Source organism: Agrobacterium sp. 22-223-1, from assembly GCF_053522385.1.
Map to the genome: position 1 here is coordinate 900,272 of NZ_JBNWCN010000001.1, position 110,707 is coordinate 1,010,978.

The 110,707-nt window shown below is 61.4% G+C and carries 106 protein-coding genes, 1 tRNA gene and 1 pseudogene (2 of these 108 cut by a window edge); 71 read left to right on the forward strand and 37 right to left on the reverse strand.

What is annotated here, in order from left to right:
- Window positions 1–248: the final stretch of a M20 family metallopeptidase gene (locus ACQZ60_RS04480; RefSeq protein ID WP_448734819.1), read on the forward strand. Its footprint begins 1,141 nt before the window's first position; the window shows 248 of its 1,389 coding nt (coding positions 1,142–1,389); its start codon lies beyond the left edge, outside the window; it ends in the stop codon at window positions 246–248.
- On the opposite strand, the gene ACQZ60_RS04485 is transcribed toward ACQZ60_RS04480, so the two are convergent.
- Window positions 245–853, reverse strand: coding sequence for a LysE/ArgO family amino acid transporter (locus ACQZ60_RS04485; RefSeq protein WP_059753851.1), 609 nt, complete (start codon window positions 851–853; stop codon window positions 245–247). The two genes, ACQZ60_RS04480 and ACQZ60_RS04485, sit on opposite strands and share 4 nt — an antisense overlap.
- Window positions 854–1,224: 371 nt before the next feature.
- On the opposite strand from ACQZ60_RS04485, the gene ACQZ60_RS04490 reads away from it, so the two are divergent.
- Complete coding sequence (locus ACQZ60_RS04490) at window positions 1,225–2,124, forward strand: LysR family transcriptional regulator ArgP (RefSeq protein WP_448734820.1); 900 nt, start codon at window positions 1,225–1,227, stop codon at window positions 2,122–2,124.
- 238 nt (window positions 2,125–2,362) lie between these two features.
- Here ACQZ60_RS04490 and ACQZ60_RS04495 read toward each other — a convergent pair whose 3' ends face one another.
- Window positions 2,363–4,555, reverse strand: a complete 2,193-nt coding sequence (locus ACQZ60_RS04495; RefSeq protein WP_065654209.1) for a transglycosylase domain-containing protein — start codon at window positions 4,553–4,555, stop codon at window positions 2,363–2,365.
- Window positions 4,556–4,822: 267 nt separating this feature from the next.
- Here ACQZ60_RS04495 and ACQZ60_RS04500 point away from each other — a divergent pair, with 267 nt between their 5' ends.
- From ACQZ60_RS04500 to ACQZ60_RS04540, 9 genes are all read left to right on the forward strand, one after another.
- Complete coding sequence (locus ACQZ60_RS04500; protein ID WP_031234099.1) at window positions 4,823–5,314, forward strand: YcgN family cysteine cluster protein; 492 nt, start codon at window positions 4,823–4,825, stop codon at window positions 5,312–5,314.
- A 170-nt stretch (window positions 5,315–5,484) separates the two neighbouring features.
- Entirely contained in the window at window positions 5,485–6,309 is an 825-nt protein-coding gene (gene blaOXA, locus ACQZ60_RS04505; RefSeq protein WP_020811374.1) for a class D beta-lactamase, read from the forward strand.
- Window positions 6,310–6,350: 41 nt separating this feature from the next.
- Complete coding sequence (locus tag ACQZ60_RS04510) at window positions 6,351–6,959, forward strand: class I SAM-dependent DNA methyltransferase (protein ID WP_020811375.1); 609 nt, start codon at window positions 6,351–6,353, stop codon at window positions 6,957–6,959.
- A 175-nt stretch (window positions 6,960–7,134) separates the two neighbouring features.
- Complete coding sequence (locus tag ACQZ60_RS04515) at window positions 7,135–9,717, forward strand: heavy metal translocating P-type ATPase (RefSeq protein ID WP_020811376.1); 2,583 nt, start codon at window positions 7,135–7,137, stop codon at window positions 9,715–9,717.
- The gene (cueR, locus tag ACQZ60_RS04520) at window positions 9,714–10,136 is read left to right on the forward strand and encodes a Cu(I)-responsive transcriptional regulator (RefSeq protein ID WP_035262850.1); all 423 of its coding nucleotides are present in this window, start codon (window positions 9,714–9,716) and stop codon (window positions 10,134–10,136) included. Before ACQZ60_RS04515 ends, cueR begins: the two co-directional genes overlap by 4 nt.
- A 53-nt stretch (window positions 10,137–10,189) precedes the next feature.
- The gene (locus ACQZ60_RS04525; protein ID WP_003522315.1) at window positions 10,190–10,390 is read left to right on the forward strand and encodes a heavy-metal-associated domain-containing protein; all 201 of its coding nucleotides are present in this window, start codon (window positions 10,190–10,192) and stop codon (window positions 10,388–10,390) included.
- Between the two features lie 76 nt (window positions 10,391–10,466).
- Complete coding sequence (locus tag ACQZ60_RS04530) at window positions 10,467–10,736, forward strand: ribbon-helix-helix domain-containing protein (RefSeq protein WP_035262853.1); 270 nt, start codon at window positions 10,467–10,469, stop codon at window positions 10,734–10,736.
- Window positions 10,726–11,091: a hypothetical protein gene (locus ACQZ60_RS04535; protein ID WP_035262856.1), complete on the forward strand. Its 366-nt coding sequence runs from the start codon at window positions 10,726–10,728 to the stop codon at window positions 11,089–11,091. Before ACQZ60_RS04530 ends, ACQZ60_RS04535 begins: the two co-directional genes overlap by 11 nt.
- A gap of 165 nt (window positions 11,092–11,256) precedes the next feature.
- Window positions 11,257–12,666 (forward strand): MFS transporter, encoded by a 1,410-nt coding sequence (locus tag ACQZ60_RS04540; protein ID WP_196248059.1) that lies wholly within the window; start codon window positions 11,257–11,259, stop codon window positions 12,664–12,666.
- Here ACQZ60_RS04540 and ACQZ60_RS04545 read toward each other — a convergent pair.
- Together ACQZ60_RS04545 and ACQZ60_RS04550 are read right to left on the reverse strand one after the other, a co-directional pair.
- Window positions 12,657–12,830 carry a hypothetical protein gene (locus ACQZ60_RS04545; RefSeq protein WP_080707308.1) on the reverse strand — a complete coding sequence of 58 codons (174 nt, stop codon included), beginning with the start codon at window positions 12,828–12,830 and terminating at the stop codon, window positions 12,657–12,659. The two genes, ACQZ60_RS04540 and ACQZ60_RS04545, sit on opposite strands and share 10 nt — an antisense overlap.
- Before the next feature lie 68 nt (window positions 12,831–12,898).
- Window positions 12,899–14,614: a glycoside hydrolase family 32 protein gene (locus ACQZ60_RS04550; RefSeq protein WP_448734821.1), complete on the reverse strand. Its 1,716-nt coding sequence runs from the start codon at window positions 14,612–14,614 to the stop codon at window positions 12,899–12,901.
- Window positions 14,615–14,781: 167 nt separating this feature from the next.
- On the opposite strand from ACQZ60_RS04550, the gene ACQZ60_RS04555 reads away from it, so the two are divergent.
- Window positions 14,782–16,242, forward strand: coding sequence for a protein adenylyltransferase SelO (locus ACQZ60_RS04555; protein ID WP_448735314.1), 1,461 nt, complete (start codon window positions 14,782–14,784; stop codon window positions 16,240–16,242).
- 155 nt (window positions 16,243–16,397) lie between these two features.
- On the opposite strand, the gene ACQZ60_RS04560 is transcribed toward ACQZ60_RS04555, so the two are convergent.
- Window positions 16,398–17,498, reverse strand: coding sequence for a saccharopine dehydrogenase family protein (locus ACQZ60_RS04560; RefSeq protein ID WP_425647641.1), 1,101 nt, complete (start codon window positions 17,496–17,498; stop codon window positions 16,398–16,400).
- 144 nt (window positions 17,499–17,642) lie between these two features.
- Between ACQZ60_RS04560 and ACQZ60_RS04565 the strand changes: the two genes are divergently transcribed.
- Window positions 17,643–18,074, forward strand: coding sequence for an Lrp/AsnC family transcriptional regulator (locus ACQZ60_RS04565; RefSeq protein ID WP_003522324.1), 432 nt, complete (start codon window positions 17,643–17,645; stop codon window positions 18,072–18,074).
- A gap of 199 nt (window positions 18,075–18,273) precedes the next feature.
- On the opposite strand, the gene ACQZ60_RS04570 is transcribed toward ACQZ60_RS04565, so the two are convergent.
- A complete protein-coding gene (locus ACQZ60_RS04570; RefSeq protein ID WP_003509204.1) occupies window positions 18,274–18,642 on the reverse strand; it encodes a winged helix-turn-helix transcriptional regulator in 369 nt (122 codons plus the stop codon).
- 142 nt (window positions 18,643–18,784) lie between these two features.
- On the opposite strand from ACQZ60_RS04570, the gene ACQZ60_RS04575 reads away from it, so the two are divergent.
- Entirely contained in the window at window positions 18,785–19,624 is an 840-nt protein-coding gene (locus ACQZ60_RS04575) for an SDR family oxidoreductase (RefSeq protein ID WP_448734822.1), read from the forward strand.
- Window positions 19,625–19,647: 23 nt separating this feature from the next.
- On the opposite strand, the gene ACQZ60_RS04580 is transcribed toward ACQZ60_RS04575, so the two are convergent.
- Window positions 19,648–21,288: an alpha/beta hydrolase gene (locus ACQZ60_RS04580; RefSeq protein ID WP_448735315.1), complete on the reverse strand. Its 1,641-nt coding sequence runs from the start codon at window positions 21,286–21,288 to the stop codon at window positions 19,648–19,650.
- Between the two features lie 429 nt (window positions 21,289–21,717).
- Between ACQZ60_RS04580 and ACQZ60_RS04585 the strand changes: the two genes are divergently transcribed.
- The 11 genes from ACQZ60_RS04585 to ACQZ60_RS04635 all read left to right on the forward strand — a co-directional run bounded on the left by ACQZ60_RS04585 (window position 21,718) and on the right by ACQZ60_RS04635 (window position 30,417).
- The gene (locus ACQZ60_RS04585) at window positions 21,718–22,245 is read left to right on the forward strand and encodes a hypothetical protein (RefSeq protein WP_448734823.1); all 528 of its coding nucleotides are present in this window, start codon (window positions 21,718–21,720) and stop codon (window positions 22,243–22,245) included.
- The gene (locus tag ACQZ60_RS04590; protein ID WP_448734824.1) at window positions 22,242–23,501 is read left to right on the forward strand and encodes a DNA-packaging protein; all 1,260 of its coding nucleotides are present in this window, start codon (window positions 22,242–22,244) and stop codon (window positions 23,499–23,501) included. The genes ACQZ60_RS04585 and ACQZ60_RS04590 overlap by 4 nt, the downstream gene beginning before the upstream one ends.
- A 569-nt stretch (window positions 23,502–24,070) precedes the next feature.
- Window positions 24,071–24,709: a hypothetical protein gene (locus tag ACQZ60_RS04595; protein WP_020808621.1), complete on the forward strand. Its 639-nt coding sequence runs from the start codon at window positions 24,071–24,073 to the stop codon at window positions 24,707–24,709.
- A 58-nt stretch (window positions 24,710–24,767) separates the two neighbouring features.
- The gene (locus ACQZ60_RS04600; RefSeq protein WP_003522330.1) at window positions 24,768–25,076 is read left to right on the forward strand and encodes a Dabb family protein; all 309 of its coding nucleotides are present in this window, start codon (window positions 24,768–24,770) and stop codon (window positions 25,074–25,076) included.
- Between the two features lie 268 nt (window positions 25,077–25,344).
- A complete protein-coding gene (locus ACQZ60_RS04605; RefSeq protein ID WP_003522331.1) occupies window positions 25,345–26,511 on the forward strand; it encodes a phage portal protein in 1,167 nt (388 codons plus the stop codon).
- Between the two features lie 195 nt (window positions 26,512–26,706).
- The gene (locus ACQZ60_RS04610) at window positions 26,707–27,027 is read left to right on the forward strand and encodes a DUF6107 family protein (protein WP_003521211.1); all 321 of its coding nucleotides are present in this window, start codon (window positions 26,707–26,709) and stop codon (window positions 27,025–27,027) included.
- Window positions 27,028–27,055: 28 nt separating this feature from the next.
- Window positions 27,056–27,628 (forward strand): HK97 family phage prohead protease, encoded by a 573-nt coding sequence (locus tag ACQZ60_RS04615; RefSeq protein WP_020808623.1) that lies wholly within the window; start codon window positions 27,056–27,058, stop codon window positions 27,626–27,628.
- Window positions 27,629–27,658: 30 nt separating this feature from the next.
- Entirely contained in the window at window positions 27,659–28,927 is a 1,269-nt protein-coding gene (locus ACQZ60_RS04620; protein WP_448734825.1) for a phage major capsid protein, read from the forward strand.
- Window positions 28,928–29,116: 189 nt separating this feature from the next.
- On the forward strand, window positions 29,117–29,686 hold the full coding sequence (locus tag ACQZ60_RS04625) for a head-tail connector protein (RefSeq protein ID WP_448734826.1): 570 nt from the start codon (window positions 29,117–29,119) through the stop codon (window positions 29,684–29,686).
- Between the two features lie 3 nt (window positions 29,687–29,689).
- Window positions 29,690–30,025: a phage head closure protein gene (locus ACQZ60_RS04630; RefSeq protein WP_220318831.1), complete on the forward strand. Its 336-nt coding sequence runs from the start codon at window positions 29,690–29,692 to the stop codon at window positions 30,023–30,025.
- Entirely contained in the window at window positions 30,022–30,417 is a 396-nt protein-coding gene (locus ACQZ60_RS04635) for a DUF3168 domain-containing protein (RefSeq protein WP_078054262.1), read from the forward strand. Before ACQZ60_RS04630 ends, ACQZ60_RS04635 begins: the two co-directional genes overlap by 4 nt.
- Here the strand turns inward: ACQZ60_RS04635 and ACQZ60_RS04640 are convergent.
- Window positions 30,398–31,624 (reverse strand): MFS transporter, encoded by a 1,227-nt coding sequence (locus ACQZ60_RS04640; RefSeq protein WP_448734827.1) that lies wholly within the window; start codon window positions 31,622–31,624, stop codon window positions 30,398–30,400. The two genes, ACQZ60_RS04635 and ACQZ60_RS04640, sit on opposite strands and share 20 nt — an antisense overlap.
- Window positions 31,625–31,714: 90 nt before the next feature.
- On the opposite strand from ACQZ60_RS04640, the gene ACQZ60_RS04645 reads away from it, so the two are divergent.
- The 3 genes from ACQZ60_RS04645 to ACQZ60_RS04655 are packed head-to-tail and all read left to right on the forward strand — an operon-like array spanning window position 31,715 to window position 32,687.
- Window positions 31,715–32,122, forward strand: coding sequence for a phage major tail protein, TP901-1 family (locus tag ACQZ60_RS04645; RefSeq protein WP_003521219.1), 408 nt, complete (start codon window positions 31,715–31,717; stop codon window positions 32,120–32,122).
- Window positions 32,122–32,481 carry a gene transfer agent family protein gene (locus ACQZ60_RS04650; protein ID WP_020808628.1) on the forward strand — a complete coding sequence of 120 codons (360 nt, stop codon included), beginning with the start codon at window positions 32,122–32,124 and terminating at the stop codon, window positions 32,479–32,481. The genes ACQZ60_RS04645 and ACQZ60_RS04650 overlap by 1 nt, the downstream gene beginning before the upstream one ends.
- Entirely contained in the window at window positions 32,478–32,687 is a 210-nt protein-coding gene (locus ACQZ60_RS04655) for a rcc01693 family protein (protein WP_020808629.1), read from the forward strand. Before ACQZ60_RS04650 ends, ACQZ60_RS04655 begins: the two co-directional genes overlap by 4 nt.
- 5 nt (window positions 32,688–32,692) lie before the next feature.
- On the opposite strand, the gene ACQZ60_RS04660 is transcribed toward ACQZ60_RS04655, so the two are convergent.
- Both ACQZ60_RS04660 and ACQZ60_RS04665 read right to left on the reverse strand, forming a co-directional pair.
- Complete coding sequence (locus tag ACQZ60_RS04660) at window positions 32,693–33,097, reverse strand: DUF2442 domain-containing protein (protein WP_020808630.1); 405 nt, start codon at window positions 33,095–33,097, stop codon at window positions 32,693–32,695.
- Entirely contained in the window at window positions 33,090–33,317 is a 228-nt protein-coding gene (locus ACQZ60_RS04665; protein WP_031233366.1) for a DUF4160 domain-containing protein, read from the reverse strand. The genes ACQZ60_RS04660 and ACQZ60_RS04665 overlap by 8 nt, the downstream gene beginning before the upstream one ends.
- Window positions 33,318–33,429: 112 nt before the next feature.
- Here ACQZ60_RS04665 and ACQZ60_RS04670 point away from each other — a divergent pair, with 112 nt between their 5' ends.
- From ACQZ60_RS04670 to ACQZ60_RS04755, 18 genes are all read left to right on the forward strand, one after another.
- Window positions 33,430–34,011, forward strand: coding sequence for a phage tail tape measure protein (locus tag ACQZ60_RS04670; RefSeq protein WP_020808632.1), 582 nt, complete (start codon window positions 33,430–33,432; stop codon window positions 34,009–34,011).
- A gap of 42 nt (window positions 34,012–34,053) precedes the next feature.
- On the forward strand, window positions 34,054–34,692 hold the full coding sequence (locus ACQZ60_RS04675; RefSeq protein ID WP_448734828.1) for a phage distal tail protein, Rcc01695 family: 639 nt from the start codon (window positions 34,054–34,056) through the stop codon (window positions 34,690–34,692).
- Window positions 34,689–35,573, forward strand: coding sequence for a DUF2163 domain-containing protein (locus tag ACQZ60_RS04680; protein ID WP_448734829.1), 885 nt, complete (start codon window positions 34,689–34,691; stop codon window positions 35,571–35,573). The genes ACQZ60_RS04675 and ACQZ60_RS04680 overlap by 4 nt, the downstream gene beginning before the upstream one ends.
- Entirely contained in the window at window positions 35,570–36,004 is a 435-nt protein-coding gene (locus ACQZ60_RS04685) for a C40 family peptidase (protein ID WP_269827945.1), read from the forward strand. The genes ACQZ60_RS04680 and ACQZ60_RS04685 overlap by 4 nt, the downstream gene beginning before the upstream one ends.
- Window positions 36,005–36,019: 15 nt before the next feature.
- Window positions 36,020–39,829 (forward strand): baseplate multidomain protein megatron, encoded by a 3,810-nt coding sequence (locus ACQZ60_RS04690; RefSeq protein ID WP_448734830.1) that lies wholly within the window; start codon window positions 36,020–36,022, stop codon window positions 39,827–39,829.
- 34 nt (window positions 39,830–39,863) lie between these two features.
- Window positions 39,864–40,070: a hypothetical protein gene (locus ACQZ60_RS04695; protein ID WP_035262738.1), complete on the forward strand. Its 207-nt coding sequence runs from the start codon at window positions 39,864–39,866 to the stop codon at window positions 40,068–40,070.
- Window positions 40,071–40,207: 137 nt separating this feature from the next.
- On the forward strand, window positions 40,208–40,462 hold the full coding sequence (locus tag ACQZ60_RS04700) for a hypothetical protein (RefSeq protein WP_003497070.1): 255 nt from the start codon (window positions 40,208–40,210) through the stop codon (window positions 40,460–40,462).
- A gap of 94 nt (window positions 40,463–40,556) precedes the next feature.
- On the forward strand, window positions 40,557–41,228 hold the full coding sequence (locus ACQZ60_RS04705; protein WP_003509815.1) for a response regulator transcription factor: 672 nt from the start codon (window positions 40,557–40,559) through the stop codon (window positions 41,226–41,228).
- Window positions 41,218–42,618, forward strand: a complete 1,401-nt coding sequence (locus tag ACQZ60_RS04710) for a sensor histidine kinase (RefSeq protein WP_065654175.1) — start codon at window positions 41,218–41,220, stop codon at window positions 42,616–42,618. Before ACQZ60_RS04705 ends, ACQZ60_RS04710 begins: the two co-directional genes overlap by 11 nt.
- 105 nt (window positions 42,619–42,723) lie before the next feature.
- Window positions 42,724–43,152, forward strand: coding sequence for a membrane protein (locus ACQZ60_RS04715; protein WP_031233367.1), 429 nt, complete (start codon window positions 42,724–42,726; stop codon window positions 43,150–43,152).
- A 161-nt stretch (window positions 43,153–43,313) separates the two neighbouring features.
- A complete protein-coding gene (gene ccmI, locus ACQZ60_RS04720) occupies window positions 43,314–44,477 on the forward strand; it encodes a c-type cytochrome biogenesis protein CcmI (RefSeq protein ID WP_448734831.1) in 1,164 nt (387 codons plus the stop codon).
- Window positions 44,474–44,986, forward strand: a complete 513-nt coding sequence (ccmE, locus tag ACQZ60_RS04725) for a cytochrome c maturation protein CcmE (RefSeq protein WP_448734832.1) — start codon at window positions 44,474–44,476, stop codon at window positions 44,984–44,986. Before ccmI ends, ccmE begins: the two co-directional genes overlap by 4 nt.
- On the forward strand, window positions 44,983–46,974 hold the full coding sequence (locus tag ACQZ60_RS04730; protein WP_448734833.1) for a heme lyase CcmF/NrfE family subunit: 1,992 nt from the start codon (window positions 44,983–44,985) through the stop codon (window positions 46,972–46,974). Before ccmE ends, ACQZ60_RS04730 begins: the two co-directional genes overlap by 4 nt.
- Window positions 46,975–47,000: 26 nt before the next feature.
- A complete protein-coding gene (locus tag ACQZ60_RS04735; RefSeq protein ID WP_269830692.1) occupies window positions 47,001–47,468 on the forward strand; it encodes a cytochrome c-type biogenesis protein in 468 nt (155 codons plus the stop codon).
- A 156-nt stretch (window positions 47,469–47,624) separates the two neighbouring features.
- Entirely contained in the window at window positions 47,625–49,193 is a 1,569-nt protein-coding gene (locus ACQZ60_RS04740) for a Do family serine endopeptidase (RefSeq protein WP_020808643.1), read from the forward strand.
- A 301-nt stretch (window positions 49,194–49,494) separates the two neighbouring features.
- Entirely contained in the window at window positions 49,495–50,253 is a 759-nt protein-coding gene (locus ACQZ60_RS04745; RefSeq protein ID WP_031233368.1) for a response regulator transcription factor, read from the forward strand.
- A gap of 9 nt (window positions 50,254–50,262) precedes the next feature.
- Window positions 50,263–51,672 (forward strand): sensor histidine kinase, encoded by a 1,410-nt coding sequence (locus ACQZ60_RS04750; protein WP_035263154.1) that lies wholly within the window; start codon window positions 50,263–50,265, stop codon window positions 51,670–51,672.
- 173 nt (window positions 51,673–51,845) lie between these two features.
- A complete protein-coding gene (locus tag ACQZ60_RS04755) occupies window positions 51,846–52,271 on the forward strand; it encodes a thiol-disulfide oxidoreductase DCC family protein (RefSeq protein ID WP_031233369.1) in 426 nt (141 codons plus the stop codon).
- A gap of 131 nt (window positions 52,272–52,402) precedes the next feature.
- Here ACQZ60_RS04755 and ACQZ60_RS04760 read toward each other — a convergent pair whose 3' ends face one another.
- Window positions 52,403–53,266, reverse strand: coding sequence for a MipA/OmpV family protein (locus ACQZ60_RS04760; protein ID WP_031233370.1), 864 nt, complete (start codon window positions 53,264–53,266; stop codon window positions 52,403–52,405).
- 287 nt (window positions 53,267–53,553) lie between these two features.
- Between ACQZ60_RS04760 and ACQZ60_RS04765 the strand changes: the two genes are divergently transcribed.
- On the forward strand, window positions 53,554–56,523 hold the full coding sequence (locus ACQZ60_RS04765; protein ID WP_020808647.1) for a bifunctional [glutamine synthetase] adenylyltransferase/[glutamine synthetase]-adenylyl-L-tyrosine phosphorylase: 2,970 nt from the start codon (window positions 53,554–53,556) through the stop codon (window positions 56,521–56,523).
- A gap of 228 nt (window positions 56,524–56,751) precedes the next feature.
- Here ACQZ60_RS04765 and ACQZ60_RS04770 read toward each other — a convergent pair whose 3' ends face one another.
- On the reverse strand, window positions 56,752–59,088 hold the full coding sequence (locus tag ACQZ60_RS04770; protein WP_448734834.1) for a PAS domain-containing sensor histidine kinase: 2,337 nt from the start codon (window positions 59,086–59,088) through the stop codon (window positions 56,752–56,754).
- 353 nt (window positions 59,089–59,441) lie between these two features.
- Window positions 59,442–62,090, reverse strand: a complete 2,649-nt coding sequence (pepN, locus tag ACQZ60_RS04775; protein WP_448734835.1) for an aminopeptidase N — start codon at window positions 62,088–62,090, stop codon at window positions 59,442–59,444.
- Window positions 62,091–62,530: 440 nt separating this feature from the next.
- Between pepN and ACQZ60_RS04780 the strand changes: the two genes are divergently transcribed.
- On the forward strand, window positions 62,531–63,466 hold the full coding sequence (locus ACQZ60_RS04780; protein WP_448734836.1) for a DMT family transporter: 936 nt from the start codon (window positions 62,531–62,533) through the stop codon (window positions 63,464–63,466).
- A 297-nt stretch (window positions 63,467–63,763) separates the two neighbouring features.
- Here ACQZ60_RS04780 and ACQZ60_RS04785 read toward each other — a convergent pair whose 3' ends face one another.
- The 3 genes from ACQZ60_RS04785 to ACQZ60_RS04795 all read right to left on the reverse strand — a co-directional run bounded on the left by ACQZ60_RS04785 (window position 63,764) and on the right by ACQZ60_RS04795 (window position 66,348).
- Window positions 63,764–63,955, reverse strand: a complete 192-nt coding sequence (locus ACQZ60_RS04785) for a hypothetical protein (RefSeq protein ID WP_003509784.1) — start codon at window positions 63,953–63,955, stop codon at window positions 63,764–63,766.
- A gap of 151 nt (window positions 63,956–64,106) precedes the next feature.
- Window positions 64,107–65,006, reverse strand: a complete 900-nt coding sequence (locus tag ACQZ60_RS04790) for a uracil-DNA glycosylase (protein WP_448734837.1) — start codon at window positions 65,004–65,006, stop codon at window positions 64,107–64,109.
- Between the two features lie 43 nt (window positions 65,007–65,049).
- The gene (locus ACQZ60_RS04795; RefSeq protein WP_448734838.1) at window positions 65,050–66,348 is read right to left on the reverse strand and encodes an Hsp70 family protein; all 1,299 of its coding nucleotides are present in this window, start codon (window positions 66,346–66,348) and stop codon (window positions 65,050–65,052) included.
- A gap of 407 nt (window positions 66,349–66,755) precedes the next feature.
- Between ACQZ60_RS04795 and ACQZ60_RS04800 the strand changes: the two genes are divergently transcribed.
- Complete coding sequence (locus tag ACQZ60_RS04800; RefSeq protein WP_448734839.1) at window positions 66,756–67,733, forward strand: diguanylate cyclase domain-containing protein; 978 nt, start codon at window positions 66,756–66,758, stop codon at window positions 67,731–67,733.
- 18 nt (window positions 67,734–67,751) lie between these two features.
- Here ACQZ60_RS04800 and ACQZ60_RS04805 read toward each other — a convergent pair whose 3' ends face one another.
- On the reverse strand, window positions 67,752–68,540 hold the full coding sequence (locus tag ACQZ60_RS04805) for an SDR family oxidoreductase (protein WP_448734840.1): 789 nt from the start codon (window positions 68,538–68,540) through the stop codon (window positions 67,752–67,754).
- Between the two features lie 182 nt (window positions 68,541–68,722).
- Here ACQZ60_RS04805 and ACQZ60_RS04810 point away from each other — a divergent pair, with 182 nt between their 5' ends.
- Complete coding sequence (locus tag ACQZ60_RS04810) at window positions 68,723–69,643, forward strand: cation diffusion facilitator family transporter (RefSeq protein ID WP_003524087.1); 921 nt, start codon at window positions 68,723–68,725, stop codon at window positions 69,641–69,643.
- A 58-nt stretch (window positions 69,644–69,701) separates the two neighbouring features.
- Here the strand turns inward: ACQZ60_RS04810 and ACQZ60_RS04815 are convergent, their stop codons facing one another.
- Window positions 69,702–70,475, reverse strand: coding sequence for a hypothetical protein (locus tag ACQZ60_RS04815; RefSeq protein WP_448734841.1), 774 nt, complete (start codon window positions 70,473–70,475; stop codon window positions 69,702–69,704).
- 382 nt (window positions 70,476–70,857) lie between these two features.
- Between ACQZ60_RS04815 and ACQZ60_RS04820 the strand changes: the two genes are divergently transcribed.
- Window positions 70,858–71,571 (forward strand): DNA helicase, encoded by a 714-nt coding sequence (locus ACQZ60_RS04820; protein ID WP_448734842.1) that lies wholly within the window; start codon window positions 70,858–70,860, stop codon window positions 71,569–71,571.
- Window positions 71,572–71,693: 122 nt separating this feature from the next.
- Window positions 71,694–71,996: pseudogene (locus tag ACQZ60_RS04825) on the forward strand (cation transporter); the annotation flags it as partial.
- A 218-nt stretch (window positions 71,997–72,214) separates the two neighbouring features.
- On the opposite strand, the gene ACQZ60_RS04830 reads toward ACQZ60_RS04825, so the two are convergent.
- Together ACQZ60_RS04830 and ACQZ60_RS04835 are read right to left on the reverse strand one after the other, a co-directional pair.
- Complete coding sequence (locus ACQZ60_RS04830) at window positions 72,215–72,802, reverse strand: Swt1 family HEPN domain-containing protein (RefSeq protein WP_262535009.1); 588 nt, start codon at window positions 72,800–72,802, stop codon at window positions 72,215–72,217.
- Window positions 72,802–73,524 (reverse strand): DUF5343 domain-containing protein, encoded by a 723-nt coding sequence (locus ACQZ60_RS04835; protein ID WP_262535010.1) that lies wholly within the window; start codon window positions 73,522–73,524, stop codon window positions 72,802–72,804. The genes ACQZ60_RS04830 and ACQZ60_RS04835 overlap by 1 nt, the downstream gene beginning before the upstream one ends.
- A 539-nt stretch (window positions 73,525–74,063) precedes the next feature.
- On the opposite strand from ACQZ60_RS04835, the gene ACQZ60_RS04840 reads away from it, so the two are divergent.
- Together ACQZ60_RS04840 and ACQZ60_RS04845 are read left to right on the forward strand one after the other, a co-directional pair.
- On the forward strand, window positions 74,064–75,728 hold the full coding sequence (locus tag ACQZ60_RS04840) for an electron transfer flavoprotein-ubiquinone oxidoreductase (protein ID WP_174023909.1): 1,665 nt from the start codon (window positions 74,064–74,066) through the stop codon (window positions 75,726–75,728).
- A gap of 455 nt (window positions 75,729–76,183) precedes the next feature.
- A complete protein-coding gene (locus ACQZ60_RS04845) occupies window positions 76,184–76,924 on the forward strand; it encodes a pentapeptide repeat-containing protein (RefSeq protein ID WP_020808663.1) in 741 nt (246 codons plus the stop codon).
- A gap of 87 nt (window positions 76,925–77,011) precedes the next feature.
- Here ACQZ60_RS04845 and ACQZ60_RS04850 read toward each other — a convergent pair whose 3' ends face one another.
- A complete protein-coding gene (locus ACQZ60_RS04850) occupies window positions 77,012–78,028 on the reverse strand; it encodes a zinc-binding alcohol dehydrogenase family protein (protein ID WP_020808664.1) in 1,017 nt (338 codons plus the stop codon).
- A 103-nt stretch (window positions 78,029–78,131) separates the two neighbouring features.
- On the opposite strand from ACQZ60_RS04850, the gene ACQZ60_RS04855 reads away from it, so the two are divergent.
- Together ACQZ60_RS04855 and ACQZ60_RS04860 are read left to right on the forward strand one after the other, a co-directional pair.
- Window positions 78,132–78,521 (forward strand): winged helix-turn-helix transcriptional regulator, encoded by a 390-nt coding sequence (locus tag ACQZ60_RS04855; protein WP_003524094.1) that lies wholly within the window; start codon window positions 78,132–78,134, stop codon window positions 78,519–78,521.
- A gap of 120 nt (window positions 78,522–78,641) precedes the next feature.
- Complete coding sequence (locus ACQZ60_RS04860; RefSeq protein ID WP_020808665.1) at window positions 78,642–79,478, forward strand: undecaprenyl-diphosphate phosphatase; 837 nt, start codon at window positions 78,642–78,644, stop codon at window positions 79,476–79,478.
- Window positions 79,479–79,723: 245 nt separating this feature from the next.
- Here ACQZ60_RS04860 and mgtE read toward each other — a convergent pair whose 3' ends face one another.
- Together mgtE and ACQZ60_RS04870 are read right to left on the reverse strand one after the other, a co-directional pair.
- Entirely contained in the window at window positions 79,724–81,100 is a 1,377-nt protein-coding gene (gene mgtE / locus ACQZ60_RS04865) for a magnesium transporter (protein ID WP_020808666.1), read from the reverse strand.
- A 282-nt stretch (window positions 81,101–81,382) separates the two neighbouring features.
- Entirely contained in the window at window positions 81,383–82,627 is a 1,245-nt protein-coding gene (locus ACQZ60_RS04870; RefSeq protein ID WP_051671853.1) for an MFS transporter, read from the reverse strand.
- Window positions 82,628–82,862: 235 nt separating this feature from the next.
- On the opposite strand from ACQZ60_RS04870, the gene ACQZ60_RS04875 reads away from it, so the two are divergent.
- The 3 genes from ACQZ60_RS04875 (at window position 82,863) to ACQZ60_RS04885 (ending at window position 85,963) form a co-directional block, all read left to right on the forward strand.
- Window positions 82,863–83,771: a diacylglycerol/lipid kinase family protein gene (locus tag ACQZ60_RS04875; protein ID WP_035260716.1), complete on the forward strand. Its 909-nt coding sequence runs from the start codon at window positions 82,863–82,865 to the stop codon at window positions 83,769–83,771.
- A gap of 285 nt (window positions 83,772–84,056) precedes the next feature.
- Window positions 84,057–85,433 (forward strand): aspartate aminotransferase family protein, encoded by a 1,377-nt coding sequence (locus tag ACQZ60_RS04880; RefSeq protein WP_448734843.1) that lies wholly within the window; start codon window positions 84,057–84,059, stop codon window positions 85,431–85,433.
- A 59-nt stretch (window positions 85,434–85,492) separates the two neighbouring features.
- Complete coding sequence (locus ACQZ60_RS04885) at window positions 85,493–85,963, forward strand: OsmC family protein (protein WP_080852422.1); 471 nt, start codon at window positions 85,493–85,495, stop codon at window positions 85,961–85,963.
- 372 nt (window positions 85,964–86,335) lie between these two features.
- On the opposite strand, the gene ACQZ60_RS04890 is transcribed toward ACQZ60_RS04885, so the two are convergent.
- The 6 genes from ACQZ60_RS04890 to ACQZ60_RS04915 form a co-directional block, all read right to left on the reverse strand.
- Window positions 86,336–86,530 carry a type II toxin-antitoxin system VapB family antitoxin gene (locus ACQZ60_RS04890; protein WP_448734844.1) on the reverse strand — a complete coding sequence of 65 codons (195 nt, stop codon included), beginning with the start codon at window positions 86,528–86,530 and terminating at the stop codon, window positions 86,336–86,338.
- A 59-nt stretch (window positions 86,531–86,589) separates the two neighbouring features.
- Window positions 86,590–88,095, reverse strand: a complete 1,506-nt coding sequence (gene amn / locus ACQZ60_RS04895; protein ID WP_196379411.1) for an AMP nucleosidase — start codon at window positions 88,093–88,095, stop codon at window positions 86,590–86,592.
- Between the two features lie 105 nt (window positions 88,096–88,200).
- Complete coding sequence (locus ACQZ60_RS04900; protein WP_003509979.1) at window positions 88,201–88,374, reverse strand: hypothetical protein; 174 nt, start codon at window positions 88,372–88,374, stop codon at window positions 88,201–88,203.
- Between the two features lie 10 nt (window positions 88,375–88,384).
- Window positions 88,385–88,567, reverse strand: coding sequence for a hypothetical protein (locus ACQZ60_RS04905; protein ID WP_020809511.1), 183 nt, complete (start codon window positions 88,565–88,567; stop codon window positions 88,385–88,387).
- Window positions 88,568–88,725: 158 nt separating this feature from the next.
- Window positions 88,726–89,322 (reverse strand): hypothetical protein, encoded by a 597-nt coding sequence (locus ACQZ60_RS04910; protein WP_448734845.1) that lies wholly within the window; start codon window positions 89,320–89,322, stop codon window positions 88,726–88,728.
- Window positions 89,323–89,483: 161 nt separating this feature from the next.
- Window positions 89,484–89,822 (reverse strand): DUF2147 domain-containing protein, encoded by a 339-nt coding sequence (locus ACQZ60_RS04915; protein ID WP_003524108.1) that lies wholly within the window; start codon window positions 89,820–89,822, stop codon window positions 89,484–89,486.
- Between the two features lie 599 nt (window positions 89,823–90,421).
- On the opposite strand from ACQZ60_RS04915, the gene ACQZ60_RS04920 reads away from it, so the two are divergent.
- Window positions 90,422–90,685: an SEL1-like repeat protein gene (locus ACQZ60_RS04920; protein WP_003524109.1), complete on the forward strand. Its 264-nt coding sequence runs from the start codon at window positions 90,422–90,424 to the stop codon at window positions 90,683–90,685.
- Between the two features lie 410 nt (window positions 90,686–91,095).
- Here ACQZ60_RS04920 and ACQZ60_RS04925 read toward each other — a convergent pair whose 3' ends face one another.
- Window positions 91,096–92,208: a pyridoxal phosphate-dependent aminotransferase gene (locus tag ACQZ60_RS04925; RefSeq protein WP_448734846.1), complete on the reverse strand. Its 1,113-nt coding sequence runs from the start codon at window positions 92,206–92,208 to the stop codon at window positions 91,096–91,098.
- Window positions 92,209–92,648: 440 nt separating this feature from the next.
- On the opposite strand from ACQZ60_RS04925, the gene ACQZ60_RS04930 reads away from it, so the two are divergent.
- Both ACQZ60_RS04930 and ACQZ60_RS04935 read left to right on the forward strand, forming a co-directional pair.
- Window positions 92,649–93,794: a multicopper oxidase domain-containing protein gene (locus ACQZ60_RS04930; RefSeq protein WP_448734847.1), complete on the forward strand. Its 1,146-nt coding sequence runs from the start codon at window positions 92,649–92,651 to the stop codon at window positions 93,792–93,794.
- Entirely contained in the window at window positions 93,791–94,987 is a 1,197-nt protein-coding gene (locus ACQZ60_RS04935; protein WP_448734848.1) for a ZIP family metal transporter, read from the forward strand. The genes ACQZ60_RS04930 and ACQZ60_RS04935 overlap by 4 nt, the downstream gene beginning before the upstream one ends.
- A gap of 155 nt (window positions 94,988–95,142) precedes the next feature.
- On the opposite strand, the gene ACQZ60_RS04940 is transcribed toward ACQZ60_RS04935, so the two are convergent.
- On the reverse strand, window positions 95,143–95,487 hold the full coding sequence (locus ACQZ60_RS04940; RefSeq protein ID WP_020809517.1) for a hypothetical protein: 345 nt from the start codon (window positions 95,485–95,487) through the stop codon (window positions 95,143–95,145).
- A 307-nt stretch (window positions 95,488–95,794) separates the two neighbouring features.
- Here ACQZ60_RS04940 and ACQZ60_RS04945 point away from each other — a divergent pair, with 307 nt between their 5' ends.
- A complete protein-coding gene (locus ACQZ60_RS04945) occupies window positions 95,795–97,012 on the forward strand; it encodes an NAD(P)/FAD-dependent oxidoreductase (protein WP_433822481.1) in 1,218 nt (405 codons plus the stop codon).
- A gap of 7 nt (window positions 97,013–97,019) precedes the next feature.
- Complete coding sequence (locus ACQZ60_RS04950; protein ID WP_433822480.1) at window positions 97,020–97,820, forward strand: aldolase/citrate lyase family protein; 801 nt, start codon at window positions 97,020–97,022, stop codon at window positions 97,818–97,820.
- Window position 97,821: 1 nt separating this feature from the next.
- Here ACQZ60_RS04950 and ACQZ60_RS04955 read toward each other — a convergent pair whose 3' ends face one another.
- A complete protein-coding gene (locus ACQZ60_RS04955; protein ID WP_174038989.1) occupies window positions 97,822–97,998 on the reverse strand; it encodes a hypothetical protein in 177 nt (58 codons plus the stop codon).
- Between the two features lie 89 nt (window positions 97,999–98,087).
- Window positions 98,088–98,429: a hypothetical protein gene (locus tag ACQZ60_RS04960; RefSeq protein WP_065654142.1), complete on the reverse strand. Its 342-nt coding sequence runs from the start codon at window positions 98,427–98,429 to the stop codon at window positions 98,088–98,090.
- A 162-nt stretch (window positions 98,430–98,591) separates the two neighbouring features.
- Here ACQZ60_RS04960 and ACQZ60_RS04965 point away from each other — a divergent pair.
- Window positions 98,592–98,682: transfer RNA gene (locus ACQZ60_RS04965), tRNA-Ser, on the forward strand.
- A gap of 94 nt (window positions 98,683–98,776) precedes the next feature.
- On the opposite strand, the gene ACQZ60_RS04970 is transcribed toward ACQZ60_RS04965, so the two are convergent.
- Window positions 98,777–99,301 (reverse strand): chloramphenicol phosphotransferase CPT family protein, encoded by a 525-nt coding sequence (locus ACQZ60_RS04970; RefSeq protein WP_448734849.1) that lies wholly within the window; start codon window positions 99,299–99,301, stop codon window positions 98,777–98,779.
- Between the two features lie 617 nt (window positions 99,302–99,918).
- Between ACQZ60_RS04970 and ACQZ60_RS04975 the strand changes: the two genes are divergently transcribed.
- Together ACQZ60_RS04975 and ACQZ60_RS04980 are read left to right on the forward strand one after the other, a co-directional pair.
- Window positions 99,919–100,986 (forward strand): porin, encoded by a 1,068-nt coding sequence (locus tag ACQZ60_RS04975; RefSeq protein ID WP_080852405.1) that lies wholly within the window; start codon window positions 99,919–99,921, stop codon window positions 100,984–100,986.
- Window positions 100,987–101,589: 603 nt separating this feature from the next.
- Entirely contained in the window at window positions 101,590–102,654 is a 1,065-nt protein-coding gene (locus tag ACQZ60_RS04980) for a porin (protein ID WP_448734850.1), read from the forward strand.
- A gap of 330 nt (window positions 102,655–102,984) precedes the next feature.
- Here the strand turns inward: ACQZ60_RS04980 and ACQZ60_RS04985 are convergent, their stop codons facing one another.
- On the reverse strand, window positions 102,985–105,057 hold the full coding sequence (locus tag ACQZ60_RS04985; RefSeq protein ID WP_448734851.1) for a lytic transglycosylase domain-containing protein: 2,073 nt from the start codon (window positions 105,055–105,057) through the stop codon (window positions 102,985–102,987).
- Window positions 105,058–105,419: 362 nt separating this feature from the next.
- Between ACQZ60_RS04985 and dapA the strand changes: the two genes are divergently transcribed.
- Complete coding sequence (dapA, locus tag ACQZ60_RS04990; protein WP_448734852.1) at window positions 105,420–106,304, forward strand: 4-hydroxy-tetrahydrodipicolinate synthase; 885 nt, start codon at window positions 105,420–105,422, stop codon at window positions 106,302–106,304.
- Between the two features lie 161 nt (window positions 106,305–106,465).
- Window positions 106,466–106,948, forward strand: a complete 483-nt coding sequence (gene smpB / locus ACQZ60_RS04995; RefSeq protein ID WP_003524122.1) for an SsrA-binding protein SmpB — start codon at window positions 106,466–106,468, stop codon at window positions 106,946–106,948.
- A 148-nt stretch (window positions 106,949–107,096) separates the two neighbouring features.
- Here the strand turns inward: smpB and ACQZ60_RS05000 are convergent, their stop codons facing one another.
- The gene (locus ACQZ60_RS05000) at window positions 107,097–108,596 is read right to left on the reverse strand and encodes a methyl-accepting chemotaxis protein (RefSeq protein ID WP_448734853.1); all 1,500 of its coding nucleotides are present in this window, start codon (window positions 108,594–108,596) and stop codon (window positions 107,097–107,099) included.
- Between the two features lie 217 nt (window positions 108,597–108,813).
- The gene (locus ACQZ60_RS05005; protein ID WP_003521125.1) at window positions 108,814–109,383 is read right to left on the reverse strand and encodes a LabA-like NYN domain-containing protein; all 570 of its coding nucleotides are present in this window, start codon (window positions 109,381–109,383) and stop codon (window positions 108,814–108,816) included.
- Between the two features lie 392 nt (window positions 109,384–109,775).
- On the opposite strand from ACQZ60_RS05005, the gene rpoZ reads away from it, so the two are divergent.
- Both rpoZ and ACQZ60_RS05015 read left to right on the forward strand, forming a co-directional pair.
- Window positions 109,776–110,168 (forward strand): DNA-directed RNA polymerase subunit omega, encoded by a 393-nt coding sequence (rpoZ, locus tag ACQZ60_RS05010; protein WP_020009554.1) that lies wholly within the window; start codon window positions 109,776–109,778, stop codon window positions 110,166–110,168.
- A 132-nt stretch (window positions 110,169–110,300) separates the two neighbouring features.
- Window positions 110,301–110,707, forward strand: the start of a protein-coding gene (locus tag ACQZ60_RS05015) for a RelA/SpoT family protein (protein ID WP_026363476.1). The gene runs 1,828 nt beyond the window's last position; the window shows 407 of its 2,235 coding nt (coding positions 1–407); its start codon is at window positions 110,301–110,303; the stop codon falls past the right edge of the window.

The window sequence follows — 110,707 nt, forward strand, 5'->3', positions numbered from 1 at the left end:
CGCTGCGCTCCATTGCCCGAACGACGGGCAGAAAACCGGCGCTTCTGCCCAATCTCGGCGGTTCGCTGCCCAACGATATCTTTGCCGATATCCTCAAACTGCGCACCATCTGGGTGCCGCATTCCTATCCCGGCTGCTCGCAGCATGCGCCGAACGAACATCTGCCGAAGGAGATCGCCCGCGAGGCGCTTACCCTTATGGCCGGGCTCTATTGGGATATCGGAGAGGGGGATACGCCGCCGCTTTAGGCGCCCATGACGAGCTTGAAGGCGATGGCCCACATGGTGACGGCGATGACGCCTTCGAGGATGCGCCAGGCGGAGGGTTTTTCGAAGATCGGCCGCAGCCAGCGCGCGCCGTAACCCAGCGAAAAGAAGAACACCAGCGAGCCGGTGGCCGCGCCCGCCGCGAAGGTTTTTTCGAAGCCGGGAAACTGCGTGGAAATGGTGCCGAGCAGCACGACGGTATCGAGATAGACATGCGGATTGAGAAAGGTCAGCGCAAGGCAGATGGCCAGCGTCTGCCACAGGCTTGCCTCCTGCCGCTCCGCCACCGAAAGCGCCTCGGAGGAGCGCAGCGCCGAATGCAGGCTTTTGGCGCCATACCAGATGAGGAAGGCGGCCCCCGCATAACGCATGATGGGATCGAGCGCCGGCATGATGGCGCTGATCCGCTGAAAACCGAAAACGCCGACGGTAATCAACAGCGCATCGGCAATGGCGCAGGTGGCGCACACGGCAAACACATGCGAGCGCGCCAGCCCCTGCTTCAGAACGAAGGCATTCTGCGCGCCGATGGCCACGATGAGGCTGAGGCCCATCGTCAGGCCGGTGAAGAAGATCTGGATGTCCATGCGCGTCGCGGCCCCTGCCTCTGTCCATTGTGGAATGGCCGAAGGCGTTGCTTCCGGACCGAGTGCTTGGATATTTCCGCCAGATAGTTTAATCCAGTTAAATAAACTCAATCCAGATAAGCTGAGCTAATGGCACACTTCGCTCTTCAACCTCTCGGTTTTCCACAACGTTGCCATCTCTCCACCCTCATTCCTGTGCTCGTCACAGGAATCCAGCCAGCCCAAGTCCTTGGGCTGAAAAGACTCTTCCGCCGCACAGACGTGCGTCGACTGGATTCCTGTGACAAGCACAGGAATGAGGGAAGGAGAGGCCGTCACCTATGGCTTCCAGGGCCCTCTCGCCACCTCCAAACCCTGCATGAGGTGCCGTAATGCTCGACTATCCTTCCATGCGGGCCGTGGCGCTCGTGGCCCAGACCGGCAGTTTCGAAAAGGCGGCGCAGGTGCTGTGCGTCACGCCGTCGGCCGTCTCCCAGCGCATCAAGCAACTGGAGGAGCGGCTGGGCGTGGTGCTGATCGTGCGCGGCAATCCCTGCGTGGCGACGGAAAAGGGCGAATGGCTCTGCCGTCACATGGATCATGTCGGCATGCTGGAAAGCGAATTGTTCCGACAGCTTCCGGCGCTGGCGGAAGCCGGCGCAGCACAGGAGCGCGTGACGCTCAACATCGCCACCAATGCCGACAGTCTCGGCACATGGTTTCTGGATGCGGTTTCGAAATTCACCGGCGGCAGCGATTATCTCGTCAATATCGCGGTGGACGATCAGGACCACACGGTTGAATGGCTGCGCGGCGGCAGGGTGCTTGCCGCCGTGACCGCCCATGCCAAGTCGGTGCAGGGCTGCCGGGTCCTGCCCCTCGGCGTGCTGCGCTATCACGCCACCGCCAGCCCGGATTTCATGGCCCGCCATTTCGCCGGGGGCGTCACGCCCGCCGCCCTTGCCCGCGCCCCGGGGCTGACCTTCAACCAGAAGGACAGGCTGCAGGCGAGCTGGGTCAGGAAGGTGCTGGGCGAGGATATCGCCTATCCCACCCACTGGCTGCCCTCGACCGACGGTTTCGTGAAGGCGAGCCTTTCCGGCATGGGCTGGGGGCTCAATCCGGTGCAGCTTGTGGGGGATCACCTCAAGACGGGGAGGCTGGTGGAGGTCGTTCCCGGCACGCCGCTCGATATTCCGCTTTACTGGCAGGTCAACCGGCTTGCGGCGGAGCGGCTGGGGGTGTTGACGTCGCATGTGGTGGAGACGGCGAGGGGGGTGTTGTTGCGCTAAGTTGCGGATTTGGAGAAACGGTGGCGGTGGAGTGCTTGGCTTACCCCCCTCTGCCCTGCCGGGCATCTCCCCCTCAAGGGGGGAGATCGGTTGGTGGCCCTCCCGCCACTTCATTCTCTAACCTTGAGATGGGCGAAACTTCGCCGCAGATCGATCTCCCCCCTTGAGGGGGAGATGCCCGGCAGGGCAGAGGGGGGTGAGCCCCGAACTCCGAACGCACCCTTTATCCGCCGCAACCTCACCGCCGCGCCGCATCCTCCGCGCCTTCCCGCAACGATGCATCCGCCACCTTCTGCGTCGTCACGCTGAGCGCCGAAGCGTCCTTCATCTTCTTGGCGATGGAGCGGATCACACGCGTTGCCTCGGCCGAAAGCGAGCGCGGGCGGGTGAGCGCCGGCAAAGCGGGGGTGCTGGTGGCTGCGGCCGCCACTTCCGCAGAAGGCTGCGGGCGCGCGCCTGTCGGCAGCGGGTTCTGGATGCCGGGAATGGGACGCAGTTCCATGCCCTGATGGGCGTAGTCCATCAGCCGCTTGAAGGCCATGGCCGGAAGCGCGCCGCCGGTCATGTTGTTCATCGGCGTGAAATCATCGTTCCCGAACCAGACGGCCGTGGTGTAATTGCCGGTGAAACCCACGTACCAGGCATCGCGATAGGCCTGCGAGGTGCCGGTCTTGCCGCCGGAAACGATGCCGTTATCCAGCGCGCCGCGCCGGGCCGTGCCCATGACCGGGATGGTCACCAGCATCTGGTTCATCTTCGAATTGGCGTCTTCGGAAAGCACCCGTTTGGCGGGCGCTTCGTTGTGGCTGAAATCGTAGAGAACATTGCCCTCGTAATCCAGCACCTGCTCGATGCCGTGGCGGCGCGACTGCATGCCGTCGGCCGGGAAAACGGCATAGGCGGTGGCCTGATCGAGCACCGTCACTTCCGATGTGCCGAGCGGAATGGTCTTGTCGCTGCGCAGCGGCGTGGCGACACCCATGGCCTTGGCGGTATCGACGATGACCTGCGTGCCGAGCACGTCCTTGGCAAGACGCACGGGCACGGTGTTGTAGGATTTGGCGAGCGCCATCTGCAGCGTCACCTTGCCGGCATAGGAGCGTCCGTAATTCTGCGGCGACCAGCCGCGCCAGGTTACCGGCGCGTCGGAGATCAGCGTCTCCGGCTTCATGCCCTTTTCCATGGCGGCCGAGTAGGTATAGACCTTGAAGGAGGAGCCCGGCTGGCGCAGCGCCGCCGTGGCGCGGTTGAACTGGCTTTCGCCATAGTCGCGTCCGCCGACCATGGCGCGCACGCCGCCGCCGTTCTCGATCATCACCATCGCGCCCTGCTTGACGCGGTAACCTTCGCCGAATTCGCGCAGGCCCATTTCCATCGCCTGTTCGGCCGCCTGCTGCAGACCGGTATCGATGGTGGTGCGCACGACGACGGTGTGGTCCTTGAACTTGCCCTCGGCGGCCAGCCGCTGCACTTCGTCGAAAGCCCAGTCGAGGAAATAATCCGGCGCCTTCACATCGGCGCGGTCGATGACGGTGGCCGGGTTGCGCCGCGCGCCGATCACCTGGCCCTCGGTCATCAACCCGCTCTGCACCAGGTTGGAAAGCACGGTGTTGGCGCGCGCACGGGCGGCGGGCAGGTTGACATGCGGCGCATATTTGGCCGGCGCCTTGAACAGGCCGGCCAGAATGGCGGATTCGGCCAGCGTCACATCGGTCAGGTTCTTGCCGAAATAAAACTGCGCCGCCGCCGCCGCCCCGAAGGTGCCGCCGCCCATATAGGCGCGGTCGAGATAAAGGCTGAGGATTTCCTTCTTCGACATGTTGGTCTCGAGCCACAGCGCGAGGAAGGCTTCCTTGATCTTGCGCTCCAGCGAGCGCTCATTGGTAAGGAACAGGTTCTTGGCGAGCTGCTGCGTCAGCGTCGAGCCGCCCTGCACCACGCCGCCGGCGCGGGCGTTTTCGCTCATGGCGCGGGCAAGGCCGATGAAATCGATGCCGAAATGGTCGAAGAAACGCCGGTCCTCGGTCGCCAGAACCGCCTTGATGAAATGATCCGGCATCTGGTCGATCGGGACGGAATCCTCATGAATGATGCCGCGATGGCCGATGGTATTGCCGTAACGATCGAGGAAGGTGACGGCGAAATCGCCGCGATAACGCCAGTCCTTCTTGGTTTCCTCGAAGGCGGGCATGGCGAGCGCCAGAAGCACGACGGACCCCGCCGTTCCGAAGGTCAGCGCGTCGCAGGTCAGGTTGACGAGAAGCTTCTTCCAGCCGCGCACATGCAGCTTGCGCGAGGCGATGGTGACGTCTTCCCAGAAATCCACCAGCCTTGCCGCAGCCGTCCACAGGCCGGAGTCGATGAAGCTATCGATCCGGAGCAGGATGTGCCGTTTTTTACGGCCTTTTTTATCGTCTTTTTCTTCCTGCACCTGGCGATGTTTTCCTGTTCAACGCAACGCTGCCATCGATATGTCTGCCTGATATTCTACGCTTCAACCCATTCCCGACGCAAAACCGTGGCATGGTTATGTCGGAAGTGCTTGACGCGGCGGCCTTTCGCGGGCCAATGACCCCTCTGCCGCCTGCCAATATGCTAAAATATCGTACAAACCAGCCCTTGGCGATACGATATAAAGGATTAGGGACCGGTTAAACACTCCCGTCCAAGAGATCAAAATGAAACGGAAATGTTAACGATGAATGACGCGCCGTTCTGGAAAACCAAATCGCTGACCGAGATGACCGGCGAGGAATGGGAAAGCCTGTGCGACGGCTGCGGCCTGTGCTGTCTGAACAAGCTGGAGGACTGGGACACCGGCGAGGTGGTGTTCACCTCGGTTCGCTGCGTGCTGCTCGACGGCGAAAGCTGTCGATGCTCCGACTACGAAAACCGCCGCGCCACCGTGCCGGACTGTATCCAGCTCGACCTGAAGAAGGTCCATGAGATCGGCTGGCTGCCGCCCACCTGCGCCTATGCGCTGGTGCGCGACGGCAAGGATCTCTACTGGTGGCACTATCTCGTTTCCGGCGATACGGAAACGGTGCATCAGGCCGGCATTTCCGCCCGCGGCCGCACCGTCAGCGAGGCCGATGTGGATGTTGACGACTTCGAGGATTATGTGGTCGACTGGCCCCTGACAGCGGGTGAGACGGTTGGCGAGAGGGCGGGCGAAAAGGAACGGACGTGACGGAAAACGTCGATTTTCGTTTTGGTCCTATTCCTGCCCCATCGTTCCCTTAAGGCAGTGTCGCCCGAAAGCGTGTCACGGTTTCGGGGTACGACTTGTCTGAAATCAAAGACAGCTTCCGGCCATTCCGGCAAATGATCCGCAAAAGCGGACGAGGGACATCAAAACGCATGCGCTACCGGCTGCCCGCCATCGTTCTTTCATGCCTCGCCCTTCCGGGGCTCCTGCCGTTTTCCGCTGACGCCCAGCAACAGCCCCAGGCCTTCGAATGCACGCTGGTCACCTCCATCGAGACCGGCGCCATCATCAACCAGCAGGGCGCCTGCGACCAGCGCGTGGCGCCGGCCTCCACCTTCAAGGTGCCGTTGGCGCTGATCGGTTACGACGCCGGCATTCTTCAGGATGAAAAGACGCCCGCCTGGGACTGGAAACCCGGCACGGAGGCGCGCGCCTCCGACCGCAAGACGGTCGATCCCTCGATATGGGAGCAGGATTCGGTGCTGTGGTATTCGCGTGAAATCACCCGCCGCCTCGGCCCGGAAAAATTCGCCGCCTATGTGAAGCGCCTCGGTTACGGCAATGCCGATGTTTCCGGTGAGCCGGGCAAGAACAATGGCCTGACCCATTCCTGGCTCGGATCGTCGCTGACGGTTTCGCCGGTGGAACAGGTCGGCTTTCTCCGCCGCCTTCTGGCCGGCAATCTGCCGGTCTCGCGCGATGCGCAGGCCAAGACCAGGGCAATCGTGCCGGTTTTCGATGCGCCGGAAAGCTGGAGCGTGCATGGCAAGACCGGCACGGGCTACATGCGTGACGAAAAGGGCAATCCCGATCGCAACCGCCCCTTCGGCTGGTTCGTGGGCTGGGCGGAGCGCGAAGGCCAGCACATCGTCTTTGCGAGACTGCGCGTTTCCGACAAACCGTCCGACGAGCCGCTCGGCCCCGCCGTGCGTGATGCCTTCCTGCGCGATATTCCGCGGCTGGCCGTGCACCGGTAAGTGCGCAGCCGGCATGACCTTTGCCCGAAAAGGAAAAGCATATGCCGGACGCCTCTCGTGACGTCATCACGATCTACAATGAACACGGGGCCGATTTCGACAGGCAGCGTGGACGCTCCCTTGCCGAAAAACCCTGGCTCGACAGGTTCATCTCGCTTTTGCCGAAGGGCGCGTCCATTCTCGATATTGGCTGCGGTTCCGGTGAGCCGATCGCCGGCTACTTCATCGCCAGCGGTTATGACGTCACGGGCATCGATGCGTCCCTGCCGCTGGTCGAGCTTTGCCGGAAGAGATTTCCCGGGAATCTCTGGGCGGTTGCGGATATGCGAAAGCTGGCCCTCGGCCGCCGCTTCGACGGGTTGATCGCGTGGCACAGTTTTTTCCATCTGACGGTGGAGGACCAGCGCCGCATGTTCGGCATTTTCCACCAGCATGCCAATGACGGCGCGGCGTTGATGTTCACGGCCGGACCGGATCACGGGGAAGCGATCGGCACCTTTCAGGGCCGGCCGCTTTATCATGCGAGCCTCGCACGCGATGAATATGAAAGCCTGCTCGCCGCGCACGGTTTCCGGCTTCTCGATCATGTCGTCAACGATCCCGAATGCGGCGGCGCCACGGTTTATCTGGCGAGACGTGTCGCCCTCTGAACGCGCCTGGCAGGCGTCGCCCGGTAGCGGGTCCACAGATCGTATGATCGCGGCGAACGCCCTTTTTTGCAGCGGGGGGCTGCACTCACGATTGTGTGTTCAACAAAAAGTTTCCGCTTCCCTTGACCTTCCCATCATGGGAATCTCTACATAGGGTCTCGAAAGGGGATTTCCCATGAACGAGACAGTCAAACACGCCCATCGACATGAACCGGTTTCCATTCCCGTGGAAGGCATGACCTGCGCTTCCTGCGTGCGCCGGGTGGAAACGGCCGCGGCCAAGGTGCCGGGTGTCATGTCGAGTTCCGTGAACTTCGCCACGAAGAAGCTCACCGTCGAGCCGGCCGAAGGTTTTTCGGCCAGAACGCTTGGCGCCGCCATCAAGAAGGTCGGTTACGATATCGCGCCGGAGCGTCACGAATTTGCGGTGGAAGGCCTGCGGGGCGAGGCTGAGGCCGAGCGGCTGAAGGCCGTTCTGGAAGCGGTCGCCACCACAATCGCCGTCAAGGTCAATGCTGCCTCCGGCAAGGCCTCCGTGGAAACGATTGGCGGCCGGCGTGAACGGGATGCGCTTGTGGAAACGGCAAAGCTCGCCGGTTTTGCGCTGAAGACGCCGACACCGCACGACCATTCCGCCCATCAAGGTCACGGCCAGCACCACGGACATCATCAGGGCCACGGCCAGATGGCGGCGGGCGAGGCCGGCGGCCACGACCATATGCAGCATGCGGGCGAAGAGGGTGCGCTGAAACGCGACCTGACGATTGCCGCGATCCTGACCGCGCCGCTTTTCGTGCTGGAAATGGGTGGGCACCTCTATGAGCCGATGCATCACTGGCTGATGAGCATCATCGACACGCAGAACCTCTATTATATCTATTTCGCACTGGCGACCGCGGTGATCTTCGGGCCGGGCCTGCGTTTCCTCAAGACCGGTTTTCCGGCGCTCCTGCGCGGTGCGCCGGAAATGAACTCGCTGGTGGCGCTGGGCGTCACCGCCGCCTATCTCTATTCGGTCGTCGTCACCTTCGCGCCCGACCTGCTGCCGGAAGAGGCGCAGTTCGTCTATTATGAAGCCGCAACCGTCATCGTCACGCTGATCCTGACCGGACGGCTTCTCGAAGCCCGCGCCAGCGGCCGCACCGGGGATGCCATCCGCAAGCTGATGAGCCTGCAGGCGAAGACCGCCCGGGTGGAGCGCGACGGTGCTACCATCGATATTTCCCCCGAAGACCTCGTGGCCGGCGATATCGTCGTCATCCGTCCCGGCGAAAGGCTGGCAGTGGATGGCGAAGTCGTCGAAGGCTCCTCCTATGTCGATGAATCCATGATCTCCGGCGAACCCGTGCCGGTGGAAAAGACCATTGGCGCAACGGTCGTCGGCGGCACCATCAACAAGACCGGCGCCTTCAAGTTCAAGGCGACCAAGGTGGGCGCGGATACCATGCTGTCGCAGATCATCCGCATGGTGGAGGAGGCGCAAGGGTCCAAGCTGCCGATCCAGCTGCTGGTGGACCGCGTCACCGCGCTCTTCGTGCCGGTTGTCATAGCAATCGCGGTGCTGACCTTCATCGTCTGGGCGATCTTCGGTCCCGAGCCTGCCTATACTTTCGCGCTGGTCAATGCCGTGGCGGTGCTCATCATTGCCTGCCCCTGCGCCATGGGTCTCGCCACGCCGACCTCGATCATGGTCGGCACAGGCCGGGCGGCGGAGCTGGGCGTGCTGTTCCGCAAGGGACAGGCGCTGCAGGAGCTGCGCTCGGCGCAGATCGTCGTGGTCGACAAGACGGGCACTGTCACTAAGGGCCGCCCGGAGCTGACCGATCTGGTGGTTGCGGAAGGGTTTGCCGACAACGAGGTGCTGGCGCTGGTCGCCGCCGTCGAGGGCCGTTCGGAACATCCGATTGCCGAAGCCATCGTCCGGGCTACTGAAGACCGGGGTTTGGTAGCGGGAGAGGGACTTGAACCCCCGACTGTCGAAAACTTCGAAAGCGTGACGGGCTACGGCATCGCCGCCACCGTCAATGGCCGTAAGGTCGAAGTCGGCGCAGATCGTTACATGGCCAAACTTGGCCATTCCGTCGATATCTTCGCTGAGGCCGCCGCAAGGCTGGGTGACGAGGGCAAGACGCCGCTTTACGCCGCCATCGACGGCAGGCTGGCGGCCGCGATTGCGGTTGCCGATCCGCTGAAACCCTCGAGTGTCACCGCCATCAGGGCGTTGCAGGCCATGGGTATCGAAGTGGCCATGGTGACGGGCGACAATGAACGCACGGCCAATGCAATCGCCCGGCAGGTTGGCATTTCCCGTGTGGTGGCCGAAGTGCTGCCCGAGGGCAAGGTGAAGGCGATCCACGAGATGCGCGCAGGCGGCAAGGTGCTCGCCTTCGTCGGCGACGGCATCAACGATGCGCCGGCGCTGGCTGAGGCCGATATCGGCATCGCCGTCGGCACGGGAACGGATGTCGCCATCGAAAGCGCTGATGTTGTGCTGGTCGGCGGCGATCTTCTGGGCGCAGTCAACGCCATCGAGATGAGCCGGGCGACCATCCGCAACATCAAGGAAAACCTGTTCTGGGCTTTCGGTTACAATGTGGCGCTGATACCGGTTGCGGCGGGCGTGCTCTATCCGGCCTTCGGCATCACGCTGTCGCCGATGATCGGCGCGGGCGCCATGGCGCTGTCCAGCGTCTTCGTTCTCGCCAATGCGCTGCGGTTGAAACGGGCGAAGGTGGCCCATCGGGAGGTGACGTCATGAATATCGGCCAGGCATCGGAAGCATCGGGCGTTTCCGCCAAGATGATCCGCTATTACGAGCAGATCGGCCTCATCAATCCCGCCGCCCGCACCGGCAATAATTACCGGGTCTATGGCGAGCAGGACGTGCATAATCTGCGCTTCATCAAGCGGGCGCGCACGCTCGGCTTCTCGCTGGAAGAAACCGAGACGCTGCTGAAACTCTGGCAGGACAAGACCCGCGAGAGTTCGGCGGTGAAGGAGATCGCGCTCGTCCATATCGCCGATCTCGAGCAGAAGATCGCCGAGATGAAGAGCATGGTGAAGACGCTCTCCCATCTCGCCCATTGCTGCGGCGGCGACCACCGGCCCGACTGCCCCATCCTCGACGATCTCGCGGGCGCGGATAAGACCGACGCCAGACCCGCGCGAGCCCACTGACCTTTAATGACAGCCGGTGCGAGAACATCGCGACCGGCCAGAAGGAGAAAACCATGAGCGCAACCACCTTCCTCATTCCGGATATGACCTGCGGTCATTGCGAAAAGACGCTGCGCGGCGCTCTCACGGAGGCTCTTCCCGGCGCATCCGTCAGCATCGACCTCGATGCCCATAAGCTGACCGTGACGGGCGACGCCGCAACCGCGGAAGCGGCGATCCGCGACGCCGGTTATTCGCCGGAACGGGCGGGCTGAAGCACCTCGTTGCTGGAATGAGCAGGAAAGATGTGCTACTGAGTAGCATCATCTTTCCTGTCGAGGGATAACCACAATGTCCGTCAAGGCGTCAGTTTCCATCTCCGATCAACAGGACAGCTTCGCCCGCAGGCTGGTGGAGGAAGGGCGTTATGCCAGCCTCAGTGCCGTCGTCCAGCGTGGGCTGGAACTGCTACGGCAGGAAACGGAACTGAAGGACGCCGAACTTGCCGCGCTTCGCGATTTGCTGGTCGAGCGCGGGCAGGGGGATTTCGTGTCCGTGGAAGACGGCAAAGACAGAACGGCAGCGATGATCGCAGCCAAGAAGGCCGGTTATGGCCTTTAAGGTCCTGCGCTCGAAACAGACGGATCAGGATCTCGGCCTCATTCTCGACCATCTCATCCAGTCCTATCTCGACCTTGGCGACGCCTTGCCGGGGGCTTTCGCGCGCGCTGCGCGACGCGTGGGGTCAATTGAAGCGGATATGGAAGCGCTTCACAAAGCGCCTTTTCAGGGGACATTATTGCCCGAAATATTGCCCAACCTTCGCCGGGTAACGAAAAATCAGGCTGTCTTTTATTTCGATGTCGATGAGGGTGAAAAGACCGTGCGTATTCTTGCGGTCTTTTTCGGCGGGCAGGATCATCTACGCCATATGCTCACGCGCCTCGTGTCCCGTCGCGCTCCGGGTCTTCCCTAAATCTCATCGAAAGCTCTGCCTTCCCGCGAGGGATTGGGGTTCCTGCTGCCGCTGAATTCCGTCAGGCCGGATTGCGTGAAAAAGCCGTCTTGACCTCAATGGCGCTTGAGGTTCTAGTTTGCCCGCCGTACCCGAAAAAATGGAAAGGATACGGCTTTGTCGAGTATGGAAATGACGGAGAAAAACGGCTGGAGCGAATTGCTGAGCGGGGCGAATCTCTCGCTTCTGACCGTCATCTCTTCCGGTATCGGCCTGCACGCTTTCAACCAGTTCGCGGTGGTGACGGCCTTGCCCGTGGCCGTCAACGAAATCGGCGGCGCTGCCTTTTATAGCTGGGCCTATAGTCTCTATTTCGTCGGTTCCGTGGCGGGCGGCGTCACCGCCGTCCTGTTTCGCGAGCGTTTCGGTGCGCGCGCCGTCCTGCTTCTGTGCTGCCTGATCTTTTCGCTCGGTTCGGTCCTCTCGGCAATCGCCGGCGACTTTTTGTGGGTCGTCGTCGGCCGCGCCTTGCAGGGGCTGGCGGACGGGCTGATCGTCGCCGTGTGCTACAGCCTCATTCCCGCCGGCTTCCGCTCCGGCCTGCTGCCGAAGGTCTTCGCCATCGAGGCGGCGATCTGGGCGGTTGCCTCCTTCATCGGCCCGCTGACCGGCGGTTTCGCCACCGAACACATTTCCTGGCGCGCCACCTTCCTGCTGTCGGCGCCGCTGATCCTGCTGCTTCTGGCCTATACCGCCATTGCCGTCTCCGCCGAGCGGCCGGTGGCGGCGACGCGCAAACCGCTGGTGCCGTTGGCTCTTTGCCTTGTCGGCGCCCTGGCGTTTTCCGCGCCTTCCGCCTTCGAGGATGCGAGCCTGCGCGCCCTTTCCCTGCTGGCGGGAGCGGCGCTGCTGTGGGCCTCGCTGCGTGCGGGCATCCGGCCCTCAATCGGTCTTTTCCCGAAGGATTCCTTCCGGCTGAAGACGGTACTCGGCAGCGGTTTCTGGGTGCTGTTCCTGATGTCCTATGCCCATGCGCTGGGCAGCGTCTATCTCGCTTATGTCGCCATCAATCTCTGGCGGCAGGAACCGACCTTTGCCGGTTTCATCGTGGTGACGATGCCGCTTGCCTGGAGCTTCGTGGCGATGCTGATCGGCAGCCTGCGTTCTGCCCGCCTCCGGGAGATTTGCCTGCATTACGGTCCTTATCAGATGGTGCCCGGCTGCGCGCTGCTGGGGCTCGGGCTTGCGACCGGTAACTGGGGAGAAATGCTCGTCGGGCAAATTCTGATCGGCTCCGCCTTCGGCATGTCATGGGCCGGCATCAGCCAGGCCGCCATGGAGGCCGCGCCGGAAGAGGAACGCAAGATGACGGGCGCGCTGCTGCCGACGGTCGCGACGCTGGGTGCTGCCGCCGGTGCGGGCGCCAGCGGCACCGTCGCCGCTGCCACCGATCTGGTAGGGCAGATCGAGCGGGCGGATGTGACGATGCCGATGGTTTACCTCTATGGGCTGGGTGTGCTCGTATCGCTGCTGGCGATCATGACCGCCAGCGGGTTGCGGGGTGAGCGGCGGCTTTTTCGCCGCCGTCAGGACTGAGTGGTGGCGATGGTGATCGCCGCCAGGTAAACGACGAAGGCCATGATCGCGATCGCGCCGATGATGATAACGATGCCCTTGCCGGCGCGTTTTTTCTCGGCCTTATTTTCATTGGCTTCGGTCGGAAACAGGATCGGATCGCTGGTGTCGCGGATTTTGGTCATGCCGTTTCTCCTTATCCGTGGATTGGGCGGTTTCGGTCTATCAACCGCCCAATCCGCCAAAAGGTTCCTCACGGTTTCAGCGCCCAGCTGGTGGCGTGCACCACCGCGCCGGGGGCGGCCTTCAGCAGCGCCGAGCGCACCGGTTCGAAACCTTCGAGGCGCTTGGTGCCCACATATCGGCCGCGATTGGCGAAGACTTCAATGGAGCCGTAATCGAGAAAGATGCGGATGCGGGATGCTTTCGCCCCCTTGGCGACATAATGCGGCGAGGGGCCGTCACGCCCGTCCTCGTGGCGGATCCACAGGCCCGTTTCATCGGAAACGACGCCCAGCCTGACCGCCGGATGATCGAGCACCAGTTCGAAGGGCGCGCCGGGTGAGGCAAGCTCGAACAATATTTCCACCGCCCCGTTGATGAAGGTAACGCGTTCGCCAGCGGCCAGCCGCGTGCGGTCGAGAATATGGCTGCGCAGGCTTTCCGCCGCACCGATGGGCGGGGTCAGAAGCTCGCCGTTTGCATAGTGAATCCGGCGCGGCAACGTCATGGAGGTGGGGAAATCGATCTCCGGATTGGCATCTGCCCAATTGGCCAGCCAGCCGATGCCGATGATGCTGTCGCCATCCAGAAAGGCCTGGAAGGCGTAATTGTCGGTGCCGAAATCCAGTTCCTGCCCGGATTCCTTGGTGAAGACCTTGCCGTCGAACCAGCCGACATCGGCCATGGTGAGGTTCTTGCGGCCGGTCTCCGGGTCTTCCGAATGCATCAGGCCATAGACCAGCACCCAGCGTGTGGAGCGGGCATTGGCAGGTCCATCGAGCGGCAGCAGGCATGGGCATTCGATGGCTGTGGTTTTATAACGCGTTTCCACCCACAGCTTGCCCACATAGGTCCAGCCCGATGCGGCGGTGGGGTCGAGCGTCTCGTAGAGCAGGATGACGCCGCCGCCATCGCTCTGGCTGCCGAGCACCATTTTCCAAAGGCCATCGGGGCCGCGGAAAACATAGGGGTCACGGAAATCCGGCGTCAGCCCCTGTCCGTCCGGACGAGTACCCAGAATGACCTCGGCCTGCCCGGCCATGATGAGATCGGAGGAGGTGGCGGTGAGCTGTATCTGCTGCTCGGGAATGCGGTCCTGCACCTGCTCGGTGAAGAAGACGCGGATGCCCGTGCCTTCCACCAGCGGAATGGTGGAACCGGAATAGGCGCCGCCGCGCTTGTCGGGCCGTGTCGTCAGATCTTCGGAAGGGAAAAGGAAGATCGGCAGGTGCCGCCAGCGCAGATAATCCGACGAGACGGCATGACCCCAATGCATGGTGTTCCAGCGCAGCCCGTGCGAATAATGCTGATAGAACAGGTGCGGCCGCCCCTCGAAGCGGCCGAAACCGTTCGGGTCGTTCATCCAGCCGAAGGGCGGGCGGAAGTGATAGCTGCCGGGAAGCTCCGGTGCGGCATTGTCCGGCTTGGTATGGACGACGGTAATGCCGGTTTCCAGCACATCCGATGCGGTAAACCAGTAGATGACGGAAACGGCTGTTGTGACCGTGTCGTAACTCAGCTCCACATGGCCGCCGCCGAAAACCTGATAGATTCGAAAACCGAACTCTTCCGTGTTGACGCTTGAAACCTCAGCGAATTTTCCATTCTGATTGGAAAAAGAGACGGCACCCGGCTCGGCATCTTTCTTCGCCTTCAGCCAGACATGGAAGGTGGCGTTGACGGGCAGATCGGTATGAATGGTGCGGATGGCGCTTTCCGGCTCGGCTGCGGCTTCAACGACGGTCATTGCTTTTCCTTTCCTTCGGCATTCTGCGGGTCAAGCATAGGAACGATGATGGCGTGGGAAAGTTCATTGCGCAAAATTGAATGAGGCGATGGGGGAGCGCGGCATTTATAGCTCGCATCCGTCGCCGTCCAGTCCCATATAGGAGCAAAGCAGGGAGTTTACCCGTGATGAAATTCGACAATTCCTATGCCCGCCTGCCGGAACGGTTCAGCGCCGCCGTGCTGCCGACGCCGGTGAAGGCGCCGCGGCTTATCGCCTTTAATCGTGGGCTGGCCGATGAACTCCTTCTCGATGTGGCCGGCCTTGACGATGAAAGGCTGGCGGCGATCTTTTCCGGCAATGTCGTGCCGCAGGGAGCAGAGCCGCTGGCCATGGCCTATGCCGGCCACCAGTTCGGCGGTTTCGTGCCGCAGCTCGGCGATGGCCGTGCCATTCTGCTCGGCGAGGTGATCGACAGGAATGGCAAGCGCCGCGATATCCAGCTGAAGGGCTCCGGCCCAACACCGTTTTCGCGCAGGGGCGACGGGCGCGCGGCCCTTGGCCCGGTGCTGCGCGAATATATCGTGTCGGAGGCGATGTTTGCGCTCGGCATTCCCGCCACGCGGGCGCTGGCGGCTGTCCTCTCCGGCGAAAGGGTGCAGCGCGAAATCGGCCTGCCGGGCGGTGTTTTCACCCGCGTGGCGGCAAGCCATATCCGTGTCGGCACGTTCCAGTTCTTCGCGGCGCGCGAGGATGACGAGGCGATCAGGAACCTCGCGGACTATGTGATTGACCGTCATTATCCCGAGGCAAAACAGGCAGACAATCCCTATCTCGCCCTGCTGCGAGGCATAGCGCAACGGCAATGCGACCTCATCGCCCGCTGGATGATGGTGGGCTTCATCCATGGCGTGATGAATACCGATAATATGGCGGTGTCAGGCGAAACCATCGATTTCGGCCCCTGCGCTTTCCTTGACGAATATCACCCCAACAAGGTCTTTTCCTCCATCGATGCGCAGGGCCGTTACGCCTTCAACAACCAGCCGGGCATCGCGCAATGGAACATTGCAAGGCTGGCGGAATGCCTGTTGCCGCTGCTCGATCCGCAGGTGGAGAAAGCCGCCGAACTCGCCAATGCCGTTCTCGCCGATTTCGCCGCCGCCTTTCCCAAACGCTGGCTTGCCGGCATGCGCGAAAAGCTTGGCCTGACGGTGGAGGAAGAGGGCGACATCGATCTGGTGCAGGCGCTTCTGGCGCTGATGCAGGCATCGGAAGCGGATTATACGCTGACCTTCCGGCGTCTTTCCCATGCGGCCAATGGCGATGCCGAACCGTTTCGCGGCATGTTCATCGATATTGCGGGGGCGGACGAATTTCTGGCGCGCTGGCGGGAAAGAGCCGGTCGCGAGGGGATTTCCGATTCCGAACGATCAGCGGCGATGCTCTCCGTCAATCCCGCCATCATCCCGCGCAACCATCGGATCGAGGAACTGATCGAGGCAGCGGTGGAAGAGGGGGATTTTGAGCCCTTCCACACCATGTTGAGAGCAATCGCCACGCCTTTCGAGGAGCGGCCGGATAATTTCGTCTATATGCAGCCGCCGATGAGCCATGAGCGGGTGTTTCGGACGTTTTGCGGGACGTAACGGGTTCGTCAATCCTCGCCGTCATGCCGGACTTGATCCGGCATCCAGCCGCCGCGCGTCTGCGCGGCGAGAGGAGTCTTTTCAGCCCAAGGACTTGGGCTGGCTGGATACCGGCTCGAGGCCGGTATGACGGAGAAATGGGAGGAGATGTTCTCTCACCCAACCCGCGCGAGCGGCTCATGCGCGCCATAATAGTGGCCGAACCGGTTTTCGAGGAACTTCGGCAGGGCCACTTCCTCCTGTCGCACGAAGCCCTTCTGCGGCAGGGCGCCTTCGGCAAGCAGATCGAGAACCGTGCAGATGCCGGCGGCGGTGGTGATCTGGATGGCGCTCATCATCCGGCCGGAAACCGGGCCGGCATAGACCTTGTTGGCATAGGTTTCCTGCAAGAAACGGCCGTTGCGGGTGCCGCAGACGGTGACGAAGACGATGACCACATCCTGCATGGTGCCGGGCAGGGCGTTTTCGAACAGGTCCTTCAGCACATCGCGGCGATTGCGCAGGTTGAGGTCGTTCAGAAGCGCCTTCATGATCGCCACATGGCCGGGGTAACGGATGGTGCGGTAATTCATCGTCCGGACCTTGCCTTCCAGCGTGGCGCAGAGCGTGCCGAGCCCGCCTGACGTGTTGAAGGCCTCATAGGTGACGCCGTCGAGCGAAAATTCCTCGCGTTCCTCCAGCGCCGGAACGGCGGTAAGGCGGCCTTCGACGATCGCTTCGCAGGGCTCGATATATTCGTTGATCAGCCCGTCCGTGCTCCAGGTGAGGTTGTAGTTGAGCGCATTGGACGGATATTGCGGCAGCGCGCCGACGCGCATGCGCACGCTGTCCAGCTTGTCGAACTTGGCGGCCAGATCTGCGGCGACGATGGAGATGAAGCCGGGCGCGAGGCCGCATTGCGGAATGAGCGCCGTCTCGGCCGTTTCCGCCAAAGCCTTGACCTTGCGGGTGGATTCGACGTCCTCGGTGAGATCGAGATAATGCGTGCCGACGGTAACGGCCGCCTCCGCGATGCCTGCCGTCAGGTGGAAGGGGGCGGCGGATAGCACGGCGAATTTGCCTTTCAGCAGTGCTTCCAGAGCGGGACGGTCGGTGATGTCGACGATTTCGGTATCGACCCGTTCATGCGCCGGCACATTGGCCAGCTGATCGGCCGAACGGTCGGCGACGGTGATGCGATAATCGCCGGTGGCGGCCAGCATCCAGGCGATGGCCGACCCGATATTGCCCGCGCCGATGACGACAATGTTTTTCATGTTTTTGTTCCCCGCAGTGAATGCAAATGTGTCAGCGCAGATGCGCTTCAGGAACAGAATGCCAGTTTTTATTGACGATTCGCAGCTTCACTATGTGCGGATAGCGGGTTAATATTGAGCAATAAGACGACAGGATTGGTCACTATGACGATTGCCGACAAGGATCGGGCGCTGCTCGCCCTGCTTTCCGAAAATGCCCGCATGCCGGTGGCGGAACTGGCGCGCAAACTCGGCCTTTCGCGCACCACGGTACAGGCCCGAATCGAGCGGCTGGAGGCGGACGGGGTGATCGCGGGTTATGGCCTCAGGCTTTCGGAAAGTTATCTTTCCGGGCTGGTGCGCGCCCATGTGCTGATTACCATCGGGCCGAAGGCGCTGCCCGGTGTCACGGCGGCGCTCGCCGCCATCAAGGAGGTGACGACGCTGCATTCGGTGAGCGGCACCTTCGATCTCATCGCCATTCTGGCCGCGCCTTCGATCCTCGATCTCGACCGGTTGATCGACAGGATCGGCGCACTTGACGGCGTGGAGCGCACGCTGTCGTCGATTATTCTATCGACGCGGATTTCGAGGTAGGGGGTGGGCCCCGCGGCAGGCGCAGCGCTGACTGTTATTCTGGACGCTCTCTTCCTCCTCATCCCTGTGCTTGTCACAGGGATCCAGCCGACGCGCGTCTGCGCGGCGAGAAAAGTCCTTTCAGCCCAAGGACTTGGGCTGGCTGGATTCCTGTGACAAGCACAGGAATGAGGGGCGCGTGGGTATGCCGCGCCTCGATCTAAACCACCGCCCGCTCATCATAAGCCCTCTGCGCCGCCATCACCGCGTCGATATTCCCCTCCGCCCAATGGGCAAGCGCCGCCACCGTGTCGGTCAGCGTCCGCCCCAGCGGCGTCAGCGAATATTCGACCGTCACCGGCACGGTCGGGAACACCTGCCGGGAAATCAGCCCGTCGCGCTCAAGCTTCTTGAGCGTCTGTGACAGGACCTTCTGCGAAATGCCCTTGATTTCCCGGCGCAGCAGGTTGAAGCGCACCGCTTCCACCCGCAACCGGTCGAGGATCAGCAGCGCCCATTTGTCGGCAATCCTGTCCAGCACCATGCGGGTGGGGCAGCGGTCTTCATAGACGTCATAGATACGTTCCATGGGTTTGCTCCGTCGTTTCAGGGCCATGCCGGTTTCCGCAAGGAAACCAGATAACCGAAAAGTGCTCTCTTTTCATGATTTCGAAACCGCAGTACCTGTGTTTTCGAAACATGGTTTCCATTAGATACTACGGAGATTTGAGATGACAGGCAAGATACTCGTAATCGGTTCTACCGGCACCATCGGCACGCCGCTGGTGAAAACGCTCCTTTCCAGGGGTGAAAGCGTGAAGGCCGCCTCGCGCAGCGGCAAGGCCACGGACGGCGCGGAAGGCGTGCGTTTCGATTATACCGACGCATCGACTTATGCGGATGCCTTCGATGGTGTTGACCGTCTGTTCCTCATCCTGGCGGGCGGGCGTCTGGATGCCATCGACGCGCTGACGCCTGTGGTCGAGGAGGCGGCGCGGCGCAAGGTGAAGATCGTGTTCCTCAGCGTCCTCGGCGTCGATGCCGACGATTCCATTCCCTATCGCCAGATCGAGCTGAAGATCATCGCTTCGGGCACGCCTTACGTCATCCTGCGCCCCAACTGGTTTGCCGATAATTTCCACAGCTACTGGAAGGCCGGCGTCGACCACGGAGAGATCGCCGTGCCGGCAGGCGAGGGCAAGTCGAGCTTCATCGACGTGCGCGACATCGCCGACAGCGCCGCCGCGGCACTGACTTCTGACGCCTCTAACGGCAAGGCTTTCAACCTGACGGGTCCGAAAGCCCTAGGTTACGGCGAAGCGGCCGCGCTGATATCGCAGGCGATCGGCAAGCCGGTGTCCTACGCTGCCGTTTCGGATGAGGTCTTCATCGGCATCCTCACCGGTGCGGGCGTGCCGCAGGATTACGCCTCGTTCCTCGCTTCGATCTTTTATCCCGTGCGTGAAGGCTGGACAGCGGTGGTGACCGGCGATGTCGAGACGCTGACCGCCCATGCGCCGCGTTCACTGGAGACCTATATCGCCGACAATCTGGACCGGCTGAAGGGCTGAGGCTCAAAGCGAGCCTGCCGCGCTCACGCCGGATCGGTGGAGCCGCGGCGGGCCTTGAAGAACATCTTCAGCCGCTGGATCTCCTCGGGGTTCCAGCCCTGCGGCGCGGTTACTTCCGTCCATGCATCGATATAATGTTCCGGCGCATAGACATGGCCATAACCGATGGGCGCGGTGGTGGCGGCGGCGACATCGAGACCGAGCTGCAGCAGGGTGACGACCGGGAACCAGCGGAAGGATGTGGAAACGTCAGGCCCATGATGCGCCATCCATTGCGGCCGCCGGTAAAGTGAGGCGGCCTCGAAGAAGGTTATCGGGTCGCTGGCATATTGCAGATAGACGATCCGCATCGGCCCCCATGCCGCATCGGGCATATGCGCGGTCGTATATTGGTTGGCGAAGCGGATGACGGAGGAATCGCGGAAGCGCGGCAGCCATTCCGGCGTGCCCTTCACCCGGCCATTGGTGGCCATGCGCCATGTCGGGCTGGAAAAGGGCGGGCCGCTCCACAACGCACCCTGGAACGGGTCGGAGAGCACATCGTAGAGATCCGAGGATTTCTGCGAGTTGAGCGAACCGAGGCTGAGGCCATGCAGGTAAAGCTTCGGCCGCGTTTCCTTCGGCAGCGTGGTCCAGTAGCCATAGACGGCCTCGAACAAAGCGCGCGCCGTCTCGACACCGTAATCCGGCTCCGTCAGCAGCGCGATCCAGCTCGAGAGATAGGAATATTGCACGGCGACGCTGGCGATATCGCCGTCATGCAGATATTCGACCGTATCGAGCGCTTCCGGGTCGATCCAGCCGGTCCCGGTGGGAATGACCACCAGAAGCACCTTGCGCTCGAAACCGCCGACCCGTTTCAGTTCCTCCAGCGCCAAGGCCGCTCTTTCTTCCGGCGTCGAAGCCGAGTTGAGGCCCGCATAGACCCTGAGCGGCTCCTTTGCCGGGCGATGGGTGAAGGCGGATATCTCGGTGGCCGCCGGACCTTCGGCGACGAATTCACGCCCGCGTCGGCCGAGCGATTCCCATGTCATCAGCGAGGCGCTGCTGCCGGTCTTGAGCGCGTCTGACGGGCGCGGCACGTCGGGTTCGATCAGCGCATCCACCTGCTTCAGCGAGGAATCGGCAAATCTGAGGCCGATATCGAAGATCAGCCCATTGAGCAGCATCCAGGAGAGGATGATTGCCACCGCGATGCCGAGCACATTGGCAAGGCGGCGCGGCAGGAAATGGCGGCTGCGCGCGGCAAAGAACCGGCGGATAAGCTGAAACAGCCGGCCGGCGCCGATGAGGATGGCGGCGACCAGCACCGCAAGGCCACCGGTCTTGGTGGGGTGGGCGCTGGGCAGCGGATCGAGCTCCATCAAAACGCGGATGGAATTCTGCCAGTCCTTCGCTTGCCATAAAAACGCGATGGCCGTGATGGCGGCGGCGAGCGCGATGAGAAAACGAATGCCGCGCGCATTGTGGCGCGAGGGTTCGGGCAGCTCCAGATAGGCCCAGATGGCGTGCAAAGCGACACCTATCAGATAACCGATGGCGAAGGAAAAGCCGCACAGCACCCCCTGCATCAGCCAGGTACGAGGCAGGAGCGAGGGCGTGAGCGAAGCGCAGAACAGGATAGTGCCGAAGACGATGCCGGTTGCCGAAAGACCTGCAAACAACCGCTCAACCCATTGTTTCACCAACTTGACTTGCCCCTTGTGCTCACCGCCTGGTGCCGAGTGTAATATGTGACGGACGAGGGTGCAAATCCTGCGGGCAGGATAAAAATCACAAATATAGGAAAATAATCCTTTACAGCGTGACGGTGGTTTGATAGTGTTTGGCTACGGTCGGAGATTTGCGGCTGAACGGCAATGGGTTCTCCTTTGGATTGCCCGTTGCGCTTTCTTCACCACCTCATTCCTGTGCTTGTCACAGGAATCCAGCCAGCCCAAGTCCTTGGGCTGAAAGAAAGTCCCTCCGTCGCGCAGACGCGCGCCGACTGGATTCCTGTGACAAGCACAGGAATGAGGGTGAGTGAGGTGCATGCAGATGTGCCTTGTTCCCACGCTCCTCTTTATTTGATCTTTCTCTCGCAGGCCAATCCCATGACAATCTCCAGCAATTGCGATCCGACGCTCTACGGCGTCTGGCCGGAAACGCCCGCCTATGCGGCTGAGGACGCGCTGGAGGTCGCACCGGAGACGAAGTCTCGGGCCGACAGGCTGGCCGCCGAAGATGCGGCGCGCAACGGCAGCCTGCGGCAATTGCTGAACGAACTGACGGAGGAGATGCGCGAGCAGTTCTGCCTGTACCGCAATCTCCGCCAAGTGAGCGAAGCGGCCTTTCTAGCGACGGCGGAGGACGCTTCGGGCAAGCTGGCGCGTGCCGATGTGAAGGCTGCGACGGACCAGCTTTCGCTGATCGTCCGCACGCTGGAGCGGATCGACGCTCTGCAACGGGTGCTGGCGGAAGAGAGGGAAGCTCTTTTCAGCGAAGACGAAACCGAGGCCGGGGACTATGAAGCGGCGGTGACGCATTTCCTCAACCGCATCGACGAACTGGCTGAACAGAAATGCCGCGCGAAGATGGAAGCCGATCCCGCCCGCAGCCCATCCGCAGAAGCCGACACATGACGGATATGCCGACCGAACCCCATCTGCCGGCGCAGGTCTTCAACCTCCTGCGCGATTGGCGTTTCATCGGCAACCTGCCGCAGCAGCCGCCGGAGGGCGACTGGCGGACATGGCTGCTGATCGGCGGGCGCGGTTCCGGCAAGACGCGGGCCGGGGCGGAATGGGTGCATCATATCGCCTCTGCTGGCAAGCAGTCGGATTTGCGCATCGCGCTCGTGGCCGAAACGCTGGGCGACGCCCGCGAGGTGATGATCGACGGCATTTCCGGCATCTGCCGCATCGCCCGCCGCCATCGCCCCGCCTTCGAGGTGTCGCGCCGGCGGCTCCTCTGGCCGAATGGCGCGATGGCGCAGGTGTTTTCTTCGGAAGACCCGGAAAGCCTGCGCGGCCCGCAATTCCACATGGCCTGGGCGGATGAGCTGGGCAAATGGAAATATCCGCAGGAAACCTGGGACATGCTGCAATTCGGCCTGCGTCTGGGTGAAACGCCCCGGCAACTGGTGACCACCACGCCGCGGCCCATTCCGCTTTTAAAGGCGCTTCTCGCCGATCCCACGACACGGGTGGCACGGATGCCGACAGCCATGAATGCGCGCAATCTCTCGCCCGGTTTTCTCAAAGCCATGCAGGACCGTTACGGCGGCACCCGGCTGGGGCGTCAGGAAATCGGCGGTGAATTGATCGACGAGCGCGAAGGCGCGCTGTGGAAACGCGCCGATCTGGAAGCGATCGTCGAAGCGGCGCATGAGCCGCTCACGCGGATCGTGGTGGCGGTAGACCCGCCCGCCGGCGTCGGCGAACATTCCTGCTGCGGCATCGTCGTGGCGGGGCTCGGCATGTCCGGCCGTCTTAACGTGCTGGCGGATTGCTCGGTGGAAGGCGAAACGCCGGCCGGCTGGACCCGCGCCGTGGTCGCCGCCTTTCGCCGCCACGAGGCTGACCGGGTGGTGGCGGAGGTCAATCAGGGCGGCGAGATGGTGCGCGCCATGCTGCAGAGCATCGACGCCAACCTGCCGCTGACGCTGGTGCGGGCGAGCCGCGGCAAATTCACCCGCGCCGAGCCGGTCGCCGCACTCTACGAGCAGGGCAGGGTGCGCCACGCCGCGCGGTTTGAAAAGCTGGAAGACCAGATGACGGATTTCGGGCCGGATGGTCTTTCGTCGGGACGCTCGCCGGACAGGCTGGATGCGCTCGTCTGGGCGATCACGGCGCTGACGACAATGGTGGTGAGTGAACCGAAGGTGCGGGGGATGTGAGCTGGCTGATTATTGGCTCCCGCGAAGGAGAGCCAATTACCGGTTGAGCGGATGCCCCGTGTTTCTTCTCCCCGAGCGGGGAGAAGGTGGCGCGTAGCGCCGGATGAGGGGGCCACGGTCAAGATGTGCTGAGAGAGTAGAGATATGCGGAGAACTTGCCCCCTCATCTGACCCTTCGGGCCATCTTCTCCCCAGCGGGGAGAAGAAAAGTGAGGCACCGTCAACGCCCGAAATCGGGCGTCTGGTAGATATTATTTCTTCGGGGATTGCGCCGGTTTCGGCTGGGAGCCGGTTTCACGCATCTGGCGCCACTCGTTTTCGAGACGGTCATAAACGGTCTGGGGGATTGTCGCTGTCATGGTGGCATTCCTCCTTGAATGGTTAACGCTGCGGGATTGCGCGGTGAATGGAATTAGCGCGCTAAGGTTCCGGAATTCAAGGAATTTTTTACCCCAAAACCCCGGGGCGCGGATTAAAATCGATTAAGGTTTTTTCAAATCGATTTAGTTCCGGCGGCCTGCATGTGGAAAAACCGGGCGTCGTATCGCCCATCATTTTCAGGAGCCATCATGGCCTATGACGAGGCGCGATTCTTCGCGTCGGCGCGGATTTCCATTTTCGGCGGTCGCCTGCGCGCGGCCCAGCTTGCCGGCACGAAAACGATGCTGGCAGGATTTGAAAAGTCGATGCCGGGCGGCGATCCGCGCTGGCTCGCCTATATGCTGGCGACGGCCTTTCACGAGACGGCGGCGACAATGCAGCCGGTGCGCGAGACATTGGCGGCAAGCGATACCGAGGCGATGGCAAGGCTCGACCGCGCCTTTGCGGCGGGCAGGCTGCCGATGGTGCGCAAGCCCTATTGGCGGCCGGACACGGAGGGTAAGAGCTGGCTGGGGCGCGGCTTCGTGCAGTTGACGCATCGGCGCAATTACGAGGCCATGATGGCGCTGACTGGCGTCGATCTCCTGGAACGGCCCGAGCGCGCCATGGAGGCGGAGGTGGCCACTGCGATCCTGATCCACGGCATGGCGGGCGGCGGTTTTACCGGCCGCAGGCTCTCCGATTTCTTCAGCGACAGGCGTGAGGATTGGGACGGCGCCCGTGCCATCATCAATGGCAGCGACCGGGCGCGGCTGGTGGGCGGTTACGGGCGCGCATTTCATCACGCGCTTGTCGCGGCGCGGATTGAACCCGGGCGGGCCAGATGATAACCCGTTACCCGGTGCCGAAAAGGCTGCCTCCGAATTCTGCATGACAGGTGACACCGTGATCCGCCATATCGTCTTTTTCACCGTTCCCGAGGAAAACCGCGACGCCGTGCGCAGGGGGCTTTCCGGCCTCACCGCGATACCGCATTCGCTGAAGCTGGAAATCGGCGAGAACGTGAAGAAGGACCAATGGGGCAATTCGGTCGATTTCATCGTCTATGGCGAGTTCGAAAACGAGGCGGCACTCGCCGCTTACAAGGCCGACCCCGCTTATGATCTTTCGACCCGCACGGTAAAGCCGCTGCGCGAAACCCGCGTCGCCGCCGATTTCGACAGCGATACGGCGGTGAAAGCGCCGATCCGGTAGACGTCAGGTTTCACCGAGGTCGGCGCGAAATATTGCCGCTGTGCGGACAGGGTGCCTCACGCGCGACGTCATCCTTGGGCTTGTCCCAAGGATCTGATCACGTCCAATAAAATCGAGACGTTGCAGATGCTCGGGACAGGCCCGAGCATGACGAAAGAGAGCTTTCAGGACTCGTCAGAAATTTCAGGGTCTACCCTGTCGGTGAAAACCCCACGCGGGCGACGCCGCAGGACTCGACGCCGCGCGCCATCAAAACAAGGACAACTCCATGCGATTTCCCTTTTCCCTGCCGTGGCTGCGCCCAGCGGATGGCAGAGCCGTGCCTGAAAGCCGGAAAATGGCCGATGGCTTCATGGCGGTTGCCGTGCAGGGCGGGCAGGCTTTCTGGTCGGGCCGGTCCTATGCCGCACTTGCCCGCGAGGGCTTCATGAAAAACCCGGTCGCGCACCGGGCCGCTCGCATGGTGGCGGAGACCTCGGCTTCCGTCAGCTGGCTGCTTTATGATGGCGAAGAGGAGCTCGCCGATCACCCGCTGCTGGCGCTGCTTTTAAAACCGGGCGCCCATATGGGCGGGCCGGATTTCTTCGAGGCGCTTTATGGCCACCTCATGCTCGCCGGAAATGCCTATATCGAGCCGCTGACGGTGGGCGGGCGGCTGCGCGAGCTGCATCTGCTGCGGCCAGACAGGGTCAGCATCGTCGAAGGGCCGGATGGCTGGCCGGTGGCCTATGATTACCGCGCCGAGGGCCGCGCCTCCCGGCGCATCGCCGCCGAGCGCGACGGGCTGGGGCTGCTGCATCTGAAACTTTTCCATCCGCTGGATGACCGGGCGGGTTTTGCGCCGCTCGCCTCCGCAGGGGCCGCGCTCGATCTGCACAATGCCGCAAGCCAGTGGAACAAGCGCCTGCTCGACAATTCCGCCCGGCCATCCGGCGCGCTGGTCTACCAGCCGAAGGAGGGCGGCAATCTCTCCACCGAACAATATGAGCGGCTGAAGCGCGAGTTGGAGGAAGGCTATCAGGGCGCGATGAATGCCGGCCGGCCTTTGCTGCTGGAAGGCGGGCTGGACTGGAAGGCCATGGGTCTTTCGCCGCGCGACATGGATTTTCTCGAGGCCCGCAACGGGGCGGCGCGCGATATCGCGCTTTCGCTCGGCGTGCCGCCGATGCTGATCGGCATTCCCGGCGACAATACCTATGCCAATTACCAGGAGGCGAACCGCGCCTTTTATCGTCTCACCGTCCTGCCGCTCGTTTATCGCACGGCGGCGAGGCTCTGCGGCTGGCTTTCTCCGGTCTTCGGCTCTGGCCTGAGGCTCGAACCTGATCTCGACAGGATTGCCGGGCTTGCCGGCGAGCGGGATGCGCTCTGGGCACGCATCGGCGCGGCCTCGTTCCTGAGCGACGAGGAAAAGCGCGAAGCCGTCGGTTATTGATCGCCGCCCCGGCGGGATCGGAACCCCGGTTTCCTGTTCAATCATTTTCTGAAGAAGCGGAATCTCCCTGTGAGGTCTTCCGTCCAAGCGATTCCGAAGATTCGCAAAATCACCCGGCGCAGGCGCGCAAAAAGCGCCTGCGTGCGACGCGGCGCGTCCGCCCGATAACCACATCCTAGAACGGAATGATTACCCATGTCTGAATTCGCCAATGAGGCCGGCATCTGGGCCGCCCGCATCACCGGCGCCGTCGCGGGCGCGGGTGTGTCGCTCGTTTATCTCCTGCCGAAAAGCAGACGCGAGGCCGCGAGCCGTTTCATCACCGGCGTTTCCTGCGGCATGATCTTCGGCGGGCCTATTGGCCTGTGGATCGTGCAGCAGCTCGATATCGCCGGCGCGCTTTCGGGCCGGGAAATCATGGTGGCGGGTTCCGCCGCCGCCAGCATGGGCGCGTGGTGGGGGCTGGGCGTGCTGGTGCGCATCGCCGACCGTTACGGTGCGCGCCCGCGCGCCTGACACTTCCTTCACATCGCAGGAGTTTTCCATGCACGTTTATCGCGGGCCGCGTCCCGCCACGCGCAAATTCGCCAATCTGGAACTGCGCGGCATTGCCAGCGACGGCACCTTTTCCGGTTATGCCAGCGTTTTCGGCGAGGTCGATCTCGGTCAGGATGTCATCGAGCGCGGCGCTTTCCGCCGCTCCATCGAGGAGCGGGGAGCAGCCGGCATCCGCATGCTCTACCAGCACGATCCGGCCGAGCCCATCGGCGCCTGGCGCACCATCCGCGAGGACGAGCGCGGCCTTTATGTCGAGGGCGTTCTCGCCCCCGGCGTCGCCCGCTCCCGCGAGGTGCATTCGCTGATGAAGACCGGGGCGCTGGACGGGCTGTCCATCGGATTCCGAACGGTGCGTTCCGGCAAGGCGGCGAGCCACGGCGTCCGACGCATCCTGGAAGCCGACCTCTGGGAAATCTCGGTCGTGACCTTCCCTATGCTGCCCTCGGCGCGCGTTTCCGACGTCAAGCATGCCCGCTTCTTCCGCGACCGCGAGACCGAGCTGGTGCGCACCATGCGCCGCGCCGCCCGCGCGCTGTTCGACACGACACCCAAACGCTGACTTCCGGACAATCACCAACAAGGAAACGACATGACAGACCAGATGACGAAACCGGCCCCGATGACCGTCGCGCCGCAGGTGAAGGCCGTGCCCGATACGGTGACGGCGGCCTTCGATGAGTTCATGGAGGCCTTCGAGGCCTTTCGCGAGACCAACGACCAGCGGCTTGCCGATATCGAGCGCAAGATGGGCGCGGATGTCGTGACCCGCGACAAGCTCGACCGCATCGACAGGGCGCTCGACGACAACCGCCGGATCATGGACGATCTGGCGCTCAAGAAAGCGCGTCCCGCGCTTGGCCGCAAGGATGCGCTTTCCCACGATGCCGAAGAGCACAAGGCCGCTTTCGAGGCCTATATCCGTCGCGGCGAGGAGGGCGCGTTGCGCGATCTGGAGGCCAAGGCCTTTGCCGGTTCGACCGGGGCCGATGGCGGTTTTCTGCTGCCGAACGAGACGGATGGCGAGATCGGCCGGCGCATGACGGCGATTTCGCCGATCCGTGCGCTGGCGACCGTGCGGCAGGTTTCCGCCGCCGTGCTGAAGAAGCCCTTCTCGCCCGGCGGCATGACGACCGGCTGGGTTTCCGAAACGGCGGCGCGTCCGCAAACGGCAACGCCGCAGCTCGCCGAGCTTTCCTTCCCGACCATGGAGCTTTACGCCATGCCGGCGGCCACACAGGGCCTGCTGGATGATGCGGCAGTCGATATCGAAGCCTGGATCGCCTCCGAAGTGGATATCGCTTTTGCCGAACAGGAGGCCGCCGCCTTCATCGCCGGCGATGGCGCGAGTAAGCCCAAGGGTTTCCTCTCCTATACCGCCGTCGCCAATGATGGCTGGAGCTGGGGCAATATCGGTTATGTCGCAACCGGCGTTTCGGCCGGTTTCGCCTCCGCCGGGCCGATGGATGTGCTGCTCGATGCCGTTTATGCGCTGAAGGCCGGCCACCGTCAGAACGGAACCTTCCTGATGAACCGCAAGACGCAAGGGGCGCTGCGCCGCTTCAAGGATACCAGCGGCGCCTATCTGTGGCATCCGCCCGCCGCTGCCGGCCAGCCGGCCTCGCTGATGGGCTTTCCGGTGACGGAGGCGGAGGACATGCCGAATGTGGCGGCTAACAGTTTCGCCATCGCCTTTGGCGATTTCCGCGCCGGCTATCTCGTCGTCGACCGTACCGGGGTGCGCATCCTGCGCGATCCCTATTCGGCCAAACCTTACGTGCTGTTCTACACCACCAAACGCGTGGGCGGCGGCGTGCAGAATTTCGAGGCGATCAAACTGGTGAAATTTGGGGTGAATTGACCGCAGACCTTGCGGCCCTTTCTTCTCCCCGTCGGGGAGAAGATGCCCCGAAGGGGCAGATGAGGGGGCAAGCTCTCCGAACACATCTACCCTTGCCCCTTATCCCGTTGCCGCGGACTTCTCCCCCTCGGGGAGAAGAAACAGGCGGTGCCCGCTCGCTAATGCGACTACCTTTCTTCCGGAGACCCCATGACCTATGCCCTCATTCATCCGCCGCAGGCGGAGCCGTTGACGCTTGCCGAGGTGAAGGCGCATCTGCGTCTCGATAGCGGCGATGAGGATGCGCTTCTTGCCGCGCTCATCCGCACCGCCCGCGAGCATCTGGAACGTGCGACCGGGCTTTGCCTCATCCGCCAGACCTGGCGGTTTTACCTCGACCGGTGGCCTGAGAGCGGCGTGATTGCGATTGGCAGGACGCCGGTGCAAGCCATCGAAACTATACTGGTTTTTGACGGTGAGGGGCGCTCGGCGGACATCACCGCCGGCGAAAAATTGCTCGATGGCGCGGCGCGTCCCGCAAGGCTGTGGCTGCGCGATCCGCCTGCCCCCGGACGGGCGATGAACGGCATCGAGATCGATTTCATTGCCGGCTATGGCGAAGCGGGAACCGATGTGCCCGACACGCTGAAACGCGCCATGCTGATGCATGTGGCGCAGATGTTCGCCTTTCGCGGCGCGGTCGCCCCGGAAAACCAGCCCGCCGCCATTCCCGCCGGTTACGAGCGGCTGGTGGCGCCTTTCTGCCGTCTGGAGCTTTGAGAGATGAACCTTGTTTTTCTCGATCCCGGCAAGTTGACGGCGCGGCTGGAACTGGACGTGCGGACCGAAACGCCGGACGGGCAGGGCGGTGCTGCGGAAAGCTGGAATTTCCTGCGGTCGCTCTGGGCTGCGATCGAACCCGTTTCGGAGGCATCGCATGAACGGGCCTCAGCCGAGGGCGTGACGATTACCCATCGCGTCTGGCTGGCTTACCGCGCCGACATCGCCGCCGGCATGCGCTTTCGCAAGGGCCGCCGCATTCTGGCGATCCGGGCGGTGATGGACCCGGATGAGACGCGTCGCTTCATCGTGTGCCGCTGCGAGGAGGAAAGCCGATGAGCGCTGCCAACGCATTTCTTCAGGCGATTTTCGCAAGGCTCGGCAGCGATGCGGCGCTGACAGCGCTTGTCCCCGGCGGCATCGTCGACCGGCTTCTGCCGCGCGCGCTTCTGCCGTGCATCGTTATCGACGATCTCGAAAGCCGGGACTATTCGACGGCGACGGAAAGAGCCGAGGAGCATTTCCTGTCGCTGCAGATATGGAGCGACGCCAATGGCCGAAGGGGTGCCGGCGAAATCGTCGAACGGGTGAAGATCCTGCTCGACGATGCGGCGCTGCCGATTGCCGGTGTGTCTCTTGTCAATCTGCATCTTCTTTCCAGCCGCTCGCGGCGCGAGGCGAAGACACGGAATTTCATCGCGGAAATGCGCTTCAGGGCGGTGACGGAGTAGCGCCGTTTCGGGAACCCTGCCTGCGCACGGTTTTCCACAGAACGATCAGCAGCAGAAACGAAATGCCGATCAGCACGGAGGCGATGGTGAGCATGGCGGATACGCCGCCGCGATCGAGCGCCACGGTGAAGATGACCGGCGCCACGGCAATGGCGAGGTTCTGCGGCAGGGAGATGCGTGCGGCCTGAAGCCCATATTCTTCCGGCGAAAATACCGCGAGCGGCAACACGGCCCGGCTGACGGTGAGCACGCCGGCGCCAAAGCCGAAGAAAACGATGAAACCGATGAAGGCGGGCATGGCCGGGGCAAAAATGAGCAGGAGCAGCAGGGAAAAGAGCAGCAGACAGAAGCCGATCATGGCGGTTAGGAAGGGGTTTCCGTGCTTCCCGAGCAGGAAATCCAGCCCGCGCGCCGTAATCGCAAGGACGCTGCGTGCCGATGCCAGTTGCACCGCAAGCGATTGCGTTGCGCCGGCCTGAACCAGAAGCAGCGGCAGGAGCGGTGACAGGCCGAAGGTCGTAAACGCGCTGATCGTCGTCATGGCGGCCAGCAGCACGAAGGCGCGCCGCGTATCGACCGGTGAGGGCGACATGGCCGTCTCTTCTTTCGGCTTTGCCTCTTTTCGGGCCGGCCGGCCGGGAAGCACGAAAAGATAGAGCGGCAGCAGGATGAAGATTTGCAGACAGGCATAGGCGGCAAGCGTGCCGCGCCAGCCGAGATGCTGATCGGCAATGGTGGTGACCGGCAGGAAAACCGCCGCCGAAAGCCCGGTGAACAGCATCAGCAGCGTCAAAAGCCGGCCGCTTTCCGCGCCCACGCGTTCCACCACGGCCGCATGGGCCGCCGTCGTCAGGCCGCAGGTGGCGGCAAAACCCATCACGGCCCAGCCGAAGAGATAGCTCATCGCCCCGCCCGCAAAGGCGAGCACGGCAAAGCCGGCCGCGAAGAATACCGAACCGGCCGCCAGCACGGGCGTCGCGCCGTGGCGCATCAGCATTCTTCCAAGCAGCGGGCCGCACAGGGCGCTGATGGTCATCATGATCGTGAGGCCGGCGAAAACCACGCCATTGGTGATGGCCAGTTCCTTGCCGATCCGTGGCCCGAGGACGGCCAGCATATCGAAACCGCTGCCCCAGCTCACGATCTGCCCGACCGCAAGCACGCCGATAAGGCGCGCGCGAGACGTCAGGGGGGCAGCGTCGGACATGGTGAGATCGCGGGGTGCGAGGTGCAGGAACGCTTTTGGTAGCAGGCCCGTCGCGACCCCGCAACAGCAATCGAGACGAAAGGAAACAACATGGTGGCTCAGAAGGGCAAGGACCTGCTGCTGAAGATCGACAATGCCGGTTCCTACGCAACCGTCGCGGGGTTGAGGACAAAGCGGCTGGCCTTCAATGCGCAGGCCGTCGATGTGACGGATGCCGAAAGTGCGGGGCGCTGGCGGGAGCTTCTTGCCGGCGCCGGCGTGCAGCGGGCATCGCTCACGGCCTCCGGCATCTTCAAGGATCAGGCGAGCGATGCGCTGGTGCGCGGCGCATTTTTTGCGGGCAGCATTCCCGGCTGGCAGATCGTCATTCCCGGTTTCGGCATCGTTACCGGGCCGTTCCAGATCGTGGCGCTCGAATATTCCGGCCGTCACGATGGCGAGGTGCAATTCGAGATCGCGTTGGAATCGGCCGGTCTTCTCACATTCGGAGCGCTGTGATGGCTGAGCGTTTGCGTTACGGGCGGGCGAACCGCCATCGCGGCGAGATCGAGGCGCTGATCGACGGCGAAAGGCGCGTTCTCTGCCTGACGCTCGGGGCCTTGGCCGAACTCGAAACCGCCTTTGCAGCCGACGACCTCACCGCGCTCGCCGAACGTTTCGCGAGCGGCCGCATGAAGGCGGTCGACATGATAAGGGTGATCGGCGCGGGCCTGCGCGGCGCGGGCAATGTCTTTTCCGACGAGGATGTGGCCGCTGCCACGGTGGAAGGCGGCATGGCCGGCCATGCCGCCATTGTCGCCGATCTTTTGACCGCCACCTTCGGCGGCCTGAAAGGCGAGACGCCGCCGGACCCTTGAGCGCCGCAGCAGGCGAGGCGACGCCGCGCCCGTTCCCCTGGGAGGCGGCGATCCATGCCGGCTTCTGCCTGCTGCGGCTCTCCTCAGAAACCTTCTGGCGGCTGACCCCGCGGGAATTCTTCGCGATGACGGGCGGCAACGCCGTTCTCCTCGGCCCCGACCGTCAGGCGATGGAGGCGATGATGCGGCGGTTTCCAGACAGGTAACGGCGTCAGGGCATTTTTCGCGGACGGCCGCCCTTGGCACCGTTCGCCCGACTGGCTGCCGTCTTGGCCGGAGAGCGGGATTGCCCGCCCTTGCGCTGTGTTTCCATGAATGTGCGGCTGCCGAAAATACCGTTCATCAGGCCGCTGATCGTATAGTCGACATCGAGGGTTTCCCAATGCAGACCCGTCTCGCCGAGCAGTTCGACATCCGCAAGCTGTTCGGCGGTCGCGTCCTGCAAGCCTTCGAGCGCTCGCGCGGGGAACATGAAGCAGGCGCCGTTGGCGAAATCGACGATGACACGGGCCGAGGCCGTTTCGAAACGCACGGAAACCGGAATGGGGCGCTCGGCGCGCTCTTTTTGCCAGCGTTCCTTGGCGGCGGCGAGTTCGGCATCGCTGACCTCAACCATGATATCGTCTCCAGGTTTCCATAAACAGCTTCCGGTTTTCCTCGATGACGGCGACGGCGCGCCGCACATCCCGGTCCGACATGCCGCCCTGTGTGAGAACGACGAGGCTGACGATGTCGATACGGGCTTCACCCTCTCCATAGACATGGGCATGCGGCGGCTCGTGATCGGCCGTGTAGATGACAAAACGCATGCCATGCTGGCGGAGAACCGTGACCATGAGAACCATAACCCAAGAAGTTGGGTTTTAAAAGAGTGTGGGTTGAAGCAGCGGTTTTTGAGAGCTGTTTCAGCACCATGCATTCCTCGGTTGAATCAGAAAGGCAAGCGCGATGGCGGGCGAAGGATCGATGGCGGAGAACCGGGAAGAGGCGGAGGCGCTGTCCGAGGTGATGGGCGATCTTGAGCGCCGGTCCGAGCGGTTCGGCGCGGCCCTGACCTCGGCCCTGCAGGCGGCGACGGCGGGCGGCAAAGGGCTGGACGATGTGTTGCGCGGGTTAGGGCAGCGGCTGTCCGGCATCGCACTTTCGGCCGGTCTGAAACCGTTGGAGGGCATGATCGGCAATGCCGTCAGCGGGCTTTTGAACGGCGGCGGTTCGCTGTTCGCTTTTGCCGATGGCGGTGTGCCGGGACGCGGCATCACGCCCTTTGCCGATGGCGGCGTCGTTTCCAGCCCCGCCTTTTTTCCGATGGGCGGCGGACTTGGTCTGATGGGCGAGGCGGGGGCGGAAGCGATCCTGCCGCTGAAGCGCGGTTCGGATGGTGCTCTCGGCGTTGCCGCGCCGTCCGGCGGCGGCGGGGCGCAGATCGTTTTTAACGTGACGGCGACGGATGCTGCGAGCTTTCGGAAAAGCGAAGGCCAGATCGCCGCCATGCTGGCGCGCAGCGTCGGGCGCGGCCAGCGCGGATTGTGACCCACGTTTCAAGACCACCGAAAAGAATCCAGGAACAACGACATGGCGGCATTTCATGAAGTGCGGTTTCCGCTGCGGCTCGCGCTCGGCGTCAGCGGCGGCCCGGTGAGGCGGACGGATATCGTCAACCTGTCCAATGGCCGCGAAAGCCGCAACCAGCGCTGGAGGAACGCCAGACGTAGCTATGACGCCGGATCCGGTATCCGCTCCGTCGCCGATCTTTATGAGGTGCTCGCTTTTTTCGAGGCGCGGCGCGGCGAGCTTTACGGCTTTCGTTTTCGCGATCCGGTGGATTTCAAATCCTGCCCGCCGGGAGAGACGCCCGCCGCGACCGATCAGAGGATCGGCACCGGCGACGGCGTGACAGCGGGTTTTCAGTTGCGGAAGACCTATGCCGATGCCGGCGGCTCCTTCTTGCGGCGGATCGAGAAACCGGTCGAAGGCTCGGTCATGGTTTCGGTCGAGGGGGTGAAGGTCGAAGCGGCTGATGTGGCGGTCGATCATGTAACCGGAATGATCGTGTTCCGTGCGGGGTGGGTGCCGCCCGCAGGCACCGCGATCCGCGCCGGTTTCGAATTCGACGTGCCGGTCCGCTTCGGGATCGACCGTATCGACGTGAACCTGACCGCTTTCGAGGCGGGCCGCATTCCCTCCATTCCACTGATGGAAATCCTGCCATGAAAACCATTCCCGCCGCCCTTGCCGGGCATCTCGGGCAAGATGCGACGACCACATGCCATTGCTGGAAGGTGACACTGAAGGACGGTGCGGTGATCGGTTTTACCGATCATGACGAGACGATATCGTTTGCCGGCACCTCCTACCTTGCCGCCAGCGGCTTTTCGGCCAGCGATAGCGACGGCGAAACGGGGCTGGGCGCAGGCGCCGGGGAGGTGGCCGGCGGTTTTTCGAGCGAGGCGATTGCGGAGGGCGATCTGGCCGCCGGGCGTTTCGATGGGGCGAGGGTGGAGCTTTTCCTCGTCAACTGGCAGGCGCCTGACCAGCATGTGCTGCTGAACAGGCGCGAGATCGGTGAGGTGACGCGGGCCGGCGGGGCGTTTCGCGCCGAGCTGCGCAGCCTTGCGCATCGCCTCGGCCAGCCGCAGGGCAGGGTCTATGGGCGGCGCTGCGATGCCGCCCTTGGCGACAGGCGCTGCGGTGTCGATCTGGCCCGCTTTACCGGGCATGGCAGCGTCGCGGCGGTGGACGCCTCGGGCGGACTGCTCGTCTCCGGGCTCGATGCCTTTGCCGATGGTTTTTTCAGCCGGGGAAAACTGCGTTTTCTGACCGGCCCGCTCGCCGGCAAGGGGTTCGATCTCGACGGGCAGGAGCGGCGTGGCGGCGGGGTGCTTCTGTCCTTCTGGCTGCCGCCGGAACAGCCGCCTTTGCCGGGAGATACGTTTTCCGTCACCGCCGGCTGCGACAAGAGTTTTTCCACCTGCCGGGCAAAATTCAGCAATCATCTGAATTTCCGGGGCTTTCCGCATCTGCCGGGGGCGGATTTCGCCTATTCCTATGCGGCGGGCGGCGAGAGCCACGACGGCGGGGCGCTGTTTTCATGAGCGATCCCGGCGAAAGAGTGCTGGCGCTCGCCGAAGGCTGGATCGGCACCCCCTATCGGCATCAGGCCTCGTTGAAGGGTGTCGGCTGCGATTGCCTCGGCCTCATTCGCGGCATCTGGCGGGACCTTTACGGCCACGAACCGGAATTGCCGCCGCCCTATGCGCCCGATTGGGCCGAACGCGGCGGTGAGGACCGGCTGATGGCAGCCGCAAAACGCCATTTTTCGGCGGTGGCGGGCCTGGAAGAGGCAAGGTCGGGAGACCTGCTGCTATTCCGCTGGCGGGCCGATGCGGCGGCCAAGCATCTCGGCATTCTGGCCGGTCCGCAGCATTTCATCCATGCCTATGAACAGGCGGCGGTGGTGCGGTCGGCGCTGGTACCCGGCTGGCGGCGGCGCATCGCCGGCGTCTTCCGTTTTCCCGATCCCTGATTTTTCGAGGCAAGCATGGCGACAATCGTTTTTCAGGCAGCGGGCGCGGCACTCGGCGGCATTTTCGGTCCTTTGGGCGCTGTAATCGGCCGGGCGGCCGGGGCGCTGGCGGGCAATGCCATCGACCGCACGCTGCTTTCGAACGGGCGGACGGTAACGGGCGCGCGGCTCTCGACGGCGCGCATTCCCGGCGCGGATGAGGGAGCGGCGATCAACCGGCTTTATGGCGCAGCGCGGATCGGCGGCACGCTGATCTGGGCGACGCGTTTCGAAGAAAGCGTGGAAGTGGAGCGGCGTGGCGGCAAGGGCAATCGCGGCCCGAAAGTGGAGACCTTTCGGTATTACGCCAGCTTTGCCATCGGCCTGTGCGAAGGCGAGGCGGCAAGGGTGCGGCGCGTCTGGGCCGATGGGCGGGAGCTGGACCTGAGTGCCGTGGAGATGCGCTTTTATCCCGGCAGCGAGACGCAATTGCCCGACCCGCTGATCGAGGCGAAGCAGGGGGCGGGCAATGCGCCGGCCTTTCGCGGACTGGCCTATGTGGTGTTCGAACGCCTGCCGCTCGACGGCTTCGGCAACCGCATTCCGCTCATGCAGTTCGAAGTGGTGCGGCCGGTCGGCCGGCTGGAAAAATCCATCCGCGCCATCACCGTCATTCCGGGCGCCACCGAGCACGGTTACGCCCCCGCGCAGGTTTGCGAACGCACCGGGATCGGCCAAAGCCGCATCATGAACCGCAACGGCCTGACCGCTTCGACCGACTGGGGTGCTGCGATCGACGAGTTGCTGGATCTGTGCCCCAATCTTGAGAGCGTGGCGCTGGTGGTGAGCTGGTTCGGCACGGATACGCGGGCGGGGGAATGCCGCATTCTGCCGGGCGTGGAAGTGGCCGGCCGGGATGGGGAAACCATGCCATGGTCCGTCGCCGGCCTTTCGCGCGATGAGGCGCATCCTGTCAGCCATCATGGCGGCGGCCCGGCCTATGGCGGCACGCCGAACGACGAAAGCGTGTTGCAGGCGATAGCCGATCTCAGGGCGCGCGGCCTTCGGGTGTGCCTTTACCCCTTCGTGATGATGGATGTTCCCATCGGCAATGGTCTGCCGGACCCCTATGGCAAAAGCGAGCAGGACGCCTATGCCTGGCGCGGGCGCATCACCTGCTTTCCCGCACCCGGCAGGGCCGGCTCTGCGGATCGCAGCGCGGGCGCAAGGGCGCAGGTTTCCGCCTTCTGCAACCGCGATGAAGGCTATCGCCGTATGGTGCTGCACTATGCGGCGCTGGCGGCCCGGGCGGCCCAGGTGGGGGGAGTGGATGCTTTCCTGATCGGCTCGGAGCTGCGTGGGCTGACGTCGCTCAGGGACCAGAACGACGCCTTTCCCTTTGTCGGGGAATTGCTGCGGCTGGCGGGCGAGGTGCGGGCGATATTGGGGCCGGCGGTGAAGCTGACCTATGCGGCGGACTGGAGCGAATATTTCGGCCACCAGCCGGCGGACGGCTCGGGCGACGTGTTCTTCCATCTCGATCCGCTCTGGGCGAGCCCGAATATCGACGCCATCGGCATCGACAATTACATGCCGCTTTCCGACTGGCGCGACGAGGATGCCGCAAACGGCAATCCGGACGGCATGACCGGCCCGGACGATGTGAGCGCCTTCCGCCGCACTATTACGGCGGGGGAGGGGTTCGACTGGTATTATGCCAGCGATGCGGACCGCGCCGCGCGGCGGCGCACGCCGATTACCGACGGGCTGAAGGGCAAGCCGTGGGTGTTCCGTTACAAGGACTTGCGTAACTGGTGGGGAAACCTCCATTACGACCGAGTGCGAGGAACCCAGAAAACCACGCCTACGGCATGGGCGCCGCGCTCGAAGCCCATCTGGTTCACCGAACTCGGCTGCCCGGCGGTGGACAAGAGCGCGACCCGCCCCAATGTCTTTCCAGATCCGAAATCGGCGGAAAACGCTTTTCCCTATTTTTCCCGCCGCAACCGCGCCGACAGCCAGCAGCGGCGGTTTCTGGAAGCGCATCTCGACCATTGGGGAAAGGGCGATGCGGCGATGGTCGATGCAAACCGGGTCTATCTGTGGACCTGGGATGCACGGCCTTTCCCCGCCTTTCCGCAGAATGGCGCGGCATGGAGCGATGGGGCGAACTGGCGCACCGGCCACTGGCTGAACGGGAGGCTGGGCACGGCAACGCTCGCCGATGCCATCGCCGCCATCCTCACCGATCACGGCTTTTCAGACTTCGACGTTTCCGCCGTCAGCGGCGATCTGGGAGGTTATGTGCAGGGCGACGTGACCTCGGCCCGCAACCTCTTGGAGCCGCTGATGGCGGCGTTTCAGGTGGATGTGACGGAAGATGGCGGAACCCTGCGTTTCCGCTCCCGCAATACGGCGGTCTTGCCGGTCCGGGATATTGCCGTGCTGACCGATCTGGAAGACGAGCCGCTCTGGTCGGAAAATCGTGGCCATGACAGCGATTTCGCGGCTGAAGCCGTGCTGACGTCTTTCAACCCGGCGCTGGATTACGAGCAGGCAAGTGTACGGTCCCGCCGCATCGACAATGCCGGCAGCCGGGTGATGCGGCTCGATCTCAACGCTGCCCTGCCTGCGGAAACGGCGGAAGCCGCCGTCGAGGCGTTGTTGCGCGACAACCGGCAGGCGCGGCGCAGCCTGCGCTTTGCTCTGCCGCCTTGCGATATCGCGCTTGAACCGGGTGATTGTATCCGCCTGCCGGAAGGGGCCTTTCCGCAGGCGCCGGCAGGGCGGTTTCTGGTCAGCCGGATCGAGGACGGCGCGGTGCGGCAGGTGGAGGCGCGGGCCTTTTCCGCGGCCTCTCCGGTCTTTGCCGGCGGCGCGGAAGAACGGCGCAGCAGCGGCGCAAGCGGAGCGGAAGGTTTCGCGCCCGAGATGCTGTTTCTCGATCTGCCCTACCATGACGGCGCCGCGCCGGAGGATTCGGCGCGGATTGCGGCGCTTGCAAAGCCCTGGCGGCCAATCGTCATTTCCGCGTCGCCGGGCAGGGAAGGCTACCGGCAGCGCGTGCTGCTGGACCGGCCGGCGATGATCGGCGCGCTGGCAATGCCGCTAACATCGGGCCCTTCCGGCCGTTTCGACCGGAAAAACACAATCCTCGTCGATCTGCCCTTCGGCGAGATATCGTCGGCCGGGGAGCTTTCGGTGCTGAACGGCGAGAACCGTCTTGCCATCAAGGCGGCGAACGGCGTGTGGGAGATCGTCGCCTTCGCAAAGGCCGAGGAAATCGCACCCGCACGCTGGCGGCTTTCCGCTCTTCTGCGGGGGCTCGCCGGCACGGAAGACGCGCTCGCCGCAGGCGCGCCGAAAGGTGCGCCGGTGGTGGTTCTGGATGCGGCGGTACAGCCGCTCGGTCTTGCTGCGAGCGAGCGCGGGCGACGCCTGAACTGGATCGCGGAAGCCGCCGGAATGGCGGGCGCGCCGAGCGGTCCTTTTGCCTTCGAGGGCGGCCTGCGGGCGCTGACACCGCTCGCGCCGGTGCATCTTGCCGCCGAGCGGCGCGGCGACGGCGTTTTCATCAGGTGGAAACGCCGGGGCCGGGTGGAGGCCGATAGCTGGGATGCGAGCGACATCCCGCTGGACGAGCCCTTCGAGCTTTATCGCATCGAGGTGCTGGACGGTGAGACCGTGCGGCGCATGGCGGAGGTTTCACAACCCTTCTGGTTTTACCCCGCCGCGGACGAACTCACAGATTTCCCGGCTTTACGGGATCACATTTCCGTGCGTGTCCGAATGCTCGGCCGCGCGGTGCCCTCGGGCGTGGTGGCTGAGACCATCCTCCCGATCTGACATGTGCCTGAAAAACAACGCAAAGGATGAGACTATGGACAGTACCAAAGCATGGTATCAATCACGAACGATCTGGGGCGCCCTGGTCGCGGTTTTCGCACCGCTTTTCAGCATCGCCGGCCTTGATCTGCCCGCCGGTCTGCAAGGAGAACTTGCGGACGGGCTGGTGACGGTTGCGGGCGGAATCGGTGGTCTGGTCGCACTTTACGGCCGTCTTTCGGCGACCAGCGCCATTCGCTGACAGCGCCCGCGACGACGCCGTTCCCGCCTGGCGCCCACGCGGCGGGGGCGGCATTCATTTGCCATTCAGACGCTTTGCGCTACATATTCGGTCAGAATACGGTTCGAGACGCACCCGGTTTTTTGGAAGTTTGTAGAATGGCATCACCTCTCATCATCGCGACGCTTGCAGCCGGGCTTTCCGGTTTCACGGCGCCCGAGGCTGATCTGCAGGGCCATTACATTCTGGCGGCGAGCGATTGCGGCGCAGCCGTCGCCCGCGTCGTGCGCGAAACCGGCGGTCAGCTGCTTTCGGTCTATCCTTCCGGTGACGGTCAGTCCTGTGTCGTCACCGTTCTCGTCCAGGGCAATGGCGAGCGCCCGCGCAAGGTGACGATGCGCGTGCCGATGTAGCTTGCCCGCATCGCCGAAATATCGGAAAACAATCCGACACATTTAGCATGACCGGCGACGCGCCTGCGGGCCGGGATACAGGAAAGGGCGGACAATGCGTATTCTCGTTGTTGAGGACGATGCCAATCTCAATCGTCAGCTGACCGATGCGCTGAAAGAAGCCGGTTATGTCGTCGATCAGGCGTTCGACGGCGAGGAAGGCCATTATCTCGGCGATACCGAGCCCTATGACGCCATCGTCCTCGATATCGGCCTGCCGCAGCTCGACGGCATCACCGTCGTTGAAAAATGGCGTGCGGCCGGCAAGGCCATGCCGGTGCTCATCCTCACCGCCCGCGACCGCTGGAGCGACAAGGTCGCCGGCATCGATGCCGGCGCCGACGATTACGTCACCAAGCCTTTCCATGTCGAAGAAGTGCTTGCCCGCGTGCGCGCGCTCATCCGCCGCGCCGCCGGCCATGCTTCTTCCGAACTGGTGTGCGGACCGGTCCGGCTCGACACCAAGTCTTCCAAGGCGACCGTCAACGGCACGACGCTGAAGCTCACCTCGCACGAATTCCGGCTCCTGTCCTATCTGATGCACCACATGGGCGAGGTCGTCTCGCGCACGGAGCTGGTCGAACATATGTACGATCAGGATTTCGACCGCGATTCCAACACCATCGAGGTGTTTGTCGGCCGTTTGCGCAAAAAGCTCGGGGTTGATCTGATCGAGACGATCCGCGGTCTCGGTTACCGGATGCAAGCGCCGGCAGATGCGAAGTAATTCCCTCACCGCCCGCGTTCTGCTGCTCGCCTCGCTCTGGTCGGTGCTGGCGCTGGTGGTGATCGCCGTCGTGATCTCGACGCTTTACCGGCAGGGGGTGGAGCGCAGCTTCACCGATCTTCTGAGAGCGCAGCTTTATAACGTCATCAATTCCGTGACGATTTCCAACGAGAACACGCTGGCCGGCAGCCCGCAGCTCGGCGATTTGCGCTTTTCGCAACCCGATACCGGCTGGTACTGGGTTGTCGAGCCGCTCGGCAATTTCCAGACCGCGCCACTGGTGTCATCGTCGCTCGGCGTCTCCACCCTGCCGGTGCCGAGCATTCTCGATGCGCCCTTCGACAACCGCTATGAGCGCTTTTATGCCGTCACCGACGAGGCCGGCAATCAGGTGCGCGTGGCGGAAACGGAAGTGGTGCTGGATGGCGAGGGGCGCGCGGCGCGTTTCCGTGTCTCCGGCAATCTGAACGTCGTGGAAGACGATGTGCGCGATTTCTCCAACAGCCTTTATCTGGCGCTCGCCGTTTTCGGTGTCGGCAGTCTCGTCGTCAACGGTCTTGCCATTCTCTACAGTCTGCGGCCGCTCGATCAGGCTCGCGTGGCGCTCGGCAAGATCAGGGGCGGGGAGGCGGAAAGCCTCGAAGGTGAATTCCCGCGTGAAATCCAGCCGCTTGCCAATGAGGTCAATGCGCTGATCGACAGCAATCGCCGCCTCGTGGAGCGCGCCCGCATGCAGGTCGGCAATCTCGCGCATTCGCTGAAAACACCGATCGCCGTTCTTCTGAACGAGGCCCGCACGCTGGAGCCGCAGCATGGCGATCTGGTGCGCGCGCAGGCGGACGCCATGCAGGCGCAGGTGCAATCCTATCTCTCCCGCGCCCGCATCGCCGCCCAGCGCGGCTCCATCCTTGCCCGCGTGGAAGCGGAGCCGGCGCTGGAGCGGCTGGTGCGCGTGATGCGCCGCCTGAACCCCGACAAGCAGTTCGTGCTGAATTTCGAGCAACCCGGCGCGGTACTCGGCATGGAGCAGCAGGATCTGGAAGAGGTCGTCGGCAATCTTCTGGAAAATGCCGCGCGTTTTGCGCAGACGCGCGTGGTCATCACGCTTGCGGCCGGCACGCATCCATCCTCCGATGCGGAAATCGCCCGTCGCTCCTGGGTGGAGCTGACGGTGGAGGACGACGGGCCGGGGCTTGAGCCGGAACAGATCAGCGAAGCGATGAAGCGCGGGCGGCGGCTGGACGAGAGCCGGCCGGGCACGGGCCTCGGATTGTCGATCGTTTCCGAGGTGGTGTCAGAGTACCATGGCCGGTTTTCGCTGTCGCGCAGCGCCATCGGCGGGCTGAAAGCCGATCTGATTTTGCCGGGCCTTTCGAAAGAGCTTGCGTGAGGCAAGAAAAAAGGCAAGAAATTCAATGGCACTATATTGGGTGCAATGCGGTAGGAAAGAGGACAGGGTTTGGTTGACGTGTATGATGGCTGCCGCTCCGTGACAATGCGTTCGCTGGTGTCACGCCCGGCACTTCTCTCGATCCTGTGCGTATCGATGCTGAGCGCCTGCACCACCACGGGCACCCGCCCGGCGGGCGGCGGCCTGTTCGGCCGCTCTGCACAGCCCTCGACGCCGTTCCTTGCCAATCTGGAAGGCGGCATCGTCGGGAGAAGCGGCGTGCAGCTTGACAGGGGTGACCAGACCAAGGCGCTGGAAGCCGAATACAAGGCGCTGGAAACGGCCCCCGTCGGCACGCCTGTGTCGTGGACCGGCGATGACGCCAAGGGGCAGGTGGTCGCCAATGCGCCCTATCAGGTCGGCAACCAGAATTGCCGGCAATATTCCCACACCCTGACGGTCGACGGACGCGAAACCAGGGCGCGCGGTGCGGCCTGCCGCAATGCCGATGGAAGCTGGTCGCCGCTGACTTGAAATAGTTTGACGTAAATCAAGGTCACGGGCCCTTTGCGATGACAAGAAGAGGCATGGCGGTGCAGCCGGGAGATGGCCTGCGGTGCGGCGTGATGTCTCAAATTCACGTCATCCCCGCGCTTCATGTTTCCATGTGCCGCGCATTCGAGTAATTGAGCCTTATGTTCTGGATTGTCGTTGCGATATTGACGGCGGCTGTCGCCATCGTCCTGATGTACCCGCTGATGCGGAAGACCGAGGCGCCGCAGACGCGCCGCGACGGTGAGGTCGCCGTCTATCGCGATCAGCTGGCCGAACTGGACCGCGAACGCGCCGCCGGCCTCATCGGCGACACCGAGGCGGATTATGCCCGCGCCGAAATCGGCCGCCGGCTTCTGGCCGCCGCCGAAGCGGAAGATCAATCCGGCAAAGAAACCCGGCCGCGCCGGCACAATCTCGCCGCCAGCCTCATCACGGTTCTGCTGCCCGCGCTCGGTCTCTGTCTTTACATCTGGAACGGCAGTCCGGAAGTGCCGGACATGCCGCTCGAGGCGCGTCTTGAAAAGCCCGGCAACGACATGAACCTGCTGGTCGCCCGGGCGGAACGGCATCTGGCGCAGAACCCGGAGGACGGCGCCGGCTGGGATATTCTCGCGCCGATCTATTTCAAGACACTACGGCTTGGCGATGCCGAGCTTGCCTATCGCAATGCGCTTCGTATTCTGGGACCGAGCCCGGAACGGCTGACTGGCCTTGGCGAAACGCTGGTGGCCGGCAATGACGGCATCGTCATAGAGGCCGCGCGTGCTGCTTTTGCTGAGGCCGAAGAGCTGAAGCCCGGCAATCCGCGCGCCCGTTTCTATCTGGCGCTGTCGCTGGAACAGGCCGGCAAGGCCGAGGAAGCGCGCGCCGCCTTCACCGCGCTGGCGGCCGATGCACCGGCCGGTGCGCCGTGGCTGCCGCTGGTGCGCGAACATATCGCCCGGACCGGCGGCGCGGCGACCCCTGCCGCACCCGGCCCGACCGCTGAGGACATGGCGGCTGCGAAAGACATGACAGCGACCGACCGGCAGGCGATGATCGAGGGTATGGTGGCGAGCCTCGACGCCAAGCTGAAGGAAAACCCGGCCGATTTCGAAGGGTGGATGCGGCTTGTCCGTGCCTATTCCGTGCTGAAGGACGAAGCCAAGGCTGGAGAGGCCCTGCGGGCGGGGCTGAAGGCCTTCCCGCCGGAGGGCGAGCAGGGCAGGCAGCTTCTGGCGCTGGCGAAGGAACTGGGCGTTTCCGCCGGACCGATCCGCATGAACGGGCAGCAGGATGCCGCGCCGCAGGGAGTGACGCAATGACCCGCAAACAGAAACGTCTGGCAATTATCGGCGGTGGCATGAGCTTCATCGTTGCAGCCGTGCTGCTGGTCATGTTCGCCTTCGGCCAGTCCATTGCCTATTTCTACATGCCGGCCGATCTGGAGAAAACGCCCGTCAATCCCGGCACCCGCATCCGCCTTGGCGGGCTGGTGGCGGAAGGCTCGATCAAGCGCGGCGAGGGCCGCACGGTGAGCTTCACGGTGACCGACGGTGAAGCGAACGTGCCGGTCCGCTATACCGGCATCCTGCCCGATCTTTTCCGCGAAGGGCAGGGCGTGGTGACCGAAGGCATGTTCGATGCTGCGACCCACGGTTTCGTGGCCGACAGCGTGCTGGCCAAGCACGACGAAAACTACATGCCGAAGGAAGTGGCCGACCGGCTGAAGGACAAGGGCCTGTGGCAGCATGCCGGAGACGGCGAAGAACCACCCGCCGCAACGCCAGCGGCCAGCGCACCTTCTTCCGACAAGACCGGAGCGACCAGATGATCAACGAGATCGGCCATTATGTTCTGGTTCTGGCGCTCGGTGTGGGGCTGATCGTCTCGACGCTGCCGGTCATCGGCGCGCGCCGTAACGACCGGGCGCTGATGGATGTCGCCTCGCTCGGCTCGGTCCTGATGTTCCTGCTGGTCGCCTTCTCCTTCGCGGCGCTGACGCGAGCCTATGCCGTCTCGGATTTTTCCGTGCGCAATGTCTGGGAAAACTCCCATTCGCTGATGCCGATGCTCTACAAGCTGACCGGCGTTTGGGGCAACCACGAAGGCTCCATGCTGCTGTGGCTGCTGATTCTGGTGTTTTTCAGCGCGCTCGTCGCCGCCTTCGGCCGCAACCTGCCGGAAACGCTCAAAGCCAATGTGCTTGCCGTGCAGGCCTGGATTTCCGTCGCCTTCCTGCTGTTCATCCTGCTCACCTCTAACCCGTTCCTGCGGCTGGAGCCGGTTCCCGCCGAGGGGCAGGACCTCAATCCGATCCTGCAGGATTTCGGCCTCGCCATCCATCCGCCGCTGCTCTATCTCGGTTATGTCGGCTTTTCCGTCTGCTTCTCCTTTGCCGTTGCGGCGCTGCTTGAAGGACGCATCGACGCCGCCTGGGCGCGCTGGGTGCGGCCATGGACACTCGCCGCATGGACCTTCCTGACCGCCGGCATCTCCATGGGCTCATACTGGGCCTATTATGAACTTGGCTGGGGCGGCTGGTGGTTCTGGGACCCGGTGGAAAACGCTTCTTTTATGCCATGGCTTGCCGGCACCGCGCTGCTGCATTCGGCGCTCGTCATGGAAAAGCGCGAGGCGCTGAAGATCTGGACCGTGCTACTGGCGATCATGACCTTTTCGCTCTCGCTGCTTGGCACCTTCCTCGTCCGCTCCGGTGTGCTCACCTCGGTCCATGCCTTCGCCACCGATCCCAGCCGCGGCATCTTCATTCTCGGCATTCTGACCGTCTTCATCGGCGGCGCTTTCGCGCTTTTCGCATGGCGTGCACCTTCCCTGAAGGCCGGCGGCCTGTTCGCGCCGATCTCGCGCGAAGGATCGCTCGTCCTCAACAACCTCATCCTCACTGTGTCCACGGCGACCGTGCTGATCGGCACGCTCTATCCGCTCATTCTGGAAACGCTGACGGGCGAAAAAATCTCTGTCGGTGCGCCCTTCTTCAATCTTACGTTCGGCCTGCTGATGATCCCGATCCTGATCGTCACGCCTTTCGGGCCGATGCTCGCCTGGAAGCGCGGCGATCTTCTCGGAGCCTTCCAGCGGCTTTATGTGGCCGCAGCGCTTGCAGCCCTTGCCGGGCTGACGCTCTGGTACATCGAAAATGGCGGTCCAGTGCTGGCCGCACTCGGCATCGCCGCCGGTTTCTGGCTGATCTTCGGCGCTTTCGCCGATCTCTGGTATCGCGCCAATTTCGGCAAGCTCGCCTTCGGTATTGCGTTCCGCCGCCTGAAGGGCCTGCCGCGTTCGGCCTTCGGCACGGCGCTGGCGCATATGGGGCTCGGCATCACCGTGCTCGGCATCGTCATCGTCACCACTTTCGAGACCGAGACGGTCTTGGAAATGAAAGAGGGCATGGCGGCGGAAGCGGGCGGTTACAGCCTGACCTTCGATGGCGTCCGCCACGCCGTCGGCCCGAATTTCACCGAGGATCGTGGCCATTTCACCGTGCGCAAGGCGGGGGTGGAGGTGGCCGATGTCTGGTCGTCCAAGCGGCTCTATACCGCGCGACGCATGCCGACGACGGAAGCCGGCATCCTGACCTTCGGCCTCAGCCAGCTTTATGTCTCGCTGGGTGACCCCATGGCCGATGGCGGCATGGTGGTGCGCATCTGGTGGAAACCCTTCATCCTGTGCATCTGGGGCGGCACGCTGTTCATGATGGCGGGCGGTTTTATCTCGCTCTCGGACAGGCGTTTGCGGGTGGGTGCGCCGAACCGCAAGGCGAAGCCGGTGCGGGCTGCAATGCCGGAGGCGGCGGAATGAGTGTGGCCTTGTTCCGGGGAACAGGAATGAGGGAGAGAGTGGCAAGGCTTGCTCTTCTTCTCACCCTCATTTTCGCTGCAGCCTCTCCGGCCTTCGCGTTCAATCCGGACGAAGTGTTGAAAGACCCCGTGCTGGAGCAGCGCGCCCGCAACCTCACGTCTCAGCTCCGCTGCATGGTCTGCCAGAACCAGTCCATCGACGACAGCAATGCCGAGCTGGCGCGTGATCTGCGGGTTCTGGTGCGCGAACGGCTGGTCGAGGGCGACAGCGACAAGGCCGTCATCGATTATGTCGTGTCGCGCTATGGCGAGTTCGTGCTCCTGAAACCGCGCCTCAGCCTGCGCACCGTGCTTTTGTGGGGCGCGCCCATCGGTCTCACCCTTGCGGGAATTTTCGCCGTCTTCGTGTTTTCGCGCCGTCGCGCCACCCAGGAACAGCCGCAGAAACTGAGTGCGGACGAAGAAGAACGAATTCGCAATCTCATTGAAAAATAACCGGTTTTCATTTTTCTCCCCGGTTCTTTTTCAACATTACGGATTTTTCATTCGTCAGACACTTCGCCGTAAGGTGTCGCCTCCTATATCTTCATCATCCACCGCTTCTCCCCCGGTCAAACGGGCTCCAGTCTGAATGAAGAAAGAAGGTACACCATGTCTCATTCGCAAAACGGACGTTCCTCGCTGAAGACGGCCTCGCTGAAGACGGCTTTGAAGGCCACGACCGTTGGCGGCCTTGCGGCGCTGATGCTTTCCACCGGCATCGCCGCACCGATCCTCCATTCGTTTGCCGCTCCCGTCGAGGTGAATGCGCCGCAGGTTCCAAGCTTCGCCAATGTGGTCGATGCGGTGTCGCCCGCCGTCGTCTCCGTTCGCGTACAGTCGAACGTGCAGCCCGCTTCCGATGACTCCAGCAATTTCTCCTTCAATTTCGGTGGCCGTGGCCTCGACCAGCTTCCGGACGACCACCCGCTGAAGCGCTTCTTCAAGGAATTCGGCGGCCCAAATCAGGATCGCTCCGACCGTGGCCCGAACCGCCACCGTGACGGCAAGGGTCCGCTGCGCCCCGTCGCTCAGGGCTCCGGCTTCTTCATTTCCGAAGACGGTTACATCGTCACCAACAACCACGTCGTCGATGACGGCTCCGCCTATACGATTGTGATGAATGACGGGACCGAACTCGATGCCAAGCTCGTCGGCCGCGATCCGCGCACCGATCTGGCACTGCTGAAGGTCGATGTGAACCGCAAGTTCACCTATGTCCAGTTCGCCGATGACAGCAAGATCCGCGTTGGTGACTGGGTCGTCGCCGTCGGCAACCCCTTCGGCCTCGGCGGTACGGTGACATCCGGCATTATCTCGGCCCGTGGCCGCGATATCGGCTCCGGCCCCTATGACGACTACCTGCAGATCGACGCCGCCGTGAACCGCGGTAACTCGGGCGGTCCCGCCTTCAACCTCAACGGCGAAGTCGTCGGCATCAACACCGCCATCTTCTCGCCTTCCGGCGGCAATGTCGGCATCGCCTTCGCCATTCCGGCATCGGTCGCCAAGGACGTGATCGCCGACCTGCAGAAGGACGGCAAGGTCGAACGCGGCTGGCTCGGCGTGCAGATCCAGCCCGTCAGCAAGGATATAGCCGAATCGCTCGGCCTTTCCGAAGCCAGCGGCGCACTCGTCGTTTCGCCGCAGGCCGGCTCGCCGGGCGACAAGGCCGGTATCAAGCAGGGCGACATCATCACCGCCGTCAATGGCGAGCCCGTCAAGGATGCCCGCGACCTGTCGCGCCGCATCGGCGGCATGGCGCCCAACACCAAGGTTGAAATCTCGCTGTGGCGCGGCGGCAAGTCGCAGCCTGTCACGGTAACGCTCGGCGATCTCGCCAGCGACGATGCTTCCAAGGCGACACCTGCCCAGAACGACGACAAGGGCGGCCAGTCCTCCAGCGAGAAGGTGCTCTCCAGCCTCGGCCTGACGGTTGCGCCCGCCGATGACGGCAATGGCCTTGCCATCACCGATGTCGACCCCGACAGCGATGCCGCCGCCCGTGGCCTGAAGACGGGTGAGAAGATCACCTCGGTCAACAACCAGCAGGTCGCTTCCGCCGCCGATATCGAGAAGATTCTCGAACAGGCCAAGAAGGACGGACGCTCCAAGGCGCTGTTCCAGATCCAGACGGACGATGGCAGCCGCTTCATCGCTCTGGATATCGACCAGGGTTGATAGGCTGAAAGGCGATGCCGGTTCTTTCGGGAGCCGGCGTCGCATCGCGCTCTTGAGATGGGGCGGTTGAGTATGGCAGGGCGTTGCGGCCCGTTTCTTCTCCCCGCCGGGGAGAAGGTGGCCGAAGGGTCGGATGAGGGGGGAACCTCTCGGTAAATCTCTGGCCTTGCCCCCTCATCCCGCTGCCGCGACCTTCTCCCCGGCGGGGAGAAGAAACAAGCGGCGCCCGCCTGATCCATAGGCGATTGTTCCGCCTTGAAGCGCGATGGTGCTTCAAGGCCAGGTCTTCGGAGGAAACCTCATGGAAAACAAGGTTCAGGAAATGTCTGTCGCATCTGTTTCCGGTTGTGCGGAAAAGGGCGAGGGCGCTATTGTCCCGCACATGAAGATTCTTGTCATTGAAGACGACCTCGAGGCTGCGGCCTATATGACCAAGGCGTTCCGCGAAGCCGGGATCGTCGCCGACCATGCGAGCGACGGTGAGAGCGGCCTGTTCATGGGCTGCGAGAACGCTTACGACGTGATGGTGATAGACCGCATGTTGCCGCGCCGTGACGGGCTTTCCGTCATCAGCGAGCTGCGCCGTCGCGGCATCGAGACGCCGGTTCTGATCCTCTCCGCGCTGGGGCAGGTGGATGACCGCGTCACCGGCCTGCGCGCCGGCGGCGACGATTATCTGCCGAAGCCCTATGCCTTTTCCGAACTGCTCGCCCGTATCGAGGTGCTGGGCCGCCGCAAGGGCAAACCCGAGCAGGACATGATCTACCGGGTCGGCGATCTCGAACTCGACCGGCTGTCCCACGATGTTCGCCGCAACGGCAAGGAAATCCTGCTGCAGCCGCGCGAATTCCGCCTGCTCGAATATCTGATGAAGAATGCCGGTCAGGTCGTGACCCGCACCATGCTTCTCGAAAACGTCTGGGACTATCATTTCGACCCGCAGACCAATGTCATCGACGTGCATGTGTCCCGCCTGCGCTCGAAGATCGAGAAGGACTTCGAAAAGCCGCTGCTGAAGACCATTCGTGGCGCTGGCTACATGATGAAGGACGAGGGCTGATTGGCGAAAATGGCCCGCCTCAGAATAGTCTTCCGGTCGACAGCGGTGCGCCTTTCGGCGCTCTATATTCTGCTGTTTGCGCTCTGCGCCGCCTTTCTGGTCTTCTATGTCACTGCCCTTTCCGAACGGCTGCTGAACCAGCAGACGCGCGATGCCGTCTTGCAGGAAGTCTCGGATGTACAGCGCATCTATAATCGCGGCGGCATCAATCCGCTGCTGCGAATGATGGAACGCCGCGCCCGCCAGCCGGGGGCGAGCCTTTACGTCATCGCCGGGCCGAATGGCGAAATCCTTGCCGGCAACGTCGCTTCGGTGCAGCCGGGCGTTTTCGACAAGGAAGGCTGGACCGGTTTTCCTTTCCGTTACGAGCGTTACTCCGAAAGCGGCGACAGCGTGCAGCATCTGGCCACCGCCAATGTCTTCATGCTGGACAATGGCCTGCGCATCCTGATCGGCCGCGACCTCGGCGAACCCACCAAGTTTCGGGCGCTGGTGCGCAACGCGCTGATGGTGGCGCTCGCCATCATGGGCGGCGGCGCGCTGCTCATCTGGTTCGGCATCGGCCGCAACGCGCTGAAACGCATCGACCGCATGTCGGCGGCGACCAAGAAGATCATGGCGGGCGACCTTTCGCAGCGCCTGCCGCAGGGCCGCTCCGGCGATGAATTCGACCGCCTGTCCGGCTCGCTCAACGCCATGCTCGGCCGCATCGAAAAGCTGAATGAAGGCCTGCGGCAGGTCTCCGACAATATCGCCCATGATCTGAAGACGCCGCTGACGCGACTGCGCAACAAGGCGGCCGCAGCGCTTGACGACAATGACGAGACGAAACGGCGCGCTGCCCTTGAAGGCATCATCGCCGAATCCGACCAGCTTATCCGCACCTTCAACGCGCTGCTGATGATTTCCCGCGTCGAGGCAGGTTCAATTGCAGCAGAAATGACCGATGTGGACGTCTCGGCGATTGCAGCCGACAGCGCCGAACTCTACGAGCCGGTGGCCGAGGATGCCGGGCTTGTGCTGGAGGCCGAAATAGAGGCTGACCTGTCGGTAAAGGGCAACCGCGAGCTGATCGGCCAGGCGCTCTCCAACCTCATCGACAACGCCATGAAATATGCCTGCGAGGGCGAAGGCGACAAAAAGCTCGTTGTGCGTCTGGCAAGGGAGCCGGAGGCCATTGTGCTCTCCGTCGCCGATCACGGCCCCGGCATTCCCGCTGACAAACGCGGCGAGGTGCTGAAACGCTTCGTCAGGCTGGATGAAAGCCGCTCGAAACCCGGAACCGGGCTCGGCCTGTCGCTGGTGGAGGCCGTGATGGAGCTGCATGGCGGATCGCTGATGCTGTCGGACACGGATGCCACGAATACCGCCTGCCCGGGGCTGACCGTTTCGATGGTGTTTCCCGTCTCGAAGGCTTAGGCATCGCGGCTGACGATGCCGCTCACCAGGATTTGTGCGCAAAGTCTTCGCCATCCGGAAAATGACTGTTTTTCAAGATTGTATTGCAAGATGATCTGAAGAATAGTCCGATTGATTGACGGCAATGGCTCTATTCGGAAATCGCGTGCGATGGACGAAAGGATGTGTGACGGGTGGCAGCTACGGTTCCCTTGACCGACGACGGGCACGGCCCGATCATTTTGTTCGATGCGGAATGTGTGCTGTGCTCCGTGAATGCGCAATTCGTGCTGCGGCATGACAGGGCCGGATATTTCCGCCTGGCATCCATGCAGGGCGATATCGGCGCGGAAATTTACCGACGTTGCGGCATGGACCCGAAAGATCCGGTCAGCATGCTGGTCGTGGAGGGCGGCAGGGTGCGGCAGGACAGCGATGCCGTGCTGAGCATATATGAAGCGTTGGGCCTGCCCTGGCGGCTGGTCACCATATTACGCATCGTTCCCGCATTCCTGCGCGATCCCGTCTATCGCTTTGTCGCCCGCAATCGCTACCGCTGGTTCGGAAAACGCGAAGAATGCTGGGTAGCACCGCCGGAGTACCGGGACAGAATACTCTAAGCATGGCGGCCCCGGTGAAACGCCTTGCGGCGCTTCACCGGGTGAGGAGGCGTGAGGGCAGGGACGCCCTTTCCTCATTGGGGACGTGGCCGAGCGCGCATCCGTGGCCGCGCGGTTCTCCTGCTCGCGGTTCAGAACGTGTAAGCGACGCCCACCATCGCAAACGGCTGAATATCCTTCTTCGACAGGGGGCTGTCTTTGGCATCGCCCAGCAGGAAGCCGACGCCGCCCGCGCCGGTGATCGACCAGTTCTCGGTGAGGAGGTAAGTGACGGAGGCGCTGGCGTCGATGCGCTTGAAGCCTGATTTCGCGTCGAAGCGGCGCAGGCCGGAGCGGGCGGACTGGGCCGAGGTGACGCCGAAATAGGATTTCATGTGCTTGTCGTCCGCCCAGGTGGCGGAGAGGTCGGCGCCCAGGATGAACTGGTCGACCTTGTGCGAGACGCTGGCGCCGATGGTCGCGGTCAGGCCTTCGCTGCCGTCGATGGTCTTGTCCACCTTGGCGTAGATTTCGAAGGGGTCCACGCCATAGGCGATGACGCCGCCGACCACGCCGGCCGCCTTGATATCGCCCATTCCGCGCAGGTTTTTCCTGTCGTCCTTTTCCTTGCGCCCGGCCTCCCAGCCGCCCTTCACACCCAGCCTGAAACCGTTGTGGTTCAGCAGGTTGACGGTGACGCCGCTGAAATCGATGCTCAGCGTATCTCCATATTCGATGGAAACCAGTGGCACGGCGCCTGCTTCCAGCTTGTCCGAACCCTCATATTTCGGGGCGTAGGCAGCACCGACACCGAGCGTGATCTTCCAGTCGCTGGAACTGCTGTAGCGGGCATTGTCGAAATTGCCCTGCGGATCGGCCACCCGGTCCGATTTGCCGATATCGGCGGCAAAAACGGGGGTGCAGACGGCCTGCGCCATGGGCAGCGTCGTCAGGCAAAGGGCCATCGCGCGCAGGTTCTTTTGCAATTTCGCTGTAAAAATCTGTTTCATGATCATATCCGTTGCAACACCGAGCGTTGGAAAACCGGGGAGTCGGGTTTCGTTGAGGTTGACGCTACGCGGGCACAATTGCGGAGACATTACGGGGTACGGCGCTTTGGAAAACATCGCCACCGGCGGTTTTATGATCGCAAAGCGGCCTGCATTTGTTACAACGCCAGATGTGCGCGCCGGGAGGATTCCGAGAGGTGCGGCGGGAGGGACGTTTCGGGTGTGGCGCATCCAGTCCTGAAAGCCGTATGTCAGGAAGCGGCGAGAGGATAGTCGGAAGAGGGAGAGACACAGTGACGAAACGGGAAACCGCTGAAAGGCGGCTGAGCGAGGTTCTGCCGGGCGTCATCCGCCCCTATACGCAGACGGAACTGAAATCCGTTCTTTCGACGCTGAAGGATATCGGCAAAAGCGAGCCGGCGGTGGCCGCGCTGCTTGCCGGGGAAAGCCCGCTGAAGGAATTTATCGCCGCGGCTTTCACGCTGTCCCCCTATCTGCGTGACATGGCGTCTGCGGATGAGGGGCTTTTGTCGCTGGCGATGTCGAAACCGCTCGAGCCGCTGCTGGCGGGTCTTGTCCATGAGGCGCGCGATTGCTGGAAGCCGGGCGAAGAAGGCGGGGTGCCGAGCGAAAACGAGGTGATGTCGCGGCTGAGGGTAGCCAAGCGGCGGCTCTCTTTCATCGCGGCACTTGCCGATCTCGCGCGCATCTTCACCGCGCACGATACGACACGCTGGCTGAGCGACATGGCGGATGCATCGCTTTCCGCCGCCATCGATCACCTGCTGCTCGCCGCCCATGAGAGCGGCAAGCTGAAGCTCAAGAATGTCGCAGCCCCGAGCGACGGGTCGGGCCTCATCGTGCTCGGCATGGGCAAGCTCGGCGCGCGCGAACTGAACTATTCTTCCGATATCGACGCCGTGGTGTTCTTCGAACCCTCAGCCGGCATCATGGACGATCCCTATGATGCGACGGAGAATTTCGGCCGGATGATGCGCCGTCTCGTGCGCATCATGCAGGAGCGCACGGCCGATGGTTACGTCTTCCGCACCGATCTTAGGCTGCGGCCCGATCCCGGCTCGACGCCGCTCGCCATCCCCGTGGAGGCGGCGCTGCTTTATTATGAGGGCAGGGGCCAGAACTGGGAACGTGCCGCCTATATCAAGGCGCGGCCGGTGGCGGGTGACATCAAGGCGGGTGAGAATTTCCTGCGCGAGCTGACGCCCTTCATCTTCCGCAAATATCTCGATTATGCGGCGATTGCCGATATTCACTCCATCAAGCGGCAGATCCACGCCCATAAGGGCCATGGCGCGATTGCGGTGAAGGGCCACAATGTCAAGCTCGGGCGCGGCGGCATCCGCGAGATCGAGTTCTTCGCCCAGACCCAGCAGTTGATCGCCGGCGGCCGCATGCCGGCGCTTCGGGTTCGCGCAACGCAGGAGGCGCTTGCGGCGCTGACCGAGGCGAAATGGATCGACGCCGAAACGCGTGACAGCCTGACGGAGGCCTATTGGTTCCTGCGCGAAGTGGAGCACCGCATCCAGATGGTGCGCGACGAGCAGACCCATGTGCTGCCCGACACCGAAGCCGAACTGAAGCGCATTGCCTTCATGCTCGGCTTCGAGGACACCAAGGCCTTTTCGGAAAAGCTGGAACAGGTGCTGCGGCTGGTGGAACGGCGTTATTCGGCGCTGTTCGAGCAGGAGGTGAAGCTGTCAGGCGAGGCCGGCAATCTGGTCTTCACCGGCCAGAAGGACGATCCCGATACGTTAAAGACGCTCTCCGCCCTCGGCTTCGAACGGCCGGAGGATATTTCCCGCGTCATCCGCACCTGGCACAATGGCCGTTACCGGGCGACGCAATCGGTTGAGGCGCGCGAACGGCTGACGGAGCTGACGCCGGACCTGCTGCGCGCCTTCGGTGAAAGCAAACGGGCCGATGAGGCGCTGCTGCGTTTCGATAATTTCCTCTCCGGTCTGCCGGCCGGCATCCAGCTCTTTTCGCTGCTCGGAAACAATCCGGCGCTGCTCGACCTGCTGGTGACGATCATGTCGTCCGCACCGCGCCTTGCCGAAATCATCGCCGCCCGCCCGCATGTCTTCGACGGCATGCTGGACCCGGCATTGATGAGCGACGTGCCGACGCGCGACTATCTCGCCCACCGCATGGGAAGCTTTCTCTCCAATGCCCGCCACTACGAGGATATTCTCGACCGGCTGCGTATCTTTGCTGCCGAACAGCGGTTCCTCATCGGCGTTCGGCTGCTGACCGGTGCGATCCGCGGCGAGGTCGCTGCCCGCGCCTTCACCCATCTTGCCGATCTGGTGATCGAGGCGGCGCTGAATGCGGTTCTGGCGGAGATGGAGGCGGCACATGGGCCCTATCCCGGCGGGCGCGTGGCTGTCATGGGCATGGGCAAGCTCGGCTCCTTCGAGCTGACGGCCGGTTCGGATGTCGATCTCATCCTGCTTTACGATTATGACGATGCCGCCCATGAATCGACCGGCGCAAAGCCGCTCGATGTCGTGCGTTACTTCACCCGCGTCACGCAAAGGCTGATTGCGGCGCTTTCCGCACCGACGGCAGAGGGCGTGCTTTACGAGGTGGACATGCGGCTACGCCCCTCCGGCAACAAGGGGCCGGTGGCGACCCGCATTTCCGCCTTCGAGAAATACCAGCGCGAGGAAGCCTGGACCTGGGAGCACATGGCACTGTCCCGCGCTCGCCTGATCTGCGGCGATGCTTCGCTGATGGAGGACGCGCGCCGCATCATCGCTTCCATCCTGTCGCAAAAGCGCGATGTGGCCAAGGTCTCGGCCGATGTGCTGGAGATGCGCAGCCTGATCGAGCAGGAAAAGCCGCCGGAAAACAACTGGGATTTCAAGCTCATCAATGGCGGGCTGATCGACCTCGAATTCATCGCTCAATATCTGGCGCTGGTGGGACCGGTAAAGGGGCTTGCCGCGCATGAACCGGGGCGCAACACGGCCGAGGCGCTGCAGGCGCTCGCCGCCCCTGTCATGGAGCCGCAGGCCTTTGATGACTGCATGGCGGCGATGGCGCTCTACACCGAAATCTCGCAAATCGTGCGGCTATGCATCGATGGCGCCTTCAACCCGAAGGAAGCGCCGGCGGGCCTCACCGATCTCGTTTGCCGGGCGGGTGATTGCCCTGACATTCCCACATTGGAGGGTGAGGTGAAGCGGCTGGCGAAGGCGGTGCGGAAGGCGTTTGTGGGGACGGTGAAGAATGGTGGTTGATGTGGGTGGGTGAGGCTTCACCCCCTTCTGCCCTGCCGGGCATCTCCCCCTCAAGGGGGGAGATCGGTATGCGGCAACAGCGCGATCATCTCAAATGTTGCGAATTTGGCGAGGAGCATCCGTCTAGCTGATCTCCCCTTTTGAGGGGGAGATGCCCGGCAGGGCAGAGGGGGTATCGCGCACTCGACCTTTACGTATTGCAGGACAGTCAGCGCCCCCGACGCCACCTCAATGCACCGTCCCGCAGCACCCCGCCGAATGTGGAATGATGATCGTCACCACGGTGCCACGGCCCTCACATGAGCGGATTTTCATCGTCCCGCCATGCAGCTTCACCAGCGAGCGGGAAATGGCGAGCCCGAGGCCGGAGCCGCCCTGGCTCTTGGCATATTGGCTTTGCACCTGTTCGAAAGGCTGGCCGATCTTGTTGAGAGCCTGGGCGGGAATGCCGATGCCGGTGTCTGCGATGGTGAGGATCATCGCGGCCTGATGCACATGGGTGCGCAGTGCGATGCGGCCGCCGTCGCCGGTGAATTTCACGGCGTTGGAGAGCAGGTTGAGCATGATCTGCTTCATGGCGCGGCGGTCGCCCTGCATGGTCAGCCCGGCGCAAACCTTCTGCTGCACGGTGATGTTCTTCTGTTCGGCCTGAATGGCGGTCAGCCGCAGGGTTTCCTCGATCAGCGGCGCGAGATCGATCGTCTCACGGTTGATGCGCATATGGCCCGCCTCGATCTTCGACATATCGAGAATATCGTTGATGACGTTGAGCAGGTGTTTGCCGCTATCGTGAATATCGCGGGCATATTCGGAATATTTCGGCGAGCCGACCGGTCCGAACATCTCATTTTGCAGGATGTCGGAAAAGCCGAGGATGGCGTTGAGCGGCGTGCGCAGCTCATGGCTCATATTGGCGAGGAATTCGGATTTCGCCCGGTTGGCAGCCTGCGCGCGCTCTTTTTCGGCGAGGTAATTGGCGTTGGCGTCGGAAAGTTCGGTCTTCTGCCGCTCCAGCTTGTGCTGCGAGGCGGAGAGGTCGCCGATGGTGGCCATCAGCCGGCGCTCGGAATCGCGCAGCCGCTCCTGATGGCGCTTCAGAAGAGTGATATCGGTGCCGACCGCGACGAGGCCGCCATCGCGGGTGCGGCGCTCGTTGATCTGCAGCCAGCGGTCATCGGCAAGCTGCACTTCCGTGGTGCGCGACAGGCCGGACTGGTCAGGATCGGCAACGCGACGTTCAACGACGGGGCGGGCGGCTGCGGCATGGACGGTGCTTTTTTCCGTGCCTGCCACCAGCACGCTGTCCGGCAGGCCATAGGCCTTCTGGTAATGGGTGTTGCACATCACCAGACGGTCGTTCTTGTCCCACAGCACGAAGGCTTCCGAGGTGGATTCGATGGCGTCGGCAAGGCGCTGGTCGGCCTCGGCGTAGCGTTGCGCAAGGCGGTGCTGTTCGGTCACATCCATGGCGATGCCGATGACGCGCGGGCCGTTATTGGTGCGGATGACCTGGGCGCGGGCGCGCAGCCAGACATAATGGCCCTTGGCATGGCGCATGCGGAAGATCTGATCGATCTGGCGCAGGTTGCCGCAGCCGACGGCGCGGGCAAGCTCATAGAGATTGCCGTCTTCGGAATGCATCATGCGGGCGGCGTCGGAGAAGGAGAGTGGTGCGGCCTTCGGCGGCAGCCCGAGAATTTCGTAGAGCGAACCGGACCAGAACATGCGCCGGGTGGAAAGATCGAAATCCCACAACCCGCAACGGCCGCGAGACAGCGCGGTTTCGACCCGCAGGTTGGATTCGGCGAAAATGTCGTCGGCGTCGCGGGCGCGCTTCACCTGCATGTAATAGGCATAGAGCACGACGAGCAGGATCGAGGAGATGCCGGCGAACAGCGTCACGTTCATGGCGATTTCGCTGCGCCAGAAAGAACGGATCGGCTGCAGCGAGCGGGCTGCGATCACCATCGCGCCATCGTCGCCGAAGGGGATCATCGTCGCATAGTGCTGCTGGCCGTCAATATTGGTCTCGATGGTGCCGGGTGCGCCGGGGAAACGCTGCACGATGGCGATTTCCGGAAGCAAAGCCGGCAGCGACGTGCCGATATAAAGCATCGCTTCCTTGCCGGCGCCGGCGAAAATGCGGCCATTGCTGCCCGAAAGAAGCACCATCGTACCGTCGGCAAGGCTGCCGGACGGCAGTGCCGCGACGAGGTTGGCTTCGGCGCGGGCGCGATCCTGCGTGGTGAAGACCGTATCGTTGTTGAGAAGGGCTGCTTTGGCCGTCAGCGCCGTCAGCGCCGTGGAATGGCGGGCGGCTTCTTCCATGCGGCTATATTCGGCGACGATGCCCAGCATGCGCGAGGCCGCGACGACAACGAGAAAGGCGAGGATGAGAATGGGAATGAGACGTTTCAGCAGGGTCTCGACCTGCGGCATCGGGCGGTCGGAGCCATTCATCAAACCCATCAGGTCGCTGGAAAGCCTTTCGCCCCAGGCCGCAAGATCAGAAAATTTGGCATACGGCCGCTCATCGCCCGCAGTCGCCCGCCGCACGTTCGTCATTGTCCCGCCTTCAAGATGTCCCCAGTGATTCGAAGCGCCGCCGCTCGAATATGACTAGTGAATCAAATGCGATTCGCCGTGTCCAGAGGCAAAAGTTAAAAGAATTTTAACCCCTTGAACCGACTCCGTATTTTTTCGGGGCGGTACAGGATGCAAGGACTTCTGGTGTCGTTACACCCACATTTCCTCATTCCTGTGCTTGTCACAGGAATCCAGCCGACACGCGTCTGCGTGGCGAAAAGAGTCCTTTCAGCCCAAGGACTTGGGCTGGCTAGATTCCTGTGACAAGCACAGGAATGAGGGTTGCGGGCACGCCGGCAGTCCGTTTCGAACTGCCGGAAAAGCGAGGGAAATCAGCCCTTCAGGATGCGCCCGACGATATCGCTTACATCCGTCGACAGCCCCTTGGCGTCGGCGATGGTCGAAAGCGCCGCCTTGGCGTGTTCGGCACGGCTTGCCTCCAGCGACCGCCAGGAGCGCATGGAAGTGAGAATGCGGGCGGCAAGCTGCGGATTGCGCTTGTCGATGGCGATGATCTGCTCGGCCAGGAACCGGTAGGCGGCGCCATCGGCACGGTGGAAGCCGGTGGGGTTGGCGAAGGCAAGCGTGCCGACGAGCGAGCGTACCCGGTTCGGGTTGGTGGCGATGAAATGTTTGGATTTCATCAGCGCCTTGATCCGGTCGAGCGCACCGTCGCCCGGAATGGCGGCCTGCAGCGAGAACCACTTGTCGAGTACCAGCGCATTGTCGGCAAAGCGTGTTTCGAAGGCGGCAAGCGCTTCCTTTGTTTCCGTGCTTTCCGGGAAACGCTGGGTCAGGACGCTGAGCGCATGCGCAAGATCGGTCATGTTGGTGGCGTCGGCAAAAGCCTTTGCCGCGCGGGCCGGCGTTTCCTCGGCAAAGGCGAGGAAGGTCAGCGCACCGTTGCGCAGCGAACGGCGTCCCGCACTTGCCGCATCCGGGCTATAGGCCTCGCCGTCAGCCGTGCTGTCGGCAAGCCGCCGCAGCGTTTCGAGCCCGGCCGTCGCAATGGCCTTGATGGTGGCGTTGCGCGCCTTGTGGATGGCGTCCGGATCGTTGTCGCCGCCCATTTCGCGGGCGATATCCGTCTCGCTCGGCAAGGCCAGCACCTGCGCCCTGAAGGCGGGCTCAAGGGCGTCGTTGCCGATGATTTCGATAAGCGTTGCGGTCAGTTCCGCATCCGTTTGAACGTCCTTGCCATTCTGCACGGCCCTGGTGGCGGCAATCAGCGCCGGCAGGGCAAGATCGGTCAGCGCCTGGAAGCGCGCGAACATATCCGTCTCATGCCGGGCGATCTGCACCAGATCGGCCGCATTCTGCTCGAAATCCAGATTGATCGGCGCCGAGAAGCTGCGGTTGATCGACAGCACCGGCCGCGAGGAAATGCCGGAGAAGGAGAAAGTCTGGTTGCGTTCGGTCAGGTGCAGCACGCCATCGCGATAGTCGCCGCCTTCGACAGCCTGAGGCTCGGCGATCTGGCCGTTATCGAGGATCAGCGCCAGCGACAGGGGAATGTGACGCGGCTGTTTCATCGGCTGGCCGGGCGTCGGCGCGGTCGTCTGTTCCAGAGTGAGTTTGAATGTGGACTTGCCCGCATCATAAGCCGAGGAGACGGAGACGAGCGGCGTGCCCGCTTCGGTGTACCACAGCGAAAACTGCGAAAGGTCACGGCCGCTGGCGTCCGCGAAGCTCTTGACGAAATCCTCGACGGTTGCGGCTTCGCCGTCATGGCGCTCGAAATAGAGGTCCATGCCCTTTTTGAAGTCGTCCGCGCCGAGGATCGTGGCGATCATGCGGGTGACTTCGGCGCCCTTTTCATAAACGGTCGTTGTGTAGAAATTGTTGATTTCGCGATAGGTATCGGGGCGCGGCGGATGCGCCAGCGGGCCGGAATCCTCGGGAAACTGCTCCGATTTCAGGTGACGCACATCGGCGATGCGCTTGACCGGGCGTGAGCGCATGTCGGCGGAAAATTCCTGATCGCGATAGACCGTCAGGCCTTCCTTCAGGCAGAGCTGGAACCAGTCGCGGCAGGTGATGCGGTTGCCGGTCCAGTTGTGGAAATATTCATGCGCGATGATGCGCTCGATATTGGCGTAGTCAGCGTCGGAGGCGGTTTCCGGGTCGGCCAGCACGAATTTGTCGTTGAAGACGTTGAGACCCTTGTTCTCCATCGCGCCCATGTTGAAGTCCGACACGGCGACGATCATGAAAATATCGAGGTCGTATTCGCGGCCGAAGCGCTCTTCGTCCCACTTCATCGAACGCTTCAGCGCGTCCATGGCATAAGCCGCACGCGGCTCCTTGCCGTGCTCGACGTAAATCTTCAGCGCCACGTCCCGGCCGGACATGGTGGTGAAGGTATCTTCCACCACGCCGAGATCGCCGGCGACAAGCGCGAAGAGATAGCTGGGTTTGGGGTGCGGATCGAACCATGCCGCAAAGTGACGGCCTTCATCGTAATTGCCGCCGCCGAGGAAATTGCCGTTCGACAGCAGCAGCGGATTGCCTTCCTTTGCCGCGATGATTGTCACCGTATAGGGCGCCAGAACATCAGGCCGGTCGGGGAAATAGGTGATACGGCGGAAACCTTCCGCCTCGCATTGGGTGCAATAGACGCCATTGGTGCGATAAAGCCCCATAAGCTGCGTATTGACCTGCGGATTGATGTAATTGGTGACGCAGATTTCGAAGGGCGCCTCCGCCGGCAGGTCGCGGATGGTCAGGCTCTCCGGCGTCGCCTCATATTGACCGGCGGGAAGTTCCACCTGATCGAGCAGCAGGCTGGAAAGCTTCAGCTCGTCGCCATCGAGAACCAGCGGCGCCTGCCGCTCAGCGCCTTCGCGCCGGTGAAAGATCAGACGGGCTTCGACCTTGGTATTCTTGGGGTCGAGTTCGAAGGTGAGATCCACCCGCTCCAGAACGAAATCGGTGGGGCGGTAATCTGCCAGGTGAACGATCTGGCCCGTGTCTGTTCGCATGACTGTCCCTGAATAACTTTGCGTGGTCTTCCCGGCATCATGTCGTCATAAGGCCCGGATGTAAAATGGGTAGAATATTCGTCACGTTCATGTGCGCGTCGGAGGACGTTCTGTCCCGCCATGGAAGGCTTTGCCGGCCATGCAGACAATCCTCCCGCCGCCGGACCTGTGGACCATGGCAGCAAATGTTGAACGATTGCTGAAATTATATTTTATTTTCTTCAAATTTTAGCGCGCGTCGCTTTTGGTTTGCATCATTTCCGCAGCCGCCAAAACAATCCCTCCCCAAATCAACGGAATTCACGGGTAAATCACATTTTTTGTTGTAAAGCGCCGGGGGAATGCTCTAGCCTTGCGCAAATCCAATTCCCCTGCGTCGTCCTCCCCGCATGAAAAATCTCCCGATGGCGTGTTTGCGCAGCCGATATGAGTAGTTGCCAATGAACGCCGAACCGATGAATCCCTTTCGCGGGATTAGCCTGAAGCTGATTTCGGTCGGCTTTTTTCTTGTCATGCAGACCTGTATCAAGGCCGCAGGCGATGTGCCTGCCGGCCAGATCACCTTCTTCCGCTCCGCTTTCGCCATTCTCCCGATTGTCGTCTATCTGGCGTGGCTGCACGCGCTGACCAGCGCGCTGCACACCAATAATCTTTTCGGCCATTTCAAGCGCGGGTTTCTGGGCATCCTGTCCATGGCCTGCGGCTTTTACGGGCTGACCATGCTGCCGCTGCCGGAATTCATCGCCATCGGTTATGCCTCGCCGCTTCTCGCCGTCGTTTTTGCCGCCGTCATCCTGCATGAAAAGGTGCGCATCTATCGCTGGAGCGCGGTCTTCGTCGGCATGACGGGCGTGCTGGTGATTCTCTGGCCGAAGATGACGCTTCTGCGGGAAGGCGGTTTTGCCGCAGGCGAAGGGCTGGGGGCCATTGCCGTATTGTGCGGTGCGGCGCTCGGCGGTCTGGCGATGATCCAGGTGCGGCAACTGGTGGAAACGGAAAAGACGCCGACCATCGTGCTCTATTTTTCGCTCACCGCCACCCTTCTGTCGCTCGTCAGCTTGCCCTTCGGCTGGAGCGCGCTGAGCATGACGCAGGCCATGCTGCTGATCACCAGCGGCATCTGCGGCGGGGTTGCGCAAATCTTCCTGACGGAGAGTTATCGGCATGCCGAAGTCTCGGTCATCGCGCCCTTCGAATACAGCTCCATCATCTTCGGCATTGCGGTCTCCTACATTCTGTTCGGAGATATTCCCACGGTGACGATGCTGATCGGCACGGCCATCGTTATCCTCGCCGGCATCTTCATCATCTTTCGCGAGCATCAGCTGGGCCTGGCAAGACGGGCGGCCCGCAAGGCCTCGACGCCGCAGGGGTGAGGGATGTTGCTACTCCCGCGGTATGCTTGCGTCGTATCCCCGAAGTTAATGGCGAAGGGCAGATATTTTCCCGGCGTCATCCTTGGGCTTGTCCCAAGGATCTAAACACGCCACCAAAATCGATCCGTTGCAGATCCTCGGGACAAGCCCGAGGATGACGTCGGAGTGTTTGGCGCGGTCCATCGTTATGCGGCCCGCTCTCGGAAATATCCACAAAAGCAAAAGGCGCCTTCCCGAAGAAAGACGCCAGCGCGCAATCATATCTGTGGACCAGCGCTAGACTGGCCTGAGTGCTTCTCAGCGCTCGCGGAAATCCGCGAAGACTGCCGAGGGGCGCGTCACGCGGACCTGCTGCATGGCAGCGCGTGCGGTCATCTGTTCGTTTGCGGCAGCGCCGAAACGATGGTAGCCCTGACTGGAGCGAGGGCCGAGGCCCGCCAGGCGGAGCGTTTCAAAGCCGGAATGTACCGGACGGAAGCGAGTGGTCATTGCCTTGGTTCCTTAAACCTATTCCTCCCAAGACATGAGGCCTATATCGCAGCGCAGCATGGATTCGGCAAGCTGAGCAAATGCGCCGCTGTTATGCGCATTGTGCATGGCTTTTTTCATAATTCATTTACATTGAGCAAGAATAAGGCAATCAGCCTTCGGCAATCTTTGCCTGAAAAGCCAATAAATCCTGCCATGCCAATGACTTGCTGGCCGGCGCATTCAAAAGTTCCTGCGGATGCAGGCTGGCCAAAGCCGGCAAAATCAGGTGTCCGGCTGCGACATCACGCCACTGTCCGCGCAGCGTATGGATGGTGCCGGTGCCGCCAAAGAAGAAACGTGCGGTAAAGTTGCCGAGAAGCAACAGGTGTTTCGGCTCCGCAAGGGCGATCTGACGCTCGATGAAGGGCCGGCAGATATCCATTTCGGCCTGAGTCGGCGGGCGGTTGCCCGGCGGCCGCCAGGGCACGACATTGCCGAGCATGATGGCCCCGCGTTCAAGGCCGATGGCTGCCAGCATGCGGTCGAGCAACAGCCCGGTCTTGCCGGCGAAGGGCAGGCCTTCGCGGTCGTCATCGGCATCCGGCATCGGGCCGATGACCATGATGGCGGAGGCGGGGTCGCCTTCGGTAAAAATCGTATTGCGCGCGCTGTTCTTGAGGTTGCAGCCGCTGAAACCGTCGAGCGCGGTTTTCAACTCGGCAAGCGACCGCGCGCTTTCGGCTGCAAAACGCGCCGCCGCCACGGCCTGCTCGTCCGGCATGGCGACATTCTGCTGAATGGCGGGGGCTGCCGGTGCGCCGCGCGCCGGGGCGCTGCGCGTCGCCGCCTGCCGCTGAGGCGCATCGGCACGGCGGTCCGCCGGCCTTTCCATCTGGCGTGAAGCTGCTGCGGCCTCCTGCGCAGGCGCGGATCGGGCCGGGCGGGCGGCGGCAAATTCGGCGAAACGATCGACCGGCTGGTCTTCCAGCAGCCAGTCCACGCCCGCATCCGCATGGAAATGCAGGAGGGCGGCGAGTTCGGCCGGGGAGAGGTCGTGAGCGGCGATCATGGGCGGAAATTACCCCATGTTCCCCGCACGGGGAACCCGCAAATCACACTGTCCAGCGCTGAATATCGCCGCTTTCGCCGATCATGGCCAGACCATGGGCAATCGAGAGCAACTCGCCGCCGCTTTCGATCCGGTCGGCGTCGAAACGGCGGGTGAAAAGCTCCCGAACCGCCGGCACGAAGGAGGTGCCGCCGGTCAGGAACACCTTGTCGATGGCAGCGGGCGCGACTTTCGTTTTTTCCAGAACCTCGTCGAGCGCTTCTTCTATCTTGGCGAGGTCTTCGGCGATCCAGTTGTTGAAATCGCTGCGCTTCACCATCTTGCGGCCGGCCTTGCCCAACGGCGCGAAGTTGAATTCCGCTTCTTCCGCCGAAGAGAGCGCCATCTTGGTGGCGGAAATCGCCTGATAGAGCGGATAACCCTCGTCATGTTCGACCAGATCGATGAAGAGTTCGAGCTTTTCCGGCTCCAGCGCCGAGCGCACCAGCGATTTGAGGTCGGTGAATTCCTTCGAGGTCTTGAAGATCGACAGCTGGTTCCAGCGGCCGAAATTCACGTAATAGCCGGAGGGCACGTCCAGCACCTTGTCGAAGCTCTTGAACTTGCTGCCCTTGCCGATCTCAGGCGAGACCAGATTGTCGATCATGCGGAAGTCGAAATGATCGCCCGCCACGCCGACGCCGGAATGACCGATGGGGGTGGCGGAAAGCTTGCCGGCATGGGTTTCGAAGCGGATCAGCGAATAGTCCGTCGTGCCGCCGCCGAAATCCGCCACCAGCACATTGGCGTCCTTCTTCAGGCTCTGGGCGAAATAATAGGCGGCCGCCACCGGCTCGTAAACATAGTGGATTTCCGGGAATCCCGCGCGGGTGAGCGCCTCGTTGTAACGGGCGAGTGCCAGTGTTTCATCCGGATTGCTGCCGGCGAAACGCACCGGCCGGCCGGCGATGACGGTGGAGACGTCCCCCGGCCATTCCTCGCCCGCATAGGTCTTCAGCTTGCGCAGGAACACATCCATCAGATCCTCGAAGCTCTGGCGCTTGGCGAAGATCAGCGTGCCCTGAAACAGCGGCGATGCTGCGAATGTTTTGATCGACTGCAGGAAACGGCAGTCGCCGGCATTGTCGATGAATTGCCGGATGGCGGCATGGCCGGCTTCCACATGCAGGGCGGCCGCACCAAGGCCGGCATCCTTCATGAAGGAGAGCGCCGTACGCATGCTGTCATCCGTGCCCGCGCTGCTGGTGAAGCGCATGGAACGGCTGGCGCCGCCCGTGTCGGAAAGAGCCATGACCGTGTTGGTCGTGCCGAAATCGAGGCCGAGAGCCCGCTTTTGCGTCATCGCCATATCCTTGTTGCCGATAGAAACACCCGCCCGGCCTGAAAGGCGGCCCGGCGTGAAAATAAGGGATGCCTTTGGCACCCCGATGTCAGAGGAGGGCGGTTGATTGCACAGGCCCGATGGAATGGCAAGCTTTTCCCCCGCCGTTTTTCGCAGATTGACGGCAGCGTCTGCCGGGGAGGGAAGATGGTAAACGATCCGCCTCCGCACTCGTGAAAGAACGCGGCAGTTTTTTGACAATGTTCTTAGGGGTTTGCGGCTATGCTGGTACGAAGCCGCTGCCATGGAACAGCGCAATGGCAGCCGGCGTGCATGCATTGTTTTTTGTACTGGCGGAGCCAGACGATAAGGGTTTAATTCAAGGCTCCCTTCGGTTTTGCCTGTCGCTTTGTCATCTGGAAAATTCAATGTCCCGCAAGACGACCAGTTCCAACTTCGACAATGTATCGCCGGATCACCCCGGCCTCGTTCGGGGCGATGCCGGCGTTTTCAACCGTCAGCTCATGAACCTTCTTGAGGCATCGCAGCAGGGCTATGCGCTGTTCGATGGCGAGGACAGGCTGTGTTTTGCGAATGCGGCCTTCCGCAAGGCGCTGGATGTCGCGCCGGATGAATTCCCAAACTGGGTCGAGTTGATGCGCAGCGGCTACGGCAACTCCACCGGCACCGCAATCGAGACTTCCGACTTCGAGGTCTGGTTGCGCTCCGCCAGGACGAGACGCGGCAAGCTGCCTTTCCGCACCATCGAGACCAGCCTCAATGACGGGCGCTGGGTATTGACGACGGAAACGACTTTGCCGGGCGGCTGGATGTTGTGCGTCATCACCGATATTTCCGAACTCGGTATAGAGCTTCGCGACCTCAGGCAGGAGCGCGACAGGGCGCTCAAATCCGCCCTCTGCGACGAGTTGACGGGGCTCGGCAATCGCCGTTACCTGATGGACAATCTGGGTCACAGCCTCGGCCCCCACAAGGCGCAGGCGCTGGCGCTGGTGCTGCTCGATATCGATCATTTCAAGAGTATCAACGATCGCTTTGGCCATGCATCGGGCGACAGGGTGCTGAAACATTTCGCCGAAAAACTATGCGCCGCCGCCGGTCGCGACGATCTCATCGGGCGTATCGGCGGCGAGGAGTTTCTGCTGGGGCTGAGCGGCGCGCGGATGCACAACGCCGAAAGCGTCGTCGAAGCCCTGTTTGCGTCGCTGCGGGAAGCCTCGCCGCTCGAACAGGTCCCGGATTTCCGTTACACCTGTTCGGCGGGCATTGCCTTCGTGCGCCCGGGCGATTGCGCCGCGGAAGCGCTGCGTCGGGCGGATACGGCGCTTTATCGGGCCAAGAATACGGGGCGCAACCGCTTCGTCATCCACGATGCGCCCAGTTGATAAAGCGTCGTCGCGGCCTTAATTCGACTTCGCCGCGCCGCCATCCACCCGCAGCATCGTACCGGTGATGTAGCTTGCCGGCACCGAGCAGAGGAAAGCGCCGGCGGCGCCGAATTCCTCCACCGTGCCGAGGCGGCCGGCCGGAATGCTCTTGACGGAAGCCTCGCGAATTTCCTCGACGCTTTTGCCCAGACGCTTGGCGTTCGCGCCATCGAGCTCATCGATGCGGTCGGTATGGATGCGTCCGGGCAGCAGCAGGTTGGAGGTGACGCCGAAGGAGGCCACTTCGGAGGATAGCGTCTTGCTCCAGCCGACCAGTGCGCCGCGCAGCGTATTGGACAGCGCCAGATTGGCGATCGGCTCGAACACGCCGGAGGAAGCGACGGTCAGGATGCGGCCGAAACCCTGTTCCTTCATTTGCGGCAGCAGCGCATTGGTAAGCGTGATGACGCGCATCACCATCGACTGGAAGAAGGTATCCAGCTTGTCGGCCGTCATCTCCTGCGCAAGGCCCGGCGTCGGGCCGCCGGTATTGTTGACGAGAATATCGATGCCGCCGAGCTTTTCCCTGACGGCCTGAACCATGGCCTCGACGAAATTGTCCTCGGCCAGATCGCCCCAGACCCAGTCGGCCTTGCCCTTGCCGAGCGCATTGATCGCCTTGCAATTCGCCTCCAGCTTCTCACCGCTTCTGCCGACGAGAAGGACATGTGCGCCTTCCTTCGCCAGCGCGGTGGCAATGCCCAGCCCAAGGCCGCGAGAGGAGGCGAGAACGAGGGCGCGTTTGCCGGAAATGCCGAGATCCATGGGTTTTGTCCTGTCTTGTGAGTGCTCAATGTGCTGTTTATAGAGCATTTCCAGGAAAAGTGGACCCCGGTTTTCCGTCTGGAAATGCTACAAAACAAAGAGTTAGAGCGTTTTCTCGATTCGAGGAAAAGGGAAAGCGCTCCGCCAAGACGGCGTCCGGTTTTGAAGGTAAAATACACGTCATGACAGAACAATCCCTGCTCAAATTCTCCATTGCCGTCACGGTTCTGCTGGCGCTCTTCGGCATCGGCGCAGGCCTGTTCTCCGGCTCCTTCGCCGTGGTTTTCGATGGTGTCTATGCGCTGACGGATGCTTTCATGACGGTGCTGGCGCTGCTTGTCGCGCGGCTGATCGCCGCTTCCGCCGCGCCCAAACCCGGCGGCCGGCTGGTGGAGCGTTTCACCATGGGCTTCTGGCATCTGGAGCCGATGGTGCTCGGGCTTAACGGCACGCTCCTGATGGGGGCGGCGATCTACGCCCTCATCAATGCCGTCGACAGCCTGATGGATGGCGGCAGATCGATCGAGTTCGATTACGCCATCGTCGTCACCTTCGTCAGCTTCGCCGTCTCACTCGCCATGGCATGGTTCGTCAAACGGCAGAACCGCCGGCTGAAATCCGCATTCGTGGCGCTGGACGCCAAAAGCTGGCTGATGAGCGCGCTTCTGAGCATGGCGCTCTTCGTCGCCTTCGCCGTGGGCTATGGGCTTACGGGAACGGCGCAGGCATGGCTCGCACCCTATATCGACCCGGCCGTGCTGGCGCTGGTCTGTCTCGTCATCATCCCCATGCCGCTCGGCAATGTGAAGCAGGCGCTCGCGGACATTCTTCTGGTGACCCCGCTGGAATTCAAGCAGCATGTGGACCGGGTGGCCGCCGAGACGGTGGAGAAATTCGGCTTCTCTTCCCACTATTCCTATGTCGCCCGTGTCGGCCGCGGCCGTCAGATCGAACTCTTTTTCATCGTCCCGAAGAACTGGCCGCCCCGGCGTCTGGAGGAATGGGACGCGATCCGCGACGAGATCGGCGATGCGCTGGGCGGCGAGGGGAGCGACCGCTGGCTGACGATCGTGTTCACGACGGATGAGGAATGGGCGGTTTGAGTGGGGAAGTCTGAGGGGCGGGGTTGCAGCCCCTTTGCGTCAACCGGGTATTGAGCGACTACTGATCCATCGCGCAAAGCCCGTCGCAATTCTGGTTCATGAAGAGCGATTTCAGCGCCTGCGCCTTGTCGCGTTCAAGCCCGGACAGTTCCGGCAAAATCGTGTCGATCTGGGTGGCCATGGTGGTTCGGTCGGCAAGGGAGGTCGCGGCGACCACGGGAATGGCGCTGGCATTAAGGGCGTTCAGCAAAATGAGCCGGTTCTCGGATCGCAAATTCGGTGAGCGCAGCATAAGAGTCAGTCCGGTAAACTGCTCCATGATGCCAAGGCGCATCTGGTGCAGGCCATCGCGGCGCGCCTTGTTCATCTGATCGGCAGGAAGCACGGCGACAAAATCGGTAATCGCCTCCAGCTGAGCCGCCTGGACATGTAATAGATAGGCTCCGGCGCGTGCGATTTCGTCCTGGTATTTGAACGTATTTGCCGCTGTGTCCGGAAGACTGCCGTTCTGTGGGGTAAACAGTGCATAGGTTTTAAGAACGGCGCTCGCATTCGCGCCTATGGCGATGAGCGCCGGAACATCGGCGGACCGGTATGGCTGCCTGCCAAGGGTCCCCTCCACATTCCAGAGCCGGTCCAGCACCTTCGCATGAGCGGGGTTGGACAATCGCGGTAAATCCCCCTGCGCGCGCGTTTCCCGCGCGAGCGTGTCGAGGCCCTGAAATGCCGCGGCCGATTCGTTTTGATTGGCGGAAGAGACATCGGCCTTTGCCACCAAGGGCATCGCGCCAAACCACGACAATAGCAACAGCGCGGGAATCAATCGCTTCAAGGTCGTAGTCTCCTCAATTGAACTGACGTTCTTTTTCATGGTGCATGACAGGTTTTATGGTGCCCGCAATTCGAGCGCAACATCAGGTAGCAATTCCGACGGCCTACCGGCCGGTTATAGTGGCCTGTTTTGCCGCTCAAGAAGTTCGACAAAGGCGTCCTGCTTTATGAGGACAGGATCCGGTAACTGCGATGGGGCGAATGGCTTGCGCCCCTTGCTGCGAATCGCGCAACCCGCTAGCTTTCAACCGCAGGCTAGACCCAAGCCTCCCCCCTCCTTTCGGGAAAGCATCGCACATGCAGGGTGACGCCAAATCATCGAACCATCTGTTCGAGCATCGCATGAGGAGGGGTTGCGTTTCGGCTCGCAATGGAGGTCTTTGATGAAACTTTCTGCACCGATATTTCAGCTTAAACGTCGTGCAAAGCTCATGGCGCGAAACAATGATGTTACGCTGAACGAAGCGCTGGATCAGATCGCGCAAGAAGAGGGCTTTGCAAGGTGGAGCATGCTGTCGTCCCGGATGTCTTCCGGGCCACTTTCCGAAACGGTACTTTCCCGTCTCGATGCCGGCGACCTGTTATTGCTCGCTGGCCGACCGGGGCAGGGCAAGACCATGCTTGGTCTTCAGCTTCTGATCGATGCGGCCCGGGACGGCCGCAAGGCGTTTCTGTTTACGTTGGAATTGACCGAAAAACAGGCGGGAAAATATCTCCAATCGCTAGAAAGGGAGACTGACGGCTTCGCCAACCAAGTTCAGATTGTCACTTCCGATGAAATTAGTGCGGACTATATCATCGATCGGATGTCGGGGTCGCGACCGGGAACAGTCGCGGTGATCGACTATCTCCAGGCGCTGGATCAACAGCGGAGCAAGCCCGTTCTTTCCGAACAGCTACGAGCCCTCGGTGATTTTGCGCGACGGTCAGGTTGTGTTCTGGGCTTCATTTCGCAAATCGACAGATCGTTTGATCCGGAAAGCAAGCGGCTTCCCGACATCCGCGATATTCGCCTTCCGAACTTCGTCGATCTCGGCCTTTTTAACAGGGCGTGCTTCCTCCACGACGGCGAAGCGCAACTTCAGGACGTCGCCTGATTGCCTGCCGCGACTTGACGGGTCGCGGCAGTCACTCTCCTGAAATCTGGTTGCGACATAGCGCGGACAGGTACGTGAAACGATGAGAAGACGGCAGCAAAATGCCACGTCGCTGTAGAAGCAATGTGAAACAGGCGCTCGCGGACATTCTTCTGGTGACCCCGCTGGAATTCAGGCAGCATGTGGACCGGGTGGCCACCGAGACGGTGGAGAAATTCGGCTTTTCCTCGCACTATTCCTATGTCGCCCGCGTCGGCCGCGGCCGTCAGATCGAACTCTTTTTCATCGTGCCGAAAAACTGGCCGCCCCGGCGTCTGGAAGAATGGGACGCGATCCGCGACGAGATCGGCGATGCGCTGGGCGGCGAGGGGAGCGACCGCTGGCTGACGATCGTGTTCACGACGGATGAGGAGTGGGCGGTTTGATGTTGGAGAGTGATTTTAGCTAAGTCGGCTTGGGGGCCGCGAGCGGACTGGCGGCTTTCGAGGTAGCTTACCTATCCTAGCGTAGGATGCCGCCCGGTCCGCTCAGGGCGCTTAACCTAGAACCCCGTCTCATAAAATGAAACATCCACTATTTCCCTCCCAGGGACGCTGATATCGCCAAAGTTCAGGGAGCCAAGACCACAGGCCCAGCTTAAGCATTACTTGGGACCCTCAAGCAAACGGAACCAGTCTTTCACCGTCAATTTGAGACGATCAACCTCATCCTCTGCCAGAAGTCCGCAATGGGCGATTGGGCCGCGAAGATTATTGAGCGAAAACATTACCCTGCCCATAGCCTTCTGGTTGCTCAGGATGCCCCCAAACAAGGCATAGTTCGCACGAATAATGTCCCCCAGTTGGCCGAACGTTACATAGTCTAAGGGATTCTCCGATCGTGGGGTAAAGCCCGCTTCCTGCTCTCTTTGCAGATTCCCCTTATATTCGACCTTTGCACTGTCGGGAGCATATTTGTCCCACCAATCAGGCCCCTTGTTGTCCTCAGTAAGCGTGTCATCAATCAGCCGACGAATGTCATTCTCTAGCATGTAGAAGAGCTTGTAATGCTCAGCCATCATCAACGCGTTATCACGGACCTCTGCCGAGAATTGTGACACGGATGCCTTCACCGATGCATCTTCATTGGCGACCGAATGGCTGACGCTTGGACGGGGATTTACTCCATCAACTGCCAACTTTATCGACGCGCATTTTAGAAGAAACAATTCGATTGTATCAGCTTGATCCATCACAGAAGGTTCTCTTTAATGCTACGAAAGATCGCATTTAGTACCTTTAGATCTGATGTCTCGGGAAGCACGATATTGATATTATAGACGAGACCAACCGGCTTCGAGCCTCTGCTGATACTGCGGACAACCTCGCCCTGACCGTGCTGATTTGCCGTGGCACCTGCCAATTCATCCTGAAAACTCGGATCGTCACCACCATTGCTCAAATCGGCCCCGGCAGGAATAAACGCCTTCACAACGTTGAAGGTAGATTTGATAGCCTGAGCAACCGGATCACTCGCCTTCAGTCCAGTTATTTCGAGGATAATGTCGCGCAGTTTGTTGTCATCGACAGTGTGGGCATACTCACTTCGTTTGAATATTTCTGGAAAGCCATTACGCAATCCAGCCAAAGCTGCTGCAGGTCGGCCACCTTCCGTGCGGAATTTAGCATAAAGGTCCGTTGGCACTGCGTCGCTAGACAGAAAGCCCATTTTTTTCATGATCGGGATTGTCGCGCGCGCAGCACCGCCGCTCAGCTTAAGGACATTCTCCATGAAATCTGCATTGAACTTGTCTGGACGAGACGCATCAATAAGGCGCTCAAGCGCCCTTTTCAGCGTTCCCGAGGCTGTAAGGTAAGGAAGATTTCCTGGGATCTTTCTTGGGGCAGACGCCTTGGCTGTGGCAGTTTTTTCCTCTGCTCTAGCTTTTTCCTCACCTTGCTTGGATTCAGCCATTCAATCCCCCGACTCTTTTGGCACATTCTATCGCGCTGACGAATGATCGCAACGCCCTTTGCAAAAGTTAAAAGCAACATGCTCAGTCACGATCTTGGATAGCGCGATTGCTGTAGGGGGAAGCAGTCAGGCGCGGCAGACTATTGGAATGTCAATCTGACTGCAGAGTGATCAGGATGAAGGTGTAAAACAGAAGCGCCGCCATTGATGAAGCGAGCCGAATGGGCGTTTCAGCCGCGGTAAACGCGAGAGCGGCACGAATGCCGACTACCCTTGACGCCTACACTCCCAGCTTCTATTTTAAATCTTACGTGAACGTAAAAGTAATAAAGCAATCATCAGGTTGTCTGACAATTGACTGGCGTGCGACATGTTTTGCCGCTATAGAAGCTCGACAAAGGCGTCCTGCTTTGCGAAGACAGGCGCTGGTGGATGCGGTGTCGCGGATGGTTTTTTGACTGGCGCGGGCGATGCGCCGGGAATGCCGGAAAGCGGATATAACAACAGCCGGATGGGACCGGCGATGCGGAGAGGATGAGATGACGGAAGCGATGGAACTGCCCGAACGCGAAGCGATGGAATTCGACGTTGTGATCGTTGGCGCGGGTCCTGCGGGCCTTGCCGCCGCGATCCGCCTGAAGCAGGTGGAGCCGGAGCTTTCGGTCGTCGTTCTCGAAAAGGGTGCCGAAGTCGGCGCGCATATTCTCTCCGGCGCGGTGGTCGATCCGATCGGCATCGACCGGCTGCTGCCGGGCTGGCGCGAAGAGGAGGGGCATCCCTTCAAGACCGAGGTCAAGGACGACCAGTTCATGTTCTTAGGGCCGGCCGGCTCCATCCGCCTGCCGAATTTCATGATGCCGCCGCTGATGAACAATCATGGCAATTACATCGTCTCGCTCGGGCTGGTCTGTCGCTGGCTGGCGGAAAAGGCGGAAGCGCTCGGCGTCGAGATCTATCCGGGCTTTGCCGCAACCGAAGTGCTCTATGACGACGAGGGCGCCGTCATCGGTGTCGCCACCGGCGATATGGGCATCGAGAAGAACGGCGAACCGGGCCCGAACTTCACCCGCGGCATGGAGCTGCATGGCAAATATGTGCTGATCGGCGAGGGCGTGCGCGGTTCGCTCGCCAAGCAGCTGATTTCCAAATTCGATTTGTCCCGGGATCGCGAGCCGCAGAAATTCGGCATCGGCATCAAGGAACTCTGGCAGGTCAAGCCGGAAAAGCACAAACAGGGTCTTGTGCAGCATTCCTTCGGCTGGCCGCTCGGTTTTAAGACCGGCGGCGGTTCCTTCCTCTATCATCTCGAGGATAACCTCGTCGCCGTCGGCTTCGTGGTGCACCTCAACTACAAGAACCCCTATCTTTACCCCTTCGAGGAATTCCAGCGCTTCAAGACGCATCCGGCCATCCGCGAGACCTTCGAGGGCGGCAAGCGCATTTCCTATGGTGCGCGCGCCATCACCGAAGGCGGCTACCAGTCGGTGCCGAAGCTCACCTTCCCCGGCGGCGCGCTGATCGGCTGTTCCGCCGGTTTCGTCAATGTGCCGCGCATCAAGGGCAGCCATAATGCGGTGCTGTCGGGCATGCTGGCGGCGGAAAAGATCGCCGCAGCGATTTCCGCCGGCCGCGCCCATGACGAGGTGGCGGAGATCGAGGCGGAATGGCGCGACGGCGATATCGGCAAGGATTTGAAGCGGGTCAGGAACGTCAAGCCGCTGTGGTCGAAGTTCGGCACGCTCATCGGTGTCGGTCTCGGCGGTCTCGACATGTGGACGAACCAGCTCTTCGGCTTCTCCTTCTTCGGCACGCTGAAGCATGGCAAGACGGATGCGGAGAGCCTTGAGCCGGCCGCAAAGCACAAGCCGATCGCCTATCCGAAACCGGATGGTGTGTTGACCTTCGACCGCCTCTCGTCGGTGTTTTTGTCGTCCACCAACCATGAGGAAGACCAGCCGGTGCATCTTCAGGTGAAGGACATGGCGCTGCAAAAACTGTCCGAGCACGATGTCTTTGCCGGCCCTTCGACGCGTTATTGTCCGGCCGGCGTTTACGAATGGGTGGAGAAGGACGGCGAGGAAGTCTACGTCATCAACGCCCAGAACTGCGTGCACTGCAAGACCTGCGACATCAAGGACCCCAACCAGAACATCAACTGGGTGCCGCCGCAGGGCGGCGAGGGGCCGGTTTACGCCAATATGTGATGGCGATTACGGCCGAAGCCTTCTCTTCCGTCATGTTCGGGCCTGTCCCGAGCATCTGTAACGGATTGATTTTACAATACGTGGATAGATCCTCGGGACAGGCCCGAGGATGACGTCGAGCGTGGGAAGGCCCCTCGCAATCATTCTCAGCCATTGTGTCATGCGGCCGGGAGTGACGACATGTGCGGAACGGGCAGACTTCTGATCGAAGGGCTCATTTCACACGACGCAGACGCGCCGTTGCCGGTTGCCGGGTCAAACCCGACATGAGGAAGAGCAGCGTCCACAGCCCGTCTCCCCGTCAGTATTTGTGGATTGCTCTTCGATTTCTTACATATAGGATGTTGGGGTGTTGCATGGTCGCGTGGCCCGTGGATTGTGGTTCAGCGATGCGGTAACGCCTTGAATGTGCATATGGTCCTAAGTGCCGTCGCCCGACGACAGGGAGTGAAGGAATGTCCGGCTTTCAAAGGCTGAATATTGTGCGGAAGACAGGGTTCGTTGCCGGTGTGGCGGCGCTTGCGATGATTGCCGTTTCTTTCAGCGGCGGTCCGCTGGTGGCCGCAAGCTGCCGTACCGACGCCATGGCCGGCATCGACTGGCGCGAATGCAACAAGCGCCTGCTGATGCTGGGCGGCAGCAATCTCGATTCGGCAATGCTTTACGGCACGGATTTCACCTATACCGACCTGCGCGGTTCGTCGCTGAAGGGCGCCAATCTCGAGAAGGCCAAGCTCATCCGCACCGCCCTTGGCGAGGCGAACCTGCAGGGCGCCAATCTGACCAAGGTGGAAGCCTATCGCAGCGATTTTTCCGCCGCTGATGCCACCAACGCCAAATTCGTCAATGCTGAAATGCAGCGAACCAAATTCGAAAACACCAAGCTGGACGGCACGGATTTCACCAAGGCCGAACTCGGCCGCGCCGATTTCGAGGGCGCGACGCTGAACGGCTCGAAATTCTCGCTGACCAATCTGTCACGCGCCCGTTTCGGCGGCGCCAAGCTCGGCGGTCCGGTGGATTTCACCAGCGCATTCCTGCTTCTGACGAGGATCGAAGGACTCGATCTTTCCATGGCCACCGGCCTTGATCAGAAGCAGATCGACATTGCCTGCGGCGACGCCAAGACCAAATTGCCGAACGGCCTCACCGCGCCGGCCTCCTGGCCGTGCCCGGAAGATCCGGACGACGACTGACAGGAATAGCCGCGCGGTCTTGCGCTCGGCCCAAACATCTCCATAAGCGGAAGAGAAGCGTCCGCGATGCGGACGCCTCACCGGCGATCAGAAGCCCGAAAGCACGATCTTGCCCTTGGCCTTGTTGCTCTCGATCAGCGCATGAGCCTTGATCAGATTTGCGGCATTGATGGTGCCGAAAACCTCGGTCAGCGTCGTCTTGATCTTGCCGGCATCGACAAGCCCGGCCACATGGTTGAGCAGCCTGTGCTGCTCAATCATGTCAGGCGTCTGGAAGACGGCGCGGGCGAACATCATTTCCCAATGGATCGATACGCATTTGCGCTTGAAGGCCATGACGTCGAAACCGCCGGCCGGATCGTCGATCAGCGCGAAACGACCCTGCGGCGCAATGGTCGCCACGCTGTCGGCGGCATGAATGTCGCTATGGGTGGTGGAGAAGACAAAGCCCGGCGCACCGAGGCCGAGCGCTTCCACCTGCGGGGCTATCGGCTTGCTGTGATCGATGACGTGATGCGCGCCGAGTTCCTTCACCCACGCAATCGTCTCGGGCCGTGAAGCGGTGGCAATGACGGTGAGGTCGGTCAGCGCCCGCAGAAGCTGAACGGCGATGGAGCCGACGCCGCCCGCGCCGCCGATAACCAGAATGGCGTTGGCCGCGCCCGGAACCGGCTCCTTCACCCGCAGCCGGTCGAACAGCGTCTCGTAAGCGGTGATGGCGGTCAGCGGCAGCGCGGCGGCCTCCTCGAAATTCAGGGATTTCGGCTTTGCGCCGACGATGCGTTCATCGACCAGATGGAACTCGCTGTTGGAGCCGGGGCGGTTGATGACACCGGCGTAAAACACCTCGTCGCCCGGCTTGAACAGCGAGACCTTGTCGCCGACGGCCTTCACCACGCCCGCCGCATCGAAGCCGAGCACGCGGGGTTCGCCGTTTTCCGGCGACTGGTTGCGGCGCACCTTGGTATCGACGGGGTTCACCGAAACGGCCTTCACTTCCACCAGAATATCATGCCCCTTCGCTTCCGGCTGGGGCAGGTCGATATCGACGAGGGCGTCTTTCGCGGTGATGGGCTGGCTGGTCCTGTAACCGATGGCGCGCATGAACAGTCTCCTTTGCTTGTTCGCGTGCCTCTTACTTGATACATATGAACATCGATCGCAAGAATGCACATTTTGTGATGATACATACAAAAAGGATACTGTGATGTCGCGACCGCGCGCCAAGCTCACCGGCAACTTTCCCGGCTGCCCGGTGGAATCGGCCTTAAGTTTCCTCGATGGCAAATGGAAGGGCGTGATCCTCTATCACCTCATCAACGAGGGCACGCTGCGCTTCAACGAGTTGCGCCGCCATATTCCGAGCGTCACCCAGCGCATGCTCACCAAGCAGCTGCGCGAGCTGGAAGAGGCGGGCCTGATTTCCCGCACCGTTTTCCCGGTGGTGCCGCCACGCGTGGATTATGCGCTGACGCCGCTCGGCGAGACGATGATACCGGTGATTTCGGCGCTGAAAAGCTGGGGCGACGCCCATGTCGTGTGCAGGAACGGCGAGAAATATACCCGCCTTCCCGAGGCGAAGGAAAAGGCCGCCTGAAAAATCACGGGTAAAAGCGCACCCCTCCGCGCGCCTTTTTCATGGTGCGATGCAACATGTATTTGCCCCGATTGATGCATAATGCTGCGATCTCGATTCGCAGCAGGGACATCAAGACACATGAGCATCGGTTGGTTGGAGGCCGCATTTCTCGGCTTTTTGCAAGGGCTTACGGAATTTCTTCCGATTTCTTCAAGCGCGCATCTGAGGATCGCCGGGGAGTTCCTGCCCTCCGGCGCGGATCCGGGAGCCGCCTTCACCGCGATTACGCAGATCGGCACCGAAGCGGCCGTGCTGGTCTATTTCTGGTCGGATATCATGCGCATTGCCATCGCCTGGCTCCGGCAGAACTTTCGCCTCGGCGAGTATAACAAGGCCGATGCCCGGCTCGGCTGGCTCATCATCATCGGTTCCGTGCCGATCGTCTTTCTTGGCCTGTTCTTCAAGGACGCCATCGAGCACTCGCTGCGCAACCTTTACATCACCGCCGTGATGCTGATCGTCTTCGGCATCGTTCTCGGCGTTGCCGATAAAATCGGTGAGAAGCGTTACAAGCTGAACCAGCTTATCTGGCGCGATGGCATCCTGTTCGGTTTCGCGCAGGCCATGGCGCTCATCCCCGGCGTCTCGCGCTCGGGCGGCACCATCAGCGCCGGCCTGCTTTTAGGCTACACCCGCGAGGCGGCAGCACGTTATTCCTTCCTGCTCGCCGTTCCCGCTGTCTTCGGCTCCGGCTTTTACCAGCTCTTCAAAAGCATCGGCGAGGACAATCCGGTCGGTTGGGGTCCGACGGGGCTCGCAACCCTGATCGCCTTCGTCGTCGGTTATGCGGTGATCGTCGTGTTCCTCAAGCTCGTCTCCACCAAGAGCTACATGCCCTTCGTCTGGTACCGCGTGGTCATTGGCTTCATCCTGCTGGGGCTTCTGGGAACGGGCGTCATCAGCGCCGGCGGGTGAGGGGTAGCGTTAAAGCCTGTGCTCACCGCAAATGAAAAGGCCCGCTCCTTCGAACGGGCCTCAGTTTATTGACAAGGCTAATCAGGTACTCGACGTCATCCTCGGCCCTGTGCCGAGGATCTAACCAAGTCCAATTCAATCGAGACGTTGCAGATGCTCGGGACAAGCCCGAGCATGACGAAAGAGAGCTTTCCAGACTTAGTCGGCGTCCTAAGGCCCGCTCTTCGGAGCGGGCCTTTCGTCTTTTAGAGCAACGTACCGCTCAAGATCACCAGCGCCACCGAGAAGTAGATGATGAGCCCGCTGACATCCACCAGCGTGGCGACGAAGGGGGCAGAGGCGCTGGCGGGATCGAGCCGCAGGCGCTGCAGCACGAAGGGCAGCATGGAGCCGGCGAGCGAACCGAAGGTGACGATGCCGACGAGGGCCGCGAAAACGGTGGCGCCCACCAGCAGCCAGTGCTCGCCATAGTCATAAAAGCCGGCCTGCTGCCAGAGGCTCAGACGCAGGAAGCCGATGGCGCCCAGAATGCAGCCGAGCGTCAGGCCCGTCGGGATTTCCCGCAGCAGCACTCGCCACCAGTCGGAAAGCTTCAGCTCGCCAAGCGCCAGCGCCCGGATGATGAGCGAGGTGGCCTGCGAACCGGAGTTACCGCCCGAAGACATGATGAGCGGAATGAACAGCGTCAGCACCACGGCCTTTTCCAGCTCGCCCTCGAAATGCTGCATGGCGCTGGCCGTCAACATTTCACCGAGGAAGAGCGCTGCGAGCCAGCCGGCGCGCTTGCGGATCATGTCCGGAAAACCGATCGTCATATAGGGCTTGCCCAGCGCTTCCATACCGCCGAACTTGTGGGCGTCTTCCGTCGTGTCGGCGATCATGGTGTCGATCACGTCGTCAACGGTGACGATGCCGAGAATATGCGAACGGTCATCGACGACGGGAAGCGCCAGCAGGTCGTGCTTGCGGATCAGCCTGGCGACATCCTCCTGCGACATCAGGGGGCTCGCGCAGACGATGCCTTCCTTCGATGCGACGGAGAGGATGGAGGCACCGGCTTCGCCGGTCAAAAGGCGGCGCAGCGTCACGACGGTGGAGAGCGTTCCGTCCTCAGCCAGCACATAGATGGCATAGACCGTTTCACGCGACCGCTCGACGACGCGGATGTGCGAAAGGGTCTGTTCCACCGTCCAATTGTCCGGCACGCTGACGAATTCCGTGGTCATGATCGAGCCGGCAGTACGCGGCGGATAACCCATCAGATGCTGGATGGAGAGCGCCGTCGTGCGGTCCAGCCGGGAAAACAGCTTTGCGCGCGGCTCTTCGGCCATTTCCGCCATGACGTCGGCCACGCGGTCATCGGACATCAGGTTGACGAGGCGGGCGGCCTGTTCGACCGGAATATCGGCGATGATGGCGGCGGCGCCATGCAGTTCGGGCCGGTCGAGAATGGCGACGGCCTTTGCCTGCGGCATGGCGAGGAGGGCGGTTACGGCCTCGGTGACATCCAGCGTGTTGAGGTGCTCGACGCGTTCGGCAATGGTGGTGGAGGAACCGGCGTTTCCGCTACGAAGAAGACGTGCGGCCTTGCTGGCCCTCTGGGAGAGGTTGTGGAAGTTCATGATTGCTCACCTTTCCGTCGATTCGCCGATCACGGCGAACGCGGTGGTGAGCCGACAGCGGTCGGATCAGTTCACGTTCGCCGGTCTCGGCAAAGGCAATCGACTGCTACTGTCGCTAGACATCCAATGATGCTCCGTTGAAATCCGCGCCGTGCCGGTTGGCCTGCGCGTAAGGCCGTGTTGCGCCTGAAACCGAAAAGAGTCAAGCGCCCGATCATGAAATTTATGCAAGGTTCTGCATCGTGGCGAGAGGCGGCGGTGCAGGCTGTAAAAAAGGCGGCTTCAAGCCGCCTTTTCGCGCCGTTCGACGGTGACGGAAACAAGGAAAACGCCAAGCCCGAGAAGGGAAAGAACCGCGCCGACATAACCGGTGGAGGCGTAACCGAAACCCATCGCGATGACGAGGCCGCCGAGCCAGGCGCCGAGCGCATTGGCGATGTTGAAGGCCGAATGGTTGGAGGCGGCGGCGAGCGTCTGCGCATCCTGCGCCACATCCATCAGCCGCGTCTGCACGGCCGGACAGGCGGCGAAACCGCAGCCGATCAGGAAGACGCAGAGGCAGAGCATGAAAGGATTGTCCGCCGTCATGCCGAACACGGTCATGACAAGCACGTTGAAGGCAAGCATGCCGCCAATCGTGCCGTTGAGCGAGATATCGGCCAGCCGCGAGCCGACCACATTGCCGACATTCATGCCGATGCCGAACAGCGCCAGCACCATGGAGACGGTGGAAACCGGCATCATCGCCACATCGGTGGTGGTCTTGGCGATATAGCTGAAGACCGAGAACATGCCGCCGAAGCCGACGGCGGCGATGGCGAGCGTCAGCCACACCTGCACGCGGCGGAAAGCGCCGAGTTCGCGCCATACGCTCGCGCCTTCCTCCACCCGATCACGCGGCTGGAAGAACCAGAGCAGAGCCACCGTCAAAAGCGCGATGCCGCCGACCAGCATGAAGGCCGCGCGCCAGGAAAGCAGCTGACCGAAGAAGGTGGCGAGGGGCGTGCCGAGCAGGGTGGCGATGGTGAGGCCGAGCATGACGCGGCCAACGGCGCGGGCGCGCTTGTGGATCGGCGCCATGGAGGCCGCCACCAGCGCCGCAACCCCGAAATAAGCCCCATGCGGCAGGCCGGTGATGAAGCGCAGAACGGTGAAGCTCAGGAAATCCGGTGCGACGGCGCTCAAGATATTACCGGCCGCAAAAAGCCCCATCAGGCCGAGAAGCAATGTGCGGCGCGTCATGCGCGCGGCGAGAACCGCGATGATCGGCGCGCCGATGACGACGCCGAGCGCATAGGCCGTGATGACATAACCCGCCTGCGGAACGGTGACGCCATAGGTGGTGGCGACGTCGGGAAGCAGGCCCATGATGGCGAATTCGCCGGTGCCGATGCCGAAGCCGCCGGCGGCAAGCGCCAGTTCGATGAGCGCGATGGCAAGCGGGGAGAGGGCCACGGCAGGGGCGGCCGTGTAAACGGTTTCATTCTCCGCGCCAGGGCGGGCTTCGGAAATATTCGACTGGCTCATCGTGACCTGAAAAGCGGGAAGGGCCCACAGAAAAAAGGGCAAGACCGTATGGGAGCGGTCTGCCCTGACTGGAGATGCGCGGTCATGAAAATGACCTTAAGTGATCCCTAACATGAAATGATGCGTTGCGGTAGAGCGATTCTCGGCAAAAGAGCATCTTCACGCGATGGTGTTCGGAACCCTATATAGGGTCAGGCATTTACGCGCGGCTGCCTCACTGGATCGGGTTGGAAACATGAAGCTCATTGCAATTTTCAATCGTGACGGCGGCACGTTTCGCACCACCGACATGGAGGCCTATTGCGACCATGCCCGCGAGGTCTTCACCCGCGCCGGCCACGCCATCGATTGCCGTCTGGTCTCGGGAAAGGATATCGTCGAGGAAATGGAACGCGCCGCCGATGAGCCGGGCATCGAAGGCATCATTGCCGGCGGCGGCGACGGCACGATTTCCGCAGCAGCCGCCATCGCCTGGAAACACGGCATCGCGCTCGGCATCGTTCCGGCCGGCACCATGAACCTCTTCGCCCGCTCGCTGAAGCTGCCGCTCGATATTCGCCAGGCGCTGGAAACGCTGGCGAATGGCGAGATTGCCAGTGTCGACATCGCCAGCGCCAATGGCCGCCTCTTCGTCCACCAGTTTTCCGCGGGCCTGCATTCGCGTATGGTGCGCTATCGCAACAATCTCGCTTTTGCCTCCCGCCTCGGCAAGATCAAGGCGAGCATCCGCGCGGCCATCAGCGTCATCCTCAATCCGCCGGTCTTCGAGGTGGAATATACCGTCAACGGCAAAACGCAGCACCGCAAGGTCTCGGCCATTTCCGTCTCCAACAATGAATTCGGTCAGAGCGCATTGATGGTCGCGGAGAATGTCTCGGGCGGCCATCTCGGCTTTTATCTCGCCGATCCGTTGCGTCCTTCCGGTGTCGCGAAACTCGCTTTTGATATTCTGCGCGGCAGGCTGAAGGAAAACGCCGCCGTGACCGCCATGACGGTGACGGATGTGGAACTGCATTTTCCGAAGAAACGCCATGACCTGCGCTGCGTCATCGATGGCGAATTGCTGCCGATGGAGCGGGATGTGGCGCTGGAGGTTCACGCCGGCGAATTGAAGGTGCTGGTGGGTCGGTCGTTTTTCGCATAGTGCAACTGACTGCGAATTGGCGGTTGCCGCTTGTTTCTTCTCCTCGAGGGGGAGAAGTCCGCGGCAGCGGGATGAGGGGGCAAGCGTCGAGATATTCGGAGAGCTAGCCCCCTCATCCGACCCTTCGGGCCACCTTCTCCCCCTCGGGGAGAAGAAACCCAGCCGCCTCCGTTCGTCCAAGCCGCCCCCTAAAAAACGCCAGCCTTGCCAAATCGGAGCCGCCCGGCCATGTTCGGCAGGCGCGGTGGCGTGAGCGCCGTCGCCTTTATGGGAGTGCGATCTGTCATGAATGAAGTCTCCAAGCCGATGTCCAATCTCGCCGCCATCGATGCCGCCCATCACCTCCACCCCTTCTCCGACATGGGCAAGCTGAATGCCGCCGGCACCCGCATCATCGAGCGCGCGGAAGGGGTGTTCATCTATGACAGCACCGGCAAGAAATATCTCGACGCCTTTGCCGGCCTCTGGTGCGTGAATATCGGTTACGGACGCCGCGAGATCGCCGATGTCGTTCAGAGGCAGATGAACGAGCTGCCCTATTACAACGCCTTTTTCGGCACCACCACGCCGCCTGCGACGCTTCTGGCGCAGAAGATCGCCTCGCGCGCCGGGCCGAAGATGAATCATGTGTTCTTCACCAATTCCGGTTCGGAAGCCACCGACACCTGGTTCCGCATGGCGCGCGTTTACTGGAAGGCGCTCGGCCATCCGACGAAAACCAAGGTGATTGCCCGCCGCAACGGCTATCACGGCTCGACGGTGGCCGGTGCATCGCTCGGCGGCATGAAATGGATGCACGAGCAGGGGAACCTGCCGATCGAGGGCGTGGCCCATATCGGCCAGCCCTATTGGTATGCCGAGGGCGGCGATCTTTCGCCTGCGGAATTCGGCCTGAAGGTGGCGCGCGAACTGGAAGCGAAGATCGATGAACTCGGCGAGGAAAATGTCGCCGCTTTCGTGGCCGAACCCATTCAGGGCGCCGGCGGTGTTATCGTGCCGCCGGAAACCTACTGGCCGGAAATCGCCCGCATCTGCAAGGCGCGCAACATCCTGCTCGTATCGGATGAGGTGATCTGCGGTTTCGGCCGTCTCGGCTCCTGGTTCGGTTATCAGCATTTCGGCGTGGAGCCGGATTTCGCGCCCGTCGCCAAGGGCCTGTCTTCCGGTTACCTGCCGATTGGCGGCGTCATCGTCTCGGATCGGGTGGCGGAGGTGATGTTGTCTGAGGTCGGTGACTTCAACCACGGTTTCACCTATTCCGGCCATCCCGTCTGCGCCGCCGCCGCCCTGGAAAACCTCCGCATCATCGAGGAGGAGGGACTGGTGGAACGGGTGCGCGACGATATCGGCCCTTATTTTTCCGAGGGCTGGAAAAGTCTGACGGATCACGAACTGGTCGGCGAGGCGGTGAATGTCGGCCTGATGGGCGGCCTGCAGATAACGGCCGACAAGGCGACGCGCCGGCGTTTCGCCAAGCCGGACGACATCGGGACCGCCGTGCGCAACCATTGCCTGGCAGATGGCCTTGTGATGCGCGCCACCGGCGACCGCATGCTGGCCTCACCGGCGCTGACGATCAGCCGCTCGGAGGTGGATGAGATCATAGAAACGCTGCGCAAGGGGCTCGACCACCTGTGCGATACGCGGGAGCATTTCCAGTAAAACTGCGTAGCGGTTTTACGTCCGGAAAATGCGACGAAAAACTCTTAGGGAGGACTAAAATGGCAGGACAGGAACATCATTACGCCGTTCAGGTGAAATGGACGGGCAATCGCGGCAAGGGGACGTCGGGTTATCGCGACTATGAACGCGACTACACGATTTCCACTTCGGGAAAGGCTGACATAGCCGGCTCCTCCGACCCCGCCTTCCGTGGCGATCCCTCCCGCTGGAACCCGGAAGACCTGCTGGTCGCCTCGCTCTCGGCCTGCCACAAGCTCTGGTACCTGCATTTCTGCTCGGTCAATGGCATCATCGTCGAAGACTATGTCGACAATGCCGAAGGCACGCTGGTGATGGAAAAGGACGGCGCCGGGCAATTCAGCGAAGTGGTGCTGAAACCGGTCATCACCATTTCGAAAGGCGATCCGGCCAGAGCGGATGAGCTGCACCATGATGCGCACGAGAAGTGCTTCATCGCACGCTCGGTGAATTTTCCCATCCGCGTGGAGGGGACGGTGAAGGTGGTTTGAGGCGGATGTGGCGCGCGATCCGCGCGAGCGGACCGCGACCGGCGACTTCGCAAGAGCGTCTCCAGTAAAAATGCGTATAGGTCTTACTGGAGATGCGTAAAAATAAAGAGATAGAGCGCTTCCAAAGATCTCGTTTTTGCCTGAAGCACTGTAGGCCCAGGCATAATCGTTGCTGTCCGCTAAATGCGCTATTTTGCTGTGGTCGTGCTGTTTTCTCTCCGTCATTCCGGCCTTGAGCCGGAATCCAGTCAGCCCAAGTCCTTGGGCTGAAAAGACTCTTTTCGCCGCGCAGACGCGCGTCGGCTGGATTCCGGCTCAAGGCCGGAATGACGGAGGTTATGTTCTTTAGTGGCAGTGAGAGCATTGAGTGAGTCAATTAGGACTCATCCATTCTCCAGCTCTCGCGGATTCCACGAGATTGCCTTCCCGGCCGACGCCTCGTAGCTCCCGATGTATCCGGATCAATTCTCTCAGGGCCTCTTCAACCGCCGCTTCGGCGCTGGAGAGACCGGTAATTTCCATGACCTCTGCGATCAGCTCGTCATCGAGGTCGATCGTCACACGCATTTCGATGCCTCAAGGTGTATGAGCCAACATCAGCACCTTGAGGGCGAAGATGCGCGATCTTACTGGAACGCCGTCTCGTAAAAGCTTCGAAGCTTGCGCGAATGCAGCGTTTCGGTCGGCATGGCGGCCAGCTTCTGCACGGCGCGGATGCCGATCTGCAGATGCTGGGCGACCTGCGTGCGGTAGAACTCCGTCGCCATGCCCGGAAGTTTCAGTTCGCCATGCAGCGGCTTGTCGGAAACGCAGAGCAGGGTGCCGTAGGGCACGCGGAAGCGGAAGCCGTTGGCGGCGATGGTGGCCGATTCCATGTCGAGTGCTATGGCGCGCGATTGCGACAGGCGCTTGACGGGTCCGGCCTGATCGCGAAGCTCCCAGTTGCGGTTGTCGATGGTGGCGACGGTGCCGGTGCGCATGATGCGCTTCAGCTCGAAGCCTTCGTAGCCGGTAACTTCCGCCACGGCGCCTTCCAGCGCCACTTGCACTTCGGCCAGAGCCGGGATCGGCACCCAGACGGGCAGATCGTCGTCGAGAACGTGGTCCTCACGCACATAGGCATGCGCCAGAACATAGTCGCCAAGCCGCTGGCTGTTGCGCAGGCCGGCGCAATGGCCGACCATCAGCCAGGCATGCGGGCGCAGCACGGCGATGTGGTCGGTGATCGTCTTGGCGTTGGAGGGGCCGACGCCGATATTGACGAGCGTGATGCCGGCATGGCCCTTCTTCTTCAGGTGATAGGCGGGCATCTGCGGCAGGCGCGCGAGCACGGCATCCGTTTCCGGCTTGTCGCAACCGGCGGGGGTGACGATATTGCCCGGCTCCACGAAAGCCGTGTAACCCTCGCCGCCATTCTTCATCAACTGCCGCGCCCATGCGGCGAATTCATCGATATAGAACTGGTAGTTGGTGAACAGCACGAAGTTCTGGAAATGGCTGGCGCTGGTTGCCGTATAGTGGCTGAGGCGGGCCAGCGAATAATCGATGCGCTGCGCGGTAAAGGGGGCGAGCGGCGCGGGTTCGCCCGGCACCTGATCGTATTCGCCATTGGCGATGAGATCGTCGGTATTGTTGAGGTCGGGCGTATCGAACAGATCGCGCAGCGGCACGTCGGACAGCGAGGAGGCCGCCGCCGCCTCGACATAGGCGCCTTCGCCGAAAGCGAAATGCAGCGGAATGGGCGTCGCCGATTCCGACACCGTGACCGGAACGCCGTGGTTCTTCATCAGAAGCCCGAGCTGTTCCTTGAGGTAATGGCGGAAAAGCTCCGGCCGGGTGATGGTCGTCGTGTAAACGCCGGGGGCGGTGACATGGCCGTAGGAGAGACGCGAATCGACATGGCCGAAGGTGGCGGTCTCAAGGCTGACCTGCGGATAGCAGGCGCGGTAACGGCCGGCAATCGGCGCGCCCTTGGCAAGCTCGGTGAAGGAATTGATCAGGAACGCCGTATTGCGTTCGTAAAGCGCGGTCAAAGCCGCCACAGCTTGTTTCGGGTCCGTGAATGTCTGCGGCGCGAAAGGCTCAGGAGTGACGAAGGTGAGGGGCGGAATCGTTGGTTTTGCTATTGTCATGGCCCATTATAAGAGGCCAATTTCGACAGGCAAGCGACAGAAATACGAAGAAACTGAAAAGAAACGCAAAAAGGCAGTTCGAATAACAGAGGGTCGGCGGAAATTTCAGCCGAGCGCGCCACGCTGCAGGCTCATCAAAAGCACGAAGCCGGCGCCCTTGGAGGCGGGGCGGGGATCGGCCTTGTAAACGGCAAGTCCGGCGACCGGACCGAGAAAGATCGAGGCCATCAGCACCAGCCGCAGCGCTGAAAACAGGCCGTTGGAAAAACTTGTCGTCATCGGCCTGTCCTCACAACACGACGGGGCAATTGGCGGCGGGCGAGGGGCTGTGCTGGCAGGCGATTGCCGCGCCCGCATTCACCCGCTGGAAACTGCGGTTCGGATTAACGACGAGCGAAGCGAAGGACATGGCGAAGATCGCCATGAGAAACGCGAAGATTGCCAGTCGGCTGATCAGCTTTGCCATGTCCATTCCCCTTATTGGAGTTGATGGACAGAGTTTTGCCACACTCGGACTGAACGGACGCTGAGACCCCGGTTCATATGGCATTCAGGGATGTTAACGGGCGGTGACATGACAGATTGATGCCGCAATGGCGCTGCTCATCTCGCGGGCCACCCGCTTTTCGATCAGGACAGAGGGGCTTCCGCACGTGCCGCAAGATCGGTCAGCAGGGTCTCGAATGCCTGAGGCTGCGTCACATCGACAACCGGCACGCGGTGCTCCTGCGCGGATGCCAGCATGTCCGTGTTTTCCCGCAACGAACGCTCGATGAAGGCGTCGATGATCCGCCGCCTCTCAGCCGTTGCATCTTCATAGCGGGCGTGAGAGCGGATTCTCTCGAGAAGAAAATCATTGCCGGCATGGAGAAAGACACCGGCGACCTCGCCGCCGAGCAGGGGCGATATCAATTCCGGCCGCAGGGCCGCGCCCTCGAAGATTGTGGGAATGCCGATGCCGGACCTGCTGTCGATCATCGTGCGGATCAGCGGCCAGATGTTCTGATGATGTATCTTCAGGAACCAGTGGATCGTTTCCGCCGAGAGCCGTGCGTAATATTCTTCCACCGGTGCCGGAATGCCCGGCCATGGCCTGCCCGGATGGCGGGCGAGACTGTCGGTTGATATTGCCTCGCAGCGCAGCCTTTCGCTCAGCAGGCCGGTAAAGGTGCTTTTGCCGACATGCGAGGTGCCCGCAATCAGGATTGTCGAAAGGGTGGGGCGCATGCGTCGCTCTCGTTGGTGTTGGGCGCAACGATACATCAACTGATATATGGCTTCCATGCGGCGTGCGCCCGCAGTCTCGGAGGCAATCCTTGGCAGCGCACCGTGCCGTCAGGTGCGGGACCGCAGGCGGCAGGACAGAAGCCCGCCCGCCGCCCTGTCGATTAAAGCCGCGTCCAGGTCTGTGATTTGCACAGAACCTTCAGTACGCAGCCCTTCATGCTCAGCGAGTTGCCGGAAACGGTGCCGGAGCCGCTATAGGTCTTGTCATTGGCGGGATCGGTGATTTCACCCGAATAGCTGTTTCCCTTGCCGGAAAGCTTGCCGATCTGTTTTCCGGCGTGTTTGCCGGTCTTCAGCGTCACGCAGAAGGCACCGCCGCAGGGGCCGATCACGGCGGTTTCGCCACTGGCGGTCTTCCAGTTGCCTTCGATTGCCTCGGCGGCGAAGGCAAGGTTGCCGCTCAGCATGAGGGCGGCGGCAATCGTCATTATACGCTTCATAAAATTCCTCCCGAAATTCGCGCAGGCTTTCTCGAGCCGGCGGCCCAAAGACGCGATGCGCAGATCAAACCCTTTTGGCGGGCGAATGCGCCATCTCTGGCCCAAGCCGCCTGCGGCGCAACGATTGCTCCTTGCACCGCGCTATCCTGTGCCCGTTTCATCCTCATGACGGGCAGGGCGGATAGTATTTGACGTTCACGTAAAAGGAAACAGAAATTTGCGGCCCCGGCGCGGCATTTGCAGCAGCGGGAGGAGCGAAAGAGGGAGAATTCGAAAATCGCTGTTTTGATCGTGGTGAAGGAAGGGTTTAAATCCAATTCTAAACTTTTCGTAAAATTCGCCGCAAAGTCCTTAATTTCCGCGGCTCGTGATATTTAACGAAAACCCAATTTTACCAATCGTTTGCAGTTTGTTTGCGGCGCATTAATCATGCCTTTTAAGCGACCGTTGAAGGCCCCGTGGCATAGTGAACTCATCAAAAGCGCAGGGAAAACCTGCCGGACGAAAGGACAAAAAAGCCGCAAAAGACGGCAGGTCCGGACGATGGCCTCGACAAGAAGGCGAATGATGAAACAGGCAGAAGGACAGGGATTAAAACAATGGCACGCTTTGAAATTCGCGATATCGAAATGGCTGCCGGTGGCGAAACCCGCGCCGACACTCTTTGCAATCTCGGCCTGGTCTATGCGACCGGCCGGGGCTGCAAGGTGGACCTGATCGCCGCCCATAAATGGCTCAACATCGCCGCGATCCGCGGATCGGAAAGAGCCGCTTCGCTGCGCGCCGATCTCGCCCGCAACATGACGAAATCGGAACTGGCCGAAGCGCTGCGCGCCGCCCGCGACTGGATGACGATGCACTGATCGACCCAAGCCTTTATTGAGATTTCCGGTCCGGTTCCCTCCAGTCCCGATGACCGGCGCAAAGGAAAGTAAACCCGAAGGGGAACGCGGCGAGGGCTTTGAAAAGGGCTTTTGCGCTGACACATCAAACCGCGACCGGCAGGAACAAGGCCGGCGCGGTTTTCTTATGTTTGGCGATGTCTCTTCGCCGGAAAACGATTCGCGGGCAGGGGTTTGCGGGTGGATGTTGAATCGATGCGTGCAACGCGCGGTATCGGATCATATGCCGACTCGCCCGACACCCTCATCCCTGTGCTTGTCACAGGGATCCAGCCAGCCCAAGTCCTTGGGCTGAGAAGAGTCCTCTCGCCGCGCAGACGCGCGTCGGCTGGATTCCTGTGACAAGCACAGGAATGAGGAGACGTAGGAGCTTACCCGATAGCCTTGAGGACCTTCGGCAATGCCTGCTCGAAAAGGTCGAGCTTGTCACCCGGCCCCACGCTCACGCGAATGCAGCGGTTGAGCGGCGCGACGCCCGGCATGCGGATGAAGACGCCGTGTTCCATCAGCCCATCGACAATGGCGCGGGCATAAGCCCCGTCGCGATGGCAATCGATGGTGACGAAATTGGTGGCGGAGGGGAGCGGTGAAAGGCCGTTATTGCGCGCGATTGCCGAAATGCGCTCACGGGCGTCAGAAATTTTACCAACGACTTCATGCAGATAGGCCTGATCCTTCAGCGCCGCCAAAGCGCCGGCGACCGAAATGCGCGCCATGCCGAAATGGTTGCGGATCTTGTCGAAGGCTTCGACATTGCCGAGCGTGCCGATGGCGTAACCCACGCGCGCACCCGCCAGCCCATAGGCTTTCGAGAAGGTGCGCATGCGCAGAATGTTCGGCTGGCCGATCAGCGCGTCGATGGCCGGCACGGCGCTGGCCGGCGCGGTTTCGCAATAGGCCTCATCCAGAATGAGCAGGCAGGTCTCCGGCAATGCGCGGGCAAAGGCGACGACTTCGCTCGCTTCCCACCAGCTTCCCATCGGATTGTCGGGATTGGCGAAATAAACGAGCGGCGCATTTTCCCGGATGACGAGATCGAGAAGCCCGTCAAGGTCTTCGTGATCGTCGACATAGGGTGTGGTCACGAGTTTCCCGCCAAAACCGTTCACATGGTAATTGAAGGTGGGGTAGCCGCCAAAAGAGGTGACGACAGGCGTGCCCGGCTCAACGATCAGCCGCGCGATCTCACCCAGCAGCCCATCGACGCCGCTGCCGATGGCGATATTGCCGCGTGCAACGCCATGGTGGATGGCGAGCGCTTCCTTCAGCTCGTAATTTTCCGGATCGCTGTACATCCATGTCTCCGCCGCCGCATTGCGCATGGCCAGAAGCACGGAAGGGGCGGGGCCGAAGCCGCTCTCATTGGCGCCGATACGCGCTTCAACCTTCAGGCCGCGGTTGCGCTCGATGGCTTCGGGGCCGACGAAGGGAACGGTTGAGGGAAGCGAGGCGGCAAGCGGCGTGAGGCGGGAAAAGGCTGACATTGTTTGATCCGATATGCAGTTGGAAAGTCTCGTTATGAGCAAAGCTCAATTCGCCACAATGGGTCAGATTTCCGACGGTTTGGAAACCCCTTCCTGCCGGAATTTACGCTCATGCCCGGTCCACAGGCGCGATGGGCGGCTGGAAATGCTGTCCCAGTGGGGCTTAGCTCCACGGCGCGACGTCCCGGTTTTGACGATCTCGGTTGAAAATCGACCTCCCAGGCTGGGCTCCGCAGACGGCAAAGCAATGGATTGCCGCAATGTTGCATCCATTCGTCAAATGCTTGTTGCAATTAATTCCTAATTGCAGAATATAGATAAGCTGGCGAGTATAGTTATTTTTATTGCAAATGATTCTTAATTGCAAAAATGCAAATGAAATCGATAGTTCTCACGACAAACAGCCGCCGCAAGAGATGAAAATGGAAAGAAAGTCGCAAATGGAGAAGACGTCACCGACGCGATTGACGGGTGAACTGGTCAGCCGCAGAGGGTTGCTCGCCGGCGGGCTCGTGGCTGCGGGAGGAGGGGCGCTTCTGGCCACCAGCGCCTCCGGCCAGACCGCGCATTCAGCTCACGGGGCGACAGCGCCGGGCTCGGCTCCGGCCGATAGCGCGGCGAAAGCCCACGGCGCGCATGGTTCGATGATGACGGTCGGCGAGGTCGATCCGCAAACCAACGGTTTCGACCCCCACGACATGCTGACGGATTGGGAAACCGGCACGGTGGAGCGCACCGTAGACGGGCGCACCCTTCGCACCTTCGAGATTACCGCCGAGGACAAGGATATCGAGATTGCACCCGGTGTCATGTTTCCGGCCTGGACTTACAATGGCCGCGTGCCGGGACCGACCCTGCGCGCCAGGGAAGGTGACCGTATCCGGGTGAATTTCAGGAATTACGGTTCCCACCCGCATTCCCTTCACTTCCACGGCATTCATTCAGCAAGGATGGACGGCATTCCCGGCACGCCGGGCATGGTCGATCCGGGCGGTGAATTCACCTACGAATTCGACGCCAGGCCCTTCGGCTGCCACCTCTATCATTGCCACAACGTGCCGCTGCGCCGGCACATGCACAAGGGCATGTATGGCGCCTTCATCATCGATCCGGATCCAGACCGGCATCCCGAGCACGCCGAGGTCGCCCGCTCGCGCCTGCTCGGCACGCCGGAAAATGCGGGCTGGCAGGAAATGGTGATGGTATCGAACGCATTCGACACCAATTTCGACGAGGAGAACGAGTTCTACGCCGTCAATACGGTCGCACACGCCTTCGCCAAGAAGCCGATCAAAATTCTCCGCTCGAAGCCGGTGCGCATCTATCTCGTCAACGTGCTGGAATTCGATCCGATCAATTCCTTCCATCTCCATGCGAATTTCTTCAATTATTTCAATCAGGGAACGACGCTGACGCCGACATTGCAGACCGTCGACCTCATCACCCAGTGCCAGGCGGAGCGCGGCATTCTGGAATTCAGCTTCGCCGAGCACGAGCCCGGACTTTATATGTTCCACCCCCATCAGACGGAGTTCACCGAACTTGGCTGGATGGGCATGTTCGACGTCGTGGAGTCGCTGTCATGAATGTCATGGAAACGAAGAAAACATCCGCGCCCGCCCGCTCCGGCCTCACGCTCGTCTGGATCGTCCTGCCGCTTCTGGCGCTGGCCGCCGCCATCGCCTGGATTTTCGCCGCCGACCCGCTCGGGCGGCTCGACAACGGCGCGCCGCCCGTCGAGAACCTCACCTTCGAGCGCACCATCCTCAACGACAGGGGCCTGCAATTGCTGGTCCGGGCTGGCGGTTCGGAGCCGATGACGATAGCACAGGTACAGGTGGATGCGGCCTACTGGACGTTCACGCAATCGCCTCCAGGTGAAATTGCGAGGGGGTCGTCCGTCTGGCTCAATATCGATTTTCCGTGGAATCTCGCCGATACCCACGCCGTCACCGTGGTCACCAACACCGGTGCGAGCTTCGACCACGAGATCGCCGTGGCGGTGCCGACGCCCACCGCGACATCCGGACAACTCTGGATTCAGGCGCTGGTCGGCATCATCGTCGGCGTCGTTCCCGTCGCCATCGGCCTGATGTTCTATCCCGCTTTGCGCAATGTCGACCAGGGCGGCATGAATTTCCTGCTGGCGCTGACAATCGGCCTGCTGCTTTATCTTCTCATCGACATGACGGAAGAGGCGCTGGAAATCGCCGGCGAAACGGCGGCGCTGTTTCAGGGCCGGGTGATGGTCGTGCTCGGCGCCTTTGCCGCCTTCCTGATCCTGATGGCGGTCGGTCGCCGGCATGGCACGCCGACCGGGCTTGCGCTCGCGACTTACATCGCGCTTGGCATCGGCCTGCATAATTTCGGTGAAGGGCTGGCTATCGGCGCTGCCTTTGCGGCGGGCTCGGCGGGGCTCGGTGCGTTTCTGGTCCTGGGCTTTGCGATCCACAACATTACCGAGGGTATCGGCATCGCCGCGCCGATCCTCAAAAAACGGCCGTCATTGTGGATTTTCGCCGGGCTTACCCTTCTGGCCGGCGGCCCGGCGGTGCTTGGCATGTGGCTCGGCAGTCTCGCTTATGCACCGCAATGGACGGCTTTCGCGCTCGCCATCGGGGCCGGAGCCATCCTGCAGGTCATTGTCGAGGTCTCGGCCTATATGGTCCGCAGCAACGCCCGCAACTTCGTTTCTCTCTCCCTGTCTCCGGCGGTCCTCGGCGGCCTCGGAGCGGGAATAATGTTTATGTACGTCACGGCGGCGGTCGTGAAGATATGATGACGGCCGCCCCGATATTCTCGATCTCCGCCTGCGATGCGGTGAGCCGGAAGAACGGGGCGGCAGATTTGGATGCCTAATCTATCAGCTGCGGCGAGGTGGCGGTCCCGCCGCTTCGCATGCCTATTCCGTGAGCCGCGCTTTTGCGGCGGTCATCATGATGTCTCGAAGCTCAGGCGTCGCACATGGTGCAGGAACTCCGCATCGATCAGCATATTGAAGCCGATCGTCACTTTTTCCTCTTCGCGGCGGATCAGCGTGCAGCCGATCTCATCGCGGATACCGAGAATTTCCAGATAGAAATTGGCCGGCATTTCCAGATCGGGACTGACATCCAGTTCCGCGCCGTAAAGGGAAATAGTCCGCACCAGGCAGCGCATGGTGTCCTTGGCGCTGAGATGATGCCCGATGAAGGTGATCTTGCCGGGCCGGTCGATCTGAAATTTCTCGTACATTTCGTCCTGGGGGACGTTCTGACGGGGATCCATATGCAAAGCCATGACAACCTCCCGGATTGCCTCTTTTTGATGCCGATTTTAACGCCGCTTCCTTGCCAGGGCATGAAGGAAATCCGCGCAATTGTCTGTTCTGTGTCTCGATCTCGACCAATCTTCCCTTCGGAGGCCGATGTTTCCGCTATGGAAATGCGCTCGGTCCCATACGGTTGCAGCCTGTGCTGATACTGCGTCACGCTTGCACGGGGCTGGTGTTGACTGGGGCCGTACTTGGCGTTACGCCTGAACCTTGTAATATCGCATCGCGCGGCCCGGCAGGACCGGCGTTTCGTGATTCTTCTGGGAGTGGACTGTGACGGGAAGGCTGGTAATCGTCGGGGCGGGGCAGGCCGCTTTCGCGCTGGCGTCGAAGCTTCGGGCGCTGAAGGATGAGCGCCCCATCACCATCGTCGGTTCCGAGGATGCCTATCCTTACCAGCGGCCGCCGCTCTCCAAAAAATACCTCCTCGGCGAGATGAGCTTCGACCGGCTGATGTTCCGGCCGGAGGAATGGTACGCGGAGAACAATGTCGATATCCGGCTTTCCACCTGGGTCGAGGAGATAGACCGCGCCGCCAAATTCCTGCGCATGCAGGACGGCAGCACGCTTTCCTATGACAGGCTGGTGCTGGCGACCGGGGCTGCTCCCCGCCTGCTGCCCGCCAGTATCGGCGGCGATCTGGAAGGCGTCCTGACCGTTCGCGACAAGCGTGATGCCGACCGTCTCATGGAGGAGATGAAACCCGGCCGCAGGCTGCTGGTGATCGGCGGCGGTTATATCGGTCTCGAAGCAGCGGCCGTCGCGCGCAAGCTCGGCCTCGAAGTGACCTTGATCGAAATGGCCGACCGCATTCTCCAGCGTGTGGCGGCGAAGGAAACCGCCGATATCATGCGCGGCATCCACCAGGCCCACGGCGTTTCCATTCGCGAAAAGACCGGCCTTGTGCGCCTTGTCGGCATGGACGGCCGGGTGGCCGCCGCCGAACTCTCCGACGGCTCAACGCTGGATGTGGACTTTGTGATTGTCGGCATCGGCGTAACACCGAATGATCGCCTCGCCCGCGAATCGGGCCTTGATGTCGGCAATGGCATCGTGGTGGATAACCATACCCGCACCTCCGACAACGCCATTCATGCGGTGGGCGATTGCGCGCTGCTGCCGTGGCGCGGCCAGCATGTGCGTCTCGAATCGGTACAGAACGCAGTCGATCAGGCCGAGGCGGCCGCTGCCGTGCTTACCGGGGCTGAAGCCGCCTATGATCCGAAGCCATGGTTCTGGTCGGATCAATATGACGCCAAGCTGCAGATCGCCGGCTTCAACCTTGGTTATGACGAGACGATGCTGAGGCAGGGCGCGCGTGAGGGCAGCTGGTCCGTCTGGTATTTCCGCGATGGGCGATTCGTGGCGGTGGATGCCGTCAACGATGCCAAGGCCTATGTCGCGGGCAAGAAATTGCTCGATACCGGCGCGGAGCCGGATCGCGCCATCCTGGCGGATGCTTCCGCCGATCTGAAATTACTGCTTTCCTGAGGAAATCATGCCTGCTCCCGAAAACCGTTTTAAAACCGCCATCCATGCCGGCAAGCCGCAGATCGGCCTCTGGCTGGATATGGGCGAGGCCATCACCGCGGAAATCGCCGGTACGGCGGGGTTCGACTGGCTGGTGATCGACGGCGAGCATGGGCCGAACGATCTGCGCAGCATCATCGACCAGCTGCGCGCCCTTGCCACAGCGTCTGCCGAACCGGTGGTGCGCGTGCCGGTCGGCGAAAGCTGGATGATCAAGCAGCTTCTGGATGCGGGTGCGCGCACGCTTCTGGTGCCGATGGTCGATTCGGCAACCCAGGCGAAGGATCTGGTCAGCGCCATGCATTATCCGCCGCGCGGCATTCGCGGCATGGGTGCTGCCGTTGCCCGCGCTTCCGCCTTCAACACGATAACCGACTATGCCGACAGCGCCTCGGACAGCGTCTGCCTGCTGGTGCAGGCCGAAACGCGCGCGGCGATCAACGATCTCGACAATATTCTTGCGGTGGAGGGCGTGGACGGCGTCTTCATCGGCCCTGCGGATCTGGCCGCCGATATGGGCTATCTCGGCAGGATAGATGAGCCGGAAGTGCAGGCGGTGATCGAGGCGGCCATCGTCAAGATCGTCAAGGCGGGCAAGGCCGCCGGCATTCTCACCTTCAACGAAACCTATAATCGCCGCTATCTTGAACTCGGCGCGTCCTTCGTGGCAGTCGGCGCGGATGTGACGGAATTCGCCAGTACCCTGCGTGCGCTCTCGGCCCGTTACAAGGGCGGAGCAGCGCCCGCACCATCACGGTCTGGCTATTAATTCAGTCGTCGTTGCTGGCGTTCAGCTTTTCCGGCGGAATGCCTTCTTCGCCGGAGGCGAGATAACCGCTATTGATAAGGGCGGCGCGAATGATGCGCTGGATGGCCTCATCCCTGTCGACGCCGTGATCCCTCGCAAAATCCGACAAAGCTGCTTCAAGATCGTCGGTGAATTGCATATCCGCCCCCATTCATCACATTTCCAACCAGTAAGAAAAGGCAAGGCAGGATAGACCCGCCTTGCCTCAATTTTAATTCGGTCACGCGATCAGCGCCAGCGATAAAGGCTGCTGTTCGACGAGTTCTGCTGCGTGCTCGCGCCAACTGCATAACCGATGGCAAAACCGAGTGCGCCAACGATCGTCAGCAGGGAAGTCGCCGTGCCGGGATTTTCCTTGACGGCTTCCACGACATTCTGGCCCTGGGCGCGGACATTATGCGCGGCCTTGCGAACGCGTCCGCGCGCCTCATCCAGAAATTCGGACGCATCCTCGCTCACACCTTCCGCGCGGGCGGATACCGATTTGGAGAGGGACGAGATCTGCGAACGCAACTCCGCAATCTGGTTTTCGATCGTGTCTTCGACAACATTCAGTTTGGTCTGAGCCATTAGAACACCTCTTTTGTTACCGAAGGCAGAACGTGCCGGCCTGCAAGAAGTTCCCTAAAGGCCCGCAAAGTTTCGCAGGAGGATATTCAGCCAACAGGTTTTTGTGCTTCTTGGCGAAAAAGCCTTGCAATCATTTTTTTTACGCAATAATCAGGCCGCACCGGAGAGGTGGCCGAGTGGTCGAAGGCGCTCCCCTGCTAAGGGAGTATACGTCAAAAGCGTATCGTGGGTTCGAATCCCATCCTCTCCGCCACTTCGGCAAAAGACCGGAAAATTCCAGCCCAACAGATTCCTCCAGTTCCAGATCACAACCGCACGCGTCTTGGTGAATACGCGCAGCCGCGGAACTATGAAGTCGCGGATGGTCGCGCCCGCCAGGTCTCGATTATGGAAGAAACGAGCGAATGAAGAGGCTCGGTGGTGTCGACTTCGATGTCGTACCGGCAGTAATCATGTGTTTTCAGATGATACCGCGCTTCCCCGATTGTCCTGTCCCCGCGTTCCCGCTCGCGTCGTTCCATCTCCGCGAGGGGAGCGTGCACGCCGACCCAGAACGTGTCCAGATGCACGAACAACGCCCGCAATTGCCGTGCCCAGCCTGCCTCTTCAACGATGTGCTCGACGACAATATCGTTTCCAGCTTCGGCAAAGGACACGATGGAGCGGTGAAAACCGTCAAAGAACCTGGCGCGCTCATTGCTCAGGCCGGTATGCGGCGTTTTTTGTTTGATGGTGCGAAAGCCGCCATCGGCAAGCTGATCAGACGCGTAATAACAAAAGGGTTCCGTCAGCGCCGACCTGAGCGCCTTGGCGAGTGTCGATTTGCCGGCACTCGAGGTGCCGTTCAATAAAATAATACGACCATTCCGCATGTCGATCTGTTCTTCCGTCTGTTTCGAATTGGCACTCGTGAATCGATATTAAAGGATAGTGTTTCAAGCGCGATGTCGCGTCGTCAATCAAGTCTCCGGTCGATACGGATTGGTGGCGGTATGTCGGTGCCGTAACCAGTCTGGAGGAGGCCCTTCGAATCGTTGCGCGAGGAATCGTTGGCAAAAGGCATGGTTTTTTCCGCTGTTTCTTCATAGGCGCTGTAGGGGCACGACAGATGCAGGCGGGAACGAAGCAAAAGTTTCCATCATCCTTGCCCGGCGAGGCAAGGTTTCGCCGAAAAAGCCGGTAGTTTAGAAAGACCTTGTTAACCTCGCTAACTAACGGATTTTCAAGCAATTTCTTAACGCATGGTAAAGCCGGCTGCGGGCCGGCTGCGCACTGTGTGTTGTTTCCGCAACAAACCGAAATGAAGCATATACGTAAATGCTATTTATCGGATGTTGGCGATTGCAAGCGGCGAAACCTTTTGTATTTTCACCACCAGAAGCGAGGCGGTGGATCGTTTGGCTTCTAAGAACACGGGAATGGGGCAGGGAATGCTGTCCTTCAGCGAAAGTACCCAGACCCACTTAAAAACTTTGACTGGAGGTCAACCATGAACATCAAGAGCCTTCTGATCGGCTCCGCTGCGGCTCTCGCAGCAGTATCCGGCGCTCACGCTGCCGACGCTATCGTCGCTGCTGAGCCCGAGCCCCTGGAATACGTTCGCGTTTGCGACGCTTTCGGCACCGGCTTCTTCTACATCCCCGGCACCGAAACCTGCCTGAAGTTCGACGGTTACATCCGTTTCCAGACTGACTTCGGCCGCAACAAGTCCGGCACGTCTGACTGGGATTCCTTCACGCGCGCTCAGTTCAACATCGACACCCGTACCGACACCGAGCTCGGCGCTCTGCGCGGTTACATCGGCTTCCGCGGCCAGGCCGACAACGACAGCAACCGTGGCGTTGTTGTTGACCAGGCTTTCATCGAACTCGGCGGCCTGAAGGTCGGTTACTACTACAACTGGTGGGATGATGGTCTCTCCGGCGAAGTCGACAGCCTTGCTTCGAACCAGACCCGTCTGAACGCTATCCGTTACACCTACGACGCTGGCTCGTTCTACGTCGGCGCTGCTGTTGAAGAGCTGGAAGCTGCTCGTGGCGACTCCAACATCTCCGCAGACTTCGTAAAGGGCGGTTCGTTCGAACGTGCTAACAACGTTGGTATCTCCGCTATCGTTGGCGCCAAGTTCGGTGGCGTAAACGCTAACCTGCTCGGTGGCTACGACACCGACGCTGAAGAAGGCGCAATCCGCGCTATCGTCACGGCCGACATCGGCCCGGGTACGCTTGGTCTCTCCGGCGTTTGGGCTTCTGGCGCAAACCGCTACTACGAAGAGTCCGAATGGACGGTTGCTGCTGAATACGCAATCAAGGCAACCGACAAGCTGACCATCACCCCCGGCTTCCAGTACTTCAACACGATCGACCTCGGCGCTGATAACGACTGGGTTGGCGACCGCGATGCATGGCGCGCTGGTGTAGCTGTTGGATACAAGATCACCCAGGGCCTCTCCACGCTCGTTTCGGTTAACTACCAGGACGTTGACGGCACCGAAGGTGTTGACACCGGCGCTGGCGACAGCTGGGTTGGTTTCGTTCGCCTTCAGCGCACGTTCTAATCTGATCTGACATTGTCAGTGATGGAAAGCCCGGCTCTTGAGCCGGGCTTTTTGTTTGAATGGCATCTTGATAGGGTGGACATCGCGGCGGGTGGCGAAATCGTGGCGGCGTTCCGATTTTCTGCAGCTTTATCCTCGGAACAGATCGCTAGCGCACGCCATTGATTCGCTCGGTATCGGGATCCTTGAGTCGGTTAAAGAATCCGAAGCTGTGGGCTTTTGCTTTTCGGTCAGTTTTTTCTTGCAGAAGTAGGGCCATCTGCACATTGCAATCGTCTTTTGAACAATTTCCAGTGGCCTGATCGTGTCCAGATTCAGGTGATCTCGTAGGTTTTCTCAAAGCGGATTTTTCGAATCTCTGGTTAAGTGACTGAAAAGCATGAGTTATTAATCATTTTTTAACGAATGGGGTCCCGTACGTTAGAATTGTAGCTATTTCGCAACAATGAAAAACTAAGGACACCTTACTGTCTTCCTTCTGTCATGATTACGATTGCCTGAGCGACCGGTTTTGGCTCTAATCAGCTTCATAAGCGGCACGCATTTCTGAAGTGCTTTCCCACCCGCTGCTTAGAAGATTAAGCGTTTGACTGGAGGTCAACCATGAACATCAAGAGCCTTCTCATCGGCTCCGCTGCCGCTCTCGCAGCAGTATCCGGCGCACAGGCCGCTGACGCTATCGTCGCTGCCGAGCCCGAGCCCCTGGAATACGTTCGCGTTTGCGACGCTTTCGGCACCGGCTTCTTCTACATCCCCGGCACCGAAACCTGCCTGAAGTTCGGCGGTTACATCCGTTTCCAGACCGACTTCGGTCGTAACGAATCCGGCACGTCTGACTGGGATTCGTTCACGCGCGCTCAGTTCGAGATTGACACCCGTACCGACACCGAGCTCGGCGCTCTGCGCGGCTTCATCGGTTTCCGTGGCGAAGCTGACAATGACAGCAACCGTGGCGTCAACGTCGACCAGGCTTTCATCGAACTCGGCGGCCTGAAGGTCGGTTACATGTACACCTGGTGGGATGACGATCTCTCCGGCGAAACCGACATCCTGTCTTCGAACTCCACCCGTGCAAACGCTCTGCGTTACACCTACGATGCCGGTTCCTTCTATGCAGGTATCTCGGTTGAAGAGCTGGAAACCCCGCTTGACGACGTTTCGAACCTCGGCATTGCCAAGGGCGGCTTCATCGAAGGCCAGAACAACGTTGGTATCAGCGGTATCATCGGTGCGAAGTTCGGCGCGATCAGCGCGAACCTGCTCGGCTCCTACGACACCGACCAGGAAAACGGTGCACTCCGTGCAATCGTAACGGCTGACATCGGCCCGGGCACGTTCGGTCTCTCCGGCGCATGGGCTTCCGGCGCAAACTCTTACTACGAAGAGTCTGAGTGGACGGTTGCTGCTGAATACGCAATCAAGGCAACTGACAAGCTGACCATCACCCCCGGCGCTCAGTACTTCGGTACGGTTGACATCGGTGCTGACAACGACTTCACCGGCGACCGCGACGCATGGCGCGCTGGCGTAACGTTCGACTACCAGATCACGCAGGGCCTTGCTACCAAGGTTGCTGTTAACTACCAGGACGTTGACGGCACCGAAGGTGTTGACAACGGTGCTGGCGACCAGTGGACTGGTTTCGTTCGCCTTCAGCGTTCGTTCTAATCTGATCTGACATTGTCAGTGATGGAGACCCCGGCAGAAATGCCGGGGTTTTTCTTTTTGAAGACTAGATGGGACTGTAGGTCGTCGGACACCGCGTATGCTTTGAAGCATCGACCAGCCAGCCTCTCGCTTATCGGCAAATTTGCCCAAACCGTCGCCGTCATCCCTGAGCTTGTCCCAGTGACCCAATCACGTCGCATGAAATCTAAATGTTGCAGATGCTCGGGACAGGCCCGAGCATGACGCAAGGGAACTTAAGGCTTTTCAGCGGTCTGGAGCGCTCGCCGACCGTTGCTTGAATGCTCCGCTCGTTAGCCGGGGAATCCGGCTTTACCCCGCACGCCCATGGCGCAGGTCGTCAACGATATCGGCCTGTTGCCCGAGCCTCGTCTTGTAGACCTGATAATTCTCCATCACCCGCTGCACGTAATTGCGGGTTTCGGGGAAGGGGATGCGCTCGATCCAGTCGACCACCTCGTCGATCGGCTTGCTACGCGGATCGCCATAGCGGGCGATCCATTCCGGCACGCGCTTTGGCCCGGCATTATAGGCGATGAAGGTGAGGATGTAGGAGCCGCCGAAACTGTCGATCTGCTCGCCGAGATAATGCGCGCCGAGCGTGGCGTTGTAGCCCGCATCGGTGGTCAGCCGTGCCTGGGTGTAGGGCAGGCCATGGCGTCCGGCCACGCCCTTGGCGGTTCCGGGCAGCAGTTGCAGCAGGCCGCGCGCATTGGCGGCGGAGACGGCGGCCGGGTTGAAGGCGCTTTCCTGCCGGGCAATCGCGTAAGCAAGCGCCTTGCCGGAGCCGGCAATATTGGCGCTGGCGGGAATGACGCCGAGCGGATAGGCGAGTGCGGCCGCATCGATGCCGCGGCTGAAAGCCGTCTTGCCGATTTGCAGCGAAACCTGATGATTGCCGTTGCCCTCCGCCCTTGCCGCCAGAATGGCAAGCTCGCCGGGGCTGTCGAGTTGTTCCGCCAGCGACCGGTAAAGGCTGTCGGCCCGCCAGCCATAACCGGCCGCTTCCAGCCGATCGATGGCGCGCACGGCTTCGCGGCCGGCGAAACGTTCGCGGTCGCCGCTGCTGGGGCTCGGATAGGTGACATTCAGCGTCTTGGCGCCGATTCGTGCAGCGGCGAGTTGGCCATAAAACGTGCCGGGATGAGCGGCGGCTTTGGTGAAGAAATCACGGGCATCCCCCGGTCCGCCCGCTTCCGCCGCCCGCCCGAGCCAATAATAGGCGCGCGACGCCGAAAGCGGCCGGTTCGAAGTCTGAAGCAGCGTGTTGAAGTGACGTGAAGCCGTGGCCGGATCGCGCAGCGCTCTTAGCGCATACCAGCCGGCATGGAATTCCGCATCGGCGGTATCGACGGCGGAGGTGGCCGAATGATTGGCGACGATGCGATAGGCCTCGGCGAAATCGCCGAGATCGGCGACGCCGCGCGCGATGATGCGCCGCTCGTTCCACCATTCGCCCGGATTGATGAGCTTGGCCGCTTCCTTCGGCGCCTGCCGCAAAAGCACGGCGGCTTCGGGATATTTCTGCTGGTTGCGCAGGTTTTCCACCCGCGCGAAAAGATAGGCGGGGTCGCTGCGCCAGGAGGCGTCGACCTTGCCGAGCAGCGCAGTCGCAGTAGTGGATCGCTGCAGCACGGCTGCCCAGGCATTGTAAAGCGACTGTGCCTTGCCGAGATCGCCGAAACGCTTCGCCTGGCTGATGCGGCTGCGATACATCAGATAATCCATGCGCGCCTTATGATCGGCGGGCGTCAGATAGGTGGGAAACTCGGCAAGAACACGGTCTTCCATGTCCTTGTCCATGCCTTCGCTCACCCAGAGCTGGCGAATGAGACTTTGCGATTCCGCACCCTTGCCGGAGGAAGCGAGCGCCTTGGCGAGCACGACGCTGCCTTCCGCGGTCTCCGGCCGGCTATTGCCGAAGGCGGCAAGCACCTGCGACGCCGGCGGATCTTCTCGGTAAAGCGCTTTTTCCGAATTGGCGCGCAGGGTGGCGGCACCCGGCCAGCCGGAGAGCTCGCGCTGGGCGGCGGCGATTTCGGCGGAGGCGACGTCCTTCTGGCCGGAAACGGCGATTGCCCAGGTGAGGATATGGCGGTCGAGACTGCCGGTCGGCATGGTGTTGCGCAACGCAATCGCCCGCGCCGCATCGCGGCTGGAGAGCGCGTCGAGGCCGGCCTTCAACTGGCTTGTATCGTCGGGGCGGTCGAGGCGCGGTATGGCGCCGGTGATCTCGGGCGAGGCCGGCATGAAAGCCGGAACGGTCGGCGCATTCGGCTTGACATAGGGAAGCGGTGCCGCACCTTCCGGCAGCGGCCCAGCCAATGCGTTCCAAACGGTTGCGGCAAGGCCCGCCGCCATCAATCCCCAGACTGTCTTTTTCATGCCGTTCTTCATCGTGTAACGGAGTTGCCGACTTTCTTGTAATATCATTTCATTGCAGCGGGATTGCCGAAAACGGTCTGATGTCCCACCCGGAAATCTTGGGATTTCAGGCTTAATGAAATGTTAATCGCCGCCCTGCAATTCAATCAACTTTTATTCACCGTCCCGCGAGCGGCGTCTCATTTCGACGCCTGCTTTTTATGCTTGCCGATTGCAGCCCGGAGACTGTCACACTTCCGACAATTTCGGACAAAATACCCTGCCTTTGCGCTTGTCGGCGCCAAGGGCTGGCACTAATGTGTGCCGGTTTTAACCATCGAATGCGGCCGAAGCATGAACCGGCTCGGCGCCAGGAGCTTTGCATGTTCAAGGGATCAATTCCCGCCCTCATTACCCCGTTCACGGACAATGGCGCTGTGGACGAACAGGCATTTGCCGCCCATGTGGAATGGCAGATCGCCGAAGGCAGCAACGGACTTGTGCCCGTGGGCACGACGGGGGAATCTCCAACCCTCTCCCACGACGAGCACAAACGTGTCGTCGAGCTGTGCATCGAGGTAGCGGCGAAACGGGTTCCGGTCATTGCGGGCGCTGGCTCCAACAACACCGATGAGGCGATCGAGCTTGCGCTGCATGCGCAGGAAGCCGGCGCGGATGCGCTCTTGGTGGTCACTCCTTATTACAACAAGCCGACCCAGAAGGGCCTGTTCGCCCATTTCTCCGCTGTCGCCGAAGCGGTAAAGCTGCCTATCGTCATCTACAATATCCCGCCGCGCTCGGTGGTGGATATGTCGCCGGAAACCATGGGCGCGCTGGTCAAGGCGCACAGGAACATCGTCGGTGTGAAGGATGCAACCGGCAAGATCGACCGCGTTTCCGAACAGCGCATTTCCTGCGGCAAGGACTTCATCCAGCTTTCGGGTGAGGATGGCACGGCGCTCGGTTTCAACGCCCATGGCGGTGTCGGCTGCATTTCCGTCACCGCCAATGTCGCGCCGCGCCTCTGTTCGGAGTTCCAGGCGGCGATGCTCGCCGGCGATTATGCCAAGGCGCTGGATTATCAGGATCGCCTGATGCCGCTGCACAAGGCCATCTTCATGGAGCCCGGCGTCTGCGGCACCAAATATGCGCTTTCGAAGACGCGCGCCGGCAATCGCCGGGTCCGCTCGCCTTTGATGAGCACGCTGGAACCGGCGACGGAAGCGGCCATCGATGCGGCGCTGAAGCACGCCGGCCTGATGAACTGAGACAGGCCTGAAAGCGTTTAAGGCGCGCCATGAACCGCTTCGCAACAGAAGCCGTTCGGTGCGCCTTTTCTTTTCGCAGCGACAACATTAAATAGGGGTTCGAAAACCGCTCTCGGCGGTAAGCCGAAGGCGCAATAAGAAAAACAAGGGATTGAAATATCATGGCCCCCAAAGGCAGCCAGCGCGTGGTGAACAAGATCGTTGCGGAAAACCGCAAGGCTCGTTTCAACTACGAAATCATCGACACCTATGAGGCAGGGCTCGTGCTGACCGGCACCGAGGTCAAGTCGCTGCGCGAAGGCAAGGCGAATATCGCCGAATCCTACGCCTCGGACGAGGGCGATGAAATCTGGCTCATCAATTCCCACCTGCCGGAATATCTGCAGGCCAACCGCTTCAACCACGAACCGCGCCGCCGCCGCAAGCTGCTTTTGAGCAAGCGCGAGATCAACCGCCTGCGCGCCGGCATCAACCGTGAAGGCATGACGCTGGTACCCTTGAAGATCTATTTCAACGACAGGGGCCGCGCGAAGCTGGAGCTGGCGCTCGCCAAGGGCAAGAAGTTGCACGACAAGCGCGAGACGGAGAAGGAACGCGACTGGAACCGGCAGAAATCGCGGTTGCTGAAGGGTGGCAACGCGTAAAGCCTCCTCCCTCATTCCTGTGCTTGTCACAGGAATCCAGTCAGCCCAAGTCCTTGGGCTGAAAGGACTCTTTTCGCCACGCAGACGCGTGTCGGCTGGATTCCTGTGACAAGCACAGGAATGAGGAGAGGGAGGTGCCTGATGCCCCTCAAGCGGCCCGGTACGTCCGCTCCACATGCGCCTTCGTCGTCGAAACGCTGAACCGGCTGACAAGCGCCGCCAGATTGGCGCTGACATCGCTCAGATTATGCGTCGCCGCATTCGTCTCTTCCACCATGGCCGCATTCTTCTGGGTCAGGTTGTCCATGCTGTTGATGGCGGCATTGATTTCCTGAATGCCGACAGACTGTTCCTGCGCCGCCTTGGTCAGCGAGGCGATATGTTCCTGGATGTGATCCACCTTGTTGCCGATCGTATTCAAGGATTCGCCCGTCTTGTTGACCAGCGAAACACCCTGCATCACGTCTTCGGAAGACTTGGCGATCAGCGTCTTGATTTCCTTCGCGGCGGTGGCGGAGCGCTGTGCGAGTTCACGCACTTCCTGGGCGACGACGGCGAAACCCTTGCCGGCCTCGCCGGCGCGCGCGGCCTCCACCCCGGCATTCAGCGCCAGAAGGTTGGTCTGGAAGGAAATCTCATCGATGACGGAGATGATCTGGGTGATCTTCTGCGATGAGTCCTCGATGGCCCCCATCGCCTTCACCGCTTCCGTCACCACATCGCGCGAGCGCGCGGCTTCAACGGCCGAGCTTTCGACAATGGTCTTGGCCTCTTCGGAACGCTGCGCCGACAATTTGGAAATGGTGGTGATTTCCTCGACGGCGGCGGCGGTTTCCTCAAGGGCGGCGGCCTGCTGCTCCGTGCGGCGGGCCATGTCGTCGGTCGCGGAAGTCAACTCGCGCGTATTGCCGGAAATCTTGTTCGCCTCTTCGACGATCTGCGCAAATGCGCCGGAGAGATTGCCGACCGCAGCGTTGAAATTGGCGACAAGCCCTTCGAATTGCGGTGCGGTCTTTTCGCCGATGCTGGAAGTGAGGTCACCATTCGCCAGCCTGTCGAGGGCGCTGTTGAGCAGTGCGAGAACGTGTTCCTGTTCCTTCTTCATCTGCGCCTGTTCGGCTTCCACCTTCTGCCGCTCTGCGGCCAGCACGTCGAGATAGACGGAGATCGAATAATCCATGTCGAGAAGGGCGGCCTTGATGGTGGCCGACAAGGCGTCCTTCACCTTCTTGGCCTTCTTTTCCATGAAAAAGCCCTTCAATTCGGACTCGATCAGGGCCTTGACGATGCCGTCGAGCATCAGGGCATAACCGCCGATGTACCATCTCGGCTCCAGCCCCAGCCTCGCATGGGTGCGGCCGATGGCGGTTACGGCATCGGTATAATCCGCATTGAATGTGCCGGAGGCGATCCTTGCCCAGTGTTTGAGCTGCATGCCCTTGGCGTGCTGCACATGCGCGTCGTTGGCGAAGAATTTCGCCGTCTCCGGCACTGAGCGAACCTTCGCGTAAAAACGATCCAGAGACGCATCGAGAGAGCCGGTGATGACGCCCTTCATGTCTGAAAGATTTTGCCGCTGCTCGTGGCCGAGCCCCAGAAAATTCAGTCTTTCATCGAGCTGTCGGTCGGTTTTTGTCTGGCCATGCATGTCTAGTCATCCTGCTTTGACACCCAAATCACGTCGCTGGTGCCGTTGCGTGATTTAGATACGTCTAAAATTAACCAAGATATAATTTCGACTGGCCGGATTTGACGGTTGTTAATTCCAAAGGGAATTTTTGCCCTGCCGACAGGGTGTCAAACAAAAACGCGCCCGTCTTTGCGACGGGCGCGTTTCTGAAATATCAGCGATGAGAAAGCCGGGATCAGATCGTTTCCGGGCTTTCGGCGTGCCGGGCAGGGCGCTCGTTCGGGTCGCGCCCGATTTCGGCCTTCAGCGTCATCAGATCGATGAAGTGATCGGCCTGGCGGCGCAGATCGTCGGCGATCATGGCGGGCTGGGTGGCCATGGTGGAAACCACGGAAACCTTGCGGCCCTTGCGCTGCAGCGCATCCACCAGCGTGGTGAAATCGCCGTCGCCGGAAAACAGCACCAGGTGATCGACGGTCTCTGACTGCTCCATGGCGTCGACCGCCAGTTCGATATCCATGTTGCCCTTGATCTTGCGGCGGCCGAGTGCGTCGGTGAATTCCTTGGCGGGCTTGGTGACGACCTTGTAGCCGTTATAATCCAGCCAGTCGATCAGCGGGCGGATCGAGGAATATTCCTGATCTTCGATAAGAGCGGTGTAATAATAGGCGCGCAGCAGATAGCCACGCTTCTGAAACGCCTTCAGAAGCTTGCGATAGTCAATATCGAACCCCAGGCTTTTCGATGCTGCATAAAGATTGGCTCCGTCTATGAAGAGCGCAATTTTCTCCCGTGGATCGAACATTCCATCCCATTCCTTTTTTTGGAAAGGCCATTATCTGGCTTTTATTTCCGGTCGCTAACGCAAAAAATCATGTCGTATCAACGAATTTTGCGCATCGCCGTTGCGTTTTAAGTAAGCTACCTTCCCCCGTATTCCAAGACAATTCTTCTAGACATTTTGTTCATCAGACGCCAAACATGGCGGATAAGTTGCCAAAAGACGCCAAATACAGGAAAAACTTGAATTCCGCGGCCAATGGCTGTATCGGAAGCTGGAAAGCTTCGTCACGAGAAATCTTGAGTGTTTTTCGCAAGGCGCGAGGCGCAGATTCAATAGGTTAGGGCACAGCCGGTGCATCGCTAATATCGCACCGCGCTCTGATCCACGACATTACGACCCACAAAGGACAGGCAATGGCCCGCGTCACAGTAGAAGATTGCATTGATAAAGTAGACAACCGTTTCGAGCTGGTGCTTCTCGCCAGCCACCGTGCGCGCCAGATTTCGCAGGGCTCTTCCATCACGGTTGACCGCGATAACGACAAGAACCCTGTCGTTGCGCTGCGCGAAATCGCTGATGAGACGCTGTCTCCCGACGATCTGAAGGAAGACCTCATCCATTCGCTGCAGAAGCATGTGGAAGTGGACGAGCCCGAGCCCGATCCGGTCACGCTCGCCGCCTCCGCTATTGCCGATGGCGAAGACGACGACCAGCCGGAAACCGTCACTTTCGACCAGATGTCGGAAGAAGAACTGCTGGCCGGTATCGAAGGCCTTGTGCCGCCGGAAAAAAATGACGATTATTGATCTGACTTTATGACGCCTTTGGCAGGCGGTGGTTACCGTCTGTCAATAGTTGCCGTCATAATCTGATCCCTATTGATGCAGCATTGTGCGCCGACCCCAAGGTTGGCGCGCTTTCTTTTTGTGGAATATCGCATGATGCGGCAATACGAACTCGTTGAGCGGGTTCAAAAATACAAACCGGATGCGAATGAGGCCCTGCTGAACAAGGCCTATGTTTACGCCATGCAGAAACACGGCCAGCAGAAGCGGGCCAATGGCGACCCCTATATCTCGCATCCGCTGGAAGTTGCCGCGATCCTCACAGAAATGCATCTCGACGAATCGACCATCGCGGTGGCGCTGCTGCACGATACGATCGAGGACACCACCGCCACCCGCGCGGAAATCGACGAGCTGTTCGGCGAAGATATCGGCCGGCTGGTGGAAGGCCTCACCAAGCTCAAGAAGCTCGACCTCGTTACCCGCAAGGCGAAACAGGCCGAAAACCTTCGCAAGCTGCTGCTCGCCATTTCCGACGACGTGCGCGTTCTCTTGGTCAA

What these genes read in the sequence shown, in the direction of transcription:
- ACQZ60_RS04485 (WP_059753851.1), bottom strand. Translation starts at nt 853, where the DNA reads ATGGACATCCAGATCTTCTTCACCGGCCTGACGATGGGCCTCAGCCTC.
- ACQZ60_RS04490 (WP_448734820.1), top strand. Translation starts at nt 1,225, where the DNA reads ATGCTCGACTATCCTTCCATGCGGGCCGTGGCGCTCGTGGCCCAGACC.
- ACQZ60_RS04500 (WP_031234099.1), top strand. Translation starts at nt 4,823, where the DNA reads ATGAATGACGCGCCGTTCTGGAAAACCAAATCGCTGACCGAGATGACC.
- blaOXA (WP_020811374.1), top strand. Translation starts at nt 5,485, where the DNA reads ATGCGCTACCGGCTGCCCGCCATCGTTCTTTCATGCCTCGCCCTTCCG.
- ACQZ60_RS04510 (WP_020811375.1), top strand. Translation starts at nt 6,351, where the DNA reads ATGCCGGACGCCTCTCGTGACGTCATCACGATCTACAATGAACACGGG.
- ACQZ60_RS04515 (WP_020811376.1), top strand. Translation starts at nt 7,135, where the DNA reads ATGAACGAGACAGTCAAACACGCCCATCGACATGAACCGGTTTCCATT.
- cueR (WP_035262850.1), top strand. Translation starts at nt 9,714, where the DNA reads ATGAATATCGGCCAGGCATCGGAAGCATCGGGCGTTTCCGCCAAGATG.
- ACQZ60_RS04525 (WP_003522315.1), top strand. Translation starts at nt 10,190, where the DNA reads ATGAGCGCAACCACCTTCCTCATTCCGGATATGACCTGCGGTCATTGC.
- ACQZ60_RS04530 (WP_035262853.1), top strand. Translation starts at nt 10,467, where the DNA reads ATGTCCGTCAAGGCGTCAGTTTCCATCTCCGATCAACAGGACAGCTTC.
- ACQZ60_RS04535 (WP_035262856.1), top strand. Translation starts at nt 10,726, where the DNA reads ATGGCCTTTAAGGTCCTGCGCTCGAAACAGACGGATCAGGATCTCGGC.
- ACQZ60_RS04540 (WP_196248059.1), top strand. Translation starts at nt 11,257, where the DNA reads ATGGAAATGACGGAGAAAAACGGCTGGAGCGAATTGCTGAGCGGGGCG.
- ACQZ60_RS04545 (WP_080707308.1), bottom strand. Translation starts at nt 12,830, where the DNA reads ATGACCAAAATCCGCGACACCAGCGATCCGATCCTGTTTCCGACCGAA.
- ACQZ60_RS04550 (WP_448734821.1), bottom strand. Translation starts at nt 14,614, where the DNA reads ATGACCGTCGTTGAAGCCGCAGCCGAGCCGGAAAGCGCCATCCGCACC.
- ACQZ60_RS04555 (WP_448735314.1), top strand. Translation starts at nt 14,782, where the DNA reads ATGAAATTCGACAATTCCTATGCCCGCCTGCCGGAACGGTTCAGCGCC.
- ACQZ60_RS04560 (WP_425647641.1), bottom strand. Translation starts at nt 17,498, where the DNA reads ATGAAAAACATTGTCGTCATCGGCGCGGGCAATATCGGGTCGGCCATC.
- ACQZ60_RS04565 (WP_003522324.1), top strand. Translation starts at nt 17,643, where the DNA reads ATGACGATTGCCGACAAGGATCGGGCGCTGCTCGCCCTGCTTTCCGAA.
- ACQZ60_RS04570 (WP_003509204.1), bottom strand. Translation starts at nt 18,642, where the DNA reads ATGGAACGTATCTATGACGTCTATGAAGACCGCTGCCCCACCCGCATG.
- ACQZ60_RS04575 (WP_448734822.1), top strand. Translation starts at nt 18,785, where the DNA reads ATGACAGGCAAGATACTCGTAATCGGTTCTACCGGCACCATCGGCACG.
- ACQZ60_RS04585 (WP_448734823.1), top strand. Translation starts at nt 21,718, where the DNA reads ATGACAATCTCCAGCAATTGCGATCCGACGCTCTACGGCGTCTGGCCG.
- ACQZ60_RS04590 (WP_448734824.1), top strand. Translation starts at nt 22,242, where the DNA reads ATGACGGATATGCCGACCGAACCCCATCTGCCGGCGCAGGTCTTCAAC.
- ACQZ60_RS04595 (WP_020808621.1), top strand. Translation starts at nt 24,071, where the DNA reads ATGGCCTATGACGAGGCGCGATTCTTCGCGTCGGCGCGGATTTCCATT.
- ACQZ60_RS04605 (WP_003522331.1), top strand. Translation starts at nt 25,345, where the DNA reads ATGCGATTTCCCTTTTCCCTGCCGTGGCTGCGCCCAGCGGATGGCAGA.
- ACQZ60_RS04610 (WP_003521211.1), top strand. Translation starts at nt 26,707, where the DNA reads ATGTCTGAATTCGCCAATGAGGCCGGCATCTGGGCCGCCCGCATCACC.
- ACQZ60_RS04615 (WP_020808623.1), top strand. Translation starts at nt 27,056, where the DNA reads ATGCACGTTTATCGCGGGCCGCGTCCCGCCACGCGCAAATTCGCCAAT.
- ACQZ60_RS04620 (WP_448734825.1), top strand. Translation starts at nt 27,659, where the DNA reads ATGACAGACCAGATGACGAAACCGGCCCCGATGACCGTCGCGCCGCAG.
- ACQZ60_RS04625 (WP_448734826.1), top strand. Translation starts at nt 29,117, where the DNA reads ATGACCTATGCCCTCATTCATCCGCCGCAGGCGGAGCCGTTGACGCTT.
- ACQZ60_RS04630 (WP_220318831.1), top strand. Translation starts at nt 29,690, where the DNA reads ATGAACCTTGTTTTTCTCGATCCCGGCAAGTTGACGGCGCGGCTGGAA.
- ACQZ60_RS04635 (WP_078054262.1), top strand. Translation starts at nt 30,022, where the DNA reads ATGAGCGCTGCCAACGCATTTCTTCAGGCGATTTTCGCAAGGCTCGGC.
- ACQZ60_RS04640 (WP_448734827.1), bottom strand. Translation starts at nt 31,624, where the DNA reads ATGTCCGACGCTGCCCCCCTGACGTCTCGCGCGCGCCTTATCGGCGTG.
- ACQZ60_RS04645 (WP_003521219.1), top strand. Translation starts at nt 31,715, where the DNA reads ATGGTGGCTCAGAAGGGCAAGGACCTGCTGCTGAAGATCGACAATGCC.
- ACQZ60_RS04650 (WP_020808628.1), top strand. Translation starts at nt 32,122, where the DNA reads ATGGCTGAGCGTTTGCGTTACGGGCGGGCGAACCGCCATCGCGGCGAG.
- ACQZ60_RS04660 (WP_020808630.1), bottom strand. Translation starts at nt 33,097, where the DNA reads ATGGTTGAGGTCAGCGATGCCGAACTCGCCGCCGCCAAGGAACGCTGG.
- ACQZ60_RS04665 (WP_031233366.1), bottom strand. Translation starts at nt 33,317, where the DNA reads ATGGTCACGGTTCTCCGCCAGCATGGCATGCGTTTTGTCATCTACACG.
- ACQZ60_RS04670 (WP_020808632.1), top strand. Translation starts at nt 33,430, where the DNA reads ATGGCGGGCGAAGGATCGATGGCGGAGAACCGGGAAGAGGCGGAGGCG.
- ACQZ60_RS04675 (WP_448734828.1), top strand. Translation starts at nt 34,054, where the DNA reads ATGGCGGCATTTCATGAAGTGCGGTTTCCGCTGCGGCTCGCGCTCGGC.
- ACQZ60_RS04680 (WP_448734829.1), top strand. Translation starts at nt 34,689, where the DNA reads ATGAAAACCATTCCCGCCGCCCTTGCCGGGCATCTCGGGCAAGATGCG.
- ACQZ60_RS04685 (WP_269827945.1), top strand. Translation starts at nt 35,570, where the DNA reads ATGAGCGATCCCGGCGAAAGAGTGCTGGCGCTCGCCGAAGGCTGGATC.
- ACQZ60_RS04690 (WP_448734830.1), top strand. Translation starts at nt 36,020, where the DNA reads ATGGCGACAATCGTTTTTCAGGCAGCGGGCGCGGCACTCGGCGGCATT.
- ACQZ60_RS04695 (WP_035262738.1), top strand. Translation starts at nt 39,864, where the DNA reads ATGGACAGTACCAAAGCATGGTATCAATCACGAACGATCTGGGGCGCC.
- ACQZ60_RS04700 (WP_003497070.1), top strand. Translation starts at nt 40,208, where the DNA reads ATGGCATCACCTCTCATCATCGCGACGCTTGCAGCCGGGCTTTCCGGT.
- ACQZ60_RS04705 (WP_003509815.1), top strand. Translation starts at nt 40,557, where the DNA reads ATGCGTATTCTCGTTGTTGAGGACGATGCCAATCTCAATCGTCAGCTG.
- ACQZ60_RS04710 (WP_065654175.1), top strand. Translation starts at nt 41,218, where the DNA reads ATGCGAAGTAATTCCCTCACCGCCCGCGTTCTGCTGCTCGCCTCGCTC.
- ACQZ60_RS04715 (WP_031233367.1), top strand. Translation starts at nt 42,724, where the DNA reads ATGCGTTCGCTGGTGTCACGCCCGGCACTTCTCTCGATCCTGTGCGTA.
- ccmI (WP_448734831.1), top strand. Translation starts at nt 43,314, where the DNA reads ATGTTCTGGATTGTCGTTGCGATATTGACGGCGGCTGTCGCCATCGTC.
- ccmE (WP_448734832.1), top strand. Translation starts at nt 44,474, where the DNA reads ATGACCCGCAAACAGAAACGTCTGGCAATTATCGGCGGTGGCATGAGC.
- ACQZ60_RS04730 (WP_448734833.1), top strand. Translation starts at nt 44,983, where the DNA reads ATGATCAACGAGATCGGCCATTATGTTCTGGTTCTGGCGCTCGGTGTG.
- ACQZ60_RS04735 (WP_269830692.1), top strand. Translation starts at nt 47,001, where the DNA reads ATGAGGGAGAGAGTGGCAAGGCTTGCTCTTCTTCTCACCCTCATTTTC.
- ACQZ60_RS04740 (WP_020808643.1), top strand. Translation starts at nt 47,625, where the DNA reads ATGTCTCATTCGCAAAACGGACGTTCCTCGCTGAAGACGGCCTCGCTG.
- ACQZ60_RS04745 (WP_031233368.1), top strand. Translation starts at nt 49,495, where the DNA reads ATGGAAAACAAGGTTCAGGAAATGTCTGTCGCATCTGTTTCCGGTTGT.
- ACQZ60_RS04750 (WP_035263154.1), top strand. Translation starts at nt 50,263, where the DNA reads ATGGCCCGCCTCAGAATAGTCTTCCGGTCGACAGCGGTGCGCCTTTCG.
- ACQZ60_RS04760 (WP_031233370.1), bottom strand. Translation starts at nt 53,266, where the DNA reads ATGATCATGAAACAGATTTTTACAGCGAAATTGCAAAAGAACCTGCGC.
- ACQZ60_RS04770 (WP_448734834.1), bottom strand. Translation starts at nt 59,088, where the DNA reads ATGACGAACGTGCGGCGGGCGACTGCGGGCGATGAGCGGCCGTATGCC.
- pepN (WP_448734835.1), bottom strand. Translation starts at nt 62,090, where the DNA reads ATGCGAACAGACACGGGCCAGATCGTTCACCTGGCAGATTACCGCCCC.
- ACQZ60_RS04780 (WP_448734836.1), top strand. Translation starts at nt 62,531, where the DNA reads ATGAACGCCGAACCGATGAATCCCTTTCGCGGGATTAGCCTGAAGCTG.
- ACQZ60_RS04785 (WP_003509784.1), bottom strand. Translation starts at nt 63,955, where the DNA reads ATGACCACTCGCTTCCGTCCGGTACATTCCGGCTTTGAAACGCTCCGC.
- ACQZ60_RS04790 (WP_448734837.1), bottom strand. Translation starts at nt 65,006, where the DNA reads ATGATCGCCGCTCACGACCTCTCCCCGGCCGAACTCGCCGCCCTCCTG.
- ACQZ60_RS04795 (WP_448734838.1), bottom strand. Translation starts at nt 66,348, where the DNA reads ATGACGCAAAAGCGGGCTCTCGGCCTCGATTTCGGCACGACCAACACG.
- ACQZ60_RS04800 (WP_448734839.1), top strand. Translation starts at nt 66,756, where the DNA reads ATGTCCCGCAAGACGACCAGTTCCAACTTCGACAATGTATCGCCGGAT.
- ACQZ60_RS04805 (WP_448734840.1), bottom strand. Translation starts at nt 68,540, where the DNA reads ATGGATCTCGGCATTTCCGGCAAACGCGCCCTCGTTCTCGCCTCCTCT.
- ACQZ60_RS04810 (WP_003524087.1), top strand. Translation starts at nt 68,723, where the DNA reads ATGACAGAACAATCCCTGCTCAAATTCTCCATTGCCGTCACGGTTCTG.
- ACQZ60_RS04820 (WP_448734842.1), top strand. Translation starts at nt 70,858, where the DNA reads ATGAAACTTTCTGCACCGATATTTCAGCTTAAACGTCGTGCAAAGCTC.
- ACQZ60_RS04830 (WP_262535009.1), bottom strand. Translation starts at nt 72,802, where the DNA reads ATGGATCAAGCTGATACAATCGAATTGTTTCTTCTAAAATGCGCGTCG.
- ACQZ60_RS04835 (WP_262535010.1), bottom strand. Translation starts at nt 73,524, where the DNA reads ATGGCTGAATCCAAGCAAGGTGAGGAAAAAGCTAGAGCAGAGGAAAAA.
- ACQZ60_RS04840 (WP_174023909.1), top strand. Translation starts at nt 74,064, where the DNA reads ATGACGGAAGCGATGGAACTGCCCGAACGCGAAGCGATGGAATTCGAC.
- ACQZ60_RS04845 (WP_020808663.1), top strand. Translation starts at nt 76,184, where the DNA reads ATGTCCGGCTTTCAAAGGCTGAATATTGTGCGGAAGACAGGGTTCGTT.
- ACQZ60_RS04850 (WP_020808664.1), bottom strand. Translation starts at nt 78,028, where the DNA reads ATGCGCGCCATCGGTTACAGGACCAGCCAGCCCATCACCGCGAAAGAC.
- ACQZ60_RS04855 (WP_003524094.1), top strand. Translation starts at nt 78,132, where the DNA reads ATGTCGCGACCGCGCGCCAAGCTCACCGGCAACTTTCCCGGCTGCCCG.
- ACQZ60_RS04860 (WP_020808665.1), top strand. Translation starts at nt 78,642, where the DNA reads ATGAGCATCGGTTGGTTGGAGGCCGCATTTCTCGGCTTTTTGCAAGGG.
- mgtE (WP_020808666.1), bottom strand. Translation starts at nt 81,100, where the DNA reads ATGAACTTCCACAACCTCTCCCAGAGGGCCAGCAAGGCCGCACGTCTT.
- ACQZ60_RS04870 (WP_051671853.1), bottom strand. Translation starts at nt 82,627, where the DNA reads ATGAGCCAGTCGAATATTTCCGAAGCCCGCCCTGGCGCGGAGAATGAA.
- ACQZ60_RS04875 (WP_035260716.1), top strand. Translation starts at nt 82,863, where the DNA reads ATGAAGCTCATTGCAATTTTCAATCGTGACGGCGGCACGTTTCGCACC.
- ACQZ60_RS04880 (WP_448734843.1), top strand. Translation starts at nt 84,057, where the DNA reads ATGAATGAAGTCTCCAAGCCGATGTCCAATCTCGCCGCCATCGATGCC.
- ACQZ60_RS04885 (WP_080852422.1), top strand. Translation starts at nt 85,493, where the DNA reads ATGGCAGGACAGGAACATCATTACGCCGTTCAGGTGAAATGGACGGGC.
- ACQZ60_RS04890 (WP_448734844.1), bottom strand. Translation starts at nt 86,530, where the DNA reads ATGCGTGTGACGATCGACCTCGATGACGAGCTGATCGCAGAGGTCATG.
- amn (WP_196379411.1), bottom strand. Translation starts at nt 88,095, where the DNA reads ATGACAATAGCAAAACCAACGATTCCGCCCCTCACCTTCGTCACTCCT.
- ACQZ60_RS04900 (WP_003509979.1), bottom strand. Translation starts at nt 88,374, where the DNA reads ATGACGACAAGTTTTTCCAACGGCCTGTTTTCAGCGCTGCGGCTGGTG.
- ACQZ60_RS04905 (WP_020809511.1), bottom strand. Translation starts at nt 88,567, where the DNA reads ATGGACATGGCAAAGCTGATCAGCCGACTGGCAATCTTCGCGTTTCTC.
- ACQZ60_RS04910 (WP_448734845.1), bottom strand. Translation starts at nt 89,322, where the DNA reads ATGCGCCCCACCCTTTCGACAATCCTGATTGCGGGCACCTCGCATGTC.
- ACQZ60_RS04915 (WP_003524108.1), bottom strand. Translation starts at nt 89,822, where the DNA reads ATGAAGCGTATAATGACGATTGCCGCCGCCCTCATGCTGAGCGGCAAC.
- ACQZ60_RS04920 (WP_003524109.1), top strand. Translation starts at nt 90,422, where the DNA reads ATGGCACGCTTTGAAATTCGCGATATCGAAATGGCTGCCGGTGGCGAA.
- ACQZ60_RS04925 (WP_448734846.1), bottom strand. Translation starts at nt 92,208, where the DNA reads ATGTCAGCCTTTTCCCGCCTCACGCCGCTTGCCGCCTCGCTTCCCTCA.
- ACQZ60_RS04930 (WP_448734847.1), top strand. Translation starts at nt 92,649, where the DNA reads ATGGAGAAGACGTCACCGACGCGATTGACGGGTGAACTGGTCAGCCGC.
- ACQZ60_RS04935 (WP_448734848.1), top strand. Translation starts at nt 93,791, where the DNA reads ATGAATGTCATGGAAACGAAGAAAACATCCGCGCCCGCCCGCTCCGGC.
- ACQZ60_RS04940 (WP_020809517.1), bottom strand. Translation starts at nt 95,487, where the DNA reads ATGGCTTTGCATATGGATCCCCGTCAGAACGTCCCCCAGGACGAAATG.
- ACQZ60_RS04950 (WP_433822480.1), top strand. Translation starts at nt 97,020, where the DNA reads ATGCCTGCTCCCGAAAACCGTTTTAAAACCGCCATCCATGCCGGCAAG.
- ACQZ60_RS04955 (WP_174038989.1), bottom strand. Translation starts at nt 97,998, where the DNA reads ATGCAATTCACCGACGATCTTGAAGCAGCTTTGTCGGATTTTGCGAGG.
- ACQZ60_RS04960 (WP_065654142.1), bottom strand. Translation starts at nt 98,429, where the DNA reads ATGGCTCAGACCAAACTGAATGTTGTCGAAGACACGATCGAAAACCAG.
- ACQZ60_RS04970 (WP_448734849.1), bottom strand. Translation starts at nt 99,301, where the DNA reads ATGCGGAATGGTCGTATTATTTTATTGAACGGCACCTCGAGTGCCGGC.
- ACQZ60_RS04975 (WP_080852405.1), top strand. Translation starts at nt 99,919, where the DNA reads ATGAACATCAAGAGCCTTCTGATCGGCTCCGCTGCGGCTCTCGCAGCA.
- ACQZ60_RS04980 (WP_448734850.1), top strand. Translation starts at nt 101,590, where the DNA reads ATGAACATCAAGAGCCTTCTCATCGGCTCCGCTGCCGCTCTCGCAGCA.
- ACQZ60_RS04985 (WP_448734851.1), bottom strand. Translation starts at nt 105,057, where the DNA reads ATGAAAAAGACAGTCTGGGGATTGATGGCGGCGGGCCTTGCCGCAACC.
- dapA (WP_448734852.1), top strand. Translation starts at nt 105,420, where the DNA reads ATGTTCAAGGGATCAATTCCCGCCCTCATTACCCCGTTCACGGACAAT.
- smpB (WP_003524122.1), top strand. Translation starts at nt 106,466, where the DNA reads ATGGCCCCCAAAGGCAGCCAGCGCGTGGTGAACAAGATCGTTGCGGAA.
- ACQZ60_RS05000 (WP_448734853.1), bottom strand. Translation starts at nt 108,596, where the DNA reads ATGCATGGCCAGACAAAAACCGACCGACAGCTCGATGAAAGACTGAAT.
- ACQZ60_RS05005 (WP_003521125.1), bottom strand. Translation starts at nt 109,383, where the DNA reads ATGTTCGATCCACGGGAGAAAATTGCGCTCTTCATAGACGGAGCCAAT.
- rpoZ (WP_020009554.1), top strand. Translation starts at nt 109,776, where the DNA reads ATGGCCCGCGTCACAGTAGAAGATTGCATTGATAAAGTAGACAACCGT.